Origin of the sequence: Ramlibacter sp., assembly GCF_050250995.1 — a bacterium.
In the GTDB taxonomy this organism is placed as follows: Bacteria; Pseudomonadota; Gammaproteobacteria; order Burkholderiales; family Burkholderiaceae_C; genus Ramlibacter.
The window spans coordinates 1-113512 of the sequence record NZ_JBFWNP010000006.1; the positions used below are offsets into that span (position 1 = coordinate 1).

Annotated in this window: 99 protein-coding genes (1 of these 99 cut by a window edge); 65 read left to right on the forward strand and 34 right to left on the reverse strand. The window is 68.9% G+C overall.

What is annotated here, in order from left to right:
• The 13 genes from AB7E83_RS07160 to AB7E83_RS07220 form a co-directional block, all read left to right on the forward strand.
• Window positions 1-413, forward strand: a 413-nt coding sequence (locus tag AB7E83_RS07160) for an FHA domain-containing protein (RefSeq protein WP_428567097.1), incomplete at its 5' end; no start/stop codon positions are given.
• A 25-nt stretch (window positions 414-438) separates the two neighbouring features.
• Complete coding sequence (locus tag AB7E83_RS07165; RefSeq protein ID WP_428567100.1) at window positions 439-2685, forward strand: CHASE2 domain-containing protein; 2247 nt, start codon at window positions 439-441, stop codon at window positions 2683-2685.
• Window positions 2686-2734: 49 nt separating this feature from the next.
• Window positions 2735-3526, forward strand: coding sequence for a 3',5'-cyclic-nucleotide phosphodiesterase (locus AB7E83_RS07170; protein ID WP_428567103.1), 792 nt, complete (start codon window positions 2735-2737; stop codon window positions 3524-3526).
• A 127-nt stretch (window positions 3527-3653) separates the two neighbouring features.
• A complete protein-coding gene (locus AB7E83_RS07175) occupies window positions 3654-6071 on the forward strand; it encodes a GspE/PulE family protein (protein WP_428567104.1) in 2418 nt (805 codons plus the stop codon).
• Between the two features lie 78 nt (window positions 6072-6149).
• Window positions 6150-6569, forward strand: coding sequence for a pilin (locus tag AB7E83_RS07180; protein WP_428567106.1), 420 nt, complete (start codon window positions 6150-6152; stop codon window positions 6567-6569).
• A 127-nt stretch (window positions 6570-6696) separates the two neighbouring features.
• Window positions 6697-7113 (forward strand): pilin, encoded by a 417-nt coding sequence (locus tag AB7E83_RS07185; RefSeq protein WP_428567109.1) that lies wholly within the window; start codon window positions 6697-6699, stop codon window positions 7111-7113.
• Window positions 7114-7287: 174 nt separating this feature from the next.
• Window positions 7288-7701 (forward strand): pilin, encoded by a 414-nt coding sequence (locus AB7E83_RS07190; RefSeq protein ID WP_428567111.1) that lies wholly within the window; start codon window positions 7288-7290, stop codon window positions 7699-7701.
• A 9-nt stretch (window positions 7702-7710) separates the two neighbouring features.
• Complete coding sequence (locus AB7E83_RS07195; RefSeq protein WP_428567112.1) at window positions 7711-8949, forward strand: glycosyltransferase family 2 protein; 1239 nt, start codon at window positions 7711-7713, stop codon at window positions 8947-8949.
• Window positions 8950-8981: 32 nt separating this feature from the next.
• Window positions 8982-9773, forward strand: a complete 792-nt coding sequence (locus AB7E83_RS07200; RefSeq protein WP_428567114.1) for a hypothetical protein — start codon at window positions 8982-8984, stop codon at window positions 9771-9773.
• Window positions 9770-10993 (forward strand): hypothetical protein, encoded by a 1224-nt coding sequence (locus AB7E83_RS07205; protein WP_428567116.1) that lies wholly within the window; start codon window positions 9770-9772, stop codon window positions 10991-10993. Before AB7E83_RS07200 ends, AB7E83_RS07205 begins: the two co-directional genes overlap by 4 nt.
• On the forward strand, window positions 10990-12510 hold the full coding sequence (locus AB7E83_RS07210; protein ID WP_428567118.1) for a lipopolysaccharide biosynthesis protein: 1521 nt from the start codon (window positions 10990-10992) through the stop codon (window positions 12508-12510). Before AB7E83_RS07205 ends, AB7E83_RS07210 begins: the two co-directional genes overlap by 4 nt.
• On the forward strand, window positions 12491-13339 hold the full coding sequence (locus AB7E83_RS07215; protein WP_428567121.1) for a hypothetical protein: 849 nt from the start codon (window positions 12491-12493) through the stop codon (window positions 13337-13339). Before AB7E83_RS07210 ends, AB7E83_RS07215 begins: the two co-directional genes overlap by 20 nt.
• A complete protein-coding gene (locus tag AB7E83_RS07220; RefSeq protein WP_428567123.1) occupies window positions 13336-14379 on the forward strand; it encodes a glycosyltransferase family 2 protein in 1044 nt (347 codons plus the stop codon). The genes AB7E83_RS07215 and AB7E83_RS07220 overlap by 4 nt, the downstream gene beginning before the upstream one ends.
• On the opposite strand, the gene AB7E83_RS07225 is transcribed toward AB7E83_RS07220, so the two are convergent.
• Window positions 14376-15614: a class I SAM-dependent methyltransferase gene (locus AB7E83_RS07225; RefSeq protein ID WP_428567125.1), complete on the reverse strand. Its 1239-nt coding sequence runs from the start codon at window positions 15612-15614 to the stop codon at window positions 14376-14378. The two genes, AB7E83_RS07220 and AB7E83_RS07225, sit on opposite strands and share 4 nt — an antisense overlap.
• A gap of 35 nt (window positions 15615-15649) precedes the next feature.
• On the opposite strand from AB7E83_RS07225, the gene AB7E83_RS07230 reads away from it, so the two are divergent.
• The gene (locus tag AB7E83_RS07230; RefSeq protein ID WP_428567128.1) at window positions 15650-16558 is read left to right on the forward strand and encodes a GDP-mannose 4,6-dehydratase; all 909 of its coding nucleotides are present in this window, start codon (window positions 15650-15652) and stop codon (window positions 16556-16558) included.
• An 11-nt stretch (window positions 16559-16569) separates the two neighbouring features.
• Here the strand turns inward: AB7E83_RS07230 and AB7E83_RS07235 are convergent, their stop codons facing one another.
• Complete coding sequence (locus tag AB7E83_RS07235) at window positions 16570-17496, reverse strand: glycosyltransferase family 2 protein (RefSeq protein WP_428567130.1); 927 nt, start codon at window positions 17494-17496, stop codon at window positions 16570-16572.
• Between AB7E83_RS07235 and AB7E83_RS07240 the strand changes: the two genes are divergently transcribed.
• Entirely contained in the window at window positions 17477-19102 is a 1626-nt protein-coding gene (locus tag AB7E83_RS07240) for a PglL family O-oligosaccharyltransferase (RefSeq protein WP_428567133.1), read from the forward strand. The two genes, AB7E83_RS07235 and AB7E83_RS07240, sit on opposite strands and share 20 nt — an antisense overlap.
• Window positions 19103-19111: 9 nt before the next feature.
• Here AB7E83_RS07240 and moaC read toward each other — a convergent pair whose 3' ends face one another.
• Window positions 19112-19588, reverse strand: coding sequence for a cyclic pyranopterin monophosphate synthase MoaC (gene moaC, locus AB7E83_RS07245; protein WP_428567136.1), 477 nt, complete (start codon window positions 19586-19588; stop codon window positions 19112-19114).
• A gap of 47 nt (window positions 19589-19635) precedes the next feature.
• Here moaC and AB7E83_RS07250 point away from each other — a divergent pair, with 47 nt between their 5' ends.
• Window positions 19636-21126 (forward strand): M48 family metalloprotease, encoded by a 1491-nt coding sequence (locus tag AB7E83_RS07250; protein ID WP_428567138.1) that lies wholly within the window; start codon window positions 19636-19638, stop codon window positions 21124-21126.
• On the opposite strand, the gene AB7E83_RS07255 is transcribed toward AB7E83_RS07250, so the two are convergent.
• Both AB7E83_RS07255 and AB7E83_RS07260 read right to left on the reverse strand, forming a co-directional pair.
• Window positions 21094-21447, reverse strand: coding sequence for a phage holin family protein (locus AB7E83_RS07255; RefSeq protein ID WP_428567364.1), 354 nt, complete (start codon window positions 21445-21447; stop codon window positions 21094-21096). The two genes, AB7E83_RS07250 and AB7E83_RS07255, sit on opposite strands and share 33 nt — an antisense overlap.
• Window positions 21448-21486: 39 nt before the next feature.
• The gene (locus AB7E83_RS07260; protein WP_428567140.1) at window positions 21487-22194 is read right to left on the reverse strand and encodes a TerC family protein; all 708 of its coding nucleotides are present in this window, start codon (window positions 22192-22194) and stop codon (window positions 21487-21489) included.
• Window positions 22195-22505: 311 nt separating this feature from the next.
• On the opposite strand from AB7E83_RS07260, the gene AB7E83_RS07265 reads away from it, so the two are divergent.
• Entirely contained in the window at window positions 22506-22922 is a 417-nt protein-coding gene (locus tag AB7E83_RS07265; protein WP_428567142.1) for a DUF3717 domain-containing protein, read from the forward strand.
• A gap of 6 nt (window positions 22923-22928) precedes the next feature.
• On the opposite strand, the gene AB7E83_RS07270 is transcribed toward AB7E83_RS07265, so the two are convergent.
• Both AB7E83_RS07270 and purB read right to left on the reverse strand, forming a co-directional pair.
• On the reverse strand, window positions 22929-23489 hold the full coding sequence (locus tag AB7E83_RS07270) for a YaeQ family protein (RefSeq protein ID WP_428567145.1): 561 nt from the start codon (window positions 23487-23489) through the stop codon (window positions 22929-22931).
• Window position 23490: 1 nt separating this feature from the next.
• The gene (gene purB, locus AB7E83_RS07275) at window positions 23491-24870 is read right to left on the reverse strand and encodes an adenylosuccinate lyase (protein ID WP_428567147.1); all 1380 of its coding nucleotides are present in this window, start codon (window positions 24868-24870) and stop codon (window positions 23491-23493) included.
• A 127-nt stretch (window positions 24871-24997) separates the two neighbouring features.
• Between purB and AB7E83_RS07280 the strand changes: the two genes are divergently transcribed.
• Entirely contained in the window at window positions 24998-25612 is a 615-nt protein-coding gene (locus tag AB7E83_RS07280; protein ID WP_428567149.1) for a glutathione S-transferase N-terminal domain-containing protein, read from the forward strand.
• Between the two features lie 299 nt (window positions 25613-25911).
• Here the strand turns inward: AB7E83_RS07280 and AB7E83_RS07285 are convergent, their stop codons facing one another.
• Window positions 25912-26460, reverse strand: coding sequence for a glutathione peroxidase (locus AB7E83_RS07285; RefSeq protein ID WP_428567151.1), 549 nt, complete (start codon window positions 26458-26460; stop codon window positions 25912-25914).
• 65 nt (window positions 26461-26525) lie between these two features.
• Between AB7E83_RS07285 and AB7E83_RS07290 the strand changes: the two genes are divergently transcribed.
• Window positions 26526-27389, forward strand: coding sequence for a ferritin-like domain-containing protein (locus tag AB7E83_RS07290; RefSeq protein WP_428567154.1), 864 nt, complete (start codon window positions 26526-26528; stop codon window positions 27387-27389).
• On the forward strand, window positions 27386-27880 hold the full coding sequence (gene rfaE2 / locus AB7E83_RS07295; RefSeq protein WP_428567156.1) for a D-glycero-beta-D-manno-heptose 1-phosphate adenylyltransferase: 495 nt from the start codon (window positions 27386-27388) through the stop codon (window positions 27878-27880). The genes AB7E83_RS07290 and rfaE2 overlap by 4 nt, the downstream gene beginning before the upstream one ends.
• Window positions 27881-27890: 10 nt before the next feature.
• Here the strand turns inward: rfaE2 and AB7E83_RS07300 are convergent, their stop codons facing one another.
• The 5 genes from AB7E83_RS07300 to glnE form a co-directional block, all read right to left on the reverse strand.
• Window positions 27891-28247, reverse strand: a complete 357-nt coding sequence (locus AB7E83_RS07300; RefSeq protein WP_428567159.1) for a hypothetical protein — start codon at window positions 28245-28247, stop codon at window positions 27891-27893.
• 59 nt (window positions 28248-28306) lie between these two features.
• A complete protein-coding gene (locus tag AB7E83_RS07305; RefSeq protein WP_428567367.1) occupies window positions 28307-31378 on the reverse strand; it encodes an efflux RND transporter permease subunit in 3072 nt (1023 codons plus the stop codon).
• 12 nt (window positions 31379-31390) lie between these two features.
• Complete coding sequence (locus tag AB7E83_RS07310; RefSeq protein WP_428567162.1) at window positions 31391-32545, reverse strand: efflux RND transporter periplasmic adaptor subunit; 1155 nt, start codon at window positions 32543-32545, stop codon at window positions 31391-31393.
• 18 nt (window positions 32546-32563) lie between these two features.
• Window positions 32564-33958 (reverse strand): efflux transporter outer membrane subunit, encoded by a 1395-nt coding sequence (locus tag AB7E83_RS07315; RefSeq protein WP_428567165.1) that lies wholly within the window; start codon window positions 33956-33958, stop codon window positions 32564-32566.
• Between the two features lie 100 nt (window positions 33959-34058).
• Window positions 34059-36833 (reverse strand): bifunctional [glutamate--ammonia ligase]-adenylyl-L-tyrosine phosphorylase/[glutamate--ammonia-ligase] adenylyltransferase, encoded by a 2775-nt coding sequence (gene glnE, locus AB7E83_RS07320; protein ID WP_428567370.1) that lies wholly within the window; start codon window positions 36831-36833, stop codon window positions 34059-34061.
• A gap of 24 nt (window positions 36834-36857) precedes the next feature.
• Here glnE and AB7E83_RS07325 point away from each other — a divergent pair, with 24 nt between their 5' ends.
• The 4 genes from AB7E83_RS07325 (at window position 36858) to AB7E83_RS07340 (ending at window position 44649) form a co-directional block, all read left to right on the forward strand.
• On the forward strand, window positions 36858-41027 hold the full coding sequence (locus tag AB7E83_RS07325; protein WP_428567168.1) for a YhdP family protein: 4170 nt from the start codon (window positions 36858-36860) through the stop codon (window positions 41025-41027).
• 61 nt (window positions 41028-41088) lie between these two features.
• The gene (locus AB7E83_RS07330; protein WP_428567171.1) at window positions 41089-41898 is read left to right on the forward strand and encodes a carbon-nitrogen hydrolase family protein; all 810 of its coding nucleotides are present in this window, start codon (window positions 41089-41091) and stop codon (window positions 41896-41898) included.
• Window positions 41899-41956: 58 nt separating this feature from the next.
• Entirely contained in the window at window positions 41957-44002 is a 2046-nt protein-coding gene (locus tag AB7E83_RS07335; protein WP_428567174.1) for an ATP-binding protein, read from the forward strand.
• A 20-nt stretch (window positions 44003-44022) separates the two neighbouring features.
• Window positions 44023-44649, forward strand: a complete 627-nt coding sequence (locus tag AB7E83_RS07340) for a response regulator transcription factor (RefSeq protein WP_428567176.1) — start codon at window positions 44023-44025, stop codon at window positions 44647-44649.
• On the opposite strand, the gene AB7E83_RS07345 is transcribed toward AB7E83_RS07340, so the two are convergent.
• On the reverse strand, window positions 44646-45194 hold the full coding sequence (locus AB7E83_RS07345) for a DUF3455 domain-containing protein (RefSeq protein WP_428567179.1): 549 nt from the start codon (window positions 45192-45194) through the stop codon (window positions 44646-44648). The two genes, AB7E83_RS07340 and AB7E83_RS07345, sit on opposite strands and share 4 nt — an antisense overlap.
• A gap of 173 nt (window positions 45195-45367) precedes the next feature.
• Here AB7E83_RS07345 and AB7E83_RS07350 point away from each other — a divergent pair, with 173 nt between their 5' ends.
• Both AB7E83_RS07350 and AB7E83_RS07355 read left to right on the forward strand, forming a co-directional pair.
• Entirely contained in the window at window positions 45368-45955 is a 588-nt protein-coding gene (locus tag AB7E83_RS07350) for a sigma-70 family RNA polymerase sigma factor (protein WP_428567181.1), read from the forward strand.
• Between the two features lie 25 nt (window positions 45956-45980).
• A complete protein-coding gene (locus AB7E83_RS07355) occupies window positions 45981-46853 on the forward strand; it encodes an anti-sigma factor (protein ID WP_428567183.1) in 873 nt (290 codons plus the stop codon).
• A gap of 48 nt (window positions 46854-46901) precedes the next feature.
• On the opposite strand, the gene AB7E83_RS07360 is transcribed toward AB7E83_RS07355, so the two are convergent.
• Complete coding sequence (locus tag AB7E83_RS07360) at window positions 46902-47024, reverse strand: hypothetical protein (RefSeq protein WP_428567185.1); 123 nt, start codon at window positions 47022-47024, stop codon at window positions 46902-46904.
• Here AB7E83_RS07360 and mltA point away from each other — a divergent pair.
• Window positions 46972-48162 (forward strand): murein transglycosylase A, encoded by a 1191-nt coding sequence (gene mltA, locus AB7E83_RS07365; protein ID WP_428567188.1) that lies wholly within the window; start codon window positions 46972-46974, stop codon window positions 48160-48162. The genes AB7E83_RS07360 and mltA overlap by 53 nt on opposite strands.
• Here the strand turns inward: mltA and AB7E83_RS07370 are convergent.
• Window positions 48159-48668 (reverse strand): Lrp/AsnC family transcriptional regulator, encoded by a 510-nt coding sequence (locus tag AB7E83_RS07370; protein WP_428567190.1) that lies wholly within the window; start codon window positions 48666-48668, stop codon window positions 48159-48161. The genes mltA and AB7E83_RS07370 overlap by 4 nt on opposite strands.
• 115 nt (window positions 48669-48783) lie before the next feature.
• Between AB7E83_RS07370 and AB7E83_RS07375 the strand changes: the two genes are divergently transcribed.
• From AB7E83_RS07375 to AB7E83_RS07395, 5 genes are all read left to right on the forward strand, one after another.
• Window positions 48784-52347, forward strand: a complete 3564-nt coding sequence (locus AB7E83_RS07375; protein WP_428567193.1) for an indolepyruvate ferredoxin oxidoreductase family protein — start codon at window positions 48784-48786, stop codon at window positions 52345-52347.
• Window positions 52348-52461: 114 nt separating this feature from the next.
• Window positions 52462-52785, forward strand: a complete 324-nt coding sequence (gene yajC / locus AB7E83_RS07380) for a preprotein translocase subunit YajC (RefSeq protein ID WP_428567195.1) — start codon at window positions 52462-52464, stop codon at window positions 52783-52785.
• A 52-nt stretch (window positions 52786-52837) separates the two neighbouring features.
• Window positions 52838-54721: a protein translocase subunit SecD gene (gene secD / locus AB7E83_RS07385; protein WP_428567197.1), complete on the forward strand. Its 1884-nt coding sequence runs from the start codon at window positions 52838-52840 to the stop codon at window positions 54719-54721.
• A gap of 6 nt (window positions 54722-54727) precedes the next feature.
• The gene (gene secF / locus AB7E83_RS07390; protein WP_428567199.1) at window positions 54728-55681 is read left to right on the forward strand and encodes a protein translocase subunit SecF; all 954 of its coding nucleotides are present in this window, start codon (window positions 54728-54730) and stop codon (window positions 55679-55681) included.
• 16 nt (window positions 55682-55697) lie between these two features.
• Complete coding sequence (locus AB7E83_RS07395) at window positions 55698-58514, forward strand: DUF1631 family protein (protein ID WP_428567202.1); 2817 nt, start codon at window positions 55698-55700, stop codon at window positions 58512-58514.
• A gap of 108 nt (window positions 58515-58622) precedes the next feature.
• On the opposite strand, the gene AB7E83_RS07400 is transcribed toward AB7E83_RS07395, so the two are convergent.
• The 3 genes from AB7E83_RS07400 to AB7E83_RS07410 form a co-directional block, all read right to left on the reverse strand.
• A complete protein-coding gene (locus AB7E83_RS07400; protein WP_428567204.1) occupies window positions 58623-59102 on the reverse strand; it encodes a DUF494 domain-containing protein in 480 nt (159 codons plus the stop codon).
• Between the two features lie 116 nt (window positions 59103-59218).
• Entirely contained in the window at window positions 59219-60382 is a 1164-nt protein-coding gene (gene dprA, locus AB7E83_RS07405; RefSeq protein ID WP_428567206.1) for a DNA-processing protein DprA, read from the reverse strand.
• Window positions 60383-60434: 52 nt separating this feature from the next.
• Entirely contained in the window at window positions 60435-61661 is a 1227-nt protein-coding gene (locus tag AB7E83_RS07410) for a LysM peptidoglycan-binding domain-containing protein (RefSeq protein ID WP_428567209.1), read from the reverse strand.
• Window positions 61662-61821: 160 nt separating this feature from the next.
• On the opposite strand from AB7E83_RS07410, the gene def reads away from it, so the two are divergent.
• The 13 genes from def (at window position 61822) to AB7E83_RS07475 (ending at window position 76705) form a co-directional block, all read left to right on the forward strand.
• Complete coding sequence (gene def, locus AB7E83_RS07415; protein WP_428567210.1) at window positions 61822-62334, forward strand: peptide deformylase; 513 nt, start codon at window positions 61822-61824, stop codon at window positions 62332-62334.
• Between the two features lie 19 nt (window positions 62335-62353).
• The gene (locus AB7E83_RS07420; protein ID WP_428567212.1) at window positions 62354-62848 is read left to right on the forward strand and encodes a hypothetical protein; all 495 of its coding nucleotides are present in this window, start codon (window positions 62354-62356) and stop codon (window positions 62846-62848) included.
• Window positions 62849-62858: 10 nt separating this feature from the next.
• A complete protein-coding gene (gene fmt, locus AB7E83_RS07425) occupies window positions 62859-63827 on the forward strand; it encodes a methionyl-tRNA formyltransferase (protein WP_428567215.1) in 969 nt (322 codons plus the stop codon).
• A 6-nt stretch (window positions 63828-63833) separates the two neighbouring features.
• Window positions 63834-64568 carry an AzlC family ABC transporter permease gene (locus AB7E83_RS07430; protein WP_428567218.1) on the forward strand — a complete coding sequence of 245 codons (735 nt, stop codon included), beginning with the start codon at window positions 63834-63836 and terminating at the stop codon, window positions 64566-64568.
• A complete protein-coding gene (locus AB7E83_RS07435; RefSeq protein ID WP_428567221.1) occupies window positions 64565-64903 on the forward strand; it encodes an AzlD domain-containing protein in 339 nt (112 codons plus the stop codon). The genes AB7E83_RS07430 and AB7E83_RS07435 overlap by 4 nt, the downstream gene beginning before the upstream one ends.
• A gap of 23 nt (window positions 64904-64926) precedes the next feature.
• Window positions 64927-66120, forward strand: coding sequence for a phosphoglycerate kinase (locus AB7E83_RS07440; RefSeq protein WP_428567224.1), 1194 nt, complete (start codon window positions 64927-64929; stop codon window positions 66118-66120).
• A 65-nt stretch (window positions 66121-66185) separates the two neighbouring features.
• Window positions 66186-67643, forward strand: coding sequence for a pyruvate kinase (pyk, locus tag AB7E83_RS07445; protein ID WP_428567227.1), 1458 nt, complete (start codon window positions 66186-66188; stop codon window positions 67641-67643).
• A 58-nt stretch (window positions 67644-67701) separates the two neighbouring features.
• Window positions 67702-68766, forward strand: a complete 1065-nt coding sequence (fba, locus tag AB7E83_RS07450) for a class II fructose-bisphosphate aldolase (protein ID WP_428567229.1) — start codon at window positions 67702-67704, stop codon at window positions 68764-68766.
• A gap of 56 nt (window positions 68767-68822) precedes the next feature.
• The gene (locus AB7E83_RS07455; RefSeq protein WP_428567232.1) at window positions 68823-72080 is read left to right on the forward strand and encodes a BPTD_3080 family restriction endonuclease; all 3258 of its coding nucleotides are present in this window, start codon (window positions 68823-68825) and stop codon (window positions 72078-72080) included.
• Window positions 72080-72517 carry a PIN domain-containing protein gene (locus AB7E83_RS07460; protein ID WP_428567235.1) on the forward strand — a complete coding sequence of 146 codons (438 nt, stop codon included), beginning with the start codon at window positions 72080-72082 and terminating at the stop codon, window positions 72515-72517. The genes AB7E83_RS07455 and AB7E83_RS07460 overlap by 1 nt, the downstream gene beginning before the upstream one ends.
• A gap of 2 nt (window positions 72518-72519) precedes the next feature.
• Window positions 72520-75180, forward strand: coding sequence for a site-specific DNA-methyltransferase (locus AB7E83_RS07465; protein WP_428567238.1), 2661 nt, complete (start codon window positions 72520-72522; stop codon window positions 75178-75180).
• A gap of 52 nt (window positions 75181-75232) precedes the next feature.
• Complete coding sequence (locus AB7E83_RS07470; RefSeq protein ID WP_428567241.1) at window positions 75233-76141, forward strand: phosphoribosylaminoimidazolesuccinocarboxamide synthase; 909 nt, start codon at window positions 75233-75235, stop codon at window positions 76139-76141.
• A gap of 117 nt (window positions 76142-76258) precedes the next feature.
• Window positions 76259-76705 (forward strand): hypothetical protein, encoded by a 447-nt coding sequence (locus AB7E83_RS07475; RefSeq protein ID WP_428567244.1) that lies wholly within the window; start codon window positions 76259-76261, stop codon window positions 76703-76705.
• A gap of 29 nt (window positions 76706-76734) precedes the next feature.
• On the opposite strand, the gene trxA is transcribed toward AB7E83_RS07475, so the two are convergent.
• Window positions 76735-77622, reverse strand: a complete 888-nt coding sequence (gene trxA / locus AB7E83_RS07480; RefSeq protein ID WP_428567246.1) for a thioredoxin — start codon at window positions 77620-77622, stop codon at window positions 76735-76737.
• A 52-nt stretch (window positions 77623-77674) separates the two neighbouring features.
• Here trxA and purE point away from each other — a divergent pair, with 52 nt between their 5' ends.
• The 4 genes from purE to AB7E83_RS07500 all read left to right on the forward strand — a co-directional run bounded on the left by purE (window position 77675) and on the right by AB7E83_RS07500 (window position 81400).
• Window positions 77675-78169 carry a 5-(carboxyamino)imidazole ribonucleotide mutase gene (gene purE, locus AB7E83_RS07485; RefSeq protein ID WP_428567248.1) on the forward strand — a complete coding sequence of 165 codons (495 nt, stop codon included), beginning with the start codon at window positions 77675-77677 and terminating at the stop codon, window positions 78167-78169.
• 46 nt (window positions 78170-78215) lie between these two features.
• Entirely contained in the window at window positions 78216-79373 is a 1158-nt protein-coding gene (locus AB7E83_RS07490) for a 5-(carboxyamino)imidazole ribonucleotide synthase (RefSeq protein WP_428567251.1), read from the forward strand.
• Window positions 79374-79382: 9 nt separating this feature from the next.
• The gene (locus AB7E83_RS07495; protein WP_428567254.1) at window positions 79383-80378 is read left to right on the forward strand and encodes an L-threonylcarbamoyladenylate synthase; all 996 of its coding nucleotides are present in this window, start codon (window positions 79383-79385) and stop codon (window positions 80376-80378) included.
• Between the two features lie 68 nt (window positions 80379-80446).
• Window positions 80447-81400 carry an SGNH/GDSL hydrolase family protein gene (locus tag AB7E83_RS07500; protein ID WP_428567256.1) on the forward strand — a complete coding sequence of 318 codons (954 nt, stop codon included), beginning with the start codon at window positions 80447-80449 and terminating at the stop codon, window positions 81398-81400.
• Between the two features lie 25 nt (window positions 81401-81425).
• Here the strand turns inward: AB7E83_RS07500 and dacB are convergent, their stop codons facing one another.
• Window positions 81426-82811, reverse strand: a complete 1386-nt coding sequence (gene dacB / locus AB7E83_RS07505) for a D-alanyl-D-alanine carboxypeptidase/D-alanyl-D-alanine endopeptidase (RefSeq protein WP_428567259.1) — start codon at window positions 82809-82811, stop codon at window positions 81426-81428.
• 48 nt (window positions 82812-82859) lie between these two features.
• Here dacB and tsaB point away from each other — a divergent pair, with 48 nt between their 5' ends.
• From tsaB to AB7E83_RS07520, 3 genes are read left to right on the forward strand one after another with little or no spacing between them, the layout of a single operon-like run.
• Window positions 82860-83552 carry a tRNA (adenosine(37)-N6)-threonylcarbamoyltransferase complex dimerization subunit type 1 TsaB gene (gene tsaB / locus AB7E83_RS07510; RefSeq protein WP_428567262.1) on the forward strand — a complete coding sequence of 231 codons (693 nt, stop codon included), beginning with the start codon at window positions 82860-82862 and terminating at the stop codon, window positions 83550-83552.
• A complete protein-coding gene (rimI, locus tag AB7E83_RS07515) occupies window positions 83549-84016 on the forward strand; it encodes a ribosomal protein S18-alanine N-acetyltransferase (protein WP_428567263.1) in 468 nt (155 codons plus the stop codon). The genes tsaB and rimI overlap by 4 nt, the downstream gene beginning before the upstream one ends.
• Window positions 84013-84858 carry a uracil-DNA glycosylase gene (locus AB7E83_RS07520; RefSeq protein WP_428567265.1) on the forward strand — a complete coding sequence of 282 codons (846 nt, stop codon included), beginning with the start codon at window positions 84013-84015 and terminating at the stop codon, window positions 84856-84858. Before rimI ends, AB7E83_RS07520 begins: the two co-directional genes overlap by 4 nt.
• Here the strand turns inward: AB7E83_RS07520 and AB7E83_RS07525 are convergent.
• Window positions 84812-85789 (reverse strand): GlcNAc-transferase family protein, encoded by a 978-nt coding sequence (locus AB7E83_RS07525; RefSeq protein WP_428567268.1) that lies wholly within the window; start codon window positions 85787-85789, stop codon window positions 84812-84814. The genes AB7E83_RS07520 and AB7E83_RS07525 overlap by 47 nt on opposite strands.
• Window positions 85790-85911: 122 nt before the next feature.
• On the opposite strand from AB7E83_RS07525, the gene AB7E83_RS07530 reads away from it, so the two are divergent.
• Window positions 85912-86580, forward strand: a complete 669-nt coding sequence (locus tag AB7E83_RS07530) for a filamentous hemagglutinin N-terminal domain-containing protein (RefSeq protein ID WP_428567271.1) — start codon at window positions 85912-85914, stop codon at window positions 86578-86580.
• A 92-nt stretch (window positions 86581-86672) separates the two neighbouring features.
• Window positions 86673-91541, forward strand: a complete 4869-nt coding sequence (locus tag AB7E83_RS07535) for a beta strand repeat-containing protein (protein WP_428567272.1) — start codon at window positions 86673-86675, stop codon at window positions 91539-91541.
• A gap of 70 nt (window positions 91542-91611) precedes the next feature.
• Here the strand turns inward: AB7E83_RS07535 and AB7E83_RS07540 are convergent, their stop codons facing one another.
• Window positions 91612-93105 carry an FAD-linked oxidase C-terminal domain-containing protein gene (locus AB7E83_RS07540; RefSeq protein WP_428567275.1) on the reverse strand — a complete coding sequence of 498 codons (1494 nt, stop codon included), beginning with the start codon at window positions 93103-93105 and terminating at the stop codon, window positions 91612-91614.
• A gap of 13 nt (window positions 93106-93118) precedes the next feature.
• The gene (gene purU, locus AB7E83_RS07545; RefSeq protein WP_428567277.1) at window positions 93119-93967 is read right to left on the reverse strand and encodes a formyltetrahydrofolate deformylase; all 849 of its coding nucleotides are present in this window, start codon (window positions 93965-93967) and stop codon (window positions 93119-93121) included.
• Window positions 93968-94042: 75 nt separating this feature from the next.
• Between purU and AB7E83_RS07550 the strand changes: the two genes are divergently transcribed.
• Window positions 94043-95377 carry an aminotransferase class III-fold pyridoxal phosphate-dependent enzyme gene (locus tag AB7E83_RS07550; protein ID WP_428567281.1) on the forward strand — a complete coding sequence of 445 codons (1335 nt, stop codon included), beginning with the start codon at window positions 94043-94045 and terminating at the stop codon, window positions 95375-95377.
• A 14-nt stretch (window positions 95378-95391) separates the two neighbouring features.
• Here AB7E83_RS07550 and AB7E83_RS07555 read toward each other — a convergent pair whose 3' ends face one another.
• The 5 genes from AB7E83_RS07555 to AB7E83_RS07575 form a co-directional block, all read right to left on the reverse strand.
• Window positions 95392-96474: a hypothetical protein gene (locus AB7E83_RS07555; RefSeq protein ID WP_428567284.1), complete on the reverse strand. Its 1083-nt coding sequence runs from the start codon at window positions 96472-96474 to the stop codon at window positions 95392-95394.
• The gene (locus AB7E83_RS07560; protein ID WP_428567287.1) at window positions 96471-97196 is read right to left on the reverse strand and encodes a ChaN family lipoprotein; all 726 of its coding nucleotides are present in this window, start codon (window positions 97194-97196) and stop codon (window positions 96471-96473) included. Before AB7E83_RS07560 ends, AB7E83_RS07555 begins: the two co-directional genes overlap by 4 nt.
• Window positions 97197-97266: 70 nt before the next feature.
• The gene (locus AB7E83_RS07565; RefSeq protein ID WP_428567290.1) at window positions 97267-97539 is read right to left on the reverse strand and encodes a BTH_I0359 family protein; all 273 of its coding nucleotides are present in this window, start codon (window positions 97537-97539) and stop codon (window positions 97267-97269) included.
• Between the two features lie 117 nt (window positions 97540-97656).
• Window positions 97657-98775 carry a DUF3108 domain-containing protein gene (locus tag AB7E83_RS07570; RefSeq protein ID WP_428567293.1) on the reverse strand — a complete coding sequence of 373 codons (1119 nt, stop codon included), beginning with the start codon at window positions 98773-98775 and terminating at the stop codon, window positions 97657-97659.
• Window positions 98772-99566 carry an IclR family transcriptional regulator gene (locus AB7E83_RS07575; RefSeq protein ID WP_428567296.1) on the reverse strand — a complete coding sequence of 265 codons (795 nt, stop codon included), beginning with the start codon at window positions 99564-99566 and terminating at the stop codon, window positions 98772-98774. Before AB7E83_RS07575 ends, AB7E83_RS07570 begins: the two co-directional genes overlap by 4 nt.
• A 54-nt stretch (window positions 99567-99620) precedes the next feature.
• Between AB7E83_RS07575 and AB7E83_RS07580 the strand changes: the two genes are divergently transcribed.
• Both AB7E83_RS07580 and AB7E83_RS07585 read left to right on the forward strand, forming a co-directional pair.
• Window positions 99621-100631 carry a fumarylacetoacetate hydrolase family protein gene (locus tag AB7E83_RS07580; protein ID WP_428567299.1) on the forward strand — a complete coding sequence of 337 codons (1011 nt, stop codon included), beginning with the start codon at window positions 99621-99623 and terminating at the stop codon, window positions 100629-100631.
• Between the two features lie 32 nt (window positions 100632-100663).
• Window positions 100664-100954, forward strand: coding sequence for a hypothetical protein (locus tag AB7E83_RS07585; RefSeq protein ID WP_428567302.1), 291 nt, complete (start codon window positions 100664-100666; stop codon window positions 100952-100954).
• 18 nt (window positions 100955-100972) lie between these two features.
• Here AB7E83_RS07585 and otsA read toward each other — a convergent pair whose 3' ends face one another.
• Genes otsA through otsB form a run of 3 tightly spaced genes read right to left on the reverse strand, consistent with a single transcriptional unit; the run spans window position 100973 to window position 104918 of the window.
• Window positions 100973-102385 carry an alpha,alpha-trehalose-phosphate synthase (UDP-forming) gene (gene otsA, locus AB7E83_RS07590; RefSeq protein ID WP_428567305.1) on the reverse strand — a complete coding sequence of 471 codons (1413 nt, stop codon included), beginning with the start codon at window positions 102383-102385 and terminating at the stop codon, window positions 100973-100975.
• Window positions 102382-104175 carry a glycoside hydrolase family 15 protein gene (locus AB7E83_RS07595; RefSeq protein WP_428567307.1) on the reverse strand — a complete coding sequence of 598 codons (1794 nt, stop codon included), beginning with the start codon at window positions 104173-104175 and terminating at the stop codon, window positions 102382-102384. The genes otsA and AB7E83_RS07595 overlap by 4 nt, the downstream gene beginning before the upstream one ends.
• Entirely contained in the window at window positions 104172-104918 is a 747-nt protein-coding gene (gene otsB / locus AB7E83_RS07600; protein ID WP_428567309.1) for a trehalose-phosphatase, read from the reverse strand. The genes AB7E83_RS07595 and otsB overlap by 4 nt, the downstream gene beginning before the upstream one ends.
• Window positions 104919-105033: 115 nt before the next feature.
• Between otsB and AB7E83_RS07605 the strand changes: the two genes are divergently transcribed.
• From AB7E83_RS07605 to AB7E83_RS07615, 3 genes are all read left to right on the forward strand, one after another.
• Window positions 105034-105495 (forward strand): copper chaperone PCu(A)C, encoded by a 462-nt coding sequence (locus tag AB7E83_RS07605; RefSeq protein WP_428567312.1) that lies wholly within the window; start codon window positions 105034-105036, stop codon window positions 105493-105495.
• 66 nt (window positions 105496-105561) lie between these two features.
• Window positions 105562-106305, forward strand: a complete 744-nt coding sequence (locus AB7E83_RS07610) for a PhaM family polyhydroxyalkanoate granule multifunctional regulatory protein (protein WP_428567315.1) — start codon at window positions 105562-105564, stop codon at window positions 106303-106305.
• An 11-nt stretch (window positions 106306-106316) separates the two neighbouring features.
• Window positions 106317-107576, forward strand: coding sequence for an FIST signal transduction protein (locus AB7E83_RS07615; protein WP_428567316.1), 1260 nt, complete (start codon window positions 106317-106319; stop codon window positions 107574-107576).
• On the opposite strand, the gene AB7E83_RS07620 is transcribed toward AB7E83_RS07615, so the two are convergent.
• Window positions 107557-108288: a helix-turn-helix domain-containing protein gene (locus tag AB7E83_RS07620; RefSeq protein WP_428567318.1), complete on the reverse strand. Its 732-nt coding sequence runs from the start codon at window positions 108286-108288 to the stop codon at window positions 107557-107559. The two genes, AB7E83_RS07615 and AB7E83_RS07620, sit on opposite strands and share 20 nt — an antisense overlap.
• Window positions 108289-108416: 128 nt before the next feature.
• Between AB7E83_RS07620 and AB7E83_RS07625 the strand changes: the two genes are divergently transcribed.
• From AB7E83_RS07625 to AB7E83_RS07640, 4 genes are all read left to right on the forward strand, one after another.
• Entirely contained in the window at window positions 108417-110354 is a 1938-nt protein-coding gene (locus AB7E83_RS07625; protein ID WP_428567320.1) for an MFS transporter, read from the forward strand.
• Between the two features lie 139 nt (window positions 110355-110493).
• On the forward strand, window positions 110494-110943 hold the full coding sequence (locus tag AB7E83_RS07630) for a YiaA/YiaB family inner membrane protein (RefSeq protein WP_428567323.1): 450 nt from the start codon (window positions 110494-110496) through the stop codon (window positions 110941-110943).
• Between the two features lie 28 nt (window positions 110944-110971).
• A complete protein-coding gene (locus AB7E83_RS07635) occupies window positions 110972-111415 on the forward strand; it encodes a hypothetical protein (RefSeq protein ID WP_428567326.1) in 444 nt (147 codons plus the stop codon).
• A 1-nt stretch (window position 111416) separates the two neighbouring features.
• Window positions 111417-112229 (forward strand): DUF2145 domain-containing protein, encoded by an 813-nt coding sequence (locus AB7E83_RS07640; RefSeq protein ID WP_428567329.1) that lies wholly within the window; start codon window positions 111417-111419, stop codon window positions 112227-112229.
• Window positions 112230-112236: 7 nt separating this feature from the next.
• Here AB7E83_RS07640 and AB7E83_RS07645 read toward each other — a convergent pair whose 3' ends face one another.
• The gene (locus AB7E83_RS07645; protein ID WP_428567332.1) at window positions 112237-112968 is read right to left on the reverse strand and encodes a helix-turn-helix domain-containing protein; all 732 of its coding nucleotides are present in this window, start codon (window positions 112966-112968) and stop codon (window positions 112237-112239) included.
• Between the two features lie 140 nt (window positions 112969-113108).
• Between AB7E83_RS07645 and AB7E83_RS07650 the strand changes: the two genes are divergently transcribed.
• Window positions 113109-113512: the start of a hypothetical protein gene (locus tag AB7E83_RS07650; RefSeq protein WP_428567333.1), read on the forward strand. Its footprint extends 451 nt past the window's final position; only the first 404 of its 855 coding nucleotides appear in the window; it begins with the start codon at window positions 113109-113111; its stop codon lies beyond the right edge, outside the window.

The following is a 113512-nucleotide window of genomic DNA, read 5'->3' on the forward strand; positions in this document are numbered from 1 at the left end:
CTACACGACGCTCTTCCGATCTCTTCGAGAAGACGATGGTCATGAAGGCCGGAGTGGTGCCGCCGCCCATGCAGGCGGCTGCGCCCGCGCCGGCCATGGCCGGCGGCGCGGCCACCGCGGTGGCGCAGCCCGCGGGCGACCCGGGTCCGATCGCGGGGAGCATCAAGGTGCTCTCAGGCGCGGCGGCCGGCCGCGAAGTCGCCCTCGTGAAGGTGGTCACGACCATCGGCAAGCCCGGCGTCGCCGTGGCCGCGATCACGAAGCGCCCGCACGGCTTCGTCGTGGCGCACGTCGAGGGCTCCAACAAGCCGACGCTCAACGGCGCGGCGATCGGCGCGGAGCCCGTGACGCTGAAGAACGGCGACCTGCTCGAACTGGCCGGTACACAGATGCAATTCGTGCAGGCGCACTGAGCCGGGGTTGCCCCGCCCCCCGACCATGAGCCTGTTCGCCAAGCACTGGTCGCGCATCGCGGTCACGCTGATCCCGCTGGTCTTCGCGCTGCTCCACGCCTCGGGCGCGCTGAAGCTGCACGTGCTGCAGCGGCTCGACGACATCATCTACGACGCTCGGTTGCGCGCGACGATGCCGAAGACGCTCGACGATCGCGTCGTGATCGTGGACCTCGACGAAAAAAGCCTGGCCGAGGTCGGCCGCTGGCCCTGGAGCCGCAACCGCATGGCCGAGATGGTCGACGAGCTGTTCGACCGCCAGAAGGTCGCGCTCGTCGGCTTCGACGTCGTGTTCGCGGAGCCCGACGACAGCTCGGGCCTGAAGCAGCTGCGCCAGCTCGCGCAGGGCGAACTGAAGGACCAGGCGGCATTCAACGAGAAGCTGGCGCAGTTGCAGGGGCGTCTCGACTACGACGCGATCTTCGCGAAGGCCCTGTCGAACCGCCCGATCGTCATGGGCTACTACTTCACCGGCGAGACCGACAGCGCCGCGGGTGTGCTGCCCGCGCCCGTGATGGGCCGCGAAGCGCTGCAGGGCCGGCCGATCCGCTTCTACAGCTGGACGGGTTTCGGCTCCAACATCGCGCCGCTCGCGAAGGCCGCGCCCACCGGCGGCTTCTTCAATCCGCTGGTCGACACCGACGGCATCGTGAGGTCGGTCCCCCTCGTCTCCGAGTTCAAGGACAACTACTACGAGTCGCTCGCTCTCTCCATGTTCCGCATGGTCATGGGCAAGCCGAGGGTGGAGCCGGGCTTCCCCGCCGACAAGGTGGTGTCGCGCAGCTACCAGGGCCTCGAAAGCATCCGCCTGCGGCTGGGCGACAAGTCGATCGCGATCCCGGTCGCGGAAGGCGTCGCGACGCTCGTGCCGTTCCGCGGCCCGGGCGGGCCGAAGGGCGGTTCGTTCAAGTACGTCTCTGCCGGCGACCTCGTCCACAAGCGCCTGCCGCCCGAGAGCATCAAGGGCAAGATCGTCCTCGTGGGCACGACGGCGCCCGGACTTCAGGACTTGCGGGCCACGCCGGTCGGCGAGGCCTACGCCGGGGTCGAGGTCCATGCCAACCTGATCTCCGGTTTCCTCGACGGCAAGATTCCGGTGCGGCCCGATTACGCGCTGGGATACGACATCGTCGTCCTCGTGATCGCCGGACTCACGCTGGCCTTCGGCCTGCCGCTGCTCTCGGCGACCCGCGCCATCCTCCTTAGCCTGGCCGTCATCGCCGCCGTCGTGGGGGTGAATTTCTGGCTCTATGCCGGCGCAGGCATCGTCATGCCGCTGGCGGCGGCGCTCGTGATGTGCGCCACCGCGTTTGCATTGAACATGAGCTACGGCTACTTCGTGGAAAGCCGCAGCAAGCGCGACCTGGCGCATCTGTTCGGCACCTATGTCCCGCCGGAGCTGGTGGACGAGATGGCGAAGGACCCTCTCAGCTACAGCATGCAGGCGACGAACAAGGAGCTGACGGTGATGTTCTGCGACATGCGCGGCTTCACCAAGATGTCCGAGACGATGCAGCCGGTGCAGCTGCAGGAGCTGCTCAACGCCGTCTTCAACCGCCTCACCGACGTCATTCGCGGCAACCGCGGCACCATCGACAAGTACATGGGCGATTGCGTGATGGCCTTCTGGGGCGCGCCGGTCGACATTCCCGACCACGGCAGCCTGTCCGTGAAGACGTCGATCGAGATGACCCATGCCCTGCGCGCGATCAACGAAGAACATGCGGCCAAGGGCCTGCCCCAGATCGGCATCGGCATCGGGCTGAACACCGGCATGATGTGCGTCGGCGACATGGGCTCGGAAGTGCGCCGGGCGTACACCGTGATCGGCGACTCCGTGAACCTCGGCTCGCGGCTCGAGGGTCTGTCGAAGGCCTACGGGGTCGAGATCGTCGTGAGCGAGACCACGCGCAAGATCGCGACGGGCTTCGCCTTCCAGGAGCTCGACCTCGTGCGGGTCAAGGGCAAGGAGCAGGCGGTGGCGATCTATCTGCCGCTCGCGCCGCTCGGCGAAGTCGACAAGGCGACGCAGGAGGAGCTCAAGGTCTGGAATGCTTTCCTGAAAGCCTACCGGGCACAGGACTGGGACCAATGCGACGTCCTGATGCTGAATCTCCGGCGGATGAACGCGAAAAAATACCTTTACGAGCTGTACTCCGAACGTGTAGCCTCGATGCGAATGCTGCCCTTCGATCCCTCGTGGGACGGCGCCACCAACTTCGAAACGAAATGACCGCCCCCACGCTCTGCGCTGCGCGTCGTCGCTGCCGAAGGGGGCTGACGTGAAGGTGCGCGTGCTGGGCTGCTCCGGCGCCATCGCCAGGGACTGTCGGACCACCTCCTTCGTGGTCGACGGCGACCTGCTGATCGACGCGGGCACCGGGGTGGGCGATCTCACGCTGGAGGAGATGCAGGGGATCAAGGACGTGCTGCTCACGCACTCCCATCTCGATCACGTCGCCGCGCTGCCGCTGATGATCGACTCCATCGCGTCCACGCTGACCGAGCCGATCCGCGTGCATGCGCTTCCGGGCACGATCGCGGCGCTCAAGGCGCACGTGTTCAACAACGTGATCTGGCCCGACTTCAGCCGCATCCCGACGCCGCAGCAACCCTTCGTCACCTTCCACGACATCCAGGTGGGGCAGGTGCTCGAATTCGGCGGCAAGCACGTCGAGGTGCTGCCCGCCGTGCATACCGTGCCGGCATGCGGCTACGCGGTCACGAGCGGGCACGGGTGCTGGGTCTTCACGGGCGACACCGAGCGCAACCCCGCGTTCTGGCGACGGCTGAATCAGCTGGACGTCGCGGCGCTCGTGATCGAGACGGCATTCAGCAACCGCGAGAAGGATCTCGCGCGCCGCAGCCTGCACCTGTCGCCGCATGCGCTGGCCGACGAGCTCGACTGCATCGACAAGAGCAAGAGTTATCCGATCTACATCACGCACACGAAGCCCGCGGAGACCGAGCTGATCATGACGGAGATCCAGCGCTTCGACCAGACGCAGCCGTTCGGCCCGAACGTCGTACACGACATCCGCTGGTTGAGGGCCGGGCAGGAGTTCGAGATATGAGCGTCGCCGGGCCGCCCCACGGGAACCCCGAAAAATCGCTGCGCGATTTTCCGGGGACCCCGCAAGACGCGAAGGCCCCCTCGGGGGGCAGCGCAGCACACGAAGTGGCAAGCGTGGGGGTCACGATATGAGCGCCGTCCTGAAAACGGAGAGGGACTCGCAGGCGTTCTTCGACTCGCAGATGCTGCCGCCCGAGAAGCGGGGCGTCACGTTCGAGGCGCTGTTCTACAAGCAGCTGCAGCAGGTCACGACCAAGATCCACGAGACGGAGAACCTCGACCAGATCATGCTCGAGGCGAGCCAGGACATCTGCCGCCTGTTCAATGCCGACCGGCTCACGCTCTATGCGGTCGGCGAGGACAAGCAGTCGATCGTGTCGAAGGTCAAGACCGGCCTGAACGTCGCGCGCGACCTGAAGTTGCCGATCAGCACGCAGAGCATCGCGGGCTATGTCGCCTTCGCCAAGCAGATGGTCAACATCGCCGATGTGTACGACGACGACGCCCTGAAGCGCATTCACCCGTCGCTCTCGTTCCTGAAGGAAGTCGACCGCCGCTCCGGCTACCGCACGAAACAGATGCTCGTGGTGCCGATCCTCGACGGGCAGACCCTGCACGGCGTGATCCAGGTCATCAACAACAAGAGCGACCATCCCTTCGGCGACCTCGAGATCGAGGGCGCCACGCAGTTGTGCAAGACGCTCGCCACCGCCATCCGCCAGCGCATGCAGAAGGCGGAGGAGGGCGCGAGGCGCAAGGCGACGAAGTACGACGGCCTCATTTCGGATGGCGTGCTCACCCCGGAGGAACTCACGAAGTGCGTGCAGAAGGCGCGCGAGGAGGCCAAGCCGGTCGAGCACGTGCTGATGAGCGATTTCCAGATCCGCCCCGCGCAGATCGGGCCTTCGCTCGCCAAGTTCTTCGGCGTGCCGTACGAGCCCTTCAACGCGAGCCGCATCAAGGTCGAGGCGCTGCAGGGCAACCTGAAGCGCGACTTCGTCGAGGAGCAGCGCTGGATTCCCCTCGAGGAGACGCCCGACGGCCTCGTCATCATGTGCGTGGACCCGGAGGCCGTGCGCAACTCGCGCATCGTGCCGCAGATCTTCCCCCGCAATCCCAAGCTCGCCTGGCGGGTCACGACGCAGACCGAGTTCGAGGAAACGCTCGCGCAGCTCTGGGGCGTGAGCGCCGAAGAGGGCGGCCAGTCGATGGACGAGCTGCTCGCCGACCTGAGCGCGCCGGTCGACGACGAAGGCGACATCGAGGACGCCTCGGCCTCGGCCGCTTCGGACAACGAACTCGTCAAGTTCGTCAACAAGATCATCGTCGACGCGTACAACATGCGCGCGTCGGACATCCACATCGAGCCGATGCCCGGCAAGCTGAAGACCGGCATCCGCCTGCGCATCGACGGCAGCCTGCAGAACTTCGTGGAGGTGCCCGCGCACTTCCGCCAGGCGCTGGTGACGCGCCTGAAGATCATGTGCGACCTCGACATCTCCGAGAAGCGCAAGCCGCAGGACGGCAAGATCAAGTTCAAGAAGTTCGGCCCGCTCGACATCGAGCTGCGCGTGGCGACGATTCCCTCGGCCGGCGGCGTCGAGGACGTCGTGATGCGTATCCTGGCCGCCGGCGAGCCGATCCCGATGGAGAAGCTCGGGCTCACGCCGCACAACAAGGAAAACCTCGAGAAGACGGTCAGCAAGCCCTACGGCCTGTTCTACGTGTGCGGGCCGACGGGCTCGGGCAAGACGACCACGCTGCACTCGATCCTGAAGTTCCTCAATACGCCGGACACCAAGATCTGGACCGCCGAGGACCCCGTCGAAATCACGCAGAAGGGCCTGCGGCAGGTGCAGGTGAACAAGAAGGCCGGCATCGACTTCGCGCTCGTCATGCGCGCCTTCCTGCGCGCCGACCCGGACATCATCATGGTCGGCGAGTCGCGCGACAAGGAGACGGTGTCGATGGGCGTCGAGGCCTCGCTCACCGGCCACCTCGTGTTCTCGACGCTGCACACGAACTCCGCGCCCGAGTCGATCATCCGCCTGCTCGACATGGGCATGGACCCGTTCAACTTCGCCGACGCCCTGCTCGGCATCCTCGCCCAGCGCCTGGCCAAGCGCCTCTGCGGCGACTGCAAGGAGGAGTATTTCCCCGAGCCCGACGAGATCAAGACTTTCATCGCCGAATACGCCGAGGACCTGCGGCACACGGCAGCCTGGAAGGCCGACTATGCCGGCGAGGCGAAGAAGCTGTACGAGAGCTGGGTGAAGGCGTACGGCGACGGCGGGCGGCTGAAGTTCTACCGGTCGGTCGGCTGCGACAAGTGCAACAAGTCAGGCTACAAGGGCCGCATCGGCCTGCACGAACTCCTGATCGGCACCGACGACATCAAGAAGCTGATCCAGGAACGCGCGCGCGTCGCCGAAATCTTCGTGGCCGCCGTCGGCAACGGCATGCGGACGCTGAAGATGGACGGCATGGAAAAGATCATGATGGGTTTCACCGACCTCAAGCAGGTCCGGTCCGTCTGCATCAAATAGCCCTCGGGCAATACTTTCGTATCTTCCCTTTGGAGGGGGGTCAGCTAATCTCGTGACGCTTCTTTCTTAGGGAGGACTATGAAGCGTCAACAATTGGGTTTCACCTTGATCGAACTGATGATCGTGGTCGCGATCATCGGCATCCTGGCCGCCGTGGCCTTGCCTGCCTACCAGGACTACACCCGACGCGCCCGCGTGTCGGAAGTGGTTCTCGCGGCGAGCAGCGCCCGGACGTGCGTGACGGAGATCGTGCAGTCGGCCGGGGCGTCCAATCTGAGTTCCTGCGCAACGGACTTCCAGTCGACGAAGATGGTCACCGCGCTCACGGTGGGCGACTCGGACGGCCTCATCACCGTCACCGGCGACGCGGCAAATATCGGCGAGAGCGTCACCGTCACGCTGAAGCCGGAGATCCCAGCCGGTACCAATGCCATCTCGAAATGGATCTGCAACGGCACTCCGACCCGTCTCATGCCGGGCTCGTGCCGCGGCAACTGACGAAAGACCGACAGCAACCGACAGGAACGTCGGCAAACCGACAAAAAGCGGCGCTTCGGCGCCGTTGTCTTTTGTGGCACACGGATTGCTGAGCGATGGGCGCTTCTCAACCACCCCTGGAGGAATCATGAAGCGTCAACTGCAACAGGGCTTCACCCTGATCGAACTGATGATCGTGGTCGCGATCATCGGCATCCTGGCCGCCGTCGCCTTGCCGGCCTACCAGGACTACACCCGGCGCGCGCGCGTGTCGGAAGTGGTCCTCGCGGCGAGCGGCGCCCGAACTTGCGTGAGCGAGATCGTGCAGTCCGCGGGCGCGTCGAACCTCGACACCTGCGCCACGAGCTTCACCTCGACGAAGATGGTCGATGCGCTGGCCATCGACGCCACGAGCGGCGTGATCACCGTGACCGGCAATACGACGAACATTGGCGAAGCCGTCACCGTGACGCTGTCGCCCACGATGAGCGGCAACGCCATCAGCCGCTGGACCTGCTTCGGCACCCCCACCAAGCTGATGCCCGGCTCCTGCCGCGGCGCCTGACCTGCCGAGCGTTCGGTTCGCGACACGAAAAGCGGCGCTTGCGCCGCTTTTCGTCTTTCGGGATGACAAAAATTGGCCGCACTGGCCGGATTCGAGAACTTATTTCCGATGCCATATCGATGGCATGCCGATTGCAGAGGCTGACGGCCCCTATTTCAAATCCGGAGTCATTTCATGAAGCGTCAGCTGCAACAAGGTTTCACCCTCATCGAACTGATGATCGTCGTCGCGATCATCGGTATCCTGGCCGCCGTGGCCCTGCCCGCCTACCAGGACTACACCCGCCGCGCCCGCGTGTCGGAAGTCGTGCTCGCCGCCAGCGGCGCCCGCACCTGCGTGAGCGAGATCGTGCAATCGGCCGGCGCGTCGAACCTCGACACCTGCGCCACGAGCTTCACCTCGACCAAGATGGTCGATGCGCTCGCGATCAACGCCACGACCGGCGTCATCACCGTGACCGGCAACACCACGAACATCGGCGAAGCCGTGACCGTGACCCTGTCGCCCACGATGAGCGGCAACGCCATCAGCCGCTGGACCTGCACCGGCACGCCCACCAAGCTGATGCCCGGTTCCTGCCGCGGCTAATCACCGGCCATGACAGCCACGGAAGCGGCCTTCGGGCCGCTTTTCGTTTCGGGCGCGCCCGTACCGCCGAGCGGCTATGCTCCAGCGCCCATGGAACTCACGATCCTCATGCCCTGCCTGAACGAGGCGCGCACGCTGCCCGCGTGCATCGCCAAGGCGAAGGCGTTCCTGGCCCGAAGCGGGATCGACGGCGAGATCCTCATCGGCGACAACGGCTCCACCGACGGCTCGCGCGAGGTCGCCGAAGGCCTGGGCGCGCGCGTGGTCCGTGTCGAGCAGCGCGGCTACGGCGCGGCGCTCCTGGGCGGCATCGCCGCGGCGCGCGGACGATTCGTCATCATGGGCGATGGCGACGACAGCTACGACTTCTCGCGGCTCGACGGCTTCGTCGATGCGCTGCGGTCCGGCGCGGACCTCGTCATGGGCAACCGCTTTCGCGGCGGCATCCTGCCCGGCGCGATGCCGCCGCTGCATCGCTACCTCGGCAACCCGGTCCTGAGCCTGGTGGGCCGGGTATTCTTTCGCGTCGACGTGGGCGACTTCCATTGCGGCCTGCGCGGCTTTCGCCGCGACCGCATGCTGAAACTCGGGCTCGCGAGCCCCGGCATGGAGTTCGCCACCGAGATGGTGGCCAAGGCGGCGCTCGCGCGCTACGACATCCGCGAGGTGCCGACGACGCTGTCGCCCGACGGCCGAAACCGGCCGCCGCACCTGCGCACGTGGCGCGACGGCTGGCGGCACCTGATTTTCATGCTGCTCTTCACGCCGCGCTGGCTGTTCCTGTTTCCCGGTCTTCTGCTGACGGCCGTGGGCGCGGTGGGGCTCGCCTGGCTCGCGCGCGGTCCCATCGTCTTCGAGTACGTCGGCCTCGACGTCCACTCGATGCTGTACTTCAGCGCGGCGCTGATCCTGGGCACGCAGATGGTCCAGTTCGCGGTGCTCGCGAAATGGATGGCGGCGCTCGCCGGCATCGTCGACGAGCCCACGTGGATTGTCGCGGCCAAGCGCTTCGCGCGCGTCGAATGGGGCCTCGCGCTCGGCTTCTTCGTGTTCGTGGCGGGCCTCGCCTGGTCGGCCGAACTCTTCGCCACGTGGCGCGGCGCGGGCTATTCCTCGCTCGATCCGCAAAGCATGATGCGCTCGGTGATTCCGGCCGTCACGATGATGATCCTGGGCGTCCAGGCCATGGCGGGCTCCCTGCTGGCCGGCGCGGTGCAACTGGCATGGAAAGCACTGAAAAGCAGATAGGGCGCGCGTCGCCCGCCGCATCGCCTGCCGCAATGGCCACTGCTTCCTGGCTCCGGTTCGAACTGCTGGCGGTCATGGCGGTCGCCACGGCCGTATTCCTTTCGGTCCCGCTCACCATGGGCCGGCTCGGCCTCGGCTGGGACACGCTCAACCATCACATCTACCTCGGCTGGATGGCGGAGAATGGCCGGCAGTTCCACGACTACTTCGCCGCCGGCGGGCAGTCGGCCCAGTTCCCCTGGCTCTACTGGCCGGTCTACAAGCTGGCGGTGTCAGGCGCGAGCGGCGTGGTGGCCGGCAGCGTGCTGGCGCTGCTGCATCTCGTCACGGTCCCTCCGGTGTGGATGGTCGCGCGCACCCTGATCCCCGGCGAGAACCTGCAGGCCGCGATCTTCCGTGCATGCGCCGTCGCGCTGGCCTTCATGAGCGCCGTGCCGCTGAAGACGCTCGAGGCGACGGGCAACGACCTGCTCGCGGCCGCGCCCTTCCTCTGGTCCTTCGCGCTCGCGCTCGCGAGCTTCGGGCAGGCGCGTCCCGGCCGGCGCGCGTTCTGGGCAGGCGTGCTGGGCGGCGTCGCCGTTGCCTTCAAATTGAGCAACGGCCCGCTCGTGGTGCTCGTGCCGCTCGTGTTCCTGTTCGCGCCGCACGCCTGGTCCGTCCGTGCCCGCACGATCGCCGCGTTCTGCGCGGGCTCGGTGGCCGGGTTCCTCGTGACCTACGGCCCCTGGGGCTACGACATGTGGCGGCTCTTCGGCAATCCAGTGTTCCCGTTCGCCGACGGAGCGTTCGCGCTTCTTCGCGATGCCGTGGGGTGGCGCCGGTGATCCGCTTCATCCCCGACACCCTGCGCGAGTGGCTGCTTCGGCCCATCGCGATGGCCGCGCCCGATGGGTGGGTCTACACCGAGATCTGCGCGCCCGATTTCCGGTTCGCGATCCTGCTGCTGCTGCTCGCGGCGGTGCTCGCATTCCGCATCCGCAGGGACGGCGTGCGGCTCGGGCGGCCGCTGCTGGCCGCGATCTTCCTGTGCGCGATCTCGTTCGTGCCCTGGCTCGCGACCACCGGCAACGGCCGCTACTTCATGCCGTACCTGCTGCTGGTGGGTCCGCTGTGCATCGCGCTCGCGGTGCGGTTGCCGGTGACGGCCGCGATGCGCTCGTTCGTCGTGGTCATGGTCGTGGCGGCGCAGGGATTCGCGCTCGCCCAAAACAGCCCCTGGAAGCCGTTCGACAGCTGGGAGTGGATCCCCTGGCGCGAAGCGCCGTACTTCTCCATCGACACCGCGCCGGTGGCCAACGACAAGGACGTCACCTACGTCGGCATCTCCCTCATGACGCTGTCGCTCATCGCGCCGCAGTTTCCGCCCGAGGTGCGCTGGGTGAACCTGTCGACCTTCGACGGCGCGGACGTCGGCAAGGGGCGCATCCGCCACTACGAGCGGATGAACGAACTGCTCGACGGCGGCCGGCTGCGCCTGCTGCACCGCACGCAGCCGCGCGCGATCGAGGAGGAGGTCATGCAGCCGAACGTACGCGCGGTCACCGAGATCGACGCCGCGCTCGCGCCGCATCGCCTCGCCCTGCGCAAGCCGACCGACTGCGTGCTGCTGCGCTCGCGCAGCCTGTCGAAGCTCACGATGACGATGGAGGGCGATTCGCCGCAGCGCAAGGCGCAGCTCGAAGACCGCGCCGGCTTCTGGGCCTGCACGCTGGTGCGCGTGCCCGACGCGCCGGTGCCCCGCGAGCCGACGCCCGCGGAGCTCCATGCGAAGGCCGTCTTCGAGAAGGTCGAGACACTTTGCCCGCGGTTCTTCCCCGCGGGCCAGGAGACCGTCCGCACCACCGGCACGGTCCACGTGCGCATCTATCACGCGAGCGACTCGATCCTCATGCTCGCGTCCGACGACGAGCTGTACATCAAGTACGAGCGCGCTCTGAATCCGCAGCGGCTCGCGCTCGGCAAGGAGGTCCTGCAGCCCGGCTTCCGGCTCGACTGCAATGCTTTCAGGGGCCGCAGCGGCCTGCCGTGGGAGCGCGCGATTTGAGCGTCCGGCGCATCAGCCTCGACGTGCTCGCGGGCGCCGCCAATTCCGCCGTCGCGCTGATCGCGGCGCTGGTGGCCATGCCGCTGTACCTGCGCTTCCTCGGGTCCGAGGCGTTCGGCGTGCTCGGCTTCGCGCTCGCGCTGCAAACCATCGTGCTCGCGCTCGACGCGGGCCTCGGCATCGGCGCGACGCGCACCGTGGCCGACGCCCAGGCGACGGGTCGCCTGGGCAGCATCGGTCCGCTGCTGAATGCCATCGCGCGCGCGGCCTGGTGGGTGGGCTTCGGCGGCGCGCTGGCGCTCGCGCTGCTCGCGCCCCTGCTCGCCGCGGGCTGGCTGCGGCTGGAGCGCATGCCGGCCGCGCACGCGGCGCAGGCGCTCGCGCTCACCGCGCTGCTGATCGGGCTGCGCTGGCCCATCGCGTTCTTCCAGGGCGTGCTGCTCGGCGCGCGCGAGACCGTGGCCGCGAGCGCGATCCATGCCGTCGGCACGCTCGTCGCCACCGTGGCCGCCATCCTCGCCGCGGCGCTCACCTCCGACCTGCGCGCGGTCGTCGCCGCGCTATGCGTCGTGTCCGCCGCGCAGGCGGCCGTCTTCGCCCGGCGCAGCGCGGCGGTTCACGGCGCGACGCAGCGCGTGCCGGCTGCATCGGCGGTGGCGTACTTCCGCGCCTGCGCCGCAGCGGGCGGGCTCGGCCTGGTCGGCGTGGCCGTGACGCAGATCGACAAGGTGCTGCTCAGCACGCTCGTGCCCGCGAGCGAGTTCGGCTACTACATGCTCGCGAGCCTCATGGCGGGGAGCCTCTATCCGCTGGTCGGCGCCGTCTTCAACGTGCTGTACCCGCACCTTGCGAAAGTGGCGCACGGCAGCCGCGACGACCTCGAAGCCAGCTACCGGAGCGGCACGCTCGCGCTCACGGCCTTCGTCTTCCCCGTCGCCGCCGCGCTGGCGATGTTCGGAGACAGCATCCTGCTTGCCTGGACGCGCGATCCCGTCGCCGCCGCGGCCGGAGGGCCCGTGGTGCGGCTGCTGGCGCTGGGCGCGGGCCTGCATGCGATCATGTACGCGCCCTACGCGCTCAAGCTCGCCCGTGGCGCAACGACGCTGGCCTTGCGCATCAGCCTGTCGATGCTGGCGCTGGCGCTGCCGCTCATTCTTTTCTGCGCGATGCGATGGGGCGCCGTCGGCGCCGCCGCCGCGTGGCTGGCGCAGCATGCGATCTATCTCGCGGCGGGCGCGACATGGACCCACGCACGGCTCATGCCGGGCGTCACGCCCCGCTGGTTCGCGCAGGACGTGGCGCCGCCGGTGCTCGTCTCGCTCGCGATCATCCTCGCGCTGCAGGCGTTCGCGGACGCCGCGTCGCTGCACGCCCTGGCGCGGACCCTGCTCGCCGGGGTCTCGGTGCTCCTCGCCTGGCTCGTGCTGGTGCTCGGCTCCCGGCGCCTGCGTGCCGCGGCCGCGGGCATTCGGAATTCACGGAAGGAAACGGCCTACCATGCGAAACCTGCTGCGTGACTACCTGACCGACTCGCACGACCTGCAGCGCATCGCCATCGCGATCGCGAAGGGCCATGCCAGCCGAAGCGCGCGCCGGCTCGACCCGCGCCGGCCGCCCACATGGGAGTTCTCCGGGTTCAGCCAGAACGGCGAGGACGGCATCCTCGACGTGCTCCTCGCGAGCCTGCGGGCGCCGACGCGCGACTGCCTGGAGATCGGCGCGGCCGACGGCGTGCAGAACAACACGACCTGGCTTGCGCTGACGCAGCTGTACCGGTGCGTGATGGTCGAGGGCAACCCGGCCCTGAGCGCCAAGGCGCGCCGGCTGCTGGGCGCGAGCGCGATCGCCGCGTCGTTCGAGAACCGTTTCGTCACCCGCGACAACGCGGCCGAACTCATCGCCCTCGTCGGCAACGCGTCGCCCGACCTGCTCTCGCTCGACATCGACGGCATCGACTGGCACGTGGCGCAGGCGCTGCTGCGCGCGGGGCTGCGGCCGAAGGTCGTTGCGGTCGAATACAACTCCACGTTCGGGCCCGAGCGCAGCGTGACGATCCCCTACGCGGCCGACTTCGACTACGGCCGAGCGCATGCCACGCGGCTCTACTACGGCGCGTCGCTGCGCGCGTGGCGTTCGCTCTTCGAGCCGCAGGGCTACCGCTTCGTGACCGTCGACCGCAACGGCGTCAACGCGTTCTTCGCCGATCCCGCTGCGTTGGAAGACGGTTTCCTCGACGCCGTGCAGCCGCACGCGTGGGCCGAGAACGTCTACCAGGTGCGCACGAGCGGCGCGCGCGGCGAGGCGCAGTTCGCGCTCATCCGCGACATGGAACTGCTGGAGGTATGACGCCGCCGCGCCTGTCGATCTGCATCGCGACCTACTCGCGCGGCGCCTTCATCGGCGAGACGCTCGAGAACATCCTCGCGCAGTGGGAGCCCGGCGTCGAGGTGATCGTGGTCGATGGCGCGTCGCCGGACGACACGGCCGATGTGGTGGCGCGTGTGCAGGCGCGGCATCCCGCGCTCGTGCTGTATCGCGAAGCCGTGAACTCCGGCGTCGACGCGGACTTCGACAAGGCCGTCGGCTATGCGCAAGGCGAGTACTGCTGGCTGCTCAGCGACGACGACATGCTGCGTCCCGGCGCCGTGCGCACGGTGCTTGCCGCGCTGGAGGACGGCCCGGACCTCGTCGTCGTGAACGCCGAGGTGCGCGACAAGGAACTGGCCGCGATCGTGAAACCCGACCTGCTGCGCATCGGCAGCGACCGCACGTTCGCCGCCGGCGAGCACGAGGCGCTGTTCGCGGCGACCTGCGACTACCTGAGCTTCATCGGCGGCGTGGTCGTTCGCCGCGCGACTTGGCTCGCGCGCGACCGGCGCAGCTACTACGGCACGCTCTTCATCCACATCGGCACGCTGTTCCAGGCGCCCGCGCTCGGCCGCGCGAAGGCGATCGCGCGGCCGCTCGTGAGCATCCGCTACGGCAACGCGATGTGGTCGGGCCGCGCCTTCGAGATCTGGGTGGCGAAGTGGCCGCGGCTCGTCTGGTCGTTCGCGCAGTTCGCCGAGGCGACGCGGGCGAAGGTGATCGCGCGCCATCCGGGCCGCAGCCTGCAGACGCTCGTGTGGTATCGCGCGCTCGGCGTCTACGGCGCCGCGGAATTCGAAAAAGTGTTTGGCGAGGGCGGCGAGCCCCATCATCCGCTCGCGGCCCTCGTGGCGCGCGCGCCCGCGCGGCTGCTCAACGCAGCGATCGCGCTCTGGTGCGCGCTGCGCCGCCCGCCCGGTCGGGCCATGATGCTGTTCGAGCTGAGCCGCGCCGCGAGCGCGAGCGCGATCGCACGGCGGCTCTATGCGGGGCTGTCCGCCGCGCGTCGAACGCCCTAGACGATCTCGATTTCCGGGAACGGAAAAATCATCTTTCCGCCGTCCGCGAGGAACTCCTTCTCGCGTCGCAGGATGCCGTCCTTGAAGTGCCAGGGCAGCACGAGGAAGTAGTCGGGCTTCATCGCGCGCGCTTCTTGCTCGGACACGATGGGGATGCCGGTGCCGGGCGTGAATCGGCCGAACTTCTCGGGATTGACTTCGGCGATGGCGGGAATCTCGGCGGGGCCGAGTCCGCAGAACTGCAGCGTGACGTTGCCCTTGGTCGACGCGCCGTAGCCGACGATCTTCTTGCCGTCGGCCACCAGCGTGCGCACGAGCCGCGTGAGGTCGTCGCGGTGGCGGTACACGCGCTCCTCGAAATCGCGGAACGGCCGCGGCGTGCCGAGTCCCATGCGGTCTTCCTGTTCCAGCATCCAGCCGACGACGGGGTCGTTGGCCTTCAGGCTCTTGTTGGCACGGTGCGTCGCGCTCACCGCGAAGCTGCCGCCGTTCACGTTGTTCATCGTCGCGTCCACGATGCGAAGGTCGGCGGCCTCCAGGATGCGCTGCACGACGCCGAGCGAGTAGTACTCGAGGTGCTCGTGGCAGATCGTGTCGTAGGAGTTGGTGCGCAGCATCGAGGGCATGTAGCTCTGCTCGAAATGCCACACGCCGTCGCTCGCCAGCACCGAGGCGATTTCTCGCGCGAACGCCACGGGGTCCTCGAGGTCGTAGAACATCGCGATCGAGGTGACGATCTTCGCCGCGCGCGGGCTGGCCGTGCGGAAGGCCGCGGCGCTGAAGAACTCGGGGCGCACCACGATGTCGGGCGTGTAGTACGCCATGAACTTGGCGGCGGTCGGGTCGATGCCCACGCGCGTGATCCCGGTGGCCGCGTACGACTTCAGCAGCGTCGCGTCGTTGCTGCCGATGTCCAGCACCACGTCGCCGGGCGACAGCGGCACGAGCCGTTCGAGCATACGGACCTTGCCCGCGAGGTGGTCCACCATCGACTGATTGAGGCCGGAGCGATAGCCGTAGTTCTCGCCATACATCTCGCCGGGCTCGAACGAATGGCGAAGCTGCAACAGGCCGCTGTCGGGCGACCACACGAGTTCGAGCGGGGACACGGGCACCGCTTCGTCGCGGCTTTTCGGAAAGTGGCCGGTGAGTGCCTGCGACCCGAGGTCGAGAACGGTCACCAGCTGGCCGGTGCGCGCGATGCGGCACCGTTCGATTCGTGTGTTTTCCGCCATCGCGACCTGCGCCTCCTCGAAGGTATTATGAACCGATGACCACAACGCTCGTGACGGGACTCGCCGGCTTCGTCGGCTCCTGGGTCGCGAGCGAAGTGCCGGATGCGGCGGACCTCGTCGATGCGCGGGGCCGCGTCGACATCGGCGATGCGCAGCGCGTGCGCGATGCCGTCGCGCGACTGCGGCCGACGAGCGTCATCCATCTCGCCGCGCAGAGTTCGGTGCCGGTGGCGTTCGCCGATCCGCTAGGCACGTATCGGACCAATTTCCTCGGCACGTTGCATCTCTTCGAGGCGCTGGCCGCCGCGGGCTTTCGCGGGCGGGTGCTGTACGTGAGTTCGGCCGAGGTCTACGGCAGCGTGGCGCCCGAGCGCTTCCCGGTCCCGGAAGACACGCCTTTCGCGCCGCGCAATCCCTATGCGGTGGCCAAGATCGCGTCCGAGGCGCTTTGCCGCCAGTGGAGCCTGACCGGGCCGTTCGAGATCGTCGTCGCGCGCCCGTTCAACCACATCGGGCCGCGGCAGAACCCGAACTTCGCCATCCCCGATTTCGCGCGCCAAGTCGTCGCTTTTCGCCGCGGCCGGGGCCCGGGGGCGCTCAAGGTCGGCGACCTGGATCGCACGCGCGACTTCACCGACGTGCGCGACATCGTGCGTGCCTACCTCGCGCTGCTCGTGCATGGCGAAAATGGAGAGGCCTACAACGTGTGTTCCGGCATCGAGCGCGATATGCGCGACGTGGTTCGCCTGCTGCTCGACATCGCCGGGGTCGACATGCGCCTGGAGGTCGACGCGCAACGGCACGTGGCGACCCAGCAAAGCCGCATGCGGGGCAGCCCCGCGAAGCTGCATGAGCGCACCGGCTGGACGCCGCGCATTCCCCTCGAGCGCACGCTCGCCGACGTGCTGGACCACTGGGAGCGGCAGGACACCGCGTCCGCGTGAGGCGCGGCCGTTCAGTCGCGCCGCGGCAGCAGTCCGCGGCCGGTCAACACGTTGGCCAGCACGAGCCCGCGGAACAGCACGTCGCCCGCGAGCGTTTGCCGCAGGCGGCGCGGTGCGAACACCAGCCGCGCGACGGAAGCGGCATGGCGCGGATCGAAGCAGCGATCGAGCAGGCGCGTCTGCTCGGCCGACAGCCGCGCGCCATGCACGGCGCGGAAGTTCGCGATCTGGTCGAAGCAGATGTGGACCCAGTTGGTCTTGCGCAGGAAGCGCACGATGCCGGCGTAGCGTGCCAGCCCCTCGCCCATGCCGATGGCGTTCGCACCGTGCTGGCGGTACAGGATGGTCGGCTGCGGGTCGTAGACCACGCGGCCGAACGCGGAGACGACGAGATAGAACCACCAGTCGTGGAAAAAGATGCGCCCGGCATCGCCGGGGTCCCGCAGCAGGCGCAGCGCGGCCGGATTCAGCGCGCAGGTGCAGCCCGTCACGATGTTTTCCGTCAGCGCGTTCTGGAAGCCGGGCGGGCGCGGCCACGTGGGCGAGTGGCCGAGCGGCTGCAGCTCGGGCGAGACGAGGGCGAGGCGCGAGCAGTAGAGCGTCGGCAACTCGCCCGCCGGGCCGATCGCGGCCCAGGCGCGTTCGATCTTGTGCGGCAGCCACACGTCGTCCTGATCGGACAGCATGACCATCTCCGTGCCCGACGGCACGAGCGCGAGCAGCGCGAAAAAGCTGCGCACGAAGCCGAGGTTCGCGCCGCGATGCATCACGATGCGAGCGTCGGCAAAGCCCTCCACGAGATCGGCCGTCCCGTCGCGCGAGCCATCGTCGCGCACAATCAGGCGCCCGTGCGGCGGCAACTGGGCGAGGATCGACTCGACCTGCTGCCGCACGAATCTCTCGCCGTTGTAAGTTGACATGAGAACGACGACTCTCACGCTCCGCGCTCCTTCCCCGCACGTCTTCATTATGGCGGCGTGCCTGCTGCTTCCCTGGATCAACCCCTTCGCGGCCGGCCCCTCGCCCACGGTCCATCCGTGGCTCGCGAGCGCGCTGTGCGCCGCGGCCTTCGCGGCGGCCGGCGGCCTGCGGCGCATTCCCTGGGGCCTCGCGCTCGCCTGCATGCTCGTTGCCGCATGGGCTTTCGCGCGCAGCGGCGTCACGCTCGACACGCTCGCGCTCGCGGGCGGTCTCGTGCTCGTCGCGCTCGCGGCCTCGGCGGCCCGCGCGTTCGCGGCAACGCCGGAGGGCGCGCCGACGATCGCGGGTACGTGGGTGGCCGCGGCGGTCATCAGCACCTTCATCGCGCTCGCGCAGTATTTCGATGTGGCGGCATTGTTCGCGCCCTTCGCGAGCGCGTCGCCCAACGGCGACGCCTTCGCCAACCTCCGCCAGCGCAACCAGTTCGCGTCGCTCACGGCGATCGGCTTCGCGTCGCTCGCGTGGTTCGTCGGCCGGCGCGGGCTCGGCATCGCGTCGGCCATGGCCGCCGTCCTGCTGGCGGTGGGCAACGCCGCGACGACGTCGCGCACGGGCATGCTCGAACTGCTGGTGCTCGCGGCCCTCGCGGCGGCGTGGCCGGGCGAGCGGCGCGCCGAGCGCATTCGGCTCGCGGCGCTGGCGCTCGTCGCCTATTTCGCCGCGACGTGGACGCTGCCCTGGCTGCACGACTTGGCCGGCTCGGGCGACAGCCTGTCGATCTGGCGCCGCACCCCCGGTGGCGAAGGCTGCAGCAGCCGCCGGGTTCTCTGGGCCAACGTCCTGCAACTCGTCGCCCAGCGGCCGTGGACCGGGTGGGGCTGGGGCGAGCTCGACTACGCGCACTTCTCCACGCTGTACGACGGCGCGCGTTTCTGCGACATCCTGGACAACGCGCACAACCTGCCGCTGCACGTCGCGGTGGAACTCGGCGTGCCCGCGACGCTGCTGCTCGCCGCGGCCGGCGCATGGGCGACGCTGCGCGCGCGGCCCTGGGCCGAAGCCGATGGCACGCGCCGGCTTGCGTGGTCGGTGCTGGCCGTCCTCTTCGTCCACAGCATGCTCGAGTACCCGCTGTGGTACGGACCGTTCCAGCTCGCTGCGGGGCTATGTCTCGGCGTGCTCTCCGCGCGCGGGGACGTCGAAGCCCCGCGCGGCCGGTGGCGGGCGCTGCTGCCGGCGGCCGTCGCGCTGGCTGTCGCTTTCGTCGCCTACGATTACCGGCGCATGAGCCAGATCTACCTGCAGCCCGAGGCGCGCGCGGCCGCGTATCGCGAGAACACGCTGGAGCATGTGCGCCGTTCGCGCATCTTCTCGGCGCAGGCGCGCTTCGCCGAGCTCACGCTGGCGCCGCTGACGCGCGAGAATGCCCAGTGGTCGCTCGACGAGTCGCTGGCGCTGCTGCACTATTCGCCCGAGCCCAAGCTGATCGAGAAAGCGGTCGAGAGCGCGACGATGCTCGGCCGCGACGATGTCGCGCTCTGGCATCTCGCGCGCTTCCGCGCGGCGTTCCCCGAGGCGCATGCGGAGTGGGCGGCGAAGCTGGGGTTGGCGGGGGATTCGTGAAGGGCGGCGTCAGGCCGGCGCGACCCAGTCGCCCGACTTGCCGCCGTGCTTTTCCAGCAGCCGCACGCCGCCGATCACCATCCCCCGATCCACCGCCTTGCACATGTCGTAGATCGTGAGCAGGGCCACCTGCACGGCGGTCAGCGCTTCCATTTCGACGCCGGTGGGTCCGATGGTTTCGGCCGTCACGGTACACACCACGGCCGAAGGCGCCTGCAATTCGAAATCGACGGCCACGCGGGTCAGCGCCAGCGGATGACACAGCGGAATCAGCTCGCTCGTCTTCTTCGCCGCCTGGATGCCCGCGATCCGGGCGATGCCGATCACGTCGCCCTTTTTCGTGGTGCCGGATTGCACCAGCGCGAAAGTCGCCGGCAGCATCTCGATGCGGCCCGTCGCGACGGCGATGCGCTTCGTCGCCGCCTTCGCGCCGACGTCGACCATGTGCGCCTGACCTTGCGCGTCGAAGTGCGTCAGCGAACTCATGAACGAACCTTCACCCCGGCTTTACCCATCTCGCGCATGATACGGGCATGACCGGGTCCAGGACAGCCGCCGCCTTGCTTGCCATGTCGCTGCTGGCCTTGCCGCTTTCGGCGCAGACGCCCCTGCCCTCGCTGGGTGGCGGCGACGGCGACATGAGCGTCGCGGCCGAACGCAGGATGGGCGAGCGCATCGCGCGCGAACTCTTTCGCGACCACGACTACATCGACGACCCCATCGTCGTCGAGTACGTGCAGAAGATCTGGCAGCCGCTGCTGGCGGCGGCGCGCACGCGCGGCGACCTCACGCCGGAACTCGACGAACGCTTCGCCTGGCAGGTGCTGCTGGGCAAGGACCGCACGATCAATGCCTTCGCGCTGCCGGGCGGCTGGCTCGGGCTGCATATGGGGCTCATCGCCGTCACGGCCACGCGCGACGAACTCGCGTCGGTGCTCGCGCACGAACTGAGCCACGTGACGCAGCGCCACATCGCGCGGATGATGACGCAGCAGAGCCGGCAGACGCCCTGGGTCATCGGCGCGATGATCCTCGGCGCGCTTGCGGCGAGCAAGAGCCCGGAGGCGGGCAACGCGATCATCACGGGCAGCCAGGCGGCGGCGGCACAGGGGCAGCTGAACTTCTCGCGCGACATGGAGCGCGAGGCCGACCGCATCGGCTACGGCGTGCTCACGCAGGCCGGTTTCGAGCCGCAGGGCTTCGTGGGCATGTTCGAGAAGCTGCAGCAGGCCGCGCGCCACAACGACTTCGGCGCGTTCCCCTATCTGCGCACGCACCCCATCAACACGGAGCGCATCGCCGACATGCAGGCGCGCCAGCAATTGCTGCCGCGCGCGCCCGCGGCCGCGCCGACCTTCGAGCACGCGATGATGGCCGGCCGCGCCCGCGTGATCTCGAATCCGAACGTGGATGCGCTGCGCGCGCAACTGGGCGAGCCGAACATGGGCACGTTCGCGAGCCTTGCGCCGTCGCGGCAGGCCGGCGTGCTGTACGCAGCCGCGCTCGCGGCGTCGCGCCTGCGCGATGGGGCGGCGGCGCAGACCTGGCTCGCGCGCCTGGGCGCGGTGGCCGCCGGCGACCCCGCTGGCGCGCGCCTCGCTCGCCTGCTCGGCGCCGAGATCGCGCTGGCGGCGGGCGACCCTTCGAAAGCGTTGGCCACGCTCGACACGGCGTCGTCCGCGCGGCCCGAGGCCCTGCTCGTCGCGCAGGCGCGGCTCGCGGCGCGGCGCATTCCGGAGGCGACGAATCAATTGCAGACCTGGGTCGCGACCTGGCCGCGCGACGCGACGGCGTGGCAGTTGCTCGCCCAGGCGTATGCGGCGCAGGGACAGGCCTTGCGGTCGATCCGTGCCGAGGCCGAAGGGCGAGTGGCGGAGCTCGACTACGCGGCCGCCATCGACCGCCTGAAGGCCGCTCAGGAACTGATTCGGCGCGGCGCCACCGACCACATCGAGGCGTCGATCATCGACACCCGGACGCGGCAGGTGGAGTCACTTCTTCGCGAACAGGCGCTCGAGCGCTGATTCGATGACGATGCCGAGCACGGTGTAGATCAGCGAGCCGACCAGCGCCGCGACGAAGTCGCGCACCTGGAAGCCGTCCAGCAGGCTGGCCGCGGCCCAGAACACGAAGGCATTGATGACGAAGAGGAAGAGCCCGAGGGTGAGGATCGTGACGGGCAGCGTCAGCACCACCAGCAGGGGCCGCACGAACGCGTTGAGCAGGCCGATCACGAACGCGGCGAGAAGCGCCGAGCCGAAGCTCGTCACCTCGACGCCGCTGTAGAGGTAGGCCACGAACAGCAGCGCCGAGGCGCTCAGTCCCCATTTCACCAGGAGCTTCACCATGGCGAAGAAGGATAACCGAGCCCGGCCCCGATCGCCTCAGTCGGCCGTCGGGGTCGCCGACGCCGCCGGACGGCGCCGCGCGGCGAACGCGCCCGCGGCCAGCACGCCGAAGATCGCGAGGGCGTAGGTGCCCCAGCGCGCGGCGGTGTGGATCATCTCGGGCGGGTCGAACACGGCGTCGAGGATGGGCTCGCTGACGATCATCTTCGCGGCGGTGAACGCCAGCACGGCTGCGCCGGCCTGGATGATGAGGGGGAAGCGCTCCACGAGTTTCAGGACCACCTTGCTGCCCAGCACCACGATGGGAATGCTGATGAGCAGGCCGATCACGACGAGGTCGAACGAGCCGTGCGCCGCGCCGGCGACGCCAAGCACGTTGTCCACGCCCATGAGCGCGTCGGCGATCACGATGGTTTTCATCGCGCCCCAGAACGTGGTGGCCGCGGGGCCGTGGTCCTCGCCGCCGCCGTCTTCCGCGATCAGCTTGTAGGCCACCCAGAGCAGGCCGAGTCCGCCGACGAGCATGAGTCCGGGAACCTTGAGCAGCCATACGACGCCGACCGTCATGACCGAGCGCACCGCGATGGCGCCGACGGTGCCCCAGACGATGGCCTTGCGTTGCAGGTTCGGCGGCAGGTTGCGCGCGGCGAGCGCGATGACGATCGCGTTGTCGCCGGCCAGGACAAGGTCGATGAGGATGATGGCCAGCAGGGCTGACCACCAGGGCGCGGACATGAATTCCATTCGATAGGCTCCGGGTTGCAAATGCATGCACCCGATGCGGACGACGGCGAATGTGCGCGGGGGTTGGAAACGCGAAACCCATGCACCTTCGACCGAGGCCCCGCAAGGGGCTCGTATCGAAGGTCTTGCTCGGCCGGCGGACCGTGCCCAACAGGCCGGAGGCGCGAGCCTCGTATTGACGACCTGTCGTGGACCCGCGCATGACGCGCGGGAGGGAGCTACTCCCCTTCGCGGGGGGAATTAGACCACGGAACCCTACATCTTGTCACGCACCGGCCGACGGTATCATGGCCCCCCGCCCGCCCACCGCCATGGCCGCCATCCACATCACCGACGTCGAAGCCGCCATCAACTGGTGGCGCGAGCGCAAGCCCTCGCCCGACGGCGTGACGCTGGCGCCGGAGCTGCGCGCCCTGGCCGAGGTGTATGCGCTGATGGTGTACCACCGGGAAGACGAGGCCGACGAGCGCGGCTTCCCGCCCAAGGCCTACGAGGCGTGGATGGCCTGGTACGCGTCCCAGCCCGACACGCCCTGCATCGCCATCTGTTCGACCAGCCAGGGCGACGCGGTGTGCAAGGGCTGCGGGCGCACCTTCGAGGAAGTGCGGCACTGGACGGAGATGACGCCGGCGGCCAAGCGCGACGTGTGGCACCGCATCACCCTGTCGGGCGCGGCGTGGCGCTTCAACCGCTACGCGGAGCGGGCGCCGGCGCCGCCCGGCGCCTGAGCACCGCTACTTCCAGCGGACCGGCTCCAGGTCCACGTGGCGCTTTTCGTCGCCCAGCATCAGCGTTTCCTCCTGCAGCGTCGCCTGCAGCTGCATCGTGCGCTGCGCGAAGGCGGCGAGCGCCTGCGACGCCTCGGTCGGGATGCGGAACACGGACAGGTTGTCCAGCCGCGTGAGTTTGGTCTCGATTCCCCGCCACCAGACCTCCGCGGCATGGTGGAACGCATAGACGATCACCGTGTCTGCCTTTCGGCAGGCGCGCGTGATGGCGCCGTCGTCCGGCTGCCCCACCTCGATCCACAGGCGGGTGGCGCCGGTGAAGTCGCGCAGCCAGACGTCGGGCTCGTCGGGGTCGGAGAGGCCCGCGCCGAATGCGAGCGTGCCGTCGCCGCCGCACACGGTCTGGAGCATGTGGGCATTGAAGGCGAGCGCTGCCAGGCGAATCATCATGCGCTCGTCGGTCTCGCTCGGGTGGCGGGCGAGCGTCAGCGCATGGTCGGCGTAGTAGGCGTGGTCGATGTCGGCCACGGCGAGCTGCGCCTTGAAGATGGTGGATTTGATGGCCACGTCAGCAGCGGCGGGCCAGTTCAGCCGCTTTCCCGATGTACGAAGAGGGTGTCATCGCGAGCAGGCGGTCCTTCTCCGCCGCAGGAATCTCCAGCGACCGGATCAGTCCGTGCAGATCCTCCGGCCGCACGCGCTTGCCCCGCGTGACCTCCTTGAGCTTCTCGTACGCGCCTTGCACGCCGTAGCGCCGCATGACGGTCTGGATGGGCTCGGCCAGCACTTCCCAGGCGTTGTCGAGGTCGGCCTCCAGCGCTTCGCGGTTGAGCTCCAGCTTGCCCAGGCCGGTCGCCAGGGAGTGGTAGGCCAGGGCCGCGTAGCCGAGTGCCACGCCCATGTTGCGCAGCACGGTCGAATCGGTCAGGTCCCGCTGCCAGCGCGAGACCGGCAGCTTTTCCGACAGGTGGCGCAGCAGCGCGTTCGCCAGGCCGAGGTTGCCTTCGGCATTCTCGAAGTCGATCGGGTTCACCTTGTGCGGCATGGTGGACGAGCCGATCTCGCCCTCGCGCAGCTTCTGCTTGAAGAAGCCCAGGCTGATGTAGCCCCAGACATCGCGGCACCAGTCGACGAGGATCGTGTTCGCGCGCGCAACGGCATCGAACAGCTCCGCCATGTAGTCGTGCGGCTCGATCTGGATGCTGTACGGCTGGAACGTGAGCCCGAGCCCGAGCGGCTCGGGCGACTCCACGACCTTGCGGCTGAAGGCCTCCCAGTCGAAGTCGGGCCAGGCCGAGAGGTGCGCGTTGTAGTTGCCCACCGCGCCGTTCATCTTGCCCAGCAGCTTGACCGAGGCGATCTTTTCGCGCGCCGCCGCGAGCCGCACGACCACGTTCGCGATCTCCTTGCCCACGGTCGTGGGGCTCGCGGTCTGGCCGTGCGTGCGGCTCAGCATGGGGACCTCCGCGTGCTCGTGCGCGAGCGCGCGCAGACGGGCGATCACGGCGTCGAGCGTGGGCAGGATCACCTGGTCGCGCGCGCCCTTCAGCTGCAGGGCATGGCTCGTGTTGTTGATGTCCTCGCTCGTGCAGGCGAAGTGGACGAACTCGCTGGCTGACTGGAGTTCGGGGCGGGCGTCGAACTTCGACTTGATCCAGTATTCGACCGCCTTCACGTCGTGGTTGGTGGTCTTCTCGATCTCCTTGATCGCCAGGCCGTCGGCCTCGGAGAAGTTCTTCACCAGGCCGAAGAGGTAAGTGCGTGCTCCCGGCGTAAGCGGCTTGAACTCTGCGAACCCGGCGTCGCTCAGGGCGATGAACCAGCTCACCTCGACCTGCACGCGCTTGTGCATGTAGCCTTGCTCGCTCATGAGGGGGCGCAGTGGCGCCAGGCGCCCTGCGTAGCGGCCGTCGAGCGGCGAAAGCGCGGAGATCGCGGAAAGAGTCATGCCCGGATTTTAGGCGTCGGGATAGAGGGGATTTGCCCTGCTTGCCTGTCGTAGCCCAGCGACAACGCGCAAAACCGCTCCCCTTAGAATGAAGAGATACCCGCCGGAACAGAAGTCGAACCCCGCCATGAAGTTGATCGGAGCCACCACCAGCCCCTACGTGCGCAAAGTGCGCATCGTGATGGCCGAGAAGAAGCTGGACTACCAGTTCGTGCTCGAGGACGTGTGGTCGGCCGAGTCGACCATCACGCAGTCCAATCCGCTCGGCAAGGTGCCCTGCCTCGTCATGGAGGGCGGCGAGGCGCTGTTCGACTCGCGCGTGATCGTGGAGTACCTCGACACCCTGTCGCCCGTGGGCAAGCTCATTCCGGCCATGGGGCGGGAGCGCGCCGAAGTGAAGACCTGGGAAGCCCTGGCCGACGGTGTGCTCGATGCGCTGATCCTCGCGCGGCTCGAGGCGACCTGGGCGCCGCGTACCAAGGCGCAGCGCTCGCAGGCCTGGATCGACCGCCAGCTCGACAAGACGCAGGCGAGCCTGAAGGCGATGAGCCAAGGCCTGGGAGACAAGCCCTTCTGCGCCGGCATCTACCTCAGCCTGGCCGACATCGCCGTGGGTTGCGCCCTGGGCTATCTGGATTTCCGCTTCCCGGAAATCGACTGGCGCTCGCCCTATCCCAACCTGAACAAGCTCTACGAGAAGCTTTCCCAGCGGACGAGCTTCGTCGAGTCCAAGCCGGCCTGATCTCGGGGCGAGGACGGCCCGCTGGCGGCCAGCTCGGCCGTTCACAAAAATTTACGAGCCTGCGGGTCGGTTCGGGGAACCCCTGCGCGGCCGCGGGACTCCATCAGGAACAGGGCAGGGACGACAAGTCACCAGTTTGCTGCTGCGGAGCCTTCCGTGATCCATGTCGATCCGGATGCAATCCTGGGGCGCCTCTTCTCCTCCTCCCTCCCTCCCTACTTCGTTTCAGGGCGCTTCGCGGCAATTTTCTTCAGAGAGTCGGCAACGGTCCCCCGGGGGGCCGTTGCCTCTTTCGGTGCCTATTTCGCGGCCAGCAGCTTCTCGATCTGCGGGGCCAGCGCCTCGGGCGTCGTGGTGCTGCCCCAGCCGCCGACCACCTTGCCATCGCGCCCGATCAGGTATTTGTGGAAATTCCAGTTCACGCGCACCCCGGTCTGCGCCTGCAGCTGCTTGAAAAGCGGGTTCGCCCGGTCGCCGCGCACATGCGAGGCGCCGAACATCGGAAACTTGACGCCGAAGGTGCTCTCGCAGAAGTCCGCGATCTCCTTGTTGCTGCCCTTTTCCTGGGCGAAGTCGTTGGAGGGGAAGCCAAGGATGACGAGGCCCCGGTCCTTGTACTTCGCATGAAGCGCCTCCAGGCCCTTGTACTGCGGGGTGAAGCCGCAGTAGCTCGCGGTGTTCACCACCAGCGCCACCTTGCCTGCATACTGGCAGAGGCTTTGCGGCTTTTCGTCCTGCAGGCGCGGGAAGGTGTGCTGCAGGCTCGGGGGGCAGGCGTTCTGCGCGCGCGCCGGGGCGTGCATCGTCCCCGCGATCAGGGCACCGGCCAGGAAAATGAAATGGATCATCGTCGCCTCCGTAACCCAATATACATACCTCGCCGGTAAAATGCCCGGCTCAGGAAACCACGATCATGCTGTATCCCGAATTGTTCAAGCAGCTCGAATCCGTCCGCTGGGACATGGACAAGGACATTCCCTGGGCCGCGTTCGATGCCAGTAGGCTTTCGGACGAGCAGGCGCAGACGGTCAAGATGAATGCCATCACCGAGTGGGCGGCGCTGCCCGCCACGGAGATGTTCCTGCGCGACAACCGCAACGACAGCGACTTCTCGGCGTTCATGTCCATCTGGTTCTTCGAGGAGCAGAAGCACTCGCTGGTGCTGATGGAGTACCTCAAGCGCTTCCGGCCCGACCTGGTGCCGACCGAGCAGGAACTGCACGAGGTGCGCTTCGAGTTCGAGCCGGCGCCTGCGCTCGAGACGCTCATGCTGCATTTCTGCGGCGAGATCCGCCTGAACCACTGGTACCGGCGCGCGGCCGAGTGGCACACCGAGCCGGTCATCAAGCACATCTACACCACCCTCAGCCAGGACGAGGCGCGCCATGGCGGCGCCTACCTGCGCTACATGAAGCGCGCCATCGGCACGTTCGGCAACGAGGCGCGGGCGGCTTTCGCGAAGGTCGGCGTGCTGATGGCCAGCGCACGCCGCACGGCGCAGGCGCTGCACCCGACCAACCTGCACGTCAACAAGGCGCTGTTCCCGCGCGACACGATTCAGTCGCGGCTGCCCAACCCCGAGTGGCTCGAGCATTGGCTCGACACGCAGATCAAGTTCGATGCCGTGTGGGAGAACCGCGTGGTCGAGCGCATCCTTCACAACATGAGCCTGCTCATGGACCGCAGCTTCAAGAGCGTGCAGGAGCTCAACCGCTTCCGCAAGGAACTGCAGGCGAGCCTGGCGCCCGGCGCCGCGCCGCAGCCCGGCGCGGCGTGAGCCCGCCGGCCGCCGCGCCCGCCTTCGTCCGCAAGATCGTGGCGCGGGCCGAGGCGGCGGCGCGAGTCGCCGCATTGCCGCAGCCGGTCGTGTTCACCAATGGCGTCTTCGACGTGCTGCACCGCGGACACGTCACCTATCTGGCCCGCGCCCGCGAACTCGGTGCGAGCCTGGTCGTCGGACTGAACTCCGACGCCTCGGCCCGCCGTCTGGGCAAGGGCGCCGACCGACCGCTGAACAACGAGAACGATCGTGCGGCCGTCATCGCCGCGCTCGAGTCCGTCTCGCTGCTGGTGGGCTTCGACGAGGACACGCCCGTGCGGCTCATCGCCGAGTTGCGGCCGCAGATCTACGTGAAGGGCGGCGACTACGACATGCGCACGCTGGAGGAGACGCGGGTGGTCGAAGGCTACGGCGGCCGCTCTCTGGCGATTCCCTTCGTGGACGGGTACTCCACGACCGCGCTGGTGACCCGCATCCGCGCAGGTTGAAGACGGGCGATCAGGCGATCAGTTTCCACGCGGCGATGCCGAGCACCGAGACGACGGACGCCAGCGCGAACCAGAAGGGCGCCGATGCCCGGCCCGGGCGCTCGCAGCGGTAGATGACTTCATAGGCCTTCTCGGCGACGCGGTCGTCGAGCAGGCAGGCGATGGCGCGGATGAAGTCGACCGGCGCGCGCTGGATCACCAGGTCGCCCACCCACTTCTGGATGAATGTACGACGACGCTCGTCGGGCATCGACAGCAGCTTCTCGAGGCGCTGATGCACGAGTTCGTCCGAACACGCCGAGCGAAGCAGGGTAATGAAACTGTCGATGTCGCCCACCGAAGCGGTGGGGAGGGTGTCATCGGCCATAGGTTCTCAATCGAGTACCGATGCATTACACCATCCGTCGCCGCCCGGCGCAAGCCGCGTCACGCCGCCTGTCGCTTCCCGAAGCGCCGGAATTGCCTGGCTATGAACTGCTCGGTGTCGTCCATGAACAGGTACACCGCCGGAATCACGAGCAGGCTCAACACCGTCGAGGTGATCAGCCCGCCGATCACCGCGATCGACATCGGCGAGCGGAAACTCGGGTCCGCGGCGCCGAAACCGATGGCGATGGGCAGCATGCCCGCGCCCATGGCGATGGTGGTCATGATGATGGGGCGCGCCCGCTTGTGGCACGCATCGATCAGCGCGTCGAAACGCGAGAGGCCATGGTCGCGCCGCGCGACGATGGCGTACTCCACGAGCAGGATCGAGTTCTTCGTCGCGATGCCCATGAGCATGATGAGCCCGATCAGCGAGGGCATCGAGAAACTCTTCTGCGCGATCAGCAGCCCCACGAACGCGCCGCCCAGCGATAGCGGCAGCGCGGCCAGGATCGTCATCGGGTGCAGGAAGTCCTTGAACAGCAGCACCAGCACGATGTAGATGCACAGCACGCCGGTGAGCATGGCAAGGCCGAAGCTCGCGAAGAGCTCGCCCATCACTTCCGCATCGCCCACTTCGACCACCTTCACGCCCGGCGGCAGGTTGCGTACCGAAGGCAGTTGCTGCACCGCCGCCGCGACGTCGCCGAGCGGCAGGCCCGACAGCTCGATCTCGAAGTTGATGTTGCGCGAGCGGTCGTAGCGGTCGATGACGGCGGGCCCGCCCGTGAGTTCGAGCGTCGCCACCTGCCCGAGCATCACGGGTCCGCGCGAGCCGGGAATGGAGAGGCGCTCCAGCACGCCCAGGTCGTGCCGCGCGTCCTCCTGCAGTTTCACCACGATGGGCACCTGGCGCTGCGCGAGATTGAGCTTCGGCAGGGCGACGTCGTAATCGCCGGCCGTTGCGATGCGCAGCGTCTCCGCGATGGCCGCGCTGGTCACGCCGAGGTCCGCGGCCTTCTCGAAATCGGGCCGCACGGCGATCTCGGGCCGCACGAGGCTCGCGGTCGAGGCGACGCTGCCCAGGCCGGGGATCGTGCGCAGGTCCTTCTCCACCGCGAGCGCCGCGGACTGCAGCGCATTCGGGTCCTCTCCGGTGAGCACGAGGACGTACTTCTCGCCCGAGCCGCCCAGGCCCACCTTGCTGCGCACGCCGGGCAGGGGTTCGAGCGCGGTGCGGATGTTGTTCTCGATGCCCTGCTTGCGCGGGCGGTCGCCGCGGTCCGCGAGCAGCACCGTGAGCGTCGCCTTGCGCGCCTCGGCGGCGCCCGAGGACGCGAACGGATCGGCGCCCGCCGTGCCGCCGCCGATGGTCGTGTACACGCTCTTGACGTGCTGCACCTTCATCACGGCCAGGCGCGCCTGCTCGGCCACCGCCAGCGTCTGCCGCAGCGTCGAGCCCGGAGGCAGTTCGATGTAGACCTGCGTCTGCGAGTTGTCGTCGGGCGGGATGAAGCCGGTGGGCAGCAGCGGAATGAGCGCGAGGGAGCCGACGAAGAACAGGCCCGACAGCACGGCGGTCACGAGCTTGTGGTTCATGGTCCAGCGCACCGCCTTCAGGTATGCCGACATCCAGCGCGGATCGGGATGCTCGCCGTGGATCGGCTTGAGCAGGTAGGCCGCCATCATCGGCGTCAGCACCCGTGCGACAACGAGCGAGGCGAACACCGCGAGCGACGCGGTCCAGCCGAACTGCTTGAAGAACTTGCCCGCGATGCCGCTCATGAACGCCGTCGGCAGGAACACGGCGATCAGCGTGAAGGTCGTCGCGATCACCGCGAGGCCGATCTCGTCCGCGGCCTCCATCGCGGCTTCGTACGGCGACTTGCCCATGCGCAGGTGGCGCACGATGTTCTCCACCTCCACGATGGCGTCGTCCACCAGGATGCCGATGACGAGCGAGAGCGCCAGCAGCGTCACCACGTTGATCGAGAAGCCGAGCAAGTACATGCCGATGAAGGCGGGGATCACCGACATCGGCAGCGCGACGGCCGACACGAAGGTCGCGCGCCAGTCGCGCAGGAAAAGCCACACCACGAGCACGGCGAGCGCGGCGCCTTCGTAGAGCAGGTGGAGCGAGCCTTGGTACTCCTCGGACACGGGCGTGACGAAGTCGAAGGCCTGCGTGAGCTCGACGTCGGGATGCGCGAGCTTCAGTTCGTCGAGCGCCTTGACGACGGCCGCGCCGACCTGCACCTCGCTCTCGCCGCGGCTGCGGGCGACTTCGAAGCCGACCACGGGCTTGCCGTTGAGCAGGGCGGCGGCGCGCGGCTCGGCGATGGTGTCGGTGATCGTCGCGACGTCGTCGAGCTTGATGCTGCGGTTGCCCGACAGCGCGATCTGGATCAGCCCGATCTCGCGCGCGCTTTTCACCGTGGCGAGCGTGCGGACCGGCTGCTCGCCGCCGCCGACGTCGGTGCGGCCGCCCGCGCTCTCGGTCTGCACCTGTCGCAGCGTGCGCGAGATATCGGCGGCCGTGACGCCGAGCGCCTGCAGCTTCAGCGGGTCGAGCGCCACGCGGATCTCGCGCGCGACGCCGCCGACGCGGTTGACCGCGCCCACGCCGCGCACCGCGAGCAGCTTGCGCGAGACCTCGTTGTCGACGAACCAGGACAGCGCCTCGTCGTCCATGCGCTTCGACGCGATGGTGAACGCGAGCACGGGCTGGCTCGCGAGGTCGAGCTTGTTGACGATGGGGTCGCGCAGGTCGGTGGGCATGTCCGCGCGCACGCGCGCGACGGCGGAGCGCACGTCGTCCACCGCCTCCTGCACCGGCTTTTCGAGGCGGAACTCCGCTGTGACCGTGACGACGCCGTCCTGCACCTTCGTGTAGATGTGCTTGAGCCCCTGCACCGTGGCGATGGAGTTCTCGAGCTTGCGCGCGACGTCCGTCTCGAGCTGGCTCGGCGAGGCGCCGGGCAGCGCCGCGCTCACGCTGACGGTGGGCAGGTCGATGTCGGGGAAGTTCTGTACCTTCATCGCCTTGAAGGACAGCAGGCCGCCGAAGGTGAGCAGCACGAACAGCATCACCGCCGGAATGGGGTTGCGGATCGACCAGGAGGAGACGTTGATCACGGCCGGCCCTTACTTCTTCGCGGACGCGGCAGGCGCGGCGGGTGCGGCGGAAGCGGCGGATGCCGGCGCATCGGCCACGCGCACCAGATCCCCGTCGTTCAGGAAGCCCGCGCCCGCCGCGACGATGCGCGCGTCGGGACCGATGCCGCCGAGCACTTCGAGCCGGTCGGCCTCGACGCGGCCGACCTGCAGCTTGACCTGCGAGACGCGGTTGTCCGGGTTCACGCGGAACACGTAGCTGAAGCCCTCGCGGACCACGATCGAGGACAGCGGCACCGTCAGCGTGGGCACGGCGCCGAGGTCGAACTCGCCGCGCGCAAACATGCCCGCACGCGCGCTGCCCGCGGCCGGCCCCGGCAGCGGCTGCACGTCCACGTAGACGAGCGCCACACGGTTCTGCGGATCGACGGTCGGCCCGAGGGTGCGGACGCGGCCCGACAGGCGCGCGCCACTCGCGGTCGTGACGATCGCGGTCGTGCCGGGCGTGAGCTGTCCCAGCTCGGCGGAAGTGACTTCCGCGCGCCACTCCAGACGGCCCTTGCGGATCAGGCGGAAGAGTTCCGTCCCCGGCGCCACGACCGCGCCCACCGTCGCGCCGCGCACGGAGATCACGCCGTCGTCCGGCGCCAGCACCTGCGTCTGCCGCAGGCGGACCTGCTGCGCCTGGAACAGTGCGCGGGCCGCTTCCACGCGCGCCTGCGCCGTCTTCTCCGCGGTCTGGTACTGGTTGATCTGCGAAGCGCTCAGCGCGCCGGTGGCCTGCAGGCTGCGCGCGCGCTGCGCATTGCTCGCGGCATCGGCGGCGTTGGCCTCGGCTTCGGCAAGACTCGCGCGCGCCTGGTTCAGCTCGGCCTGCGGGGTCTCGGCGGCGAAGGTCGCGAGCACCTGGCCGCGGCGCACGACGTCGCCCACGTTGACGCGCACGTCGGTCAGCCGCAAGCCGCCCACTTCGGCGCCGACGCTCGCTTCCTGCCAGGCCGCGAGGCTGCCGTTGGCGGCGAGCTTCACGGCCAGCATCGAACGCTGGGGGATCGTCGTCGTGACGGTCAGCGCCGGCTTCACCGCGGCCTTGTCCTTCTTGTCGTCGCCGCCGCCGCAGGCCGCGAGCAGCGTCGCGGACAGCAGCACGATGGCGAACGAAAGGGGCATGAAACTCTTCGTCATTCTTCTTCTTCCTCTTGCTTATCCTTGCCTGGGCCGGACCCACCCGCCGCCGACCGCGCGATAGAGCGCGATCCAGGCGGCAACGCGCTCGCGCTGCAGCGCGACGAGCGCGGTCTCGGCGGCGAGCATCACGCGGCGCTGGTCCTCGAGCTCGATCAGGCTGGCCAGGCCGCTGCGGTAGCGCGCCTCGGTCGCGACGAAGGAGGCGCGATAGCCCTCGACCGCGATCACCGCGTCCTCGCTGCGCGCCCGCGCGCTGTCGAGATCGACGAGCGCCACCTCGACTTCGCGCACCGCCTGCCGCACGCGCGCCGCGTACACCGCCGCCGCTTCCCCATAGCGCGCCTGCGCCGCCTCCACGGCGGCGGCGCGACGGCCGCCATCGAAGATCGGCAGGGTCACGGCCACCGGTCCGATCGACCAGGTGTCGAGCGTCAAGGTCTCGCCGCCCACCCGCGCCTTGCCGATCGCGAGCGAGCCCGACAGCGTGAGACGCGGATATTGGTCGGCGCGCGCGCTGCCGACCTCGGCGCTCGCCGCGGCGACGTCGAGTTCGGCCTGGTAGACGTCGGGGCGCTGCGCCAGCAGCTGCGCCGGAATCGGCGCGAGCGCGAGCATCGCGAACTGCGCGGGCTCGGTCCAGCGCGCTTCGAGCCGCTCCCGCAGGCGCGGCTCGGGCAGGCCGCTCAGTGCGACCAGCGCCTTGACGTCGATGTCGCACTGCGCGCGCTGCTGCGTCGCGCGGGCCGACGCTTCCGCGGCGCTCGCGCGTGCGAGCGCCGCCGTCGCGGGCGCGGTGAAGCCCGCATCGGTGCTCAATCGCGTCAGACGCGAGGTCTCGGCGCGCGACTGCGCATCGCGCGTGGCCACGCCGAGCTGGCGCTCGCAGGTGCGATACGCCAGGTAGGCGTTCCCCGTCTCGGCCGCGACGGACACTCGCGCGTCGTGCCAGCCCGCCTGCGCGCCGCGCAGGCGCGCCGCCGCCGCATCGATGGTCGCGCGCTTGCCGCCGAACAGGTCGTATTCCCACGCGGTCTGCGCGCCGCCCTGGATCGTCGTGGCGGCCGGCGATGGCGGTTGCCGCCCGCGGCTCGCGGACGCGCTCGCGTCCACCGTCGGCAGCAGCGCAGACGCCGCGATGACGCGCGCGGCGCGCGCCTGGTCGATGCGCGACACCGCGGCGGCCACCGTCGGTGCGGCGGTCTGCGCCGCGTCGATCAGGTCGATGAGCAGGGGATCGTTGAATTGCTGCCACCAGACCGTCAGGTCGGCGAGCTTGCCGTCGTGCGGCAGGGGCGCGTGCCACTGCGGCGGAAGGGTGGCGGTGGGCGTGGCCGGGGGGCGCGGGACGGCGGCGCAGGCGGAGAGGAGAACAGCAGCGCAAATCGCTGCGAGCGAGCGCAGGCGTGTCATAGCCGGGGTACTTTGGGGAAAGACTGCAAATCTAACATTGGAGGCCCGTCATCGCAGGGCGGCATCGAAGGCCGCCATCGCGGAAGTGACGGGTCGCCACTCAGGAGAAAACCGAGCGCCACAGCGCGAGCACGGCGTCGTGCTCGGCGGCCAGCGTGTCCTGCGCCACGTGCGTGGGCTCCTCGTTGAGGCGGGCGCGATGCTGCACGCGGCGCAGTTCGCGGTAGGCGTCCGCCGCGGCATGACCGATGCCCTTCGGCAGAAGCCCGACCGCCTCGGCCCGTTGCAGCAGGGCGATGTTGCCCACGTTCGCGAGGAGTTCGCGATGCCGCGCCGAATGGGCCAGCACGAGATATTGCACCGCGAACTCGGCGTCGACCATCCCGCCGGGGCTGTGCTTCACGTCGAACCGGCCCGCGCGCACCGGGTGCGCGCTGCTCACGCGCTCGCGCATCGTCTCGATCTCGAGCCGCAGCGAGGTCGTGTCGCGCGGCGAGGCGATCACGGCTTCGCGCACGCGATCGAAACGCGCGCGCAGCGAGTCCTCGCCCAGCACGAAGCGGGCGCGCGTCATGGCCTGGTGTTCCCAGGTCCACGCGGTGTTGCTGCCCCGGTTCTGCTGGTAGGCCGCGTAGGCCTCGAAGGTGGTGATCAGCAGGCCCGAGCTGCCGTTGGGGCGCAGCGCGGTGTCGATCTCGAAGAGGTCGCCCTCGGCCGTCTTGGTGGTGAGCCAGTTGATCAGCTTGCGCACGAAGGCCGCGTAGACCTCGGGCGCGCGTTCGTCGGCGTCCTCGTAGACGAAGACGATGTCGAGGTCGCTGCCGTAGCCCAGCTCCTTGCCGCCGAGCTTGCCGTAGCCGATGATCGCGAACCGCGGCGATTCGCGGTGGCGGTTCTTCAGGCGCTGCCAGCACCACCGCGCGGTGATGCGCAGCACGCAGTCGGCGAGCGCACTCAGTTCGTCGGCCACCTGTTCGACCGTCAGCTTGCCTTCGATGTCGCGCGCGAGGGTGCGGAACAGCTCCGCATGGTGCGCCCGGCGCAGCAGATTCAGCAAGGCCTCGTCGTCGTCCTCGCCGGTGATGTGAAGGGACTGGCGGCGGCGCTCCAGTTCCTGCTCGAACTCCTCCGGCACGAAGCTCTCGGTGAGCAGCGCGTCGCTGGCAAGCTCGTCGATCACGCCCGGGTGCTGCATCAGGTAGCGCGCCGGCCAGCGCGCCGCGCCCAGCAGGCGCAGCAGCCGCTCGTGGACGCCCGGGCGCTCGAGCAGGAGCGCGAGGTAGCTCTCGCGCCGCAAGAGCGGCTCGAGCCAGTCGACCATGCGCAGCGCGGCCTCTTCACTCACGCGGCCCTCCTGCAACCATTGTCCCGTGCGGGCGACGAGCCGCGCGAGCCGGCCGCGCGCGTCGTCGCGCAGCGCCTGCACGCGCGGATGCCGGCACCAGCCGGCGATGCGTTCGCGCAACTGCGCGGGCAACTCTTCCAGCAGCGTGTCGAGCTCGGGCGGCGCCGCCCGCGACTTGGGTCCGGCGCAGCTGCGGCATTCCCCCTGGCTGCCGCCCAGCAGCGTGTCGAACTCCTGCGCCACGAACTCGCGGTGCGCGTCGAGCTCGTGCAGGAAGGGGCAGCAGTTCGCGAAGCCCATCGTGCGCGCGATCCAGCCGAGGTCGCCGTCGCCGTCCTCGTCGCATCCCATCGGCAGCACGTGCGTCTGCTGGTCGTCGAGGTACTGGATGCGGTGCTCGACGCGCCGCAGGAACTCGTAGGCGCGCGCAAGGCCGTCGGCCGTCGCCTGCGCCATCAGGCCCGATTGCGCCACGCGCTGCAGCGCGTCCAGCGTGGGCCGCGTGCGCAGCTCGGGGAACTGGCCGCCGCGCACCACCTGCAGCAGCTGCACGATGAATTCGATTTCGCGGATGCCCCCGCGCGAAAGCTTCACGTCGTTCGCGCGCTCCGGCCGGCCGGCGGCGCGCTTGGCGGCGTGCTCGCGGATCTGGCGGTGAAGGATGCGCAGGGAGTCGAAGACGCTGTAATCGAGATAACGCCGGAAGACGAAGGGCAGCACCACGCCGCGCAGGCCCTGCGCCGAGCCGCTCTCGATCGCCGAACGCGGCGCGACCACGCGGCTCTTCATCCACGCGAAGCGCTCCCACTCGCGGCCCTGCACCAGGAAATATTCCTCCAGCGCGCCGAGCGAGACGGCCGGCGGCCCCGAGTTGCCGTTCGGCCGCAGCGCGAGGTCGACGCGGAACACGAAGCCGTGCTCGGTCACGTCGCCGATCGCGCCGTAGATGTGCTTCACGGCCTTGGCGAAGTATTCGTGGTTGCTGATGCGGCCCCGTCCTTCGGCCGTGCCGGCGGTGTCGCCGTCGGTGTCGTACACGTACACCAGGTCGATGTCGCTCGACACGTTCAGCTCGCGCGCGCCGAGCTTGCCCATGCCGACGATCCAGAGCTGGGCGCGCTCGCCGCCCGGGGCGCACGGCGGGCCATGGATCGCGTCGAGTTCGGCGTACGCCTCGGTGCAGGCAATGTCGAGCGCGAACTCCGCGAGTTCGGTCACCGGTCCGATGATCGAGGCGAGGGGCGCCTGCTCGTCGCAGTCGAGCGCGAGCAGCCGCTCGAGCACGAGCTGGCGCAGGATGCGCAGCGCCGCCGGCGCCGCATGGCCCTGCGCGCGCAACTGTTCGTACGCGGTGCGCATCTGCGAGCGACGCGGCACGCCGGGCGCGAGCAAGGCGAGGTCGGCGGCATGGCGGCGCCGCAGGCGCTGCGCGAAGCGCGATTCGTTCGACGGCAATCCGCTCGCGGCCGAAGCGTTTTCGGTAACAACGCCGTTGCCATCGGGAGCGCCGCGCGCCATGCCCACGGTCATAATGCCTGCCACCTCGAAGTATTCATGAACGCGTCGCCGCCGATCCCGTCACGAGCGCTGAGGACCTATGCCGTCGTCGCCCGCGGGGTCCTGTGGTTCCTCGCCGCGCTGTGGCTGCTGGTGGCGCTGGCATGGGGTGCGCTTCATGTATTCATCGTACCCAAAATCGGCGAGCTGCGTCCCCTGCTCGAATCCGAAGCCCGACGCGTCGTGGGGGTGCCCGTGCGCATCGGCAGCATCGAGGCGCGCAGCGAGGGCCTGATCCCATCCTTCGAAATGCGCGAAGTCGTGCTGCTCGATCCGCAGGGGCGAGAAGCCCTTCGACTGCCGCGGGTGCTGTTCGCGCTGTCGCCGCGCTCCCTGTGGAACCTCGACCTCGACCAGTTGTACATCGACCGGCCGGAGCTCGACATCCGCCGCACGGCCGATGGCCGGATCCACGTCGCCGGGCTCGACCTCTCGCGCGGCGGCGAGAACGACGGGCGCGCGGCCGAGTGGTTCTTTCGGCAGAGCGAGTTCGCCATTCGCGGCGGCACCATCCGCTGGACCGACGAGACGCGGGACGCGCCGCCGCTCGCGCTCGCGGACGTCGATCTCGTCGTGCGCAACCAGGGCCGGCGCCACAGCGTGCGGCTGGACGCGACGCCGCCCGCGGAATGGGGGCGGCGCTTCAGCGTCGCCGGCATTTTCCGCCAGCCGCTGCTGACGCTGCGCAGCGGGCGCTGGCAGGAATGGGCGGGGGAAATCCACGGCGACTTCGCCGAGGTCGACCTGTCGCAACTGCGGCGGCATGCGGACCTGGGCATCCGGATCACGCGCGGGCGCGGCGCATTGCGCGCGTGGGCCGACATCGACCGCGGCCAGGTCACGGGCGGCACCGCGGACGTCGCTCTGGTCGACGTCGATGCGATCCTCGGCGAGCGGCTCGAGCCGCTCGGGCTCGTCGAGGTGTCGGGCCGCCTCGGCGGGAAGCGAAACGCCGAAGGCTTCGAATTCGAGGCGCGCGACCTGCAGTTCCAGACGCGCGAGGGCCAGCGCTGGCCCGGCGGCAACCTGCGTCTCGCCTGGTCGCAGCCGCAGGGGCAGGGGCAGGGACTACCGCGCGGCGAGATCCGCGCGGACAAGGTGGACCTCGGCGCGCTCGCGCTGATCGCGACGCGGCTGCCGCTTTCGACGACGACGCACGCGGCGCTCACCGCGCACGAACCGAACGGCCTCGTCGAGAACATGCAGGCGCGCTGGGAAGGCCCGCTCGAATCGCTGCGCAGCTACGAGGCGCGGGGCCGCGCGACCGGCCTGCAGATCGCCGCCCGCGCGGGCCCCCTGCGCCCCGACGGAACCCACGGCGCCGGCGTGCCGGGCGTGCGCAGCGCCTCGCTCGATTTCGAATTCACGCAGGCGGGCGGCAAGGCGAGGCTCGCCGTCGCCGACGGCGCGCTCGAATTCCCCGGCGTGTTCGACGAGCCCGTGCTGCCGATGCAGTCGCTCACGGGCGACGTGCAGTGGAAGATCGACGGGCCGCATCTGGCCATCACCGTTCCCAATCTCAAGTTCGCCAATGCCGACGCGCAGGGCGAGGCGCGCATCGCGTGGCGCAACGGCGAGGGCGCGAAGTCCCCCGCGCGGCTGCCGGGCGTGATCGACCTGCAGGCGAGCATCGCGCGCGCCGATGGCGCGCGCGTGTGGCGCTACCTGCCCAGGGGCGTCAACAAGGCGGCGCGCGAGTACGTGCGCGACTCGGTGCAGCAGGGCGTCGCCACCGGCGCTAAATTCCGCGTCAAGGGCGATCTCGCTTACTTCCCCTTTCCCGAGGACAAGGGGGGCGAGTTCCACGTGACCGCGAAGGTGCAGGACGTCGACTTCACCTACGTTCCGCGCACGCTGCAGAAGGGGCCGCTGCCGTGGCCGGCGCTCACGCAGCTGTCGGGCGAGCTCGTGTTCCAGGGCAACGGAATGCAGCTGAAGGACATGAGCGGCAAGGTGGCGGGTCAGCCGCGCCTGGGCATCCGCGCGGATGCTCGCATCGCGCAGTTCGCCCGCTCGGTCGTGGAGGTGACGGGGACCGTTCGCGGCCCGCTCGCCGATGCGCTCGCCGTCGTCCAGGCCTCGCCCGCCTCCGGCTTCACGAACCAGGCGCTGGCGCGTGCGAGGGCCAACGGCGACGCGACCGTTGCGCTGCAGATGTCGCTGCCGCTCGCGAAGGTCGAGGACTCGCGGGTGCAGGGCACGGTCACGCTCGCCGGCAACGACGTGCAGATCACGCCGGACAGCCCGCAGCTCGCACGCGCGCGCGGCACCGTGAGCTTCAGCGAAAAGGGTTTCCAGGTCGCAGGGGGCCAGGCGCGCGCCTACGGCGGCGACATCCGGCTCGAAGGCGGCACGCGCGCGCTGCCGGGCAACGACATGGCGGTGCAGTTCCGGGCGAGCGGCACGGCGACCGCGGAGGCGCTGCGGCAGTCGCGCGAGCTCGGCATCGTCTCGCGGCTTGCGAACGACATGACCGGCAGCGTCCCGTACTCGCTGGTGCTGACGCTGCGCCGCGGCGTGCCCGAAGTGCTCATCACGAGCAGTCTCCAGGGCGTCGCGTTGAACCTGCCCGCGCCGCTCGCCAAGGCGGCGGATGCCGTGCTGCCCTTGCGCTACGAATCCGCGCTCACGCGCGAGGCGATCGCCGCCCCCGAGGGCTCGCCGCTGCGCCAGCAGGAGATGCTCACGCTCGATCTCGGGCGCCTCGCATCGATCAACTACCTGCGCGACCTCTCGACGCCCGAGCCGCGCGTGCTGCGCGGCAGCGTGGGCGTCGGCCTCGCGGCGAACGAGAGCGTGACGATGCCCGAACAGGGCGTGGCGGCCAACATCAACCTGGGACTGCTCGACGTGGACGCATGGGAAGACGTGCTCGCGCGCGCCACCGGCGTGGCGCCGGTGTCCATCGCGCCCGCGCCCGCGCCCGCGCCGGCCCCCGCGGCGTCGCCCTTGCGCGGCAGCGCCCCCACGCCGGCCATGGGCTATCTCCCCACGACGCTCGCCGTGCGCGCGAAGGCGCTGAAGGTCGAGGGCCGTTCGCTGCACAACATCGTGGCCGGCGGCACGCGCGACGCCTTCGTCTGGCGCGCGAACGTCGATGCGGACGAGTTCAACGGCTACCTCGAATACCGCCAGCCGGCCGGCGCAGGCGCGGGCCGGCTGCATGCCCGGCTCGCGCGGCTCAAGATCGCCGCGGGTGCGGCGGGCGACGTCGAGTCGCTGCTCGACGACGTCAACAGCATTCCCGCGCTGGACATCGTGGTCGACGACTTCGAGCTGATGGGCCGCAAGCTCGGCCGGCTCGAGATCGATGCGGTGAACCGGGGCGCGGGCACCGTGCAGCGCGAAGGCGGCATCCGCGAGTGGCGGCTCAACAAGCTCGTGCTCACGACGACCGAGGCGACCTTCAACGCGAGCGGCAACTGGGCCGCGGTGAACGCGCAGCCCGTCGCGCCGGGCGGCGTGCGCCCGGGGCCGCGGACCTCGGGCGAACGCCGGCGCACGGCGATGAAATTCCAGCTCGACTTCGCCGACTCGGGGCTGCTGCTCGCCCGCTTCGGCATGAAGGAGGTCGTGCGGCGCGGGCGCGGCCGGCTCGACGGCAACCTCGCGTGGATCGGCTCGCCCCTGTCGCTGGACTACCCCACGCTTTCCGGCGCGTTCAAGGTCAACGTGGAGGCGGGCCAGTTCCTCAAGGCCGACCCGGGCCTGGCGAAGCTCCTTGGCGTGCTCAGCCTGCAGTCGCTGCCGCGCCGGCTCGCGCTCGATTTCCGCGACGTGTTCAGCGAAGGCTTCAGCTTCGACTTCGTGCGCGGCGACGTGGCGGTGGAGCAGGGCATCGCGACGACCAACAACCTGCAGATGAAGGGCGTGAACGCGGCGGTGCTCATGGACGGCAAGGCCGACATCGCGCGCGAAACGCAGGACCTGAAGGTGGTGGTGGTGCCCGAAATCAATGCGGGAACCGCCTCCCTCGTCGCGACGGTGATCAATCCGGCGATCGGGCTCGGGACCTTCCTCGCCCAGTTGTTCCTGCGCCAGCCGCTCATTCGCGCGGCGACGCAGGAGTTCCACATCGACGGCACCTGGGGCGACCCGCGCGTGACGAAGGTCGACCGCTCGCCGACGTCGAGCAGCGGCGCGGCGGGCGAAGCCGCGGGCCGCTAGCATTGCGTATGACTCCCACGCCTGTCGTTTCGCGCACTGCGCCGCTCCCCTCGGAGGCCGAATGAAGATCGCCGCAATCCAGATGGTGTCGAAGACCTCGGTCGACGCGAACCTGCGCGATGCGCGGGCCCTGTTCGAGGAGGCCGCAGCCGCTGGCGCCGAGCTGGCCGTCGTGCCGGAATACTTCTGCCTCATGGGCCGCAAGGACGGCGACAAGCTCGCCGTGCGCGAGGCCTTCGGGCAGGGGCCGGTGCAGTCCTTCCTGGCGCAGACGGCCCGCGAGACGGGGCTGTGGATCGTGGGCGGCACCGTGCCGCTGGTGGCCGGCGACGAGGCGCACGTGCGCAACACGAGCCTCGTCTTCGCGCCCACCGGCGAGTGCGTGGCGCGCTACGACAAGATCCATCTTTTCCGCTTCGACAACGGCCGCGAACGCTACGACGAATCGCGCGTGATCGAAAGCGGCAGCGAGCCGCGGTCGTTCACGATGAGGGACCGCGCCGGGCATGACTGGCGCATCGGCCTGTCGGTCTGCTACGACCTGCGCTTTCCCGAGCTCTACCGCGGCCTCGGCGCCGACGTGCTGCTGGTGCCCAGCGCATTCACCTTCCCCACCGGAAAAGCGCACTGGGAACTGCTGCTGCGCGCGCGCGCCGTGGAGAACCTCGCGTACGTGGTGGCGCCCGCGCAGGGCGGCGAGCACGAGAACGGCCGGCGCACCTGGGGCCACACCATGATCGTGGACCCCTGGGGCGAAGTGCTCGCGCAGCGCGAAGAGGCGAGTCCCGGCGTCGTGCTTGCGCAGCTCGACGCCCGACGGCTTGCCGAGGTTCGCACCCAGCTGCCCGCCCTGGAGCATCGCGTCTTGTGAGGGCCGCGCGGCCGCCCGGCGACCCGCGTCGCACAGCGCGCTGCGAGGCGCAGTTCCCATGAGCGCCGTGCCTGCTCCGGCCGTTTCGGCAGCGGGGGCCGCCCCGGCCCCCCCGGCCCCGCGGCGCGTCGGCCCCGCCACGCGCTGGATGCTTTGGGGCCTGCTCATCGGCCTCGTCGTGGCGCTGCTCGCCACGCTGGTCTGGCTTGCGGGCCGCTATGAAGCGAGCCAGGCGCAGAGCCACGTCGAGCGCGACGTCGCGGACGCGCTGGGCGACATCCGCTCTGCCCTGACGCGCAACATCCAGTCGCTGCAGGCCTTGCAGGCAGGCCACCCGACGTCGCAGGAGTGGGAGTCCGCGGCGCAGCGGCTGCTTCGCGAGCACCGCGAGTGGGTGCGCATCGAGTGGCGCGACCCGACTCTCACGACGCTCGCTGCGGTCGACAGCCCGTTTCGCGTGCCGGTCTTCGACCGCTTCGGCCGCGCCAACTCCGCCGGCGACGTCCAGCAGGCCTGCGCGACGGCGCGCCGCCTGAGCGGCGCCGCCTATGCGCGCAGCTATTACGTGCCGCAGAGCGACGGCCTGGGCGTTGAGCTCATGGAGATGTGCCTGCCGCAGGTGACCGCGGGGCAGCTGACCGGCTACGTGGTGGCGACCTATGCGCTCGGCGAGATCCTCACCAACCTGATCGCGCCCTCGCTCACGCGCTCGCAGGAGGTCGCGTTCACCGAGGCCGACGGCACGCGCCTCGCGATGCACGGGCAGGCGCGGCGCGGCGCGCGCGTCTTCTCCGCGCAGCAACTGCTCGACCTGCCCGGCAACACGATGGTCATGCGCATGGACAGCTGGCGCGCGGAGCCCGACGTGTTTCCGAACCTGCTGACCGCGCTCGTCACCGGCATGTCGATCGCGCTGCTGTCGGTGCTCTACATGCTCGGCCACGACACGCGCCGGCGCCTGCGCGTGGAGCAGGATCTCGCCGATGCGCTCGCCTTCCGCAAGGCGATGGAGGACTCGCTCGTCACCGGCCTGCGCGCGCGCGACCTGGAGGGCCGCGCGACGTACGTGAACCCGGCCTTCTGCCAGATGGTCGGCTTCGAGGCCGAGGAGCTGCTGGGCCGTGGCGCGCCCTCCCCCTACTGGCCGCCGGAGCTGGCCGACGAGTACACCCGGCGGCAGGAAGCTCGGATGACGACGCGCCACGTTCCCCCGCGCGAGGGTTTCGAATCGGTGTACATGCGCAAGGACGGCACGCGCCTGCCCGTGCTGATCTTCGAGGCGCCGCTCATCAACGCGCATGGCCTGCAGACGGGCTGGATGAGCGCCGTGCTCGACATCAGCGAGCAGCGCCGCGTGGAGGAACTCTCGCGCGCGAGCCAGGAGCGGCTGCAGGCGACCGCCCGGCTCGCGACCGTCGGCGAGATGGCGTCATTGCTCAGCCACGAACTGAACCAGCCGCTGGCCGCGATCAGCGGCTATGCGACCGGCTCCATGAACCTGTTGCGCGAGAGCCCGCATGCGGCGGCCGATCTCGAACTCGCGATGACGCGCATCGCGCAGCAGGCCGAGCGCGCCGGGCGCGTCATCAAGAGCGTTCACGACTTCGTGCGCCAGCGCGACAAGGAACGCGAGGCGGTGCCGCCGCACGATTTGTTCGATGCGATCCTGCCGCTTGTCAGCCTGCAGGCGCGCAAGCTGGGCATCCCCGTGGCCGTGCGCGTCGCCGACGGACTGCCGCCGGTGTACTGCGACCGCACGATGGTGGAGCAGGTGCTGCTGAACCTCGCGCGCAACGCCATGCAGGCGATGGACGAGGCCCGCGTGAGCGAGCCGCGGCTGGAACTGCAGGCGCGTGCGGCCGGGCGGAGCGAGGACGGCGCGGCGAAGAAGTGGGTCGAATTCTCCGTCTCCGACGTGGGCCCCGGCATCGCCGACGAGGTGAAGCAGCAGCTTTTCACGCCCTTCTTCACCACGAAGCCCGAAGGCATGGGCCTGGGCCTGAGCCTGTGCCGCACCGTCGTGGAGCAGCATGGGGGATTCCTGGGTTACGAGCCCAACGTTCCGCAAGGTACTATTTTCCGATTCACCTTGCCGGCCAGCTGAGCCCTCCTTCGATTCGCCCGATGCAACCTGCCCCGAACGCCACCGTATTCATCGTCGACGACGACGCCGGCGTGCGCGAGGCGCTCGCCTGGCTGCTGCGCTCGCGCCGCCTGCTGTCCGAATCGTTCGACAGCGCGGAGAGCTTCGAGGCGATGCTGGGCCAGGGTTTCGTCGCCACGCATCCGTGCTGCGCGCTGCTCGACGTGCGCATGCCCGGCATGAGCGGCCTCGCGCTGTTCGACAAGCTGATCGAGCGCGGCCTCGCCGACGCGATGCCGGTGATCTTCCTGACGGGCCACGCCGACGTGCCGACGGCCGTCGACATGGTCAAGCGCGGCGCCTTCGACTTCTGCGAGAAGCCGTTTTCCGACAATGCGCTGGTCGACCGCATCGAGCAGGCGCTGCAGCGGTCGGCCGAAGTGCTCGCGGCGCGGCATGGCCAGGCGCAGCTGCAGTCGCGCCTGGCCGAACTCACCGACCGCGAGCGCGACGTGATGCAGCTCGTCGCCAAGGGACTGCCGAACAAGCTCATTGCCGACCAGCTCGCGATCAGCGTACGCACGGTGGAGGTTCACCGTGCGCGCGTGTTCGACAAGATGGACGTGAAGTCGGCCGTGGAGCTCGCCAACCTCTTGAGATCGATCTAGCCTTGCTTCCAGAAGATGTAATCGGCCTGGTATTGCACGACCTGCTTCTGCCCCAGGTTCTGCGCGCCGCACGCCATCGCCGGCGCCACGCCGCCGCGCGTGGCGACGCGCTGGATGAAGCTCACGTTCTGCATCGCGCCCGCGCCCATCGCCGGGTTGGCCTTGACCAGCTGCAGCGGGATGTTGCCGGCGCCCGCGGGCGCCACGGCCACCTGGGTAGCGGTGAGCTTCGAGCCGTCGTTGTTCTCCCAGGTTGCCGGCGGACCCCAGTAGCGCCCGACCTGCGTGCCCTTGCGATCCCACAGCTTGGCATCCGGGCCGACGAAGACCCATTCGTGGGCGCCCGCCATGTCGGCCTTGGCGCGGCATTCGTAAGTGATCTGCCCCGTCCCCACCGTCTCCATGGCCACCCGGTGCCCGGAGGGGACCTTCACGGTGTCGGGCAGGGTGTCCTGCGAATACGCCATGGGCTGCCGCATCATGCCGCCGCAGGCGGTCAGGGCGGCTGCCGTGGCGACGACGAGCAAGGGGTTTCGAATGTTCATGATGGGTCCTTTTCCGGTGGAGATCGACGCGGGGCACGGCATGCCCGGCGCCCCTCCCGGCATTACGTCGCGACGTTCCCGGCGGATTCGACCGCGAAGGACGAAGGGTTTCGAGACGTAACGAATCCGGTCTGCCACTCCAGCCGTACTCTGCTCGACACTACGCTTCTCCCATGATTCCCTCCGACACCGAAGCCCGCCAGACGGCCGAACTCATGCGACTGCTCGACCGGATCGCCGAGCGCGATGCCGAGTCCTTCAAGGCCCTGTACGACCTCACTTCGCCCAAGTTGTACGGCGTTGCGGTCCGGGTCGTGTCCAACCGCGAAATCGCCGAGGACGTGCTTCAGGAGGCCTATCTCACGGTCTGGCGCATGGCGGGCGCCTACCGCGCGACGCTGAGCCCGCCGATGGCCTGGCTCGCCCTGATCGTGCGCAGCCGCGCGATCGATGCGCTGCGCCGCCGTAGCGCGGAGCGCGTGCCGCTGACGCAGGAGCTCGACGACGTCCTGGCGGGCTCGCTGCCCGGCCCCGCGCCCGACCCGATGGATGCGACCCAGGCCAGCGAGCAGGCCCGGGCGCTGCATGCCTGCCTGGATCAGCTCGAGAGCCGGCAGCGCGAGGTGCTCAGCCTCGCCTATCTCCGCGACCTGAGCCATGGCGAACTGGCGCAGCAGCTGCGCCTGCCGCTGGGCACGGTGAAGACCTGGATCCGGCGCGGCCTGGAGAAGCTGCGCGGCTGCATGGCCCGGTTCGCATGAACGGCGCACGACGAGGACCCGCACGATGAATCTCTCGCGCCATCCCGATCTCGTCGAGCGCCTGGCCGCGGCCTATGCCCTCGGCACGCTGCGCGCGGGCGCGCGCCGCCGCTTCGAGACGCTGGCGCGCGAACAGCCGTCGCTGCGCGCGGCCGCGCTCGTGTGGCAGGCGAGGCTGTCCGCGGTCGCGGAACTGCAGCAGCCCATGGCGCCGGACCCGGTGGTCTGGACGCGCATCGAGAACGTGCTGCGCGTCGAACGTGAAACGCAGGCGATCCTGGCGGCGCGCGCCGCACCTGCGGACGCCTCTTCCGGTGCGCCCGGCGTGTCTGGCGTGTCGGGCGTGTCGGGCGTGGCGGGCGCTTCCGGCGCGGCCCCCGGCGGCTGGTGGCGCAGCGTCTTCCTGTGGCGCGGCGTCGCCCTCGCGTGCGCGGTGTTCGCCACCGTGCTCCTGCTGCGCACGAACGGCGAGCACGACCGGCAGCTCGCCCGACTGTCCGAACGGCATGCCGGCGAAGTGGCCGCCTTGCGCGCGCAGGTCGCGGCGTCGCCGCAGATCCGCTACGTCGCCGTCCTTGCCGACGAGCGCGCCGCGGCCTCGATGCTGGCGACCTACGACGCGGCCGCGCGCCGGCTGACCCTCCAGCGCGTGGGCGATTACGTCGAGGCGTCGGACAAGTCGCTGCAGCTCTGGGCCCTGCCGCCCGGCGGCGGCGCACCGCGCTCGCTCGGCGTGCTCGGCGCCGAGCGCGTGCTGCGCCTGAGCGCGGCGGAGGATCAGGTGGGTCCCATGCCCGCGCTCGCGGTGAGCCTGGAGCCCCGGGGCGGCGTGCCCGAGGCCACGGGGCCCACGGGGCCCGTCCTGTTCAAGGGCGCGGTGCTGCGCACGCCGCTCTGACGCCGTGCGTTCGACGCGGGCCTCGGTCGAGGCGTTCGGGCCGGACTGTCAGCGCGGCTCGTCGTCGCGCTTCGGCGGCTCGCCCTTGGGCCGTCCGGAGAACATCGTCCACCAGACGATGCCCACCAGCACCAGCAGCGCCAGCATCGCTTCGAGCAGAATCAGCCCCATGTTTCGTTTCCTCGGATCGGTGGCCATTGTAGGAAGCCTGGCCGCCTGCGGCTCCGTTCCCCTGCCGCCGGCCGCACCCCCGCCGCCCGCCACCTCGCCGGGCGTCGTGGCGCCGCCGGCCGCCCCGCTCGATGCGCCCTTGCCGCCTCCCATCGTGCAAGGCAAGAGCCGGTGGACCGCGGTGCCGTGGACGGATCTGCCCGGATGGAACGACGATGCGACCCATGAGGCGTGGAACGCCTGGCTGCGCAGTTGCGAGCGGCCCATGCCGACCGTCGGCGCCTTGTGCGCGGAAGTGCGGCGGCTGTCGATCGCATCCGCCGAGGAGCAGCGCGCGTGGATGATGCGCCGGCTGCAGCCCTATCGGGTCGATGCCCTGCAGCCGGGGGAGACCTCGCTTCTGACCGGCTACTACGAGCCGCTGCTCGATGCGACGCGACAGCCATCCGCGTCGAATGCCGTGCCCTTGTACCGGCCGCCCGCGAACCTCGCCTCGCGCCGCCCCTGGCACAGCCGTCAGGAGATCGACACCCACCCCGATGCGCGTGCCGCCCTGCGCGGCCGCGAGATCGCCTGGCTCGCCGATCCGATGGACGCGCTCGCGCTGCAGATCCAGGGTTCGGGCCGCATTCGCATCGCCGAGCCCGATGGCTCGCAGCGACTGGTGCGACTCGCGTTCGCGGGCAGCAACGACCACCCCTATCGCAGCGTGGGTTCGTGGCTGCTGCAGCAGGGTGCGCTGCGCGATGCGTCGTGGCCGGGCATCAAGGCGTGGGCGCGGCAGAACCCGCAGCGCGTCAACGAAATGCTGTGGACGAACCCGCGCTACGTGTTCTTCCGGGAGGAGCCGCTGGCCGATCCCGATGCGGGTCCTCGCGGCGCGCAAGGCGTTCCGCTCACGCCGGGCCGCTCCATCGCGGTGGACAGGGACAGCATTCCCTACGGCACGCCGGTTTGGCTCGCCTCGAGCGGGCCGCTCGTCAGCCTGCAGCGGCTCGTGATGGCGCAGGACACCGGCAGCGCGATCGTGGGCGGCGTGCGCGCGGACTATTTCGTCGGCTGGGGCAACGAGGCGGGGGAGGTCGCGGGACGGCTGAAGCAGCCGCTGCAGATGTGGGTGCTGTGGCCGGCGCGCTAGCTCGGACCTTTCAGGCTGCCGGGCTTCACGCCCGGCTTCAGGTGACCGAGCGGCAAGCTGATGCTCGCCTTGACCTCCCCCAGCGAGAAGCTCGTGTGCAGGTCCTTCACGTTCGGCAAATTGATCAGCACCTTGCGCGCGAACTCCGAGAAGCTCTCCAGGTCGCGCGACACCACCTGCAACTCGAACGTCCCCGCGCCGCTGATGTAGTGGCACGAGACGATCTCGGGAATCTTGCGGATCGCCTCCTCCATCGCGCGCAGGGGCTCGCCGGTGTTGCGGTCCGCGTCGAGGCGCACGAAGGCGAGCACGCCCAGGCCGATCCTGTGGCGATCGATCTCGGCGCGGTAGCCCCGGATGTAGCCCGCCTCCTCCAGCGCGCGGACGCGTCGCCAGCACGGCGCCGCCGACAGGCCGACGCGCTGCGCGAGCTCGGTGTTCGTGAGGCGCGCGTCGGATTGCAACTCATGGAGTATTGCGACGTCGAACTTGTCGAGTGTTTCCATAAGCGGCAATTCTAGGAAAGATCCTTGCGCCGGCCCCCGGTATTTCGGCATCGAAAGCAAAGACATATCCACAGCGCCGCCCTACACTCGTCCGAACCCCCTGGAGACGAAGTCGATGAACGCACCGCTGCCCGAACACATCCGCAAGGCACTCGAAACGGTCACGCTCGACGACAAGTACTCGCTCGACTACGGCCGCGCCTTCATGAGCGGCGTGCAGGCGCTGGTGAAGCTGCCGATGCTGCAGCGCCAGCGCGATGCGCTGCAGGGAAAGAACACCGCGGGCTTCATCAGCGGCTATCGCGGCTCGCCGCTCGGCGGCTACGACCAGGCGCTGTGGAAGGCGCAGAAGTACCTGAAGGCGCAGAACATCGTGTTCCAGCCGGGCGTGAACGAGGAGCTCGCGGCGACCGCGCTGTGGGGCACGCAGCAGCTCGGCTTCGCCCCCGCCGGAAGCAACCGGTTCGACGGCGTCTTCGGGATCTGGTACGGCAAGGGTCCGGGCGTGGACCGCTGCTCCGACGTGTTCAAGCACGCCAACATGGCCGGCACCACGCCGTGGGGCGGCGTAATTGCGGTGGCGGGCGACGACCACGTGGCGAAGAGTTCGACCGCCGCGCACCAGAGCGACCACATCTTCAAGGCCTGCGGCCTGCCGGTGTTCTTCCCCGCCGATGTGCAGGACATCCTCGACCTCGGCCTGCACGCGCTCGCGATGAGCCGCTACGCGGGCGTGTGGGCCGGCATGAAGACCATCCAGGAGATCGTGGAGTCGAGCGCCACGGCGATGATCGACCCCGAGCGTGTGCGGATCGTCATGCCGAGCGACTTCGCGATGCCGCCCGGCGGCGTCCACATCCGCTGGCCCGACGTCGCGCTCGACCAGGAGGCGCGCCTCTTCGACTACAAATGGTACGCGGCGCTCGCGTACATCCGCGCCAACAAGCTCAATCGCAACGTGATCGAAGGGCCGAACGACCGCTTCGGCCTCATCGCCAGCGGCAAGGCGTACAACGACACGCGGCAGGCCCTGCTCGACCTCGGCCTCGACGACGCCACCTGCCGCCATCTCGGCATCCGCCTGCACAAGGTCGCCGTCGTGTGGCCGCTCGAAGCGCAGATCACGCGCGAGTTCGCGACCGGCCTGCGAGAGATCCTCGTCGTGGAGGAAAAGCGCCAGGTCATCGAGTACCAGATCAAGGAAGAGCTCTACAACTGGCGCTCGGACGTGCGGCCCACGGTGCTCGGGAAGTTCGACGAGGTCGAGGGCGACTCCGGCGGCGAGTGGTCGAAGCCGAACCCGACGGCCAACACCCTGCTGCGCGCGAACGCGGACCTGTCGCCCGCGATCATCGCGCGCGCGATCGCGAAGCGGCTGCTGAAGCTCGGCGTCGACGACGACACGCGCGAGCGCATCGAATCGCGGCTCGCGATCCTCGATGCGAAGGAGCGCGCGATGCAGGTCGTGGAGGTCAAGGGCGACCGCACCCCGTGGTTCTGCTCGGGCTGTCCGCACAACACGTCGACCGTCGTGCCCGAAGGTTCGCGCGCGATGGCCGGCATCGGCTGCCACTTCATGGCGACATGGATGGACCGCGCGACCATCGGCTTCACGCAGATGGGCGGCGAGGGCGTGCCATGGGTGGGGCAGCAGCCGTTCTCGAACGACACGCACATGTTCGCCAACCTCGGCGACGGTACGTACTTCCACAGCGGCCTGCTCGCGGTGCGCCAGTCCATCGCGGCGGGCGTGAACATCACCTACAAGATTCTCTACAACGACGCGGTGGCGATGACGGGCGGGCAGCCCGTGGGCGAGCGGCCCGAGGGCCACTCGGTGCTGCAGATCGCGAAGAGCCTCGATGCCGAAGGCGTGGTGAAGCTTTGCGTCGTGACGGACGAGCCCGAGAAGTACGCGGGCGCGAAGCTGCCGCCGGGCGTGGAGGTTCACCACCGCGACGCGCTCGACAAGGTCCAGCGCGAATTCCGCGAGATCGCCGGCTGCACGGCCATCATCTACGACCAGACCTGCGCGACCGAGAAGCGGCGCCGCCGCAAGCGCGGCGCGATGGTCGACCCGGCGGTGCGCGTCGTCATCAACGACCTCGTGTGCGAGGGCTGCGGCGACTGCGGCGTGAAGTCCAACTGCCTGTCCGTGGAGCCGCTCGAGACCGAGTTCGGCCGCAAGCGCACGATCAATCAGAGCACCTGCAACAAGGACACGAGCTGCCTCAAGGGCTTCTGCCCCAGCTTCGTCACCGTCGAGGGCGGGCATTTGAAGAAGAAGGCGAAGGACAAGGCGATGTCGCCCTTCGCGCTCGGCGAACTGCGCGAGCCGGCGCTGCCCGAACTCCGCGGCGCGTACGGCATCGTGGTGGCGGGCGTGGGCGGCACGGGGGTCATCACCATCGGCCAGCTGCTCGGCATGGCCGCGCACATCGAGGGCAAGGGCATCGTCACGCAGGACGCGGCCGGGCTCGCGCAGAAAGGCGGCGCGACCTGGAGCCACGTGCTGATCGCGGACCGGCAGGAGGAGATCCGCACCACGCGCGTGGGCATGGCGGGCGCGGACCTCGTGATCGGCTGCGACCCCATCGTGGCCGCCGGCAAGGAGACCGTGCTGCGCATGCGCGAAGGCCGCACGCACGTCGCCCTGAATGCGCACGGCGCGCCGACGGCGGCCTTCGTCAGGAACGCGGCCTGGACGAATCCGTCCGATGCCTGCGCCGGCGAGATCGCGAGCGCGGTCGGTGCCGAGGGGCTGGCGTCCTTCAACGCCGAAGCCGCCGCGACGAAGCTGATGGGCGACAGCATCTACACCAACCCGCTGATGCTCGGCTTCGCGTGGCAGAAGGGCTGGGTGCCGCTCGGCCGCGACTCGCTGCTGCGCGCCATCGAACTCAATGGCGTGCAGGTCGAGGCGAACAAGACGGCCTTCGAGTGGGGCCGGCGCGCCGCCCACGACGCCGCGCTGATCGACAGGCTGATCGCGCCGGGCCAGGTGATCGAGTTCAAGCCGCGCGAGACCGTCGACACGCTGGTCGCGCGGCGCGCCGCGTTCCTCGCGGACTACCAGGACGAGGCCTATGCCGAGTGCTACCGGTCCTTCGTCGAGAAGGTGCGTCTTGCCGAGCTGCCCTTCGGCAAGACCTCGCTCACCGAGGCGGTGGCGCGGGGGCTTTTCAAGCTGATGGCGTACAAGGACGAATACGAGGTCGCCCGGCTCCACGCACGCACGGGGTTCGAGGCGCGCATTGCCGAGCAGTTCGAGGGCGACTACACCGTCAACTACCACCTCGCCCCGCCGCTTCTCGCGAAGCGCAACGAGAAGGGTGAGCTCCAGAAGAAGAAGTATGGCCCCTGGATGGGGACCGCGTTCCGGCTCCTCGCCCGGCTGAAATTCCTGCGCGGCACCGCTTTCGATGTTTTCGGGCGGACGGAGGAGCGCCGCACCGAGCGCGCGTTGATCGGGCAGTACCAGGCCAGCATCGAGCAGGTGATCGCGACGCTCGACGGTGCGCGCCATGGGCTCGCCGTGGAAATCGCGCGCCTGCCCGAGGGCATCAAGGGCTTCGGCCACGTCAAGGAGCGCAATCTTGCCGCCGTCCGCACCGAGTGGGAACGCCTGATGCGGCAGTGGTCGGAGACGCCGGGCGCCGCGGGCCGCCGGGCCGCCTGAGGCGCCGGGCACGGCGCGGACCGACTGAAGCATACAATCGCCTTTCCCCGCAAAGCCTCGCACGCGTGTGCGAGGCTTTCTTGCGGGCGCTTCATTCCCATCTCTGGAGTCGCTGTGTTCATTTCTTCCGCTTACGCCCAAACCGCAGCCGCAGGCGGCGACATGCAGTCGTCACTGATGAGCATGTTGCCGCTGGTGCTGATGTTCGTGGTGCTTTATTTCGTCATGATCCGGCCCCAGATGAAGCGGCAGAAGGAACATCGCGCGATGATCGAGGCGTTGGCCAAGGGCGACGAGATCGCCACGGCGGGCGGGCTGATCGGCAAGGTGACGAAGCTGGACGACAGCTTCCTGAGCCTCGAGATCGCCAACGGCGTCGAGGTGCAGGTGCAGCGCAGCTCGGTGGTGCAGGTGCTGCCCAAGGGCACCTTCAAGTGAAGTTCAACCCCCGAAGCGCCTGCCTCCGAAAGGTCGCGTCACGCGAACGCCAATGAACAGATACCCCTTGTGGAAGTATGCGATCCTCGTGGTCGCGGTCCTGATCGGCCTCGTCTACGCGCTGCCGAACTTCTTCGGCGAGTCCGAGGCCGTGCAGGCCTCCCCGGCGAAGTCGAACGTGAAGGTCGACGCCGCCACGCAGCAACGCGTGGAACAGGCGCTCGCCGCCGCGGGCGTGAAGCCGCAGGGCGTCATCCTCGAGGGCAATTCGGTGAAGGTCCGCCTCGACGGGCCGGAGTCGCAGCTGAAGGCGCGGGACGTGCTGCAGAAGGCGCTCTCGCCCGACCCCGCCGATCCGCAGTACATCGTCGCGCTCAACCTGCTCACGCGCTCGCCGGCCTGGCTTTCCGCCCTTCGCGCGGCGCCGATGTACCTGGGCCTCGACCTGCGCGGCGGCGTGCACTTCATGCTGCAGGTGGACATGCAGGCGGCGCTCACCAAGAAGGCCGAGTCGTACTCCGGCGACCTGCGCACCTTCCTGCGCGAAAAGAACGTGCGGCACGCCGGCATCGCGCGCAACGGCCAGGCGATCGAGGTGCGCTTCCGCGACGCGCAGACCCTCGCCGAGGGCAAGCGCGTCATCGCCGACCAGTTGCCCGACCTGCAGCTCGCGGAAGTCGCGGAAGGCGGCGAGACCAAGGTCACGGCGACCATCAAGCCGGAGGCCGCGCGCCGCGTGCAGGACCAGGCGCTCAAGCAGAACATGGTCACGCTGCACAACCGGATCAACGAGCTGGGCGTGGCCGAGCCGGTGATCCAGCAGCAGGGCGCCGACCGTATCGTGGTGCAGCTGCCCGGCGTCCAGGACACCGCCAAGGCCAAGGACATCATCGGCCGCACGGCCACGCTCGAAGTGCGCATGGTCGACGAGAGCACCGAAGGCCGTTCGGCCGAAATGGGGTCGGGGCCCGTGCCCTTCGCCGCCGAGCGCTTTCCCGACCGGGAAGGCCGGTTCGTGGTCGTGAAGAAGCAGGTCGTGCTGACCGGCGAGAACCTCACGGACGCGCAAGCGGGCTTCGACAGCCAGACCCAGGAAGCGGCGGTCCACCTCACGCTCGATGCCAAGGGCTCGCGCATCTTCAAGGACGTGACGCGCGAGAACGTCGGCAAGCGCATGGCCATCCTGCTCTTCGAGAAGGGCAAGGGCGAGGTCGTGACGGCGCCGGTGATCCGCTCCGAGATCGGCGGCGGCCGCGTGCAGATCTCCGGCCGCATGACGACGACCGAGGCGAACGACGTGGCCCTGCTGCTGCGCGCCGGCTCGCTGGCCGCGCCGATGGAGTTCATCGAGGAAATGACCATCGGCCCGTCGCTCGGCGCCGAGAACATCGACAAGGGCTTCCACAGCGTGGCCTGGGGGTTCGCCGCGATCTGCGCTTTCATGATCGTGTACTACATGCTCTTCGGCGTGTTCTCGAGCATCGCGCTCGGGGTCAACCTGCTGCTGCTCGTGGCGATCCTCTCCATGCTGCAGGCGACGCTCACGCTCCCGGGCATGGCCGCCATGGCGCTGGCGCTCGGCATGGCGATCGATTCGAACGTGCTGATCAACGAGCGCGTGCGCGAGGAACTGCGCAACGGCGCTTCGCCGCAGGCGGCCATCCATTCGGGATACGACCGCGCCTGGGCCACGATCATCGACTCGAACGTCACGACGCTCATCGCTGGCCTGGCGCTGCTCATCTTCGGCTCCGGCCCCGTGCGCGGCTTCGCGGTGGTGCATTGCATCGGCATCCTGACGTCGATGTTCTCCGCCGTCTTCTTCTCGCGCGGCCTGGTCAATCTCTGGTACGGTCGGCAGAAGAAATTGAAGTCGGTTGCCATCGGCACCGTGTGGCGTCCCGCTCCCGATGGCGCTATAACGAAGGCGGAATAGTCACTCATGGAATTCTTTAAGATCCGTCGCGACATCCCGTTCATGAAGAACGCGCTGGTGTTCAACCTGATCTCGATCGTGACGTTCGTGCTGGCCGTGTTCTTCCTGGTGACGCGCGGTCTGCACCTCTCCGTGGAGTTCACGGGGGGCACGGTCATGCAGGTCGGCTACGCGCAGCCGGCCGACGTCGAGAAGGTGCGCGCCACCGTCGCCGGCCTCGGCTATGCCGACGTGCAGGTGCAGAACTTCGGAACGGCGCGCGACGTCCTGATCCGCCTTCCGGCGCAAAAGGGCGTGAGCTCGGCGCAGCAGAGCGACCGGGTGCTCGCCGCGCTGAAGGCGGCCGACCCGCAGGTGCAGATGAACCGCACCGAGTTCGTCGGCCCACAGGTCGGCGAGGAACTCGCCACCGACGGCCTCAAGGCGCTCGGCATGGTTGTGGTGGGCATCATGGTCTACCTCGCCTTCCGCTTCGAGTGGAAGTTCGCGGTGGCCGCGATCGTCGCCAACCTGCACGACATCATCATCATCCTCGGCTTCTTCGCCTTCTTCCAGTGGGAGTTCTCGCTGGCCGTGCTCGCTGCGGTGCTGGCGGTGCTGGGGTATTCGGTGAACGAGTCGGTGGTGATCTTCGACCGGATCCGGGAGAACTTCCGCCGCTACCGCAAGATGAACACGGTGCAGATCATCGACAACGCGATCACGTCGACCATCAGCCGCACGATCATCACGCACGGCTCCACGCAGATGATGGTGCTGTCGATGCTGTTCTTCGGCGGCGCGACGCTGCACTACTTCGCGTTGGCGCTCACCATCGGCATCTGCTTCGGCATCTATTCCTCGGTGTTCGTGGCCGCCGCCATCGCCATGTGGCTTGGCATCAAGCGCGAGGACCTGGTGAAGGCCGTGCCCAAGCGCGACGGCGACGCGGGCGACCCCAACGCGGGCGCCGTCGTCTAGGATCGCCCCCACCCCGATGCCCGCCGCCCCGTCCGCCGCCGCCCTCTCGCTGGCCCGCCAGGCTCGCGAAAGGTTCGTGGCGCACGCCGAGACTGTGCTGCCCAAGCTGTCGGACGACATCCGCACGCGCCTGATCGAACTGGTCGACGGCGCGACGAGCACCCGCGAAATGCAGGAGCTGCGCGACGTGATGTTCGAGTTCGACAAGGTGCGCGGCGCCTGGGTCGACGGCACGCGGCAGGCCTGGCGCAAGGCGCTCGAGCCGGCCACCGTCACGGCACGCGTGCGCCCCGAAGGGGGGGGCCTCACCCTGATCGGCGACGACGTCGTCGAGAACAAGATCCTCTCTTCGCGCCTCGCCATGGCGGTGCAGGAGAAGGCGGTCTGGGAAATCAACGACCTGCGCCTGCGCATCCAGCACCTCGAAGGCGTCGAGGAAATGGGGAAGGACGACATCCTCCAGTCCGAAGCCTTGGCGCAGTTGATGGTGGAGCAGTGGGTCGAGCAGAAACTCGCGCGCGAGACCTGGATGCAGGTGAAGGACATCATCCACCCGCACATGATCGGCCAGCTCCTGGCCGGCTATCGGCTCGCGAACGAATTTCTGATCGCCAAGGGCGTGCTGCCCGACATCGAGCAAAGCGTCCGCGTGAAGCGCGCACCCTCCGGCGGATCGCCGCGCCGGCCGCCTCCGGGCCCGAACGAGCCGCCGCCGGAAACGGCGGCCGGCGACCTGCAGCAGGGTGGCCCGCAAGGCGGCTACAACGGCGGCTACGGTGGCGGACAGGGGTATGCGGGCGCCGGTGGCGGCAATCACGCCGGGTCCCAGGGCGGCGGTTGGGGGGGCGCGCAAGGCGGAGGTCACCCCGGCGGTTCGCAGGGCGGTTATCCCGGAGGGGGCGGCGACCCGTCCATGGGCGCTGCTCAAGGCGCCGGCCCCGGCAACGGCGGCTGGGTCGGGGGTGGCGGGCACGCCGGCGGCTATGAGGGCGGCGGTTATGCGGGCTCCGGCTCGGCCGGCGCTTATCGCGGCGATGGGGCCGCGGGCGGCTCCGCTCAATCCCAGGCGCCCGGCGGTCGCGCGGGCGGAAATATGTTCGGCCGCGGCGCCCCTGGCGCGGGAGCGGGCGGAGGCCACGATTCCGCGGCCTACGGTTACGGCGCCGGTCCGTCCGGACCTCGCGGCCCGGGTGCCGCTTCCGGCGCACCGGGCGACGAAGGCGGCTACGCCGGTCCGGCAGGATCGGGCGGCGGAAGCGCCGGCGGCGCCGGCAGCTTCGGCGTCCACGACGAAACCCGCATGCAGACCGCGAGCACGCCACTGGCGCGCGCCCGTGCGCGGGCCAGCGGGGTGCTGGGCCAGCTCAAGCGACTGCTGAACGACAAGGTCACGGGCTACGACGTGCCGCACGTCGGTGGGCCGTCGCCTGCGCTGGCCGAGGCGATGTCGCAGCATGCGACGCATGTGCAGACGCACGTGCAGAGCGTCGGGACGATGAGCGCCGACGGCGGCGAAATCGTGATCTTCGACGACGCGGCGGTCGAAGAGGTCGCGCTCAACCTGCGCCAGCGCAGCGTCGAGCTGAAGAAGAAGGCGTCGACTTCGTCCGAGAAGGCCACCATCGAGATCGTGGCGCTCATGTTCCAGAGCATCCTGGCCGAGGAGCGCATCCCGGCGGCAGTGCGCGTGTGGTTCGCGCGGCTGCAAATCCCGGTCCTGCGCGTGGCGATCGCCGAGCCCGAATTCTTCAGCTCGCTCGAGCATCCCGCGCGCCAGCTGATCGACCGCATGGGCTCGTGCGTTCTCGGCTTCGACGCTGCGAGCATCGGCGGTACGACACTCGAGACCGAGATCAAGCGCGTGGTGCAGGTGATCGAGCAGTATCCCGAGACCGGCCGTCGCGTCTTCCAGCTGGTCTACGACGAATTCCAGAAGTTCCTTTCGAAATTCCTGACCGAGAAGGGACCCACGCAGCAGCTGGTCAGCATCGCGCAGCAGGTCGAGGAGAAGGAGACGCTCGCGGTCCAGTACACGATCGAGATGCGCAAGCTGCTGTCCGACGTGCCGGTGCGCGACGAGATCCGCGAGTTCCTGTTCAAGGTGTGGGCCGAGGTGCTGGCGGTCGCCGCCGTGAAGAACGGGCCGCAGCACGCCGACACCATCGCGCTCAAGAAGTCCGCCGCCGATCTCGTGTGGGCCGCCGGCGCCAAGCCGAACCGCGCCGAGCGCACCAAGGTCATCGCCGAACTGCCCAAGCTGCTCGTGCGCTTGCGCCAGGGCATGACGCTCATGGGCATCGAGGGACCCGAGCAGGAGGCGCAGATCAAGACCATCGGCGACACGCTCGCCGACGCATTCCTCTCCAAGACCGAGGCCATTCCGCACGAGCGCATCGAGCAGATGGCCAAGCGGCTCGCGAACCTCGAGGACTTCGTGAGCGACGACCCGACGACCGACCTGCCCCTCGACAAGGACAGCATCGAACTGATGCTGGGCATCGACGCGTCGATGATCGAGGTGATCGCGGCCGGCGGCTCGCAGCCCAGCGCGGCGATGCAGTCGTGGGCGCTGGAGCTGCAATCCGGCAACTGGTTCACGCTGGACCACAACGGCAAGATCACGCACGTGCAGTACGTGTGGCGCTCCGACCGCCGCCAGCTGCATCTCTTCGCCGCGCACGACGGCCGCAGCTTCCTGATCCAGCTGCGCCGGCTCGCCGCCTACCTGCAGGCCGGCCTGCTGGTGCCGCAGGAGGAAGAGGCGCTTACCGTGCGCGCCACGCGCGAAGCGCTGGCGAAGCTCGAGGCGAATCCCGAGCGGCTGGTGCAGTAGCGTATAGGGTCCCCACGCTACCCCGCTTCGCGTGGCCCGCTGCCCCCCGGGGGGGCTGTGCCGCCTTGGGGCGGCCCGGCGGCGGCACGCTGCGCTGCTCCCGCGCGTTCAGTGCGCGACGCGGTCCGATGCGTCGTCGCAAAGCTCGTCGAGGATCAGCGCATCCGGCTCCTGGCCGAAGCGCCAGTAAACCATCAGCACGATGATCTTCAGCGCGTCGAGCGGCACGGGCTCGCCCGGTGCGGCGCCGGGTGCCGCCATGGCGCGGTCGATCACGATCTCGCGCAGCGCCGGCGGCAACACGCCCGCGCTTTCGAGAAAGGCGATGAAGCCGAGGCAGTCGGCCCCCAGGTGGCCCTGCTCCGCGACGGAGAAAACGCGAAGGCTGTCGCTGGCGGGCCAGGCGGCGGGGTCGAGGGTGGGGGTGTGTTCGGCAGCGATGTTGAGACCATCGAGCCAGGCGAGGGCCTCGTGGATTTCGTCCGCTTCGAACCCGTGGGCGCTGAGTTTGCGCTCCAGCTGATGCAGTTCGGGGACCGCGTCGCCGCGCCAGTAGTTTTCGTAAACGAACACCAGCACATCAAACATGGAAAATCAATATACCGCCACGCGCCGGATCGACGGCGGATTATTTGGAGGTGTTGCGCAATCGCGTCGGCAACGGCAACGGCAACCGCAACCGCAATCGCAAAAGGCGCGAGCCGTTACGCCGTGCCCACGCGCTGGAACAGTCCGCCCGGCAGCCGGGCGACGTCGCCCGCGAGTTCGAGTTCGAGCAGGCGCGCCTGGAGGTGCGCGATGCCGACGCCGGTGCGCGCGACGAGTGCATCGAGCGTCACCGGATCGAACCCCATGGCGGCGAGGAGAGAACGCTCGTCCTTCGTGCGTCCTGCGGAAGCGTCCTCGCAAGCGAAGCCTTCGCCCACGTCGTCATCCGCGCCGACGGCTGCCGCCGCGGTCTCGCGGACCGCGGGGCGCATGCCGCGCAATTCCTCGAGCACGTCCTGCGCGCTTTCGACGAGCTTCGCGCCCTCGCGCAGCAACTGATGGCAGCCGCGCGCCTGGGGCGAATGGATCGAGCCCGGCACCGCGAACACCTCGCGGCCCTGTTCGGCGGCAAAGCGCGCCGTGATCAGCGAACCGGACTGAAGGGCTGCCTCGACCACCAGCGTTCCCTGCGAGAGCGCGGAGATGATGCGGTTGCGCTTCGGGAAATTCTGCGGGAGCGGCGGCGTGCCGATCGGGTATTCGCTCACGAGCCAGCCGTGCTCCGCGATCCGGTGCGCCAGCGCGCGATGCCGGCTCGGGTACACGCGGTCCAGGCCCGTGCCCACCACCGCGACGGTCGCGAAATGCCCTGGCCGCGCGCCGTCGAGCGCACCCTCGTGCGCCGCGCCGTCCACGCCCAGCGCGAGTCCCGACACCACGGTCATGCCGGCCTCCGACAGCGCGCGGCCGAAGCGTGCCGCGTTCTCGCGTCCCTGCGGTGTGGGGTTGCGGCTGCCGACGATGGCGATGGCCGGGCCGAGCTCGAAGCGCGCCGGACCCATCGCGTAGAGCATCAGCGGCGGATCGGCCGTCTGCAGGAGCCCCGCGGGGTAGCGCGTGTCGGCCAGCGTCACGATGCGCCGCTCGGGGCCGCCTTCGAGCCAGGCCAGCGTCGCATCGACCTGCGCCTGCAGGGCGTCGGGCGCCTTCGCGAGCCCCGCGGCCGCGCGCTCGCCCACTACCTGCGCGAGGGCTTGCGGGTCCTGCGCGAAGATGGCTTCCGGAAGTCCGAAGCTCGCGAGCAGCTTGCGCGCGCCGACATCGCCAATGCCGGGCGAGAGTGCGAGCCGCAGCCAGGCGGATACCTCCGCGCGATCCATACGGGCGATCCGGTGAGTTCGGGTGAGTTCGGCCGAGTGCGCGAGACGCGCTTCAGCGCGGATTCGCGATGCGGTCGCCGACCTTGACTGCGTCGGTGATTTCGAGGATGAGCGCGTACGACAGGCGCTCGAAGGGGCGGAACACCATCAGCAGGCCGTTGCGTTCGTCGGGCAGGCGCATGGCTGCGCGCTCGCCGCCCTGCGTCTTGTCCTCGATGCGCTGGCCGGCCTTCATGATCGCGAGCACGTGGCCGCTTTCCAGCCCGTCGGCCGTGCCCTTGTTGACCACCACCACCTGGTTCTGCCCCGCGAGGACCACGGCCTCGCCGTAGACGGACACGATCATGCCGTCGACCGGTTGCGCCGGCGCGCGCGGCACGTAGCTCACGAGCTGGCGCGGCGGCTCCGGCAGCAGGCGGTCGCCCACGCGGATCTCTTCCTTCGCGCGCACGATGTCGATGGTGGCGGGCACGACCACGGTCTCGGGTCCGGCGCCGATTCGCCACCAGGCGTTGCTCCGGGCCGCGACGACCTGCGTCGATTCGCCGCGCACCAGCTGCGCGCCGCCGATGTACTGCGCTTCGTAGCCGAGCACCGCGCCCGTGGCGGGGTCGCGCAGCGGCGTCGCGGAGCGGAACACGCGAAATTGTTCGGTGCGGCGCGCATCGCGCTCGACCAGGGGCGAGCCGGCGCTTCCGCGCACGTAGGCGCGGTCGCCGCGCGTGATCAGCACGCGGTTCTCGGGCACGGCGACGATGCGGGGCGCGCGCTCGAGTTCGCCCTCGCCCACGATCACGGGCTCGGCGAGGAAAGGTTCGACCAGATGGGTCTGGAGTGTCGGAATGCCGCTCTCGGCGAGCGGCTCGATGCGCACCCGCGGCGAGACGCGCAGGGTCTGGATGGGGGTGTCGAGCCCCTGCTGGGCGAGGCGAAGACGCGCGCGGTCGCCCGACTTCTCGAGCACCAGTTGCTGGCCGGGGTAGATGCGGTGCGGGTTGCGCACCTCGTCGATGTTCATGCCCCAGAGTTCGGGCCAGCGCCAGGCGCTGCGCAGGAAGAGGCCGGAGATTCCCCAGAGCGTGTCGCCCCGCTTGACCGTGTAGCGCTCCGGCGCGTCGGGCGCGAGCTCGGACAGCGCAACGCCCGCCTGCGCCACCTGCTGCGCGGTGGCACGCTGGCCGGGCGTGACGGGGAACTGCGCCGCGGCCGGACCCGCGCAGAGCGCGGCCCCGGCGGCCAGTGCGACCCCTGCGGCCCAGGCAATGCGGGTTTGCGCCATCGTCGTTCTTCCTGTGCGGTCCAAAGTCTTGATAATTTACTCGCGATTCTGCGCTCAAGCCCTTGATCGGGCAATGTTTAATGCCCCGTGGGCGCGTCGGAACGGCCGAAAGTGGCGAAAATAGCGAAAGACGTTCTTTTCCGGATTCGCCCCCCTCGCCATGGCACTTCTTCCCATCCTGGTCTATCCCGACGAGCGCCTGCTCACGGTCGCCAAGCCCGTGCAGGCGGTCGATGCACGCATCAAGGCGCTCATCGCCGACATGACCGAAACCATGTACGACGCCACGGGCATCGGCCTGGCGGCCACGCAGGTCGACGTCCACGAGCGCGTGATCGTCATCGACGTGTCGGAGGAACGCAACTGCCCCATCGTGCTGATCAACCCCGAGATCGTGTGGGCCAGCGAGGAGATGGTGGTGGCCGACGAAGGATGCCTGTCCGTGCCCGGCATCTACGACGGCGTGGAGCGGTCCACGGCGGTGAAGGTGCGCGCGCTCGACGGGAACGGCACGGAGCGCACGCTGGAAGCCGAGGGCATCCTCGCCGTTTGCGTTCAGCACGAGATGGACCACCTGCTCGGCAAGGTGTTCGTCGATTACCTCTCGCCCTTGAAGCGCAACCGGATCCGCACCAAGATGCTGAAGGCGCGGCGCGATCCCGCGCGTGCCTGACCCGGCCGAGGTGCGTGCCATGCGATTCGTCGTCTCTCTCTTCCTGTGCGTCGCGGCGTTCGCCGCGGGCTGCGCCAGCCCCATGGGGGCCTGGGACATCGCCCTGGGCACGCCGCGCGCGGATGTGGTGGCGCGCGCGGGCCAGCCGACGCGCCTCGTCGCCCTGCCCAATGGCCTGCAGCGCCTGCAGTATTCGATGCAGCCGCTTGGCCACCATGTGTTCATGGTCGACGTCGATGCCGCGGGCCGCGTGGTGCGTTCGCGCCAGGTGATGACGCCCGAGGAGTTCCAGCGCATCGAGCCGGGCAAGTGGCTGCGCGCCGACGTCGAGCGCGAGTTCGGCCCGCCCGCGCAGGTCGACGCGGTGACCAGCTTCCGGGGCACGGTCATGACCTACCGCTGGAAGCAGGGCAACGATCCGATGTTCTATTGGGTGTATGTCGATCCCGCCGGCGTGGTGCAGCGTGCGCACCCCGGCATGGAGTTCGTCAACGCGCCCAACGACCGGTCCTGACGCGCATCCGATGCGCGTCGTCTTCGCCGGCACTCCCGACTTCGCCCGCGCCGCCGCCGAGCGCCTGCACGCGGCGGGCTTCGTCATTCCGCTCGTCCTGACGCAGCCCGACCGGCCCGCCGGCCGCGGCATGAAGCTGCAGCCCTCGCCGGTGAAGCAGTTCGCGCAGGCGCACGGCATCGCGGTCGCGCAACCGCGCAGCCTGCGGCTCGACGGAAAGTACCCCGAGGACGCGGCCGCGGCGCGCGACGCGCTCGCGCAGGCCGCCGCCGACGTGATGGTCGTCGCCGCCTACGGCCTGATCCTGCCGCAATGGGTGCTCGATGCGCCGCGGCTCGGCTGCCTTAACATCCATGCATCGCTGCTGCCGCGTTGGCGCGGCGCGGCGCCGATTCACCGCGCCATCGAGGCCGGCGATCCGGAGACAGGGGTGACGATCATGCAGATGGATGCCGGGCTCGACACCGGAGACATGCTGCTGGAGGCGCGCGTCGCGATCGCGCCGACGGACACCACCGGCACGCTGCACGACAGGCTCGCCGAACTCGGCGGCCGGCTGATCGTCGAGGCGCTGGAACTCGCGGCCTGCGGCGGCCTGGCACCGCGCGCGCAGCCGGCCGAAGGCGTGACCTACGCGCACAAGATCGAGAAGGCCGAGGCGGCCATCGACTGGACGCAGCCGGCCCGTGTCATCGAGCGGCGCATCCGGGCGTTCGACCCCTTTCCCGGCGCCACCGCCGCCTCGCGCGGCGAGACGCTGAAGGTCTGGCGGGCGACCGCGTCGATACAGGAACGCGGCGACGCTGCGCCCGGCGCCATCGTCGCGGTCGACGGACGTGGCATCGTCGTTGCCTGCGGCGAAGGGCGGCTGACGCTGACCGAACTGCAGCGCGCGGGGGGCAAGCGCCTGGGGGCGGGCGATTTCCTTCGCGGCTTCCCGCTCGAGGCCGGGCAGCGGCTCGAGGCGCCCCTGCGCTGATTCCCGATGTTCTTCCTGCCCTCCCTCCACCGCCATCCCGCCTTCCGCGCGGGCATGCGCAGCAGCGCCCAGGTGGTGCCCGGCGTCGCGGCCTGGGGCCTGATGACCGGCGTGGCGATGGTGAAGTCGGGTATGAGCGCGTTCGAGGCGATCGCGATGACGCTCTTCGTCTATGCCGGCAGTTCGCAGCTCGCCTCGATCCCGCTCATCGTCGCGGGCGCCCCGTTCTGGGTGATCGTGGCCACCGGCTTCTGCGTCAACCTGCGCTTCATCGTCTTCAGCCTCCACATGCGCGAGTACGTGATCCACCTGCCGCGCTGGCGGCGCATGGTGCACGGTTTCTTTTCGGCGGACACGACCTATGCGCTCTTCACCAGCCACAACCCGCGGCCGGCGACGGACGATGCGCAGCGGCACGAGCAGGAAGCGTTTCTCAGTGGCAACTACTGCGCCATCTGGCTGAGCTGGGTCGTCTGCAGCGTGATCGGGACGGTGCTCGGCAACGGCATCCCCTCGAACTGGGGGCTGGGCTTCGCGGGCGTGCTGTGCCTGATCGGCATCCTGTGCTCGCTCGCCAACACGCCGCTGCGCGCGCTGGCGCTCGTCATCGCGGGCTGCACGGCGGTCGCCGCGTATGCCTTGCCGCTGAAGCTCAACATCGTCACGGCCATCGGGGTGACGGTGCTTCTTTGTTTCTGGCTCGAAAAAGCCGTGCCGCGCGCGGCGGGACTCGGTCGATGAACGGCGAAACGGATCTCTGGACCCTGGCGGTGATCGCCGGCCTCGGCTGCATGACGGTGCTCACGCGCTGCTTCTTCTTCATCTTCGACCGGCCGTGGTCGCTGCCCGACGGCGCGCGCCGCGCGCTGAACTATGCGCCGGTCGCGGCGCTCGCGGGCGTGGTCGTGCCCGAGGTGGTGATGACGCAGGGGCACCTCGTTGCGACGCTGCTGGACGCGCGTATCTTCGCCGCGCTGGCCGGCGCCGCCCTGTTCCTCTGGCGCCGCAACACCTTCGTCACGCTCCTCGGCGGCATGGCCGTGTACCTGCCGCTGCACGTGGGCCTGGGCTGGTGAGGCTTTCTAGAATCGACACCACCATGAACATCCTCCGCTTTTCCGACCTGTGCGCCGAAGGCAAGGCGCGCGGCCAGCGCGTCTTCATCCGCGCCGACCTCAACGTGCCTCAGGACGACGCCGGCCACATCACCGAGGACACGCGCATCCGCGCCTCGGTGCCTTGCATCCAGATGGCGCTCGACGGCGGCGCCGCGGTGATGGTCACCTCGCACCTGGGCCGACCGACCGAGGGCGCATTCAAGCCCGAGGATTCGCTCGCGCCGGTGGCGACGCGTCTGTCGGAGCTGCTCGGCCGCCCCGTCGCGCTGAAGTCCGACTGGGTCGACGGCGTCGATGTGCAGCAGGGCGAAGTCGTGCTGCTCGAGAACTGCCGCGTGAACAAGGGCGAGAAGAAGAACGACGCGCAGCTCGCGCAGAAGATGGCCGCCCTGTGCGACATCTACGTGAACGACGCGTTCGGCACCGCGCACCGCGCCGAGGCGACCACGCACGGCATCGCGCAGTACGCGAAAGTCGCCTCCGCCGGCCCGCTGCTCGCGGCCGAGATCGACGCCATCGGCAAGGCGCTCGCGAACCCGAAGCGCCCGCTCGTGGCCATCGTGGCCGGCTCCAAGGTGTCGACCAAGCTCACCATCCTGAAGTCGCTCGCGGACAAGGTCGACCAGCTCATCGTCGGCGGCGGCATCGCCAACACCTTCATGCTCGCCGCGGGCCTGCCCATCGGCAAGTCCCTGGCCGAATCGGATCTCGTCGAGGAAGCCAAAGCCGTGATGGCCGCGATGAAGGCGCGCGGCGCCGAGGTGCCGATTCCCACGGACGTGGTCGTCGCGAAGACTTTCGCCGCCGATGCGCCCGCGAGCGTGAAACAGGCGCAGGACGTCGCCGCGGACGACATGATCCTCGACATCGGCCCGGTCACGGCGGCGCGTCTTGCAGGCATGCTGAAATCCGCGGGCACCATCGTGTGGAACGGCCCTGTGGGCGTCTTCGAATTCGAGGCGTTCGCGCAGGGCACGCAGGCCATCGCGCGCGCCATCGCCGGCTCCAGCGCGTTCAGCATCGCGGGCGGCGGCGACACGCTCGCGGCCATCGCGAAGTACGGCATCGAGAAGGACGTCGGCTACATCTCCACCGGAGGCGGCGCCTTCCTCGAGATTCTCGAGGGCAAGACGCTGCCGGCGTTCGAGATCCTGCAGAAGCGCGCGGGCGGCTGAAGAGGACTTGCGTCATTCCCGCCTTCGCGGGAATGACGGACGGCTGGGGTGCCAGAATGCGCCCCATGTCCACCGCCGAATCCCCCACGCCCCGCCGCCGCGGCACCAAGATCGTCGCCACGCTCGGCCCCGCATCCAGCGAGCCCGCCGTCCTCGAACGCATGATCGCCGCCGGCGTCAACGTCATGCGGCTGAACTTCAGCCATGGCACGGCGAAGGACCACATCGAGCGCGCCCGCCTCGTGCGCGAGACCGCGCAGCGCGCCGGCCGCGAGCTCGCGATCATGGCGGACCTGCAGGGCCCCAAGATCCGCGTGGGCAAGTTCGCCGATGGCATGGTCCTGCTCGAACCGGGCGCTTCCTTCGTCCTCGACGCCGCGCGCACCGAGCTCGGCGACCTGCAGGGCGTCGGGCTCGACTACAAGGAGCTGCCGCGCGACGTGAAACCGGGCGACACGCTGCTGCTCAACGACGGCCTGATCGTGCTGGAAGTCGCCGCCGTGCGCGGCGACCAGGTGCGCACGACGGTCAGGCTCGGCGGCGTGCTGTCCAACAACAAGGGCATCAACAAGCAGGGCGGCGGGCTCACGGCCCCCGCGCTGACCGCGAAGGACATGGAGGACATCCGCACGGCGATGAGCTTCCAGGCCGACTACGTGGCGGTGAGCTTTCCCAAGACCGCGACGGACATGGAGATGGCGCGGCAGCTGTGCAACGTCGCGGCCGCCGAGTACCGGCACAAGCCGGGGCTCATCGCCAAGATCGAGCGGGCCGAGGCGATCCCGAACCTCGAGAAGATCCTGGAGGCGAGCGACGGCATCATGGTCGCGCGGGGCGACCTGGCGGTCGAGGTCGGCAACGCGGCGGTGCCGGCGCTGCAGAAGAAGATGATCCGCCTCGCGCTGCAGCACGACAAGTTCGTGATCACGGCCACGCAGATGATGGAGTCGATGATCACCAACCCCGTGCCGACGCGCGCCGAGGTGAGCGACGTCGCCAACGCCGTGCTCGACGGCACCGACGCCGTCATGCTGAGCGCGGAGACCGCCTCCGGCAAGTTCCCGGTGGAGACCGTCACGGAAATGGCGAACATCTGCGCCGAGGCGGAGATGGCCGAGGACGTGAAGCTCGACGCCGACTTCAGCGGCATGACCTTCTCGCGCATCGACCAGTCCATCGCGATGGGCGCGCTGTTCACGGCCTATCACCTCGGCTGCAAGGCCATCGTCGCGCTCACGGATTCCGGCTCGACTCCGTTGTGGATGAGCCGCCATCGCGTCCACATTCCGATCTACGCGCTCACGCCGCGGGTGGTGACGCAGCGCAAGATGGCCATCTACCGCAACGTGCGGCCGCTGCTGATGGACCAGAGCGTCGACCGCGACCAGGCGCTCGCGGATGCCGAGAGACACCTCAAGCGGCGCGGCATCGTCGGCTCGGGCGACATCTACGCCATCACCTGCGGCGAGCCCATGGGGGCGCCGGGGGGCACCAACATGCTCAAGATCTGCCGGGCGGAGTGAACACGCGGCCGAACTAACTAGAATCGATGGGGTAGTACCACCCCCTTCAGGAACAGCCATGCCTCTCGTTTCCATGCGCGAACTGCTGGACCATGCCGCCGCCAATGGCTACGGCATCCCGGCCTTCAACGTCAACAACCTCGAACAGGTCCAGGCCGTCATGGAAGCGGCGAAGGAAACCGATGCGCCGGTCATCCTTCAGGCGAGCGCCGGGGCGCGCAAGTACGCGGGCGAGCCCTTCGTGAAGCACCTGATCCAGGCGGCGCTTGAGGCGTATCCGAACATTCCGCTGGTGATGCACCAGGACCACGGCCAGAGCCCCGACGTGTGCAAGGGCGCCATCGACCTCGGCTTCTCCTCGGTGATGATGGACGGCTCGCTCGAGGCCGACGGCAAGACCATCGCCAGCTACGAGTACAACGTGGAAGTGACGAAGAAGGTCGTGGACCTCGCGCACAAGTACGGCGTGACGGTCGAGGGCGAGCTCGGCTGCCTGGGTTCGCTGGAGACCATGCGCGGCGACAAGGAAGACGGCCACGGCACCGACGCGACGATGACGCGCGAGCAGCTCCTGACCGACCCCGAGCAGGCCGCCGATTTCGTGAAGCGCACGCAGCTCGACGCGCTGGCTATCGCCATCGGCACGAGCCACGGCGCGTACAAGTTCAGCCGCAAGCCCACGGGCGACATCCTCGCCATCGACCGCATCAAGGAAATCCACAAGCGTATCCCGACCACGCACCTCGTCATGCACGGTTCGTCGTCGGTGCCGCAGGACCTGCTGGAGATCATTCGCCAGCACGGCGGCAACATGAAGGAAACCTACGGCGTGCCGGTCGAGGAGATCCAGGAAGCCATCAAGCACGGCGTGCGCAAGATCAACATCGACACCGACATCCGCCTCGCGATGACGGGCGCGGTGCGCAAGTTCATGGCCGAGAACCCCGAGAAGTTCGACATGCGCGAGTGGATGAAGCCCGCGCGCGAAGCCGCGAAGAAGATCTGCCGGCAGCGCTACGTCGAGTTCGGCTGCCAAGGCCAGGGCAGCAAGATCAAGGGCGACACGCTGCAGGTCGTGGCGGCGAAGTATGTGAAGGGCGAACTCGCGCAGGTGGTGAACTGAAGCCTGTGGCTCGGTCTTGCGGGAGAGGCTGAAGTCCCGGCAATAATGCGGCCCTGATGCCCGCCGACAACAAACCTGCGAGAGGGGGTGGGGAGCCCTCCCCGATCCTTAACGGACCGTACGACGAGCCTGCGTGGCATTACGCGACTGCGGAGGACGGTAGCCTTGACTATGAGCGCCCTATTCCGGGTCGACGGATTTTCGCGCCGACGACACCCCAGGTGCCCTTGGGTCGCCCGTCTCAAGGCAGCATGTTCGACGTCAACGATTTCGCGGCGGAGTATCGGGCACGGATCGTCAATCTGGTGCGCGAGCAGCTGATCGCTTGGCGCAAGAGCGGCTATGAAGGCGTCACGAGTAGGGTGACCCGAGACCTCCTCGCCTACTGGTTTCTCAATCCGGAGCGGCCCAGCCACATGCAACTCTTCTTTGCGCAGCGCGAAGCCGTGGAGGCTGCGATATGGCTCAATGAAGTGGCCGGCAAGTCGAACGTGGGCACGCACGTCTTGCGGGAGATAGGGCTGGCGAACGAATCCGCAGACGACCCCGCCGGCACCTTGCCCCGCATCTGCTTCAAGATGGCGACAGGAACGGGCAAGACGGTCGTCATGGCTTGCCTTCTGCTGTATCACTACCTCAATCGCTGCGAGTACCGCAACGACACGCGGTACGCCGACTACTTCCTGATTGTGGCGCCGGGTGTGACGATCCGCGACCGGCTCGCGGTGCTGCGAGTCGATACGCTGGCCGAGCGGGATGCCGACGCATCCGACTACTACCGCGAAAGGCAGCTCGTGCCACCGGCGTTCGCGGGCCTGCTTGCTGGCCTGAACGCGCGCTTGGTCATCACCAACTTCCATGGTTTCGAGCGGCGCCAGATCGGCGGCAACAAGAAGAGTCCGATGGACGGAAAGCTTGGCGCCGACGGCCGAAAGACCGTAGCACTGGAAAGTCCAGCGGAGGTCACACGCCGCATGCTGCCCGGCTTCAAGCCTGGCCGGCGAATGGTGGTCATCAACGATGAAGCACACCATTGCTACCTGCCGCGTGCCAAAGGCCGCGATACCGACGAGGAGGCGAGCGCTACCGAGAACGAGCGGGCGGCGGTGTGGTACTCCGGATTGCGTGAGGTGGCCCAACGGTGGCAGGTGGCCAGTGTGTACGATCTTTCGGCCACACCCTACTACCTCGCCGGCTCTGGGTGGCCGGCTTACTCGTACTTCCCCTGGATGGTGTCGGACTTCGGGTTGATCGAGGCCATCGAAGCGGGTCTGGTCAAGATCCCGTTTCTGCCGGTGGAAGACAACGCCCAGACCCTCGACGAGCCGACCTTGCGCAACCTCTATGAAGCCTGCAAGGGGGATTTGCCGTCAAGCAGGGGCGCTCGAACAGAATCGGGCGCGAAAGGGCTCAAGCGCGACTTGGCGAAGTTTGTGGAAGCGCCTCCACAGTTGCCACCACTTCTGCGACAGGCGCTCGTCCAGTTCTACGAGCACTACTCCGCGTACGACAAGGGTCTTCGCGAACAGGGCGAGCGCAGGAGGGACATGTTCACAGCGCCTCCCGTGTTTATCGTTGTGTGCAGCAACATGACGGTGTCCAAAGAGGTCTACAAGCTCATCGCCGGGTATGAGACTCAATCGGCCGATGGCCAACCCATGGTGGTACGCGGAGCCCTGGACCTGTTCTCCAACTTCGACAAAGTCACGCTCAAGCCGCTGCATCGGCCCCCCACGCTACTGATCGACTCCGACGCCTTGGAGCATTCCGGTCAGATCAATGACGAGTTCAAGCGCGTCTTCTCCACGGAGATCGAGCAGTTCAAGAGGGAGTACAGGCTCACGCATCCGCACCGCTCGGTGGACGCACTGACGGAGGCCGACTTGCTTCGCGAAGTTGTCAATACTGTCGGCCGCCCCGGCAAGCTGGGCCAACACATCCGCTGCGTTGTCAGCGTCGGCATGCTCACGGAAGGCTGGGACGCCAACACGGTCACGCATATCGTCGGCATACGCGCCTTCGGTTCGCAACTTTTGTGCGAACAGGTGGCAGGTCGCGCGCTGCGGCGGCGCGAGTATTTCATCGATCCGAAGACCGGCAAGTTCCCTCCGGAGTACGCGCACATCATCGGCGTGCCGTTCAAGTTCTTCAAAGGCGGCACCTCAGACCTTCCGACGCCGCAAGACATCAAGTATTTGCGCGCCTTGCCGGAGCGGGCCGACCTGACGATCGACTTTCCGAACGTGCAGGGCTACAAACTCGCGCTGGACCCGGACGCGATCGAGGCGGACTTTGCGGGTCTCCCTCGCTTCAAGATCAACCTTGCGCAATTGCCCACCAAGACGACGCTGGGCACGGCGTTCTCCGGAGACACGCAGGAGTTGCGTGCCGCCGTCGAGCACAGGCGCGACCAGGAGGTTGTGTACTGGGCAGCCCGGGCGACACTCAACCACTATTTTCGCAGCGACTTGGGCACAGTGCAGTTCGAACACTTCCGCGACGTACTGCGTATTGCCGAGAAGTGGTACGAGAGCGAGATCGATCTCGTCGGCGCCACGGACCGGTCCCTGCGGAAGTTGATTCGCGACTACCCTGAAAAGGCCGTGGCGGACAGCATCTATCGCGGGATCGAGGCAGCAAGCCTGCAGCGACAAGCCGCGCAGTCCACTGAAAAGACGCCACGCATCGTTCCGCTGCTCAACCGCTACCACCCTCGTGGAAGCACGGCCAACGTTCAGGCCAGCACGGCCAAGCCTGTTTTCGCGACGAAGCGCAGCCCTGTGAACTTCGTGGTGGCCGACACGGACAGCTGGGAGCAGCTTGCTGCCAAGACGTTCGAGCAGATCGACGCGATCGAAAGCTACGTCAAGAACGCCTTTCTGGGCTTCGAGATCCCCTATACCGACAAGGCGGGCAAGGACCGACGCTATGTGCCCGACTTCCTCTGCCGGATCAAGACGCCGGGAGGCAGGCGGTTCAACCTGATCGTGGAAATCACGGGCTTCGCACAGGACAAGGAACTCAAGCGCTATTTCACGCTGCAGCGCTGGCTGCCGGCCGTGAATGCGCAACGTGAAAAGTTCGGTGGCCTTTCATGGCACTTCCTGGAGATCACCGACATCGAACGCCTGAAGAACGAACTGGAGCCGACGGTAGAACGCATCGGCCGCGAGGTGGATGTGGGCGAGGCCACAGCCTGGGATGTGATCCAGTTGCTGTCCGAGTTGCCCGACGACGTGTTTGATGCCATACGCGAGTTGCGACCCGCGGAAGACCGCCCAGGCCTGATCGACGACGATGAGGACGCCGCCTGATGCCCAAATACCTGCTCGATACGAACGCGTGCATTGCGGTGCGCGACGCGCACCGCAATAAATCGGCAAAGAATCCTGCGACGTTGCAGCGCCGGGAGAAGGTGCACGCGAAGTGGCGAGCTACGCAGGCGGCCGATGTGGCCATGTCTGTCATCACCATGGGCGAGCTTCGCTACGGCGCCGACAAGAGCGCATCGCCGCAAAGAAGCCACGCGCTGCTGGATGCGCTGAGCGCCATGATCTCAGTGTTGCCATTGTCGGCAGATGTCTGCCGGCACTACGGCGAAATTCGGCACCAACTTCACCAGAATCCCATCGGCCCCAACGACAGCTGGATTGCCGCGCACGCGCGGCAGGCAGGTTGTGCGGTGGTCACTGGACACACATGCGAATTCGACCGTGTCTCCGGCCTGATAACCGAAGACTGGACTCAATAGCCATGGCCACCCGTAGGAAACCCGCTTCCCCACCGTCGGCCAGCAAGGCCAGCGCCGGAGAGACCGCGATCGGCAGCTTCAAGCCGGTGGATGCCCTCAAGCACGACAAGGGGCAGACGCCGGTCGCTCGGCCCTTCATTCCTAGCACGGAGGAGCAGGGCAACGAGTCTGATGCCATTGCCGGACTGCCGACGCGTAAGGCGGTGCCCTTGAATCCGGTCACTCGGCGCGGGCAGGACCCGGAGTTGTACTGGCTGCACAAGTACGGCGAGGGCGGCGACGTGCAGCAACTGGACGTGGACGTCCGCAGCCTGTATCGGCACGAGCACATCGCGCCGGAGAAGATCATCTCCAATCTGTACAAGCTGCGTGGCCAGAATGATGCGCAGCAAGAAATGTTCACGCACGAGCTGTTCGGCAATCCGCTGGCGATGGACGAACTGGACAAGCCGCTGTCGTATTACAAGCAGCCGAACAAGTGGCAGAACCGTCTCATCCAGGGTGACAGCTTGCTCGTGATGACGAGTCTGCTGGAGCGCGAGGGGATGGCCGGGCAGGTTCAGTGCATCTACATCGATCCGCCGTACGGGATCAAGTACGGAAGCAACTGGCAGATGCGGTTGAATGACCGCAATGTCAAGGACGGCGCAGACGAGAACCTGTCGGGCGAACCGGAAGTGATCAAGGCATTCCGGGATACGTGGGAGCTCGGAATTCACTCGTATCTGAGTTACTTGCGGGATCGTTTGCTGGTCGCACGCGAGCTGCTGAGTGCGACCGGATCTTGCTTTGTTCAAATCAGTGACGAGAATGTGCATTTGGTGCGGTCCTTAATGGATGAGGTATTTGGGAGTGAAAATTTCTCCGCACTTATTTCATTCAAGAAGACTGGATCTTTTGCTACGGATCTACTGCAACGGAATTTCGACTATATCCTCTGGTATGCAAAGGATGGTCGTTCAATCAAGTTCCGAAAATGCTTCAGCGAATCGCTGCTGACAGGTGGAGAGACCGCCTTCTACGATTGGTTGGAGGCCCAAGATGGCAGTCGACGCGAGCTCAGCGCCGAGGAGCGGCGGGATCCATCGCGAATTCCAGAGGGGGCTCGACCGTTTGCCCGCACTCCGCTGAATTCAGAAGGATTTGTTGGGGCGCTGCACTATGAGTTCAAGTTTGAGGGAGACTCCTACCGACCACCAATGACGAGACATTGGACAACCACTGAACGTGGCATGTCTCGCCTTGCGCTGGCGAAGCGATTGGTGAGGAAGGGCAATACGCTAAGGTATGTTAGGTATTGGGACGACTACCCCGTCGATCCGATCGGCTCAGTTTGGACGGACACCGGCGTCGGTGGCTTCGTGGGGGATAAGAGGCGCTACGTCGTGCAGACGGACAGCAAGGTCATAGCTCGCTGTGTTTTGATGACCACCGACCCCGGAGACCTCGTCCTTGATCCCACATGTGGCAGCGGTACCACCGCCTTCGTCGCCGAGCAATGGGGGCGTCGTTGGATCACGAGCGACACGTCGCGCATCGCCCTTAACATCGCCAAGACCCGTTTAATGACAGCTACCTACCCTTGGTACAAGCTGGTGGATGTGGTTGGTCAGGACGTGCGCCACGGCTTTTTATACAAGACGGTTCCGCACGTTACGCTCAAGTCGATCGCCAACGACGAGCCGCCAGAGACGGAGACTCTCTACGACCAGCCAGAGATTGACAAGAAGAAGCTGCGCGTCGCCGGCCCATTCACGGTCGAAACTCTTCAGGCAGACGAACCATTGGCGCCTGACCGACTTGCAGCCGCCGAGCAGGACATTGACAGCGCACAACGCTTCTTCGACCGCATCTTCGAGCACCTGAAAACCGCCGGCGTCAAGAACGGCGCGAAGGGCGAGACGGCCGTATTCTCGCGTGTGGATCTGATCAACGATCAGGAAGGCGCGTTGCACGCGGAAGGCTGGTACGACGCCGCTGGCGGAGAACGTAAGGCGTACTTCCATATCGGGCCGCAGTTCGGAACGGTAAGCCGTGTTGCGGTGAATGAAGCGATACGTGCCTGCGCCCGCAGGGGTGATGCCGACTGGCTGCTTGCGCTGGGCTTCGGATTCGAAAGTGACATCGAGAACCGCTCGGTGACGCGAAAAGTCGGCAGCTTCGAGATCACGAAGGTGCGCATGCATGACGACCTGATGCAGGATGGCCTGATCAAGAAGGACAAGAAGGCGGCTTCTTTTGTGACCATCGGCGAGCCAGACATCTGGCCCATCGTCGAGGGCGGGCAGGTGCAGATCGAAATTCGCGGGCTCGACATCTACGACCCGATCCGTGACGAAGTCAAGCCTCGCAGCGCCGCCGACATCAGCTATTGGATGCTCGACGCCGACTACGATGGTTCCAATTTCGTTCCGACGCAGGTGTTCTTCTGCGGCGGCGACAAGGACGAGTTCGACAAGTTTCGGCGCGGCCTGTCGTCCCTGGCCGTTGCAAGCGTCAAGAAGAACGCCGAGCACATGCTCAAGATCGAGATGGACGACGAGGCGTTCGAGCGTGTCTATGGTTTCAAGTCGCATCCTGTGCCTGCCGAGAAGGGCCGCAGGCTGGCCGTCCGGGTGATCAGTCAGTTCGGCGAAGAGAGTACAAAAGTGTTCGTCGTCTAGACTTCAGGCGTCCTGTCGTTGGGTGACAATTCGACGCCTCACGTGCATTCTTATGCCATCAGCACTTCACACCTCCAACATCGCCTCCCTGCCGCTGCTCGCGCGCGGCAAGGTGCGCGACAACTATGCGGTCGGCAGCGATCGCATCCTCATGGTCGCGAGCGACCGGCTCTCCGCGTTCGACGTGATCATGGGCCAGCCGATTCCGGGCAAGGGCGAGATCCTCACGAAGATGGCGCTCTTCTGGTTCGCACGCCTGGGCCACGTCTGCCCCAACCACCTGACCGGCGACTTCCCGGAGAGCGCGGTGCAGCCGAATGAAGTGGCGCAGGTGCAGGGCCGCTCGATGCTGGTGAAGCGGCTCAAGCCGATCCCGGTGGAGGCGGTCGTGCGCGGCTACCTCGCGGGCAGCGGGTGGAAGGAATACCAGGAGTCGCAGGCGGTCTGCGGCGTGCCGTTGCCGGCCGGCCTCACGAACGCCGCGAAGCTGCCGCAGCCGATCTTCACGCCCGCCGCCAAGGCCGAGGCGGGGGAGCACGACGAGAACATTTCGTACGAGCAGGTCGTGCGCATCGTCGGACCCGACATCGCATCGAGAATTCGCGACATCAGCATCGCGATCTACCAGGAGGCGGCCGACTTCGCGCTCACCAAGGGCCTGATCATCGCCGACACGAAATTCGAGTTCGGACTCGACGACGACGGCACGCTCGTGCTGATGGACGAGGTACTGACGCCCGATTCCTCGCGCTACTGGCCGGTGGAAGGCTACGAAGCCGCGTTCGCCGCGGGCGCGAACCCCCCGAGCTACGACAAGCAATTCGTGCGCGACTGGCTCGAGGCCGTGCGCATCGACGGCAAGCCCTGGGACAAAACCCCGCCCGCGCCGCCGCTGCCGCCCGACGTGATCGCGAAGACGGCGGCGAAATACCGCGAGGCGCTGGACCGGCTCACGGCCTGAGCCGGGGCCTGCGGCGCCAAGCCGCATCGCGCGCGCATGCGAGTGTCGGAATCCTCCGACACGCATGCCCCGGTCGGGGCGCTATGCTGGCGCACACTCTCACCAGGAAGCGCAGCCATGGCCCCGTCCCGCATCGTTCCCGCGACCCTTCTCGCCATTGCCGCGGCGGCGCCTTTCGCCGCCTCCGCGCAGCAACTGAACGCCGGTCAGTGCATCCTGGCCGGCAGGATCACGACCGGCGACCGCTGGGCGCCGCGCTTCGAGGGCGTACAGCTCATGGCGAGCAACGGCCGCGTGGTCACCAGCGCGAAGAAGGAGGCGCTGGGGGACGTGCAGCAGGTGCGGCTGTCCAGGCCGGCGCTGCTCGCGAAATGCGACGGCGACCGGGAAGTCGCCCGCGCGGACGCGCTGCCGCACATTCCGAAGGAGCCGATGCCCGCCGTGTCCGCGGGCATCGTGGAGGTCGAGGCCGTGAATTTCCCGAAGCTGCGCACGGGCGGCGAGCTGGTCGAGTTGCGCCTGCGCGCGCTGCCGCTCGACCGGGTGGTGATGGTCAAGCGCTAGGAAAACCGGGACCCCAGGGCTTTCGAAACTCAGCTGAGCACGACGCTCGACAACCTCCGCCGATACGTCGCCACCGTCGGATCGTCCGGCGGGATCTGCCCGTCCGCGACCTTGGGCCGCGGCGCCTCGATGATCTCGAGGATGGCGATGTAGGTCTTGCGCGCCTGGTCGTCGTTCCACGCCTTGTCGCGCATCAGGATTTCGAGCAGTTCGTCCATCGCCGGCACCCACTGGCGCTTCGCCATGAGCAATTGCGCACGTGCAAAGCGCGCGTCGAAATCGCGTTTGTTCGCGGCGATGCGCGCATCGAGGTCTTCGACCCGCGCCGTGCCGCCCGCCGCGAGGTCGATCGCGTCCAGCCAGCGCTTGAGCGCATCCACGCGGCGAACCACACCGGCCTTGGGCGCGGCGGGCTCGAAGGCCCGCTTCGCGTCGTCGATGCGGTCCGCATTGAGCAGCGCCTTCACGTAAGCGAAGCGGGTGTCGTCGTTCGACGGGTCGGCCGCGACGTCGTGCTGCAGGCGCTCGAGCACGTCGGCGGGGTCGTCGCTGGCGGGCGCTTCCTCGGCCGGCGCATCTTCCTCGGCGACTTTCGCCACCACGTGCTTGTCGAGGAACTCGCGGACCTTGCCCTCGGGCAGCGCGCCCATGAAGCCGTCCACGGGCTGGCCGTCCTTCAGCAGGATGACGGTGGGGATGCTGCGGATGCCGAAGGCCTGGGCGATCTGCTGCTCGTCGTCGGAGTTGATCTTCACCAGCTTGAAGGCGCCGCCATAGGCGGTTTCGAGCTTCTCGAGGATGGGGCCGAGGGCCTTGCAGGGGCCGCACCAGGGCGCCCAGAAGTCCACCAGCACGGGGATGTTGGCGGAGTCTGCGATGACCTCGCTCTCGAAGTTTTCTATCGTGACGTCGATCATTGCGTTGGAGCTCGGGTCGGACAATTAAAATTCAACCTTTGGGAGCAATCTCTTGAGCTCGATCCAGGTTGGCGTGGTGATGGGGTCGTCCAGCGACTGGGACACCCTGCAGCATGCAGTGCAGATTCTCCAGGAATTCGGCATCGCCCATGAAGCGCGGGTCGTTTCGGCCCATCGGATGCCCGACGACATGTTCGCGTACGCCGAGCAGGCGGCCGGCCGCGGGCTCGCGGCGATCATCGCCGGGGCCGGCGGCGCGGCGCATCTGCCGGGCATGCTGGCCGCGAAAACGACGGTGCCCGTGCTCGGCGTGCCGGTGGCCAGCCGCCACCTGCAGGGCGTCGATTCGCTGCACAGCATCGTGCAGATGCCCAAGGGCATTCCGGTCGCCACCTTCGCCATCGGGGCGGCGGGCGCGGCGAATGCGGCGCTGTTCGCGGTCGCCATGCTGGCCGTCCACGACACCCGGCTGCGCACGCAGCTCGACACCTTCCGCGCCCGGCAGACCGAGATCGCCCGCAACATGACCTTGCCGCCTGCGCCATGAAGTCCCCGCGCTTGAAGCTTCTTCGGACGGACCCGCGGGGCGGCGCATGAGCGCCGTTCTCCAGCCGGGGTCCACGCTCGGCGTCATGGGCGGCGGCCAGCTCGGCCGCATGTTCATCCACGCCGCCCAGCGCATGGGCTATTTCACCGCCGTGCTCGACCCCGATGCGGACAGTCCGGCAGGGCGCGTGAGCCACCACCACATTCGCGCCGACTATCTGGACGAAGCGGGACTCGCGCGGCTGGTCGAATGCAGCGATGCCGTCACCACCGAGTTCGAGAACGTGCCGGCGCAGGCGCTCGAGTGGCTCGCGCGCTCGCGGCCGGTGTCGCCCGATGCGCAGGCGGTCGCCATCGCGCAGGACCGCGCGCGCGAAAAGGCGCATTTCGTCCGCTGCGGCGTCGCCTGCGCGCCGTATGCCGTGATCGAGACGGCCGAACAGCTCGCGGCCATCGCCGACGACCTGCTGCCCGGCATCCTCAAGACCGCGCGCCTCGGCTACGACGGCAAGGGCCAGGAACGCGTGTCCACGCGCACCGAACTCGCGGCCGCGTGGGAGCGGCAAAGTCGCGTGCCATGCGTGCTCGAGAAGTTGCTGCCGCTCGCCGCCGAGTGCTCGGTCGTCGTCGCGCGCGGCCACGACGGCGCGATGGTCCACCTGCCCGTGCAGCGCAACCTGCATCGCGCGGGCATTCTTGCCGTCACCGAGGTGTACGCGAACAACGTGCCCGATGCGCAGGCGAGCCAGGCGATCGCTTCGGCCAAGGCCATCGCCGAGGGCCTGGGCTACGTCGGGGTGCTGTGCGTCGAATTCTTCCTGCTGGCCGATGGCGCCCTCGTCGTCAACGAAATCGCGCCGCGGCCGCACAACAGCGGGCACTGGAGCATCGAGGGAAGCGACGTGTCGCAGTTCGAGCTGCAGGTGCGCACGCTCGCGCGTCTGCCGCTCGCCGCGCCGCGGCAGCACAGCCCCGCCGTCATGCTCAACCTGCAGGGGGACCTGTGGTTCGCGGGCGGGACCGAGCGCACGCCGCCCTGGGACGCCGTGCTTGCGCTGCCCGGCACGCATCTGCATCTCTACGGCAAGATCAGCGCGCGGGCGGGCCGCAAGATGGGGCATCTCACGGTGACCGGCGAAACGGTCGCGGGCGTGCGCGCGGTGGCGCTGCAGGCTGCGGCCCTGCTGGGCATCGAGGCGTTCTGAGGTGGGCGCTTGATCCTTCCCGGCGACCATCCGGACTCCATCGCGCGGGCCGTGGCCACGCTTGCCGCGGGCGAACTCGTCGCGCTGCCCACCGAAACCGTCTACGGCCTCGCGGCGGACGCGGGGCGCGACGACGCGGTCGCGAAGATCTTCGCCGCCAAGGGCCGGCCGAGCGATCATCCGCTGATCGTCCACGTGCCGGATGCGCCGTCGGCAACGCACTTCGCGTCGTCCGTGCCTCCGGTGGCCCAGCGGCTCATGGATGCATTCTGGCCGGGTCCGCTCACGCTCATCCTGCCGAGACGCGCGCAAGCCGGTGCTGCGGCGGCCGGGGGGCAGGCCACCATCGGGTTGCGCTGCCCCGCGCATCCGGTCGCGCACGCACTGCTTCTCGCATGCGCGCAGGCGAGCCCGCCGATCCTCGGCCTTGCCGCGCCCAGCGCCAACCGCTTCGGCCGCGTGAGCCCGACGATGCCGGCCCACGTCGAATCCGAATTCGGCGCGTCGCTGCTCATCCTCGACGGCGGGGCGTGCCCCGTGGGCATCGAGTCGAGCATCGTCGACTGCACGCGCGGCGTTCCCGTGCTGCTGCGCCCCGGCGTCCTCACGCGCGAGCAGATCGAATCGGCCTGCGGCGAGCGCCTGCGCGACCCGCTCGACATGCCCGACGCCGCGCCGCGCGCCTCGGGCACGCTGGCGTCGCACTATGCGCCGACGGCCAAGGTGCGCCTCATGCCCGCGGGCATGCTGCAGACCGCGCTCGACGTCCTCGGCGCCGACGCGCCGCGCATCGGCGTGTACGCGCGCACGGCCATTCGGGCGCGCGGCGACTCCGTGCGCGTGCGCCGCATGCCCGACGACGCGGCCGAGACGGCGCGCCAGCTCTTCGCCGTGCTGCGCGAATTCGACGACCAGCAGGTGCGGCTCATCTGGGTCGAACCGCCGCCTGACGAGCCCGCGTGGGATGGCGTGCGCGACCGCCTGCGGCGCGCCGCTGCAGGCTAGCCTGCAGCGGATTCGGCGCAGGTCCGGCGCTCCCACTAAACTCGACCCCTTCGATATTGGAGAACTCCATGACAGGTATCTGGTTGCGGCGCAGCCTGCTGTTGGCCGCGAGCGCGGCTGCATTGGCGCTGGCCGCCTGCGGCTCGGGCACGATCGAGTCGCAGTTGCAGCCCACGCGCTTGATTGCATTCGGCGACGGCTTCGCCGACGTCGGCCAGGGCGGCGGGCGCTACACGATCAACGACAACACGCTGAACGTCTGGACGCTGCAAATGGCCAGCCAGTACGGCCGCGAGCTCACGCCGTCGTCGACGGGCGGGCTCTCGTACGCGACGGGCAACGCGCGCATCGCGGCCAAGCCCGACGCGGCCGGCGTTTCCGCCACCCCCACGGTCACGGAGCAGATCGACCGCTTCCTCGCCGCGAACACGCTCGTCCAGAACGACCTCGTGGTCGTGAACGCCGGCGTCTCCGACATCATCGTCGAGGTGGCGGCCGCACTGGCCGGCACGCAGACGTCCGCGCAGGCCGTCGCCAACGTGCGCACCGCGGCGCGCGCGATGGCGACGCAGGTGCGCCGGCTGGTCACCGCGGGCGGCCGGCACATCGTGGTCGTGGGGCCGTACAACATGGGCCGCTCGCCGTGGGCGATCCAGACTTCGCAGCAAAGCCTGCTGACGGATGCGGCCAGCCGCTTCAACGAAGAGCTGCTCGTGAACATCGCCGACCTCGGCGCGAACGTGCTCTACATCGACGCCGCGCTCCATTTCAACCTGGTCGTTGCGAGCCCGTCGCTCTACTCCCTGACGAACGCGACCGATGTGGTGTGTACCTCGGTCGATGCCGGCGCCGGCATCGGCACGGGGGCCGGCCAGGTCAACTCCCGCCTGTGTACGCCGTCGACCCTGCTCGCGGGCGTCGACACGGCCCGCTACCTGTGGGCCGACCGGGTGTATCCGTCGCCCCAGGCGCACCGCACCTTCGGCGACTACGCGCACGCGCGCATCCGCGAGCGCTGGTGATCCGCGGCGGATCGCGCGCCGGCTTTCAGTCGCGCGCGGTCCAGTCGATAAGCTGGTCGATGACCGGCCGCAGCGCGTACGCCGCGCCGTGGTTCGCGATGGCCACGAAGATGTAGCGTCGCCCGCTGGTGCCGTGGACGTAGCCGGCCACGCCGGCCACGTCGCGCAGGCTGCCCGTCTTCAGGTGCGCCACGGCGGTGGTCTTGCTGCGGCGCATCGTGCCGTCGAGCCCGGCCACGGGCAGCGAGGCCATCAGTTCGGGCATGAGCGGAGACACCCAGGCGGCCTGCAGCAGCTGGCCGAGCTGGCGGGCCGTGATGCGGTCGGTGCGCGAGAGGCCCGCGCCGTTCTCCACGCTCGGCGGCTCGCCGCCGATGCGCTCGCGCCACCAGGCGCGCAAGGCTTCGCGCGATGCCTGCAGGCTGCCGCGGCCTTTCGCCTGCAGGCTCAGCGTGAGGAAGAGCTGCTGAGCCATCACGTTGTTGCTGTACTTGTTGATGTCGCGCACGACTTCGGCCAGCGCCGGGGACGTGTGGAGGAACGCCGGCTTCAGCTGCGGGGGCACGCGGCCCTCGCGCACCTGCCCCGCGAACTGCCCGCCCATCGTCTGCCACATGCCGGCGATGGCCCGCCCCGAATAGGCGCCGGGGTCGGCGTAGGCCATCGGCCACACGCGCTCGCCGCACGACACGGGGTACGCGCCGGCGAACTGCGGCCGCAAGGGGTCCGTGAAATCGGCCTTGAGCGCGGTGCGCCAGTCGCTGCATTCGCCGCGCGAGGCGGATACCGTGGCCGGCCACTGCAGGCCGGCGAGCGGCGGCTCCGCGTGCAGGCGCACGAGCCCGTTGGCCAGCGGCGTGAACGTCATCACCACCGACTTGTAGTTCACGAGCAGCGCGTCGGGCGCGGCGTTGTACGGCCGCAGCGGCTCGCCGTCGAACGCGGCCGGGTCGACGGGCGCGACTTCGAAGGCGCCGCGGTCGAGCACGATGTCGCCGGCGATCTGCTTGATGCCCAGTCCCTGCACGCGCCGCAGCAACACCCACAGGTGCTCCATCACCAGCTTGGGGTCGCCCTGGCCCTTGATGTAGAGATTGCCATGCAGCGTTCCGTCGCGGACCGCGCCGTCCACGTAGACCGGCGTCGACCACGCATACGACGGGCCGAGCAGTTCCAGCCCGGCGAACGTGGTGAGCAACTTGGCGATGGAGGCCGGATTCACCGGGGCGTCGATGCGGTGCGCGATGCGCGCGCCCGAGCCGTCGACCGGGGCGACGAGCAGCGTGACCGCGTCCCGCGGCAGGCGCGCGCGGGCGAGCGCGGCGTCGATTTCGGGCGGAAGTCCCTGCGCGGAGGTCCCGGCGCCGGCGATGGCGAGGAGCCAGGAGGCAACGCAGGGTCGGACGCGCATGCGGCGATTATGGTGCCGCGATAATGACGGCCCACCCCCGGAAACCCCTTGAACCTGCTCGCGTTCGACACCAGCACCGAACACCTCTCCATCGCGCTGTCGTGGCCCGGGCAGGGCGCGGGCGGACCCGCGAGCCATCGCGGCGCGGGCGGCGCGCAGGCGTCGGCGAGCCTCATCCCCGCGATCGAGTCGCTGCTGGTCGCGGCCGGATTGAAGGTGCGCGAGCTCGACGCGATCGTCTTCGGCCGCGGCCCGGGCTCGTTCACGGGCCTGCGCACGGCGTGCTCGGTCGCGCAGGGGCTCGCGTTCGGCTCGGGCGTGCCTTTGCTGCCCGTCGATACCTTGCTGGCGGTGGCCGAGGATGCGCGCGACAAGGCCGGCGCCACGCGGGTGGTGGCGGTACTGGATGCGCGCATGGACGAGGTGTATTCGGCGCGCTACGAGCTCGATGCGGGGCGCTGGCACCGCCGCACCGAACCCGCGCTGTGGCGGCCCGAATCCCTGGCGGTGCCCGCGGGATGGACGCTTGCCGGCAACGCGGCCGCTGCGTACGCGGGGCGTCTGCCCGATGGCATCGAGGCCCTGCCGGATGCCCTGGCCCTGTTGCGCGTCGCCCCCGCCCTGCTCGCCGACGGCCACGCCACGGATGCGGCCGGGGCCATCCCGCTCTACGTCCGCGATAAAGTGGCGCAAACTACCGAGGAACGCGCGCGTTCGCGCGCGGCCGCCGACCGACCATGAGTGCTGTCTTCAAGAGCCTGGAGGCGGGCTTCGAGCCCATGACCGAGACCCGCCTCGACGACGTCCTCGCCATCGAGGCGGTGACGTACGCGCACCCGTGGAGCCGCGGCAACTTCGCCGATTCGCTGCGCTCGGGCTACCAGGCGCAGATGCTGGCGGCCGGCGATTCGATCCTCGGCTACTTCGTCGCGATGAAGGGCGTGGACGAAGTTCACCTGCTCAACATCACGGTGGCGCCCCCGATGCAGGGCCAGGGCTGGAGCCGCGTCATGCTCGACGCGCTGGCGCTGTGGTCGCGCGCCCAGGGCGCGCAGTGGCTGTGGCTGGAGGTGCGGCAGCGCAACGCGCGCGCGCAGCAGGTGTACGAGCGCTACGGCTTCCGGCGTGTGGGCGAACGCAAGGCGTACTACCCCGACGGACCCGGGCGCCGCGAAGACGCCATCGTGATGAGCTTCAAGCTGTGACCCTGCTGCTCGACGAGCGACGGCTCGGCATGCTCGCCGAAATGGGAGTGGGCCACGCCGTGGCCCATTCCCCCCGGGCGGATGTCGGCACCCCCCCGCAAGCGGCCCCCCGCCAGGCGGGGGGCGAGCCGGTCCGCAGGACCGGCGACATCGAGCAGCCCCCGAAGCCGGCGACGGCCGTTCCTTCGCTGTCGCCAAGGGTCTCCGTGCCGATCGTCGCGTCCCCCGCACCCCTCGGCGCCGTCGCGTCGATGGACTGGGACGCACTGGCCGCCACCGTCGCGCAATGCCGGGCCTGCAAGCTCTGCAACGGCCGCACCAACACCGTCTTCGGGGTGGGCGACCTGCGCGCGGAGATCCTCGTCGTCGGCGAAGCGCCCGGCGAGAACGAGGACCGGCTGGGCGAACCCTTCGTCGGCCAGGCCGGCAAGCTGCTGGACAACATGCTCGGCTCGCTCGGCGTCGCGCGCGGCAAGGGCGTGTACATCGCCAACGTGCTCAAGTGCCGCCCGCCCGGCAACCGCAATCCCGAGCCCGACGAAGTGGCGAAGTGCGAACCCTTCCTGCGCCGCCAGGTCGAGCTGCTGCGGCCGAGGATCATCCTCGTGATGGGACGCTTCGCGGTGCAGTCCCTGCTCGGCTCCACCGAGCCCATCGGCCGGCTGCGCGGACGCGCCTACGAGTACAGCGGTGTGCCGGTCGTCGTGACCTACCACCCGGCGTACCTGCTGCGCAACCTGCCCGACAAGGCCAAGGCGTGGGCCGACCTGTGCCTCGCGCAGTCGCTCGTGCGCGCTACGCGGGCGCTTCCGTCGGGGGCGGCAGAAACCCGATCGCCTTGAAGGCCTGCGGCGAGAGCGTGCGCGCGGCGTAGTCGATGCCGCAGAACGCCGCATAGTCCGCGACGGTCCGCACCTTGCCGAGTCCGTAGACGCCGAACGGCGAACCGGCCACGAGGTGCGTGAGCCGCCCGCGCGCGCGCTGCTCGTACAGCCACCACCCGATCTTCCGCTGCGCTTCGTGCGCGGGGTCCCAGTGCATGGGCCGCGGCGGCGTGCCGGAGCCGGGCAGGTTGTAGAGGTGGTAGACGGGCAGGTCGGGCATGTGGAAGATGTCCCAGCCGTGCGTGAAGAGCCGCAGCGCGAACGCCTGCTCCTCGCCATGAAAGTAGAGGAAAGGGTCGTACGGGATGAGCTGCACGACGTCGCCCGGTGCGAACAGGCACCCCGCGCCCACGTGGAAGCCCGGCACCGGCTCGCGGCTGTCGACCGGATGCGCCTCGAAGGAGAGCACGGGATGCTCGGGGTCGAAGCTGCTGCCCGGCTTCACGACGTGGGCGAGCGCCTTGCCGGGCATCGGCCCGGGGACGGCGTTGCCTTTGTCGTCGAACACGAATGCGTTGGGATACGACGAGATCGCGACGCCGCGCCGGCCCGGCATGAGGGCGCGGGCCTGGTCGGCGAGCGTCGCGTCCCAGCCGGGTTCGAAATCCATGTGCGAATCGATCTGGAAGAACCAGTCCTCGCCGTCGTACAGCGTCATGGCGATGGAGCGCGCGAAGCAGGGGCCGCGCGCGTCGGCGGGGTCGAAGCGCAGATAGCTCAGCCGCGCGATGCCGGCGACGGTGGCGTCGAGGCGGGGCCAGTCGGGCGGCGTCTGCTCCACCACGCCGAAGTGAAGCGCCCCGGGGTCGCGCGCGGTGGCGATCGCGCGCTGGATCGTGAAGGTCAGGACGGGGTCGCAGTACGACGCGATGCTGAGGAAGATCGACATGGGCCCGCGGGTGCAAGTTCTTCGCGCCATGTTAGCAAGCGGCGCCGGCGCCGGCGGCCGCGGCGAGCGCATTGCCGCGCCGATATCGCTGTGATACCGTTTGAAGACCACCCCGGAGGTTCATGACAGTCGATCGCAATCCGCCGTTGCCGACAGGGACGATGCACACGGCATCGCCGGCCGTTGCGGGCCACGCTCCTCTGGCCTTCGTGCTCGCGCTCGCCACCTGTTTCGCGCCGCCCGGGTTGCGCGCGCAGCCGGCGGGCGCGCAGGCGGTCCACGGGACGGCGAGCGTCGTGCAGCAGGGCAGCCGCACCATCGTCACCACGGCCAACGGCGCAGGCACGTCGCATTCGGTCATCGACTGGCAAAGCTTCTCCGTGCCGGGCGGCACGGCGACGCAGTTCGTCCAACCCGGCGCGACCAGCACGTCGATCAACCGCGTCCACGGCAGCGACCCCAGCCGCATCTTCGGCACGCTCAGCTCCAATGGCCGGCTCGTGCTCGTCAACCCCGCGGGCATCGCGGTCGGCGCGGGCGCGGTGGTCGACACCGCGGGATTCACGGCCTCGACGCTGCGAATGAGCGACGCCGATGCGCTCGCGGGCCGGCACGTGTTCGGCGACGGTGGCGCTGCCGGCGCGTTGTCCGTCGACGGCCGGGTGCTGGCGCGCAGCGGCGACCTCGTGCTGCTCGCCCCCGACATTCACGTTGGCGAAGGCGCGGTTCTGAAGTCCGACACCGGCGCGACGCTGCTCGCGGCGGGACGGCGGGACGGCGGGTCGCGCTGACGGGGCGCGGCCTCGAGGGAATCCGCCTGCTGCTCCAGGCGCCCGGCGACCGGGCCGTCAACCTCGGCACGCTGCTCGGCGACGCGGTCGGCGTGTTCGCGAACACCTTGCGGCACAGCGGACTGGTGAGCGCGAACGCGGTCACGCTCGATGGCGGCAAGGTGGTCCTGAAGGCCGCGGCGACGCTGGACGTGAGCGGCGCGGTGGCGGCCGGCCGCGGCAGCGCGGGCGGTTCGATTCACATGACCGGCGACGAGGTCGTCGTGCGCGGCGGCGCGTCGCTCGACGCGAGCGGACCCGCCGGTGGCGGCGAGGTGCTGGTCGGCGGCGGATGGCAGGGAAATGACGTGCGGGTTGCGAACGCACGCAGCACGAGCATCGAGCCGGGCGCGGCGATCCGCGCGAACGCAACGGACGCCGGCAACGGCGGTACCGTCGTCGTGTGGTCCGACCGCCGCACCGTCATGGCCGGCGCCATCGGGGCCCGCGGCGGGCCGCGCGGCGGCGACGGCGGCCGGGTCGAGACCTCGGGCAAGGACACGCTGTACTTCCGCGGCACCGTCGATACGTCGGCGCCGAAGGGGCGGGCGGGGACGCTGCTGCTGGATCCGCAGGACATCGTCATCACGAACGGCGGCGGCGGGGCGAGCGACTTCGAGCTGATCGACAACGCGATCCTCGCAGCCGATGGCGGCGCAGGCAACTTCACGATTTCCGAATCGGCCCTCGAAGGCACCTTCGGCAACGTGACGCTGCAGGCGACGCAGGACGTGAAGCTGCAGGACCTCGCGGACAACCTGCTCGACATGGCGAACGTCGGCGCGGGCAACACGTTCACCATCGCCGCGGGCCGCGACATCCTCGCCGTGAGCAGCGGCGGCGGCGACGTGAACGACCGCATCGTCACGGCAGGGGGCAACATCGCCTTCGGCACCACCAACGGAAAGATCGACATCGGCGGCGTGCGCTCGGGGGGCGGCAACGTGACGCTGACGGCGGGCGGCGCCAGCGGCAACATGGTCGTGCGCGAGGTCAAGACCACGCCGCCCGCGCCGGGCGTCGGCGGCAACATCACGCTCACGGCCAACGGCTCGTCGTTCATGACGCTGGGTTCCGTGCCGATCGATGCGCGCGGGGTCGGTGCCAATGCGAGCGGCGACGTCACGCTGACCTCGAATGCGCCGATGGCGCTTTCGGGCCTCGTCTACGGCAAGGACGTGAAGCTGAGCGCGGTGGGCGGCATCGGCAACGGCGGCGGAAGCTTCGCGAACATCGACGCCGCGCGGCTCAGCGCGTCGAACGCCGGCACGGGCGCGATCCGGCTGAAGCACGCCGGCGCGAACCCGATGAACCTCGACAACCTGGGGTTCGGCTTCGCCGTGCAGAACACGGCGAGCGCCGCCGACATCTTCATCCAGGCCACCGCCACGGCGGCGCCATCGCCCGTCTCGGGCATCGTCAACGTCAACGAGCGGGTGTCGGGCGCGGGCGGCGCGGTCCAGATCGACGGCAGCGCGGGCATCACGCTCAACCAGCTCGTCGAGACGTCGGGCAGCAATCTCGTCTCGCTCGCCTCGGCGGGCGGCACCATTGCGGCGGCCGGCGCGGGCCGCGTGAACGCCAGCCTGCTGGTGGCCGTGGCCCAGGACCAGGTGCTGCTGAACGCGGCGAACAGCAGCGTCGGAACGTTTTCGGCGACGCAGACGAGCGCCGCGGGCGGCGCGGTCAAGCTCACGAACGCGCGCATCGGCGGCATGAGCCTGGCCGCGGTGTCGCAGGCGACCACGTCGACCTCCAGCGTCGAAATCACCGAGAACACGGGCGACATCCGCGTCTCGGGCACGGTCCAGACCGGCGCGAATTCCTCGCTCGTCGTCAACGCCGCCAGCGGCCTGACGCAAAGCGGCGGCCAGTTGCGCTCGGACACGATCACGCTGCAGAACGCCGTGGCCGGCGCCGTCGGCGCCGTCGGCTCGCCGCTTGGCCTCGCGCCGAACGGAACCACGGCGAAACTCACCATCGGCAGCGCCGGCAGCCGGCCGGCGACCGTGGCCGTGAGTTCGTCCGGCACGCTGCAGATCGATGGGGCGAATCTCGCGCCCACCACCACGTTCAACGCGTCGGGCCAGAACCTGACGCTGAACACGGCGCTGAACACCGGCACCGGGCAGCCAATCCTCTCCGCGCTCGGCGGCGGCCTGCTCACGGTGACCCCGGCCGGTTCGATCCAGGGCGGGCTCGTCATCGTCGAGGGCGACCGCATGGACCTGCAGGGGGCGGCGGGCTCGCTCAATGGATCGTCCATGGTGTTCCTGAAGCCGAAGACGGCCGGCCGGGCGGTCGACATCGGCTCCACGACCAACCTGGCGGCGGCGCTCGAGCTCTCGGCGGCCGAAATCGCGACGGTCGGCACGACGCCCCTGCTGAAGCTCGGCGCCGGCGATGCGGGCAACCTCCACGTCGGCGGCCCCCTGGCGCCGGGCGCGGGCGTTTCGGTGCTGTCGCTCCTTTCGGGCGCGCAGGTGACGCAGGGCGTCACGGGCGTCATCACGGCCGACAAGCTCGCGGTGCGGTCGGTCGGCAGCGCCACGCTCGACACGGCCGCCAACGCCGTGAACCACCTCGCCGCGGGCGTCGGCGACGTTTCGACCTTCAACCGCGAGTTCCGGTTCCGCAACGCGGGCGCGCTCAACATCGCGAGTTCGCTCGACACCTCGACCGGCATCGGGGTGTCGTTCGACGGCGCCGCCACGGGCGCGCAGGGCTCGATCGTGCTGGTGTCCGGCGGCGCGCTCACGCAGACCCCGGGCGCGAATCTTTCGGGCAAGGCGGTGTACGCCGAAGGCTCGCGTGTCGTGCTGACGTCGGCGAATCCCACCGGGGTCATCGCGGGCAAGGCCACCGGCAACGCGACCGGCGACGTGTTCAAGTACACGTCGGCCAATTCGGTCAACGTGAGCGAGGTGAACGGCTTCACCGGCCTGAGCCATGCGGCGGCGGTCGACCCGATTGCCATCGAGCTGAGCGGCTCCAGCATCACGGAGTCGACGCGCATCGTGACGAACCAGGGGCTGCGGCTGGCCACGAACGGGTCCGTCGTCCTGGGCAGCGGGAGCAACAGCGTGGCGCGCCTGTCCGCGCCGAACGCCACGTCCGTCGATTATTTCCAGACGGGGCCGCTGGCCGTCGGCATCGGCGCCGAGGGCGTGAGCGCGAGCACCGGCGGCGTCGCCATCACCGCGACGGGCGCGGTGCAGGTGGTGGCCCCGGTGAGCGGCGCGACCGGCACCCAGTTGCGCGCGCAGGGCGCCGGCAACGACCTGACGGTGGCGACCAGCGTCACGGCGGGCAGCGGCGGCATCGCGCTCGAGACGGGGCGCGACATCCTGTTCAACGGCACCGCGGCGCTGGCCGCGCCGGGCGGCACCAACGTCACCGGCACGCCGAACGCGATCCGGCTGTCGTCGGGCACGCTCGGCCTGTCGGGCGCGTTCAGCACCGCCAACACGCCCTTGACGGTGGACGGCGGCACGCTGAACGTCAATGGCGGCTCGTCGATCACGCGACTGGACCTGGCTTCGGGCGGCACGCTCGCCGGCAGCAGCCCGCTCGCGGTCACGGGCCGGCTCATCTGGACCGGCGGCTCGATGACCGGCAGCGGCGGGACCACCCTGGGCACCGGCTCCGACCACGCCATCAGCGGCACGGTCAACCTGACTCGCGGGCTCGTCAACAACGGCACGATCACCATTGCCGGCGCGACGACGCTCACGTTCGGCGCCGGCGGCTCTCTGACGAACGCCCTGTCGACGAGCCATGTCAACATCCAGGGCGACAACACGGTGTTCGGCGGCACGGGCGGCGTCTTCACGAACTTCGGCATCGTGCGCAAGTCGCAGGTGCTCGGCACGTCCACCCTCGGCGGCGGCACCTTCATGAACGGGCCGGGCGGGCTGGTGGTGGTCGACAACGGCACGCTCCAGTTCGCCAACGGCGTGTTCTCGCAGAATTCGGGCACGCTCGCCACGGGCAGCGGCACCGTGCTGCGCTCCCTCAACACGAACCTCGTGAACAATCCGACCGGCGTCATCGCGGGCTCGGGCACGCTCGACCTCGGAACGGGCGCGCTCACGAACAACGGCACCATCGCCCCCGGCCCCGCCGGCGCCGTCGGCACGCTGAACATCGTGACGCCGAGCATGACGAACACCGGCAGCAGCACGTTCGCGCTGCATCTCACGTCGCCGTCGGCCTACGACATCGTCAACGTGAGCGGCAACGTGAGCTTCGCGCCAGGCGTGACGCTGAGCATCAACAACGTGGGCGCGACCTATGTGAACGGCGACGTTTTCGACGTGGTGCGCAGCGCGTCCGGCTCGGTCTCGGGAACCGTGCCGACGAATGCGTCGTTCACGACCTCGTTCGTCACGGGGCCGCCGGCCGCGTTGCGGATGGTCGCGGGGGCTGCGCCCGCGCCGAGCGCGACACCCGCGCCGACGCCCACGCCCGCGCCGACGGCGGCACCGACGCCCGCGCCGACGGCTGCGCCCACACCGGCGCCTTCACCCGCGCCGACGCCGGCACCGACCCCGGCACCGACCCCGGCACCGACTCCGGCACCGACTCCGGCACCGACTCCGGTGCCCACCCCGGCGCCGACGGCCACGCCCGCGCCGACGCCGCCGCCCGCGACCTCCGCGCCCACGCCGGCCCCCACCGCCGCGCCGACGCCTTCGCCGCAGTCGAGCGCGACCGCTCAGCGCCTGCAGGAGGTCGTGCCGAACGTTGCGTCCGCCATCGTCGAGCAGGTCGTCACGGAGCAGCAGAACACGCTGACCACCTTCGTGTCGCTGCTGGTGAAAGAAGAGAAGACCCAGGCCGCGGCGGTGGAGGAAAAAGAGAAGAAGGAAGGCGGCGCAAAGCCGGACATCGTCCAGAACGGCGAGTCGTGTACGCGTTGAGCGTGCCGCCGGTGTCGATGGACGCGGCCCGGTGCGCGAGACGAAGGCCGGGCCGCGGCAAGCGCTTCGCCTAGAACCTCTCCAGCTCCGGGTGCGCGATCTTCCCGCCGCGCACGAGCATTTTTCCGTACTCCGCGCAGCGGTTGAGCGTGGGGATCACCTTGCCCGGATTGAGCAGACCCTTGGGATCGAACGCGCGCTTGAGCGCCACCATCTGCTCGCGCTCCTCCACGCTGAACTGCACGCACATCGACTGCAGCTTCTCCACGCCCACGCCGTGCTCGCCCGTGATCGTGCCGCCCATCTCGACGCTCGTCTCCAGGATGTCGGCGCCGAACAGTTCCGCGCGATGCAGCTGGTCGGGGTCGTTGGCATCGAACAGGATCAGCGGATGCAGGTTGCCGTCGCCCGCGTGGAAGACGTTGGCGCAGCGCAGGCCGTACTTCGTCTCCATGCCCTGGATCGCGAGCAGGATGTCGGCCAGGCGCTTGCGCGGAATCGTCGAGTCCATGCACATGTAGTCGGGGCTGATGCGGCCGGACGCGGGGAATGCGTTCTTGCGGCCGCTCCAGAATTTCAGCCGCTCCGGCTCGTCGCGGCTCACGGCGAGCGCCGTCGCGCCCGACGTGCGCAGCACCTCGCTCATGCGCGCGATTTCTTCTTCCACTTCCTCCGGCGTGCCGTCGCTCTCGCACAGCAGGATGGCCGCGGCGGTCACGTCGTAGCCCGCGTGAACGAAGTCCTCGACCGCCGCCGTCATGGGCTTGTCCATCATCTCGAGGCCGGCCGGGATGATGCCGGCCGCGATGACCGCGGCCACCGCGTCGCCGGCTTTGCGCAGGTCGTCGAAGCTCGCCATGATGCAGCGTGCGAGCTGCGGCTTCGGCACGAGCTTGACCGTGACCTCGATCGTGACCGCGAGCATGCCTTCGCTGCCGGTGATCACCGCGAGCAGGTCGTAGCCCGGCGCGTCGAGCGCATCGCCGCCGAATTCGACCGGCTCGCCGTCGATGGTGAAGCCGCGCACCTTCAGCACATTGTGCAGCGTCAGGCCGTACTTGAGGCAGTGGACGCCGCCCGAGTTCTCCGCCACGTTGCCCCCGATGGTGCAGGCGATCTGGCTGGAGGGATCGGGCGCGTAGTAGAGGCCGTAGGGCGCGGCGGCCTCGCTGATCGCGAGGTTGCGCACGCCGCACTGCACGACGGCCGTGCGGCTGAAGGCGTCGAGCTCGAGGATGCGGTTGAACTTCGCGAGCGAGAGCGTGACGCCGAGCCGATGCGGCATCGCCCCGCCCGACAAGCCGGTGCCCGCCCCGCGCGCCACCACGGGCACGTCGAGCGCGTGGCAGACCTTCAGCACGGCCTGCACCTGCGCCTCGGTCTCCGGCAGCGCGACGACCAGCGGCCGCTCGCGATAGGCGGTGAGGCCGTCGCATTCGTAGGGGGTCGTCTCCTCCCGGTTCCAGATCAGGCAGTGTGCCGGCAGCACGTCCTGCAGCGCGGCGACCACCTGCGACTGGCGCTGCGCATGCTCGAAGAGATCCGGGTCGAGGGCTGCGTTCATCGCGACCCCGCGGCTACTTGAAGATCACCGTGCGGTGGCCGTTGAGAAGTACGCGATGCTCGCTGTGCCACTTCACCGCGCGCGCGAGCACCTGGCTCTCGGTGTCGCGGCCCGTGGCGGTGAGCGACTCCACGGTGTAGCCGTGGTCCACGCGCGCGACGTCCTGCTCGATGATCGGGCCCTCGTCGAGGTCGGCCGTCACGTAGTGGGCGGTGGCGCCGATCAGCTTCACGCCGCGGTCATGCGCCTGGTAGTAGGGCTTCGCGCCCTTGAAGCTGGGCAGGAAGCTGTGATGGATGTTGATGGCGCGGCCCGAGAGCTTGCGGCACATGTCGTCCGACAGGATCTGCATGTAGCGCGCCAGCACCACGAGCTCGGCATCCTCGGACTGCACGATCTCGTATTGCTTCGCCTCGACCTGCGCCTTGGTCGCGGCCGTCATCGGCAGGTGGTGGAACGGCACGTTGTAGCTCGCCGCGAGCTGGTAGAACTCGCGGTGGTTCGACACGATCGCGCGGATGTCGAGCGGCAGCAGCCCGCTCTTCCAGCGGAACAGGAGGTCGTTCAGGCAATGGCCTTCCTTGCTCACGAAGATCACCGTGCGCATCGGCTGGTTGGCCGGATGCAGCTTCCACTGCATCTGCAGGGGCTCGGCGAAGAATTTCAGCTGCGCCTGCAGGTCGTCGGCGGTGAGCTGGTCGCATGCGAAGCGCACGCGCATGAAGAACAGGCCCGTGCCGTGGTCGTTGTACTGCGCCGCCTCCTCGATATTGCCGCCCCGCTCGTACAGGAAGCCCGAGACGGCATGCACGATCCCCGGTCGGTCGGGGCACGAGAGGGTGAGGATGTAGGCGTTGTTCATGCTGGGGGAATTGTCGCAGGAGTGCGCTCGCGCCGCCCCGGTGCCAGAATGTCCCTTCGCCACTGGAGAAACGTCATGGCCTACAAAGACTTCAACATGGACAGCCACTGGCTGCCGTTCACGCCCAATCGCGGCTTCCGCAAGGACCCGCGCGTGTTCGTCGGCGCCGACGGCATGCACTTCACCACGCACGATGGCCGGCAGGTCATCGACGGCATCTCCAGCCTCTGGTGCGTGGGCGCCGGCCACAACCGCAAGCCGATCAACGAGGCGATCAAGAAGCAGCTCGACACGCTCGACTACGCCACCGCGTTCCAGGCGTCGAACGACCAGGCCTTCCTGGCCGCGGAGAAGATCGCAGGCATGGCCCCCGGCGACCTGAACAAGGTGCTGTTCTGCAACTCGGGCTCCGAGGCGGCGGACACCGCGATCAAGGTCGCGCTCGCGTATCACCGCGCGCGCGGCGAAGGCCACCGGAACGTGTTCATCGGCCGCGAGCGCGGCTACCACGGCGTGGGCCTGGGCGGCATGAGCGTGGGCGGCATTCCGTCGAACCGCAAGGTGTACGGCGCGGCCATGATGCCGCGCGTCGATCACATGCGCTTCATCCACGACCCGGTGAACCATGCGTACATCCACGGCGAAGAGCCGGTGTGGCAGGACGACCCGCTGCTCGAACTCGAGCAGCGCATCCTGCCGCTGCACGATGCGAGCAACGTGGCCGCGGTGATCGTGGAGCCGGTCGCGGGTTCGGCCGGCTGGTACATCCCGCCCCAGGGCTACCTGAAGCGCCTGCGCGAGATCTGCGACAGGCACGGCATCCTGCTGATCTTCGACGAGGTCATCACGGGCTTCGGCCGCCTCGGCACGAACTTCGCCGCCGACTTCTACGGCGTCGTGCCCGACATGCTGACGTTCGCGAAGTGCGTCACCAACGGCGTGATTCCGCTGGGCGGCGTGATCTGCCGCGACAAGTTGTACGACGCGATGATGAAGACCGACGCGCCGGAGCACGTGGTGGAGTTTTTCCACGGCTACACGTATTCGGGCCACCCCGTCGCGTGCGCCGCGGCCATCGCGACGCTCGATCTGTGCCGGCAGGAGAACCTCTACGCGCGCGCCGGCGAGATGGGCAAGGTGCTGGGCGATGCGTTCCACGGCACGTTCAAGGGCCTGCCCAACGTGATCGGCATCCGCAGCCTCGGCCTCGCCGCCGCGGTGGAGCTCGCGCCAATCGCGGGCTCGCCCGGCAAGCGCGCCTACGACATCTTCGTGGACTGCTATAAGCGCGGCGCGCTCGTGCGGCCGGCGGGCGATGTGCTCGTCATCGCGCCGCCCTACATCGTGGAGAAGTCGCACATCGACACGCTGGTGAACACGCTGGCCGATTCGGTCAAGCGCCACGCGTGAGGGAGTGAAGCCCGTCAGCCCGTGGCGCGCCAGATTGTCCAGATGCTGAAGAGCAGCAGCAGCACGACGATCAGCACCCCGTAGCGCCCCTGCCCCGGCGTGCGCTCCACCATCTTCAGGGGCGGCGGCGGCAGGTGCGCCTCGGGCGGCAGTTCGGTCGCGTCCTGCGCGAGCATCGCCTCGATCTCGAAGTTGGTGAGCTCCGCCGCGTCCGGCGTGCCTTCGAGCGTGCGCAGCAGGCGCTCGAAGGGCGTGCGGAAATCGATGGCCGCGGCGAATTCGCGATTGCGGCGCGCGCGCTCGGCACGCTCCTCCCCGGAGCGAATCAGCGATGCGCAGGCGTCGACGAGCCCGTCGTAGGGCGCGAACACGATGCCCGAGGCCGACCAGTCGCTCAGGGTGGAGAACACCGAGTCCTCGCACACGATGGGCAGGCCCTGCGCCACGGGCTGCAGGAAGCGCGCGATGGGAAACAGGCCCGTCTCGTAGAAATGCACGTGCAGCACGAGCCTGGCGCGCTTCAGCGCCGGCGCGAGTTCCTCGCCGAAGGCGCCCGCCACGACCTCCACCGTCATGCCCGCCGCGCGAACCCGATCGAGCAGGGCGTCGCGGCGCGGGCTGGCGGTGCCGAAGAACAGCACGTCGACCACGGGCTCATGCGGCAGGTCCGGCCGCCATGCGACGCCCGGGCCGGGCACGAGCGGCAGCTCCAGCGCGCGCTGCGCGCCGCCGCTCTCGCGCGCCAGCACCTCGAGGTTGGCCTGGTGGTAGTCGGCCACGAGCCAGTTGCGCAGCCAGGGCTTGTACTGGTCGCGCACCAGGGGCGAATCGCTCGCGAGCTGCTCGAGGTTGTAGATGGCCGCGCGCTTCGCGTCGAGCTGCTCCACCGCCGGCAGGTGCGGCGGCAGCGCGCCGAGCACGATGCAGCGCTGCGACGTGTCGGCCCGGTTGACGTGGATCTCGCTGTCGTAGCCCGCCGCGCGGATCGCGTCGCGCAGGCATACCGCCGCTTCTGTGAAGGTGAAGGGCCGCGGCGCATATGGGTTGATCTCGGCCACGTTGACGATCCCGCGCGCGGCGGGCAGCGTGTCGCTCATCGCTCGGGCGTCCTCGGTGCAGGCAGCTGCCTGCGCATTTCGGCGCAGTAGTCCTTGCCCGTTTCGGTAGCCGGCAGGATCTCGGCCTTGGCGCGCGCTTGCAGGGCGCGCGGCAGGTGATGGGGCACCCCGATCGGCTCGACGTGCCGCGCGCCCGCGAGAAGCACCACCGTCTTGCCCGGCCGCACGGCGTCGGCGACCGCACGCGCCATGGAGCGGTCGCGCGCGATCTGCACGCGCGTCATCGGCCCGATCTGCGCCTCGGGCAGCAGGCCGCAATGGCCGTCGCGCACGTTCCTGCGCTGCGCGTCGAGCGCGGCGGGCGGCAGCAGCGAATCGAGGGTCTGGTCGCGCATGACGGTGCGCAACTCGTCGCGGCGAAGGTTGGCGCCGATTACCGATACGCCCGCTCGCACGGCCGCCATCACGGCCGGACCATAGGCCTCCCAGGGCCAGTCCTTCCAGGAAAGCGACTGCCTGACCTTCGACTCATCCGCTGCGCGGTCGAGACCCACGGATGAGCTTCCCTGTTCCGCCATCTCGAGCACGACCGCGGCCAGCTGATCGGCATCCGCGAGGCGGGCAATCACCTGCTCGTGGAGACGGTGGTGTTCGGACGAATCGTGCTGCTCGCCCATCATCAGCACAGAGGGCGCCTCGGCCGCGGGTGGCAGGACGGCACAGCCGGCAAGGAGGCAGGAAGCGAGAAGTACCGCGCGCATGCGGCAACTGTACGTCCAACGAAAACGAAAAAACCCGCCGGAGGCGGGTTTCGGGCCGCGTGGGCGCCGCTCAGTGAACCACGAGCGGGTTCTGCGCCAGTTCGGCGTAGCCGTCGAGCGTCGCCTCGACCTCTTCCTGCGTCGGGGTGTTGAGCTGCCAGGCATTGATCTGGCGCTGGAAGGCCTCGGCCCAGGACCCGTCCAGGTACACCTCCTTGTTCGAGCGCTTGTCGACGATCTCGAACCCGTGCCGCACCAGGGACGGAAGCGCATCGCCTTCGTCGGGTTGGTTGGCCTGCAGGTGCACCACGACGAACGAGTCGGAGTCATAGAGCATTTGCATTGTCGCTGTTCCTTTGTTCCCTGTAGTTGGCAACGTTCCGACCCGTTTCAAGGTGCTCCGGGTAAACGGCGGGAAGACGTGTTCTTCCCATGCCTTGCAGGTTAGACAGCGCGCCGCCTAGCCCCTGTCGGTGGCTACCCAGCGCTGGTCGACCCAATCGCCGTTGGGATTTGTAAGACGCAGGCGCACGGGGGCGTAATCCATGCCGGGGGCGAGCCACAGTTCGACCTTCACGTCGAACTCCTTGCGGGGCAGCCGCTGCAGCTTGAGCGTGGGCACCTTTCCGCCGGGCAGATCCGATTCTTCCTCGCGCTCCACATGGAAGGTCCAAGTGTCGGCGTCGCGCGTGCCGGCGGTGGGCAGCACGATTTGCGTGCCCACGGGATAGTCCTGCGGCGCCGCGCCGATCAGCGCGGAGAGCTGCACGATCACGCTCAGGCGGTCCTGCATTCCCGCGAGCAGCGGCGACTCGGGGCGGTTGTTGCTGAAGACCAGCCGGCCCTTGTCCCGATCGAAATGCGTGGCCGTTTCGTTGCGCGTCTTCTCCGAGAAGCGCAGGGGCGCGAGCCCGTCGGGCGTGATGAGGCCCGTGCTTTGCTGCACGCGCGTCGGGAAGATGCCGCCTCCGACTTCGAGCCGGGCTTCGTAGCGGCGGCCGTCGTGCCGCCAGGCGAGTTCGGCCTGCGACTGCAGCGAGAGGCCATGCGTGTTGAGGACGACGTCGTAGCGGATCTTCGCGGGCGCAGGAATCGCGATGGTGCGCGTCGGCGCGGCTTCCGGGCCCGGGGCGGGGCTTGCCGGCTCGGGCGGGGGGGCGGGCGGAGGAGCGGGTGGTGTCGCCGCCGCCTGCGAATCGAGGGCAGCGCCGACATCCGTTTCGGATTGCGCGATACGCGGGGCAGGCTCGGAAGCCTCCACTTGCGTCGCCTCCGGCGAAGGGGACGGCGCGAGGGAAGGCGCGGCCTCGGCGGGCGGCGGCGGTGCGGGCGGTGCAGACGGTGCAGACGGTGCAGACGAGCGCCGCGCCGCCGCACGCGGCGCGGGCGCCGGGGCGGGCGCAGCCACGGTCGGCGCCGCGGGCGGCTCGATTCGCCGCGTGACGAAAGCCTGCGTGCCCTTGAGCTCCGGCGGCTTGAACGACGCCGGCTCGACCGCGAGCAACGCGACGTGCGCTGTCGCGACCGCCGCGGCAATCGCGGCGAGCCGCGCCGGCGGAATGACTTTCCACGGCGTCATCCGCGAAAACCCAGGTCGGCGGACAACTGCCGGGCGGCGGCCTGCAGCGGCCGCTCCACCGCGCCGCCCCACGAAGAATCGAAGGCGCCCGAGGGCCCGAGCGCCACCACGCCGAGCGCCATGTGCGCATCGGCGTCGAACACGGGCACGCAGAAGCCGACGATGCCGGGCAGCAGCGTATCGACGACGCGCGCCGCGCGCCGCTCGCGCACGTCCCTCAGCAGTTCGCGCACCTGGGCCTGCGTCCTCGGCACGTCGGCACGCCTCTGCTTGCGGGCGCTCTCGAGTTCTTCGGCGACCATGGGCGCGATCGCCTCCTGGGGCGCGTACGCCGCGAAGCACCGGCCCGTGGCGGACGAAAGCAACGGCATCACGTCCCCCAGGCGCAGGTTCACGGTGACCGCGCCCGGCGACTCCTCCCAGTGAACGATGGTCGGCCCGCGATTGCCCCACACCGCGAGGGCGACCGTGTGTCCCATCGCCTCGACCAGCGCCGCCGCGCGTTCCCGCGCGAGCTTCACCGCGTCGAGCCGTTCGAGCGAGGCGAGACCCAGCTTCAGCGCCGCCGGGCCGAGGTCGTAGCGGGTCGACGCGAGGTCTTGCACCACGAGCCGCAGGCGCTGGAAGCTCACGAGATAGCGATGCGCCTTCGCGCCGCTCATGCCGGCGGCGCGGGCGAGGTCCTTCAGCATCAGCGGCCCCGGCGCCTCCCCCAGCGCGGCGAGGAGGGCGAACCCCACCTCGACCGACTGGATGCCGGCGCGCGTAGAATTACGATTAGGTAAATTCATTTCACCAAGCGTAACGTGCGCGCGAGCGCGCCGCACGACGCGATGGACAATCCGATGAAGCTTGCGACGTACAAGGACGGATCGCGCGACGGCCAGCTCGTGGTGGTGTCGCGCGACCTCTCGACGGCCCATTATGCGACCGGCGTCGCCGCGCGAATGCAGCAGGCGCTCGACGACTGGGGCTTCATCTCGCCCCAGCTCCAGGACCTCTACGAAACACTCAACGGCGGCAAGGCGCGCCACGCCTTTCCCTTCGACCCGAAGCAGTGCATGGCGCCCCTGCCCCGTGCGTACCAGTGGGCCGACGGCTCCGCGTACATCAACCATGTGGAGCTCGTGCGGCTGGCGCGAAACTCCGAGGTGCCGGCCAACTACTACACCGAGCCGCTGATGTACCAGGGCGGCAGCGACGACCTTCTGGGTCCGTGCGACGAGGCTGTGTTCGGCGACGAGGCCTGGGGCATCGACTTCGAGGCCGAAGTGGCCGTGGTCACGGGCGACGTGCCGATGGGCTGCACCCCCGAGCAGGCGCTCGATGGCGTGCGCCTGCTGATGCTCGCCAACGACTGGAGCCTGCGTAACCTGATCCCGGACGAGCTCGCCAAGAATTTCGGCTTCGTCCAGAGCAAGCCGGCCACCGCCTTCAGCCCGGTCGCCGTCACGACCGACGAATGCGCGGGCGCGTGGGTGGGCGGCAAGCTCGGCCTCACGGTGCAGAGCCAGTGGAATGGCCGCACCGTCGGCATGTGCGACGCGGGGCAGGAAATGACCTTCCACTTCGGGCAATTGATCGCTCACCTCTGCAAGACACGCAACGTGCGGGCCGGTTCCATCGTGGGCAGCGGCACCGTCAGCAATCGTGCGGTCGAGAAGGATGGCCGCAAGGACTGGGTCCGGGGCTATTCATGCATCGCCGAGAAGCGCGCGATCGAGACCATTCTCGACGGGAAGCCCGCGACCGGGTACATGAAGTTCGGCGACACGATCCGCATCGAGGCCAAGGGCCGCGACGGCCAGAGCGTTTTCGGCGCCATCGAACAAACTGTTTCAAGTTTGAGAACTTGAAGGTGCGACGCCGGCAATCGTAAGATCGCCGGATGCAAACGCACAGGATCAGCGGACCGTACCGGGGCTATTACGTCGCCGCGTACACGGCATCCGTTCGCGGGGGCTTCATCGGCTACGGGCAGGCGTGCATCGCCCGGCCGCGCGGCACATGGCGCACGCAGTCGCCCTCGGACGTCAGCAGCAGCATCTATCCCGAGGAGGCCCAGGCCCTCACGGCCGCCGAGCATAAGATCCGGCTGGAAATCGAGGGCCTGCCGCCGAGCTGGGAACCGTTCACGGTGCCGGGTTCGCTGATCGATACGCAGAAGGATTCGCGCTAGGCGCCTGTCGACCGCCGCTCACAGCCGTAGCCACGGCGTTCCCTTTTCCTCCGCCATCGTCTTGCCCAGCGCAGCGAGGAAGCCATCGCACCACCAGTGCACGTCGTGCTGCCGCAGGGCGCGCATCAGCAGCTCGTGCCGCTCGCGCCGTTCCTCCAGGGGCATCGCGAGCGCGAGCTGGATCGCGGCAGCAGTGCCTTCGACGTCGTACGGATTCACCAGCAGCGCCTCGCGCAGCTGCTCCGCCGCGCCCGCGAAGCGCGAGAGCACGAGCACGCCGGGGTCCTCCGGGTTCTGCGCGACGAGATACTCCTTCGCCACGAGGTTCATGCCGTCGCGCAGCGGCGTGACGAGCCCCACGCGGCTCGCGCGATACAGCCCGGGCAGGCGCGCGCGGGCCACCGTCCGGTGGATGTAGCGCACCGGCATCCAGTCGAGGTCGCCGAAATTGCCGTTGATGGAGCCGCACAGGCTTTCCAGCTCGTGCAGGATGTCGGTGTAGGCATCGACATCCTCGCGCGAGGGCGAGGCGATCTGCACCAGCGTGGCGGTGCTGCGCGATTCGGGGAACTTCGTGAGCAGCTCGCGAAAAGCGCGCAGCCGCTGCGGCAGGCCCTTGGAATAGTCGAGGCGGTCCACGCCCACGAGCAGCCTGCGCCGCGAGTATTCGCGCTTCATGCGCTCGTGCATCTCGCGCGCCTCGGGCGCATGCGTGAGCAGGGTGAATTCCTCGACGTCGAGGCCGATCGGGAAGGCGCCGGCCTGCACGGTGCGGCCGAACGCGCGCCAGCGCCCCTCGTCCACGGGAACCGCATGCGCCTCCGATTCGACGTAGCGCGCGAAGTGGCCGAAGTCGGCGTTGCTCTGGAAGCCCACGAGGTCGTACGCGAAGAGCGCGCGAATCAGCCAGTCGTGCCCGGGGATGGCCGCGAGCATCAGCGGCGGCGGCAGAGGGATGTGCAGGAAGAAGCCGATGCGGTGGTTGCAGCCCAGCGCGCGCAGCTCCGCGGCGAGCGGGATCAGGTGGTAGTCGTGGACCCAGACGATGTCGTCCGGCTTGAGCAGCGCCTGCAGCTTGCGCGCGAACAGCTGGTTCACGCGCCGGTACCCGGCGATGTAGCCCGTGTCGAAATCGGCGAGGTCGAGCCGGTAGTGGAACACGGGCCACAGCACGCCGTTGGAGTAGCCGAGGTAGTACGCGTCGTGATCCTCGCGCGACAGGTCCACGGTGGCGAGCTTCACGGGACCGGCCTGCTGCGTGCGAAGTTCGCCCTCGCCCGGCGCGCCGCCCTCGACGATCTTGCCGCTCCAGCCGAACCACATGCCGCCCGTGTTCTTGAGTACGTCGGCGAGCGCCACGGCCAGGCCTCCCGCGGCGGTCTTGCGGGGATCGGCGACGCGGTTGGAGACGACGACGAGCCGCGAGCTCAAATCACCGTGTCCCAGTTCGCCGACAGGCGCACCGCGGCATTGATCGTGCCCACCATCGAGTAGGTCTGCGGATAGTTGCCCCACATCTCGCCCGTGACGGGGTGCGTGTCTTCCGAGAAGATGCCGACGTGGTTGCGGCTCGCGAGCATCGTCTCGAAGATCTCGCGCGCCTGCGCCTTGCGGCCGATGCGCGCGAGCGCGTCGATGCGCCAGAAGGTGCAGATGTTGAACGCGGTCTCGGGCTTGCCGAAGTCGTCGGGCGCCTCGTAGCGACGCATGTACGGCCCGTCGCACAGCGACTTTTCCAGCGCCTCGACGGTCGAGACGAAGCGCGAATCGTTGGGGTCGATCAGGTTCACTTCGGCCATGAGCAGCACGCTGGCGTCGAGATCGCGACCGCCGAAGCTTTCCGCGAATGCCTGCCGCTCCTCGCTCCACGATTCCTTGAGGATGCGCGCGCGGATCGTGTCGGCGCGCTCGCGCCAGTAGCGGATGCGATCGGGCCGGCGCAGCGCGGCGGCGGCCTTCGCGAGCCGGTCGCAGGCCGTCCAGCTCATGAGCGCCGACGAAGTATGGATGCGCGCGCGCGTGCGCAGCTCCCACATGCCCGCGTCCGGCGTGTCGTAGACGCGGAAGGCCTGCTCGCCCACGGCCTCGAGGTACTGGAACTCCGCGAGCGTCGCGCGCTTGAAGAGGCGGTGGTCGTGGAACGCCTGCGCGGACGCGAGGATGATGTTGCCGTAGACGTCGTGCTGGAAGTGCTCCTGCGCCTGGTTGCCCATGCGGACCGGGCCCATGCCGCGGTAGCCGGGCAGGTGTTCGAGGATGGACTCGGTGAGCGTCTCCTCGGAGCCGATCCCGTAGAGCGGCTGGATGTGCCCGCCGCCGGAGCGCACGACGATGTTCATCAGCCAGCGGAGGTATTCCTCCATCGTCGCCACTTCCGAGATGCTGTTGAGCGCGCGCACGACGAAGAATGCATCGCGCAGCCAGCAGAAGCGATAGTCCCAGTTGCGGCCGCTGTGCGGCGCCTCGGGAATGCTCGTGGTCATCGCCGCGATGATCGCGCCGGTGTCCTCGTAGAGCGACAGCTTCAGCGTGATGGCGGCGCGGATCACGGCCTCCTGCCATTCGAGCGGCAGCGACAGCGCGCGCGTCCAGCCGCGCCAGTACGCGATCGTTTCCTGCTCGAACAGGCGCGCCGTGTCCTCGATGCCGGTGGCGAGCGTCTCGTCCGGCCCCATGATGAAGTTGAGCGGCCGGTCGACGAGAAAAAAGGTTTCCGCCAGCACATAGGAGATCGGCGCGTCGGTGTTCACGCGCAGCGTCGCGCCCGGCCCGACGAAGCGGATGTGCGTGCTGCCCTGCGTGACCGCGGGGACGAAGCGGCCCCAGTCGAAGCGCGGACGCAGCAGCACGCGCATGCGCGGCGAGCCGGAAATGACGCTCACGCGTCGCACCATCGTGAGCGGGCGGAACATGCGCCCGCGGCTCGTGAAGCGCGGCGCGAAGTCGACGATCTCCACGCCCTGGCCGCGCGAGTCGTACAGGCGCGTGCGCAGCACCGCGGTGTTGGGCTCGTAGGCCTGCTCGCTGCGCGCGAAATCCTCCAGCTCGAATGCCCAGAAGCTCCCGTTCTCGCTCGGGTCGAGCAGGCCGTTGAAGACCGGGTCGCCGTCGAACCGGGGCAGGCAGGACCACACGACGCGGCCCCGCTCGTCGACGAGGGCGCTGTACGCGCAGTTGCCGATCACGCCGAGGTTCAGTGAGGACGGAGGGTTCTGGGTCATGTGGGGGAAGCCTTCGCTGTTTTGGCGGCGTGCGCCGCTTCGAATTCCTGCCGCAGCGCCGCGGGGTCGGCGAGGCGCCGCCAGGCCACGCTGGGTCCGTCGCCGATCTTGATGCCGATTCCGCCAGCGTCCTGCACGGTGGAGAAGCCCACTTCGTCGGTGACGTCGTCGCCGATGAAGATCGGCAGCCGGCCGGCGAATGGCGGCTCCTGCATGAAGGCTTCGATTGCGCGGCCCTTGCTCGCGCCGCCGGGCTTGGCCTCCACGACCATCTTGCCGCGCAGCAGGGTGAGTCCGGGCATCGACTCGACCGCGGCCTGCATCGCGTCGATGCACAGCGCCTCGAGGTGCGGCGCCTGGCGGTAGTGCAAGGCGACGGAGCTGCCCTTGTTCTCGACCAGCAGGCCCGGATGTTCGGCTGCCAGCCGCGCGGCCGCCTGCTCGACCGGCTCGAGCGGATGCGTGGTCAGCAGCACCAGTTCACCGTCCGTGCGCCGCCGCTCCGCCCCATGCACGCCGGCCACCGGCAGCCGCAGGGGCGACAGGAAATCGTCGATCTGCTCGATCTGCCGCCCCGAGATCACCGCGACCGCGCCGCCCAGATAGTCGTGGCTCCACCGCAGCCAGGCGATGAGCGGCTGCGGGACCTGCACCGCATGCGGCTGCGGTGCGATGTCCACCATCGTTCCGTCGAAGTCGAGGAAAAGGGCGCTCGATGGCTGGAGAATGTCCGCGAAAGTCATGCCGCCCGACACTACCAAAACCGCGGCTGGCCGAACAGGAGCCCCGGCCCGCAGGGCGCGTAGGAGCATGCCTACACCGGGGCGGGTCATCGTGGGGCGGGGATAATCGCAGCCCATGAAGAGAGCATTCGCAGCATTCGCGTTCGGTGTGGCCCTGGCGGCCCAGGGACAGACGCCGCCGGTGAAGATCGAAGGCGCATGGGCGCGCGCAAGCGTCCAGGGGCAGTCGGGCACGGGCGCATTCATGCGCATCACGGCGAGCGAGCCGCTCAGCCTCGTCGGTGTCAGCTCGCCGGTGGCCGGCGTCGCCGAAGTCCACGAGATGAAGATGGAAGGCGATGTCATGAAGATGCGGGCGCTGCCCGCGCTGGCACTCGCGCCGGGCAAGACGGTCGAGCTCAAGCCCGGCGGCTACCACCTCATGCTGATGTCGCTGAAGTCACCCCTGAAGCCCGACTCGCAGGTTCCCCTCACGCTGACGTTCCGCGATGCGCAGGGCCGCCAGAGCGCCCTCGACCTGTCGGTGCCGGTGTCCGTGCGCGCGCCGGACGGCAAGACGCCCGCGCATCGGCACTAGAAACGCCGGCTTGCGGGCGCGCTTCATGGAGTAAGCTGTGTCCACGCAAACCCAGGAGCGCTGCGCATGAGCGATACCTCTTTCGGCTTCGGCAAGTTCGTCCCCGGTTTCGACTTCCTGCAGAACCTCGCCAAAGGCGCGACGCAGACGATTCCGCAGCTGCCCAATCTCTCGAACTGGATCGCGCCGACGCTCAGCGTCGAGGAACTCGACAAGCGCATCGGCGAGCTGAAGGCGGTGCATTTCTGGCTCGACCAGAACGGCAAGGCACTCGGCGCGACGATCCAGGCGCTCGAAGTGCAGAAGATGACGCTCGCCACGCTGAAGGGCATGAACTTCAGCATGGGCGATGTCGCGAACGCCCTCAAGCTCAAAGCCGCCGACGCTTCGATGTTCGGTGCGACGCCGCCCCCGAAGATGCCCGAGGCGCAGACGGAACCCGAGCCGGAGCCCGAACCGGAGGCCAAGGCGAAGGCGGGCGTCAAGCGCAAGCCGACGGCGAAAGCGGCGGCCAAGGCGATGGGCGGCGCGGCCGAGGTCGGCGGGGTGGTCGATCCGCTGCAATGGTGGGGCGCCCTCACGCAGCAGTTCCAGGAAATCGCGTCGACCGCGATGAAGGATGCGGCGCAGAAGACCGCCATGGACACCGCGAAGAACGTCGCCACCGGCGTCGCCAAGGAAGCGATGAAGGCGGGCATGGACATGGCGCGCGCGGCGACCGGCACCGGCGCTGCGGTGGCGCGCAAGGCCGTCGGGAGCCGGGCGGGCAAGGCGAAGAAGCCGCCCGCGCGCAAGAGCCGAAGCGGCTGAAGGCAGGCTCCATGAAACTCTTCCCGTTCGGGCACGCCACGCATCCGCAGTGGCCGATGGCGGCCGGCCTCGCGCTGGCGCAGGTGCGCGCGCAGATGGCGCTGCGCGACTACGCGAGCGCGCCGACGCTCGGGCTGCTCTACATCACCGACCACTACGCTTCGCAGGCGCAGGACATCCTCGACCACATCGCCGCGGAGCTGCCGGAGGTCACCGAGTGGGCCGGCACGGTCGGCGTGGGCGTCGCATCGTCCAACGTCGAATATTTCGACGAGCCCGCCCTGGCGCTCATGCTGTGCGAACTGCCGAGCGACCAGTTCCGCGTGTTCTCCGGCGTGGCGCCGCTGGCGCCGACCTTCGCCGCGCATACCGCGCTCGTCCACGCGGATGCCTCGACGCCGGAGCTCGGCGAATTGATCGACGAGATGGCGCAGCGCACCTCCACCGGCTACCTGTTCGGGGGCCTCGCCGCCAGCCGCGGCGCGACGGTGCAGTTCGCGGTCGGCGGCAACGGCACGATCCGGGGTCACGGGCGTTCGGGCGGCGTCTTCAGCGGCGGCCTGTCGGGCGTGGCGTTCGGCGAGGGCGTGACCATCGTGTCGCGCGTCACGCAGGGCTGCCAGCCGGTCGGCCGCGAGCACGTCATCACCGCGTCCGACGGCAACCTCGTGCTGGAGCTCGACTACGCGCCCGCGCTCGACATCCTGCTCGCCGAAGTCGGGATTTCGCTCGAGGACCCGAAGAACGCGATCACCGCGCTGCGCGCCACGCTTGCGGGCCTGACCGACGGCAGCAAGGACATGGTGGGACGCACCGGCGAGTTCGGCTCGGACGTGCTGGTGCGCCACCTGATCGGCCTGGACCCCGGCCGGCGCGGCGTCGCCATCGCGGACAAGGTCGAGACCGGCATGCGCCTGGCGTTCTGCCAGCGAAACGTGCAGGCGGCCAAGGCGGACCTCACGCGCATCTGCGCCGAGATTCGCGAGGAAGTGGAACCCGAGGACATGCCGCTGGCCGTGGCGAGCGCCCTCGCAGCCTCCGAGGCGCAGGCGGAGCCGACCGCGGCGCGTCGGATCGCGGGCGCGGTCTACGTGAGCTGCTCCGGGCGCGGCGGGCCGCATTTCGGCGGGCCCAGCGCGGAACTGCAGATCGTGCGCCGAGCGCTGGGCGACGTGCCGCTGGTGGGATTCTTCGCGGGCGGCGAGATCGCCCGCAACCACCTGTACGGCTACACGGGCGTGCTGACCGTGTTCACCGCCGCAGCCGACTGAACGCCTCGAACTCCCAGCTTCGCATCGCGAGCACGAGCGTGTAGCCCTCGCGGTCTTTCTGCGCGAGCTTCTGGTCGGCTTGGTGCTGCTGCGCGAAGTCCAGCGCGACGCGCTGCAGTCGGTCGACGAAAGAGGGCGCGATGGCGCGGCTCACCGATCCGTGGACGAGCAGCACGCTCTCGGCATGGCCGTCGAAGCCGCCGTTGAAGTAGTCGAGCGCGGCATGGTCGCGGAAGTAATGCATCACCGGGCCGTGCGGGCGCCAGCGGAAGGTCTTCGCCAGCTTGAGGCGGTAGCGATTGAGCGGCTTCAGCTCGATGATGCCGATGCGATCGAGCTGCGCGAAGTACTTGACGCATTCCGCGGGGGTCAGGCGGTACTCGGCCGCGATCTGTTCCAGCGTCCACTGGCTCAGCACGCAGATGGCGCACAGCAGCAGCTTCTTGTCCGCGACCACTGCCTTTTCCTGCGCCTGCGTGAGTTCCGCAAGCAGGGGCTGCGCGTCGGCGACGCGTCGCGCGAGCTCGGCGAAATCGATCTTCAGCACACGGCAGATGGCATCGATCTTCGACAGCGCCATGTCGCCCTTGGCCAGCATGCGCTTGACGCTCGACTCCGCCATGCCCAGGCCCTGCGCGAGGTCGGCATACGTCATCTGCGCGGACTTCAGTTCCTTCTTGAGGGCGGTGACGAGGTCGGCGGTGGTGCTCATGGACGTTCAGTGAAGTCGCGCTTTTCGATACCGGAGGTGGCGCAGGACGACAATTTAGCCGCAAAGCGGTACGCTTCGCGGCGCGACGCGGAAACTTCGCCGCCATCGCCCCTCCGAAAGACGCATCCATGAGCCACGTCATCGCCGAGCACGCCCTGCCTTCGCCGGCCGAGCCGCACCCGAACCAGTTCGCGCTACTGAAGCAGAAGCGCTTCGCGCCCTTCTTCTGGACGCAGTTCGCGGGCGCGGCGAACGACAACCTGTTCAAGTTCGCGTTCACCGTCATGGTGACCTACCAGCTGCAGGTGGCGTGGCTGCCGCCCGCGATGGCGGGCCTGGCGATCGGCGCGCTGTTCATCCTGCCGTTCCTGCTGTTCTCCGCGACGAGCGGACAGCTCGCCGACAAGTACGACAAGCGGATGCTGATCCTGTTCGTGAAGCGGCTCGAGATCGGCATCATGGCGCTCGCGGCGTTCGGATTCTTCAGCGCGAACATTCCCGTGCTGCTCGCGTGTACCTTCCTCATGGGCCTGCACTCGACGCTGTTCGGGCCGGTGAAGTTCGCCTATCTGCCGCATCACCTCGGCGAGCGCGAGCTCACCGGCGGCAACGGCATGGTGGAGATGGGCACCTTCGTCGCCATCCTGCTCGGCAACGTCGCGGGCGGACTCGTCATCGCCGTGCCGGAGATCGGCGCGCACCACGTGGGCTTCAGCTGCGTCGCCGTCGCGATCATCGGGCGCATCGTCGCGCACTGGATCCCCGACTCGCCCGCGACCGACCCGGGCCTCGCGATCAACTGGAATCCGTTCACCGAGACCTGGCGCAACCTGAAGCTCGCGCACGGCAACCTCGTCGTGTTCCGCTCGCTGCTGGGCATCAGCTGGATGTGGTTCTTCGGGGCCGTGTTCCTCAGCCAGTTTCCCTCGTTCGCGAAAGAGGTGCTGCACGGCAACGAGCAGGTGGCGTCGCTGCTGCTCGTGGTGTTCTCCATCGGCATCGGCACGGGCTCGCTGATGTGCGAGATGCTGTCGCGACGCCACGTGGAGATCGGCCTCGTGCCGCTGGGCGCGATCGGCATGAGCGTGTTCGCCATCGACCTCTACTTCGCCTCGCGCGGCCTGCCGCCGTCGGGCACGATGACGCTCGCGCAATTCACCGCGGTGCCGGGGCATTGGCGCGTGATGGCCGACCTCGCGCTGCTGTCGCTGTTCGCGGGCCTGTATTCCGTGCCGATGTACGCGCTGATCCAGCTGCGTTCGCAGGCCACGCACCGCGCGCGCATCATCGCCGCCAACAACATCCTCAACGCGCTTTTCATGATCGCGAGCTCGGTGATCGCCGGGCTGCTGCTGAAGATGGGGATGACGATCCCGCAGATCTTCCTGCTGGTCGGCCTTGCGAACGCGGTCGTCGCGTTCTACATCTTCATGCTGGTGCCCGAGTACCTGCTGCGCTTCACGGCGTGGGTCGCGTCGCGGGTCGTCTATCGCTTCAAGGTGCGCGGCGACGAGTTCATCCCCGTGCAGGGAGCGGCCGTGCTCGCCTGCAACCACGTCAGCTTCGTCGACGCGGTGCTGCTCATGGCGGCGAGCCCGCGGCCCATCTACTTCGTGATGGACCACCGCATCTTTAGGCTGCCGTTGCTCGGTGCGATGTTCCGCCTCGCCAAGGCCATCCCCATCGCGCCGCAGAAGGAAGACCCGCAGGTGTACGAGGCGGCGTTCGCGAAGGCCGCCCGCGTGTTGCGCGAGGGCGACCTGCTCGCGATCTTTCCCGAGGGTGGCATCACGCGCGACGGGCAGCTGCAGCCGTTCAAGGGCGGGATCGTGAAGGTGCTGGAGACGGCGCGCGCGGACGGCGTGGAGCCGCCCGTGATCCCGATGGCGCTCACGAATCTCTGGGGCTCGTACTTCAGCCGCATCGAGCAGGGCGGCGCGATGGTGCGGCCGTTCCGGCGCGGCGTGTTCAATCGCGTCGGGCTGAATGTCGGTGCGCCGGTGCCGGCCGCGCAGGTCGATCCGTCGATGTTGCACGCGCGTGTGGCGACGCTGCTGAGGGAGTAAGGTCCGCCGCGGCGCGCCGGTATCGAAAAAGGATACCGCGTGGGCCGCCGGGTGCATCCCGCATTGAAATCCAGTGCTGCGACGGAGGCCCGCTCGCAGACTGCGGCGCATGTTCAACCAACCCCAAGGGGCGATTCACATGCGAGTTCTTCTCCAACGCGACACCAAGGCCTGGCAACTGCAGGTATGGGCTTCCTTCGGCCTCGCCGCGCTCTTGTGCGGCGTCGGCCTGGCGTACCTGCCCGGCCGCGACCTCGATCGCGCCTTCATGGTCATGGGCTACTTCTTCTGCCTCTCGGCGGCCTTCGTGCTCGCGAAATTCGTGCGCGACAACGACTCGGCACGCCGCGAGCGGCGGCCGGCCGACACGCCGATGTTCAAGCTGGTGGTGTGGGGTGCGTTCTTCCTCGCGATGGCGCTGACCGGCTGGGGCCTCGTGCGCATGGAGATCAACGAGACCTACAAGGCCTTCCTCTCGGTGAGCTGGCTGTACCTCATCACCTGCACCTTCACGCTTGCAAAGATGCTGCGCGACCGGCACGAGGCCGACCTCGCCGACGCAGCCGCCGACGCGCGGCGCGACCAGTAAGGCCGATGCCCACGCCAAGGAGACCCTCATGCAAAGCAAGATCTTTCTCCCTCTCGCGCTCGTCGCCGCCCTCGGCGCCGGCGCGGCGAATGCGCAAAGCGAACTGTCGGCGCTGAGCGCCGTGTCGACCCTGCCCATCGCATCGGTCGCCGCCGGCGCGAGCGTCGTGGCCGGCGCGGTGGTCGCCCTGCCCCTGGCGCTGTCGGCCGCGGGCGCCGTGCTCGTCGTGCGAGCCGTCGAAGTTGGCGCGTACAGCACGGTCTACGTGCTCGAACGCGCTTCCGACGGCGCGGCGGCGAGCGTGGAGGTCATGCATCGTGGCGCAACGCGTGCGTCGCTTGCCGTGGGAACCGCCGTGACAGTCAGCACGATCGGCGCCGGCGTCGTTCTCTCCGCGGCGGGCGAGGCCATCGCCTTCGTTCCCAACGCGCTCGGTCGGGCGCTGCTTCACAACGAACGGCTGGCGTACTGAGATGCGCGCGCGAAACATCCCCCGTGTCGTGGCGCTGGCGGCCGCGCTGCTGTGCGCCCAGCCGGTCTTCGCCGGCCGCTCCTGCGAAGCGCGCAAGCCCACGGCCGTGTCGATCGAGCGCGGCCTCGTCATGGCCGAACGCACGCACCATGCGCTGGAAGCCGCCCATGCGCGTGACGGCACGCAGGTCGTGCTCCTTGCCCGCGCCGGGCAGGACCTCGGGAAATACGGCGTGCGCTACTCGCACCTCGGCATCGCGTATCGAACGCGGGATGCGCAGGGCGCCGACGTCTGGCGCATCGTCCACAAGCTCAATCACTGCGGCACGGCGGATGCGGCGATCTACAGGCAGGGCCTCGGCGAATTCTTCCTCGACGATCTCTGGCGGCAGGAGGCCGCCTGGGTGCCGCTCGCGCCAGCGTTGCAGTCGCAAATGGCGGCGCTGCTGCGCGACGATGCGCGCGCCATGCGCCTGCACGTGCGACCCTACAGCATCGTGAGCTACCCGTGGGCAACGAAGTACCAGCAGTCGAACCAGTGGGCCATCGAGACGCTCGCACTCGCGGCCGAGCCGCAGGTGCGCTCGCGCGAGCAGGCGCAGGCCTGGCTGCGGCTGAAAGCCTACGAGCCGGCCGTGCTGCGGCTCGGACCGCTGACGCGGCTGGGCGGGCGGATGAGCGCGGCCAACGTCGCGTTCGACGACCATCCCGATGCAAAGCGCTTCGCGAACCTGATCGAAACGGTGACGGTCGATTCGGTCTTCGCCTGGACGCAGCGCGCCGGCTTGTCGGGGCCGCCGGTGGTGCTTCGCTGAGGCGGATTCACCGCCGCATCTCCGCGAACACCGAGAACTCCCAGCGCCGCATGGCCAGCAGGAGCGTGTAGCTCTCGCGCTTGTCCTCCGGCAGCTTCTGGTCGCTGTGGTGCTGCCTGGCGAAGTCGTGCGCCAGGCGCTGCATGCGCTCGACCAGCGAAGGCGCGATCCCCTTGCCGACCGAGCCTTGCAGGAGCAGCAGGGTCTCTGCCCGGCCGTCGAAGTCGCCCCCGTAGTAGTCGAGCACCACATGCTCCCGGAAGTAGTGCATCACCGGTCCGTTGGGCTGCCAGCGGAAGGCTTTCGAGAGCTTCAGCCGGTAGCGGTTCATCGGCCGCAGGTCGATGATGCCGATGCGATCGAGCTGCACCAGGTATTTCACGCACTCGGCCTCGGTCAGCCGGTACTCGCTGGTCATCTGCTCCGGCGTCCACTGCGAAAGCACGCAGATCGCGACGAGCAGCAGCTTCTTGTCCGCCACCACCGCCCGCTCCTGCTCCGGCGTCAGCTCCTTCAGCAGCGGCTGCGTGTCCGCCACGCGCCGTGCGAGTTCGGCGAAGTCGAGCTTGAGCGTCTGGCAGATCGCATCGATGCGCGACAGCGGCATGTCGCCGCGCGCGAGCATGCGCTTGACGCTGGACTCGGCCATGCCCAGACCCTCGGCCAGCGCCGCATAGGTGATTTGGGAGGCCTTCAGCTCCTTCTTGAGGGCGACGATCAGATCGGCGGTGGTGCTCATCGAATCGGGTGCGGTATCGCTGTCGGATACCGAAAGTGGCGCGATGCGTGAATGTAGTCGAAATGGATTAGCTCTTTGCTATCCGGTCCGCGAGACTGCGCCCCGTTCCAACCCATACCGCCCCGAGGAGGCGCCTTGCCATGAGATTCGTTTCGACCCGGCCCGAAGGCCTGTTGTTCATCGCCATGCTCGCGCTGGCCAACCTGGCCGCGTGGGGGCCGACCGTGCAGCAGACGCTGCTTCCCCACGACCTCGCGGACACTCGGCGGCTCCTGGGCATCGACAACGCATTGAACGTCGTGTCGAACCTGCCGCTGGCCTTCGCCGCCGTGGCGGGCGGCTGGACACTTTGGCGCGCGCCGGCCGGCGCGGTGAGCAACAAGCAGCGCGCGATGTCCTTGCTGTTCTTCTGCGGCGCGGCGCTGCTGTCCCACGGCGCGAGCCTCTACCACTTCGATCCGCAACTGCGCTTTCTCGCCGGCGAACGCTACGCCATGGCCTTCGTCCTTGCCGGGCTGGTCGGCCTGGCCGGCGCGGGCCACGT

Excerpts from the sequence above, each read along its gene's own strand:
- AB7E83_RS07555 (WP_428567284.1), bottom strand. The coding sequence starts at position 96,474 with ATGAGCGACACGCTGCCCGCCGCGCGCGGGATCGTCAACGTGGCCGAG.
- AB7E83_RS07550 (WP_428567281.1), top strand. The coding sequence starts at position 94,043 with ATGGCCTACAAAGACTTCAACATGGACAGCCACTGGCTGCCGTTCACG.
- AB7E83_RS07490 (WP_428567251.1), top strand. The coding sequence starts at position 78,216 with ATGAGCGCCGTTCTCCAGCCGGGGTCCACGCTCGGCGTCATGGGCGGC.
- AB7E83_RS07355 (WP_428567183.1), top strand. The coding sequence starts at position 45,981 with ATGAATCTCTCGCGCCATCCCGATCTCGTCGAGCGCCTGGCCGCGGCC.
- AB7E83_RS07185 (WP_428567109.1), top strand. The coding sequence starts at position 6,697 with ATGAAGCGTCAACTGCAACAGGGCTTCACCCTGATCGAACTGATGATC.
- AB7E83_RS07455 (WP_428567232.1), top strand. The coding sequence starts at position 68,823 with ATGCCCGCCGACAACAAACCTGCGAGAGGGGGTGGGGAGCCCTCCCCG.
- AB7E83_RS07540 (WP_428567275.1), bottom strand. The coding sequence starts at position 93,105 with ATGAACGCAGCCCTCGACCCGGATCTCTTCGAGCATGCGCAGCGCCAG.
- AB7E83_RS07250 (WP_428567138.1), top strand. The coding sequence starts at position 19,636 with ATGACCGGGTCCAGGACAGCCGCCGCCTTGCTTGCCATGTCGCTGCTG.
- AB7E83_RS07580 (WP_428567299.1), top strand. The coding sequence starts at position 99,621 with ATGAAGCTTGCGACGTACAAGGACGGATCGCGCGACGGCCAGCTCGTG.
- AB7E83_RS07190 (WP_428567111.1), top strand. The coding sequence starts at position 7,288 with ATGAAGCGTCAGCTGCAACAAGGTTTCACCCTCATCGAACTGATGATC.
- AB7E83_RS07615 (WP_428567316.1), top strand. The coding sequence starts at position 106,317 with ATGAAACTCTTCCCGTTCGGGCACGCCACGCATCCGCAGTGGCCGATG.
- mltA (WP_428567188.1), top strand. The coding sequence starts at position 46,972 with ATGCCCACCAGCACCAGCAGCGCCAGCATCGCTTCGAGCAGAATCAGC.
- AB7E83_RS07215 (WP_428567121.1), top strand. The coding sequence starts at position 12,491 with ATGCGAAACCTGCTGCGTGACTACCTGACCGACTCGCACGACCTGCAG.
- AB7E83_RS07610 (WP_428567315.1), top strand. The coding sequence starts at position 105,562 with ATGAGCGATACCTCTTTCGGCTTCGGCAAGTTCGTCCCCGGTTTCGAC.
- AB7E83_RS07585 (WP_428567302.1), top strand. The coding sequence starts at position 100,664 with ATGCAAACGCACAGGATCAGCGGACCGTACCGGGGCTATTACGTCGCC.
- AB7E83_RS07335 (WP_428567174.1), top strand. The coding sequence starts at position 41,957 with ATGAGCGCCGTGCCTGCTCCGGCCGTTTCGGCAGCGGGGGCCGCCCCG.
- AB7E83_RS07595 (WP_428567307.1), bottom strand. The coding sequence starts at position 104,175 with ATGACCCAGAACCCTCCGTCCTCACTGAACCTCGGCGTGATCGGCAAC.
- dprA (WP_428567206.1), bottom strand. The coding sequence starts at position 60,382 with ATGGATCGCGCGGAGGTATCCGCCTGGCTGCGGCTCGCACTCTCGCCC.
- trxA (WP_428567246.1), bottom strand. The coding sequence starts at position 77,622 with ATGATCGACGTCACGATAGAAAACTTCGAGAGCGAGGTCATCGCAGAC.
- AB7E83_RS07440 (WP_428567224.1), top strand. The coding sequence starts at position 64,927 with ATGAACATCCTCCGCTTTTCCGACCTGTGCGCCGAAGGCAAGGCGCGC.
- AB7E83_RS07200 (WP_428567114.1), top strand. The coding sequence starts at position 8,982 with ATGGCCACTGCTTCCTGGCTCCGGTTCGAACTGCTGGCGGTCATGGCG.
- fba (WP_428567229.1), top strand. The coding sequence starts at position 67,702 with ATGCCTCTCGTTTCCATGCGCGAACTGCTGGACCATGCCGCCGCCAAT.
- AB7E83_RS07345 (WP_428567179.1), bottom strand. The coding sequence starts at position 45,194 with ATGAACATTCGAAACCCCTTGCTCGTCGTCGCCACGGCAGCCGCCCTG.
- AB7E83_RS07620 (WP_428567318.1), bottom strand. The coding sequence starts at position 108,288 with ATGAGCACCACCGCCGACCTCGTCACCGCCCTCAAGAAGGAACTGAAG.
- AB7E83_RS07340 (WP_428567176.1), top strand. The coding sequence starts at position 44,023 with ATGCAACCTGCCCCGAACGCCACCGTATTCATCGTCGACGACGACGCC.
- AB7E83_RS07565 (WP_428567290.1), bottom strand. The coding sequence starts at position 97,539 with ATGCAAATGCTCTATGACTCCGACTCGTTCGTCGTGGTGCACCTGCAG.
- AB7E83_RS07330 (WP_428567171.1), top strand. The coding sequence starts at position 41,089 with ATGAAGATCGCCGCAATCCAGATGGTGTCGAAGACCTCGGTCGACGCG.
- AB7E83_RS07635 (WP_428567326.1), top strand. The coding sequence starts at position 110,972 with ATGCAAAGCAAGATCTTTCTCCCTCTCGCGCTCGTCGCCGCCCTCGGC.
- fmt (WP_428567215.1), top strand. The coding sequence starts at position 62,859 with ATGCGCGTCGTCTTCGCCGGCACTCCCGACTTCGCCCGCGCCGCCGCC.
- AB7E83_RS07230 (WP_428567128.1), top strand. The coding sequence starts at position 15,650 with ATGACCACAACGCTCGTGACGGGACTCGCCGGCTTCGTCGGCTCCTGG.
- AB7E83_RS07360 (WP_428567185.1), bottom strand. The coding sequence starts at position 47,024 with ATGGGGCTGATTCTGCTCGAAGCGATGCTGGCGCTGCTGGTGCTGGTG.
- AB7E83_RS07325 (WP_428567168.1), top strand. The coding sequence starts at position 36,858 with ATGAACGCGTCGCCGCCGATCCCGTCACGAGCGCTGAGGACCTATGCC.
- AB7E83_RS07315 (WP_428567165.1), bottom strand. The coding sequence starts at position 33,958 with ATGACACGCCTGCGCTCGCTCGCAGCGATTTGCGCTGCTGTTCTCCTC.
- purU (WP_428567277.1), bottom strand. The coding sequence starts at position 93,967 with ATGAACAACGCCTACATCCTCACCCTCTCGTGCCCCGACCGACCGGGG.
- AB7E83_RS07290 (WP_428567154.1), top strand. The coding sequence starts at position 26,526 with ATGCTGTATCCCGAATTGTTCAAGCAGCTCGAATCCGTCCGCTGGGAC.
- rimI (WP_428567263.1), top strand. The coding sequence starts at position 83,549 with ATGAGTGCTGTCTTCAAGAGCCTGGAGGCGGGCTTCGAGCCCATGACC.
- dacB (WP_428567259.1), bottom strand. The coding sequence starts at position 82,811 with ATGCGCGTCCGACCCTGCGTTGCCTCCTGGCTCCTCGCCATCGCCGGC.
- AB7E83_RS07225 (WP_428567125.1), bottom strand. The coding sequence starts at position 15,614 with ATGGCGGAAAACACACGAATCGAACGGTGCCGCATCGCGCGCACCGGC.
- AB7E83_RS07285 (WP_428567151.1), bottom strand. The coding sequence starts at position 26,460 with ATGATCCATTTCATTTTCCTGGCCGGTGCCCTGATCGCGGGGACGATG.
- moaC (WP_428567136.1), bottom strand. The coding sequence starts at position 19,588 with ATGAGTTCGCTGACGCACTTCGACGCGCAAGGTCAGGCGCACATGGTC.
- AB7E83_RS07180 (WP_428567106.1), top strand. The coding sequence starts at position 6,150 with ATGAAGCGTCAACAATTGGGTTTCACCTTGATCGAACTGATGATCGTG.
- secF (WP_428567199.1), top strand. The coding sequence starts at position 54,728 with ATGGAATTCTTTAAGATCCGTCGCGACATCCCGTTCATGAAGAACGCG.
- AB7E83_RS07220 (WP_428567123.1), top strand. The coding sequence starts at position 13,336 with ATGACGCCGCCGCGCCTGTCGATCTGCATCGCGACCTACTCGCGCGGC.
- AB7E83_RS07575 (WP_428567296.1), bottom strand. The coding sequence starts at position 99,566 with ATGAATTTACCTAATCGTAATTCTACGCGCGCCGGCATCCAGTCGGTC.
- AB7E83_RS07195 (WP_428567112.1), top strand. The coding sequence starts at position 7,711 with ATGACAGCCACGGAAGCGGCCTTCGGGCCGCTTTTCGTTTCGGGCGCG.
- AB7E83_RS07470 (WP_428567241.1), top strand. The coding sequence starts at position 75,233 with ATGCCATCAGCACTTCACACCTCCAACATCGCCTCCCTGCCGCTGCTC.
- AB7E83_RS07165 (WP_428567100.1), top strand. The coding sequence starts at position 439 with ATGAGCCTGTTCGCCAAGCACTGGTCGCGCATCGCGGTCACGCTGATC.
- AB7E83_RS07530 (WP_428567271.1), top strand. The coding sequence starts at position 85,912 with ATGACAGTCGATCGCAATCCGCCGTTGCCGACAGGGACGATGCACACG.
- AB7E83_RS07310 (WP_428567162.1), bottom strand. The coding sequence starts at position 32,545 with ATGACGAAGAGTTTCATGCCCCTTTCGTTCGCCATCGTGCTGCTGTCC.
- AB7E83_RS07570 (WP_428567293.1), bottom strand. The coding sequence starts at position 98,775 with ATGACGCCGTGGAAAGTCATTCCGCCGGCGCGGCTCGCCGCGATTGCC.
- AB7E83_RS07560 (WP_428567287.1), bottom strand. The coding sequence starts at position 97,196 with ATGCGCGCGGTACTTCTCGCTTCCTGCCTCCTTGCCGGCTGTGCCGTC.
- secD (WP_428567197.1), top strand. The coding sequence starts at position 52,838 with ATGAACAGATACCCCTTGTGGAAGTATGCGATCCTCGTGGTCGCGGTC.
- pyk (WP_428567227.1), top strand. The coding sequence starts at position 66,186 with ATGTCCACCGCCGAATCCCCCACGCCCCGCCGCCGCGGCACCAAGATC.
- AB7E83_RS07640 (WP_428567329.1), top strand. The coding sequence starts at position 111,417 with ATGCGCGCGCGAAACATCCCCCGTGTCGTGGCGCTGGCGGCCGCGCTG.
- AB7E83_RS07400 (WP_428567204.1), bottom strand. The coding sequence starts at position 59,102 with ATGTTTGATGTGCTGGTGTTCGTTTACGAAAACTACTGGCGCGGCGAC.
- AB7E83_RS07350 (WP_428567181.1), top strand. The coding sequence starts at position 45,368 with ATGATTCCCTCCGACACCGAAGCCCGCCAGACGGCCGAACTCATGCGA.
- AB7E83_RS07460 (WP_428567235.1), top strand. The coding sequence starts at position 72,080 with ATGCCCAAATACCTGCTCGATACGAACGCGTGCATTGCGGTGCGCGAC.
- AB7E83_RS07475 (WP_428567244.1), top strand. The coding sequence starts at position 76,259 with ATGGCCCCGTCCCGCATCGTTCCCGCGACCCTTCTCGCCATTGCCGCG.
- AB7E83_RS07630 (WP_428567323.1), top strand. The coding sequence starts at position 110,494 with ATGCGAGTTCTTCTCCAACGCGACACCAAGGCCTGGCAACTGCAGGTA.
- AB7E83_RS07265 (WP_428567142.1), top strand. The coding sequence starts at position 22,506 with ATGGCCGCCATCCACATCACCGACGTCGAAGCCGCCATCAACTGGTGG.
- purB (WP_428567147.1), bottom strand. The coding sequence starts at position 24,870 with ATGACTCTTTCCGCGATCTCCGCGCTTTCGCCGCTCGACGGCCGCTAC.
- AB7E83_RS07435 (WP_428567221.1), top strand. The coding sequence starts at position 64,565 with ATGAACGGCGAAACGGATCTCTGGACCCTGGCGGTGATCGCCGGCCTC.
- AB7E83_RS07420 (WP_428567212.1), top strand. The coding sequence starts at position 62,354 with ATGCGATTCGTCGTCTCTCTCTTCCTGTGCGTCGCGGCGTTCGCCGCG.
- def (WP_428567210.1), top strand. The coding sequence starts at position 61,822 with ATGGCACTTCTTCCCATCCTGGTCTATCCCGACGAGCGCCTGCTCACG.
- AB7E83_RS07500 (WP_428567256.1), top strand. The coding sequence starts at position 80,447 with ATGACAGGTATCTGGTTGCGGCGCAGCCTGCTGTTGGCCGCGAGCGCG.
- AB7E83_RS07430 (WP_428567218.1), top strand. The coding sequence starts at position 63,834 with ATGTTCTTCCTGCCCTCCCTCCACCGCCATCCCGCCTTCCGCGCGGGC.
- AB7E83_RS07280 (WP_428567149.1), top strand. The coding sequence starts at position 24,998 with ATGAAGTTGATCGGAGCCACCACCAGCCCCTACGTGCGCAAAGTGCGC.
- AB7E83_RS07240 (WP_428567133.1), top strand. The coding sequence starts at position 17,477 with ATGAGAACGACGACTCTCACGCTCCGCGCTCCTTCCCCGCACGTCTTC.
- AB7E83_RS07175 (WP_428567104.1), top strand. The coding sequence starts at position 3,654 with ATGAGCGCCGTCCTGAAAACGGAGAGGGACTCGCAGGCGTTCTTCGAC.
- AB7E83_RS07260 (WP_428567140.1), bottom strand. The coding sequence starts at position 22,194 with ATGGAATTCATGTCCGCGCCCTGGTGGTCAGCCCTGCTGGCCATCATC.
- AB7E83_RS07605 (WP_428567312.1), top strand. The coding sequence starts at position 105,034 with ATGAAGAGAGCATTCGCAGCATTCGCGTTCGGTGTGGCCCTGGCGGCC.
- otsB (WP_428567309.1), bottom strand. The coding sequence starts at position 104,918 with ATGACTTTCGCGGACATTCTCCAGCCATCGAGCGCCCTTTTCCTCGAC.
- AB7E83_RS07465 (WP_428567238.1), top strand. The coding sequence starts at position 72,520 with ATGGCCACCCGTAGGAAACCCGCTTCCCCACCGTCGGCCAGCAAGGCC.
- AB7E83_RS07395 (WP_428567202.1), top strand. The coding sequence starts at position 55,698 with ATGCCCGCCGCCCCGTCCGCCGCCGCCCTCTCGCTGGCCCGCCAGGCT.
- AB7E83_RS07300 (WP_428567159.1), bottom strand. The coding sequence starts at position 28,247 with ATGGCCGATGACACCCTCCCCACCGCTTCGGTGGGCGACATCGACAGT.
- AB7E83_RS07525 (WP_428567268.1), bottom strand. The coding sequence starts at position 85,789 with ATGTCGATCTTCCTCAGCATCGCGTCGTACTGCGACCCCGTCCTGACC.
- AB7E83_RS07375 (WP_428567193.1), top strand. The coding sequence starts at position 48,784 with ATGAACGCACCGCTGCCCGAACACATCCGCAAGGCACTCGAAACGGTC.
- AB7E83_RS07645 (WP_428567332.1), bottom strand. The coding sequence starts at position 112,968 with ATGAGCACCACCGCCGATCTGATCGTCGCCCTCAAGAAGGAGCTGAAG.
- AB7E83_RS07410 (WP_428567209.1), bottom strand. The coding sequence starts at position 61,661 with ATGGCGCAAACCCGCATTGCCTGGGCCGCAGGGGTCGCACTGGCCGCC.
- AB7E83_RS07370 (WP_428567190.1), bottom strand. The coding sequence starts at position 48,668 with ATGGAAACACTCGACAAGTTCGACGTCGCAATACTCCATGAGTTGCAA.
- AB7E83_RS07625 (WP_428567320.1), top strand. The coding sequence starts at position 108,417 with ATGAGCCACGTCATCGCCGAGCACGCCCTGCCTTCGCCGGCCGAGCCG.
- glnE (WP_428567370.1), bottom strand. The coding sequence starts at position 36,833 with ATGACCGTGGGCATGGCGCGCGGCGCTCCCGATGGCAACGGCGTTGTT.